At 59.9% G+C, this 113795-nt stretch carries 107 protein-coding genes and 1 tRNA gene (1 of these 108 running past the window's edge); 57 read left to right on the forward strand and 51 right to left on the reverse strand.

Going from position 1 to position 113795, the window contains the following annotated elements; translation table 11 throughout:
- Positions 1-366: 366 nt before the first annotated feature.
- Positions 367-1386, reverse strand: a complete 1020-nt coding sequence (locus tag KHU30_RS22775) for a hypothetical protein (RefSeq protein ID WP_211444901.1) — start codon at positions 1384-1386, stop codon at positions 367-369.
- Between the two features lie 23 nt (positions 1387-1409).
- Positions 1410-1485 (reverse strand) — tRNA-Phe (locus KHU30_RS22780).
- A 218-nt stretch (positions 1486-1703) separates the two neighbouring features.
- Here KHU30_RS22780 and KHU30_RS22785 point away from each other — a divergent pair.
- The 5 genes from KHU30_RS22785 (at position 1704) to KHU30_RS22805 (ending at position 6796) form a co-directional block, all read left to right on the forward strand.
- Positions 1704-2906, forward strand: a complete 1203-nt coding sequence (locus KHU30_RS22785) for an FAD-dependent monooxygenase (RefSeq protein ID WP_230427546.1) — start codon at positions 1704-1706, stop codon at positions 2904-2906.
- An 11-nt stretch (positions 2907-2917) separates the two neighbouring features.
- Positions 2918-3640: a DsbC family protein gene (locus KHU30_RS22790; RefSeq protein ID WP_211444903.1), complete on the forward strand. Its 723-nt coding sequence runs from the start codon at positions 2918-2920 to the stop codon at positions 3638-3640.
- A 116-nt stretch (positions 3641-3756) separates the two neighbouring features.
- Entirely contained in the window at positions 3757-4356 is a 600-nt protein-coding gene (locus KHU30_RS22795) for a nucleotidyltransferase family protein (RefSeq protein WP_211444904.1), read from the forward strand.
- A 123-nt stretch (positions 4357-4479) separates the two neighbouring features.
- Entirely contained in the window at positions 4480-4938 is a 459-nt protein-coding gene (locus KHU30_RS22800) for a DUF3429 domain-containing protein (protein ID WP_061944368.1), read from the forward strand.
- Between the two features lie 4 nt (positions 4939-4942).
- On the forward strand, positions 4943-6796 hold the full coding sequence (locus KHU30_RS22805) for a M61 family metallopeptidase (RefSeq protein WP_211444905.1): 1854 nt from the start codon (positions 4943-4945) through the stop codon (positions 6794-6796).
- A 63-nt stretch (positions 6797-6859) separates the two neighbouring features.
- Here the strand turns inward: KHU30_RS22805 and KHU30_RS22810 are convergent, their stop codons facing one another.
- On the reverse strand, positions 6860-7453 hold the full coding sequence (locus tag KHU30_RS22810; RefSeq protein ID WP_211444906.1) for a UbiX family flavin prenyltransferase: 594 nt from the start codon (positions 7451-7453) through the stop codon (positions 6860-6862).
- Positions 7454-7461: 8 nt separating this feature from the next.
- On the reverse strand, positions 7462-7773 hold the full coding sequence (grxD, locus tag KHU30_RS22815) for a Grx4 family monothiol glutaredoxin (RefSeq protein WP_061944363.1): 312 nt from the start codon (positions 7771-7773) through the stop codon (positions 7462-7464).
- A 300-nt stretch (positions 7774-8073) separates the two neighbouring features.
- Between grxD and rplU the strand changes: the two genes are divergently transcribed.
- From rplU to proB, 4 genes are all read left to right on the forward strand, one after another.
- On the forward strand, positions 8074-8385 hold the full coding sequence (gene rplU / locus KHU30_RS22820; RefSeq protein WP_098494182.1) for a 50S ribosomal protein L21: 312 nt from the start codon (positions 8074-8076) through the stop codon (positions 8383-8385).
- Positions 8386-8426: 41 nt separating this feature from the next.
- Positions 8427-8684 carry a 50S ribosomal protein L27 gene (gene rpmA / locus KHU30_RS22825; RefSeq protein ID WP_211444907.1) on the forward strand — a complete coding sequence of 86 codons (258 nt, stop codon included), beginning with the start codon at positions 8427-8429 and terminating at the stop codon, positions 8682-8684.
- 273 nt (positions 8685-8957) lie between these two features.
- Entirely contained in the window at positions 8958-10067 is a 1110-nt protein-coding gene (gene obgE / locus KHU30_RS22830; protein WP_211444908.1) for a GTPase ObgE, read from the forward strand.
- Between the two features lie 124 nt (positions 10068-10191).
- Positions 10192-11310, forward strand: coding sequence for a glutamate 5-kinase (gene proB, locus KHU30_RS22835; RefSeq protein ID WP_211444909.1), 1119 nt, complete (start codon positions 10192-10194; stop codon positions 11308-11310).
- A 90-nt stretch (positions 11311-11400) separates the two neighbouring features.
- Here proB and KHU30_RS22840 read toward each other — a convergent pair whose 3' ends face one another.
- Positions 11401-11985, reverse strand: a complete 585-nt coding sequence (locus KHU30_RS22840) for a CNP1-like family protein (protein WP_211444910.1) — start codon at positions 11983-11985, stop codon at positions 11401-11403.
- An 8-nt stretch (positions 11986-11993) separates the two neighbouring features.
- Positions 11994-12563 (reverse strand): RNA pyrophosphohydrolase, encoded by a 570-nt coding sequence (locus KHU30_RS22845; RefSeq protein WP_211444911.1) that lies wholly within the window; start codon positions 12561-12563, stop codon positions 11994-11996.
- A gap of 260 nt (positions 12564-12823) precedes the next feature.
- Between KHU30_RS22845 and KHU30_RS22850 the strand changes: the two genes are divergently transcribed.
- From KHU30_RS22850 to KHU30_RS22870, 5 genes are all read left to right on the forward strand, one after another.
- Entirely contained in the window at positions 12824-14560 is a 1737-nt protein-coding gene (locus tag KHU30_RS22850; protein ID WP_211444912.1) for a proline--tRNA ligase, read from the forward strand.
- A 301-nt stretch (positions 14561-14861) separates the two neighbouring features.
- Complete coding sequence (locus KHU30_RS22855) at positions 14862-15482, forward strand: lytic transglycosylase domain-containing protein (RefSeq protein WP_211445017.1); 621 nt, start codon at positions 14862-14864, stop codon at positions 15480-15482.
- Between the two features lie 279 nt (positions 15483-15761).
- Positions 15762-17207, forward strand: a complete 1446-nt coding sequence (locus tag KHU30_RS22860) for an alkaline phosphatase (protein WP_211444913.1) — start codon at positions 15762-15764, stop codon at positions 17205-17207.
- Between the two features lie 73 nt (positions 17208-17280).
- Complete coding sequence (locus KHU30_RS22865; protein ID WP_211444914.1) at positions 17281-18714, forward strand: alkaline phosphatase; 1434 nt, start codon at positions 17281-17283, stop codon at positions 18712-18714.
- Between the two features lie 97 nt (positions 18715-18811).
- Entirely contained in the window at positions 18812-19483 is a 672-nt protein-coding gene (locus tag KHU30_RS22870) for a hypothetical protein (RefSeq protein WP_211444915.1), read from the forward strand.
- A 114-nt stretch (positions 19484-19597) separates the two neighbouring features.
- On the opposite strand, the gene KHU30_RS22875 is transcribed toward KHU30_RS22870, so the two are convergent.
- Together KHU30_RS22875 and ffh are read right to left on the reverse strand one after the other, a co-directional pair.
- A complete protein-coding gene (locus tag KHU30_RS22875) occupies positions 19598-19966 on the reverse strand; it encodes an SWIB/MDM2 domain-containing protein (RefSeq protein ID WP_211444916.1) in 369 nt (122 codons plus the stop codon).
- 322 nt (positions 19967-20288) lie between these two features.
- Positions 20289-21656, reverse strand: coding sequence for a signal recognition particle protein (gene ffh, locus KHU30_RS22880; protein WP_211444917.1), 1368 nt, complete (start codon positions 21654-21656; stop codon positions 20289-20291).
- Between the two features lie 478 nt (positions 21657-22134).
- On the opposite strand from ffh, the gene KHU30_RS22885 reads away from it, so the two are divergent.
- From KHU30_RS22885 to KHU30_RS22930, 10 genes are all read left to right on the forward strand, one after another.
- Positions 22135-22944: a cytochrome C assembly family protein gene (locus tag KHU30_RS22885; protein WP_211444918.1), complete on the forward strand. Its 810-nt coding sequence runs from the start codon at positions 22135-22137 to the stop codon at positions 22942-22944.
- A complete protein-coding gene (locus tag KHU30_RS22890) occupies positions 22941-23207 on the forward strand; it encodes a PP0621 family protein (protein ID WP_211444919.1) in 267 nt (88 codons plus the stop codon). Before KHU30_RS22885 ends, KHU30_RS22890 begins: the two co-directional genes overlap by 4 nt.
- 104 nt (positions 23208-23311) lie before the next feature.
- Positions 23312-25051: a sensor histidine kinase gene (locus KHU30_RS22895; protein ID WP_230427547.1), complete on the forward strand. Its 1740-nt coding sequence runs from the start codon at positions 23312-23314 to the stop codon at positions 25049-25051.
- 22 nt (positions 25052-25073) lie between these two features.
- Positions 25074-26555: a sigma-54-dependent transcriptional regulator gene (locus tag KHU30_RS22900; RefSeq protein WP_211444921.1), complete on the forward strand. Its 1482-nt coding sequence runs from the start codon at positions 25074-25076 to the stop codon at positions 26553-26555.
- Between the two features lie 12 nt (positions 26556-26567).
- Entirely contained in the window at positions 26568-27206 is a 639-nt protein-coding gene (ampD, locus tag KHU30_RS22905) for a 1,6-anhydro-N-acetylmuramyl-L-alanine amidase AmpD (RefSeq protein ID WP_211444922.1), read from the forward strand.
- A 500-nt stretch (positions 27207-27706) separates the two neighbouring features.
- Positions 27707-30631 (forward strand): ribonucleoside-diphosphate reductase subunit alpha, encoded by a 2925-nt coding sequence (locus KHU30_RS22910; RefSeq protein WP_211444923.1) that lies wholly within the window; start codon positions 27707-27709, stop codon positions 30629-30631.
- 247 nt (positions 30632-30878) lie between these two features.
- Positions 30879-32054 carry a ribonucleotide-diphosphate reductase subunit beta gene (locus KHU30_RS22915; RefSeq protein ID WP_211444924.1) on the forward strand — a complete coding sequence of 392 codons (1176 nt, stop codon included), beginning with the start codon at positions 30879-30881 and terminating at the stop codon, positions 32052-32054.
- 503 nt (positions 32055-32557) lie between these two features.
- Complete coding sequence (locus KHU30_RS22920) at positions 32558-33316, forward strand: histone H1-like DNA-binding protein (protein ID WP_211444925.1); 759 nt, start codon at positions 32558-32560, stop codon at positions 33314-33316.
- Between the two features lie 344 nt (positions 33317-33660).
- Positions 33661-34203, forward strand: a complete 543-nt coding sequence (locus tag KHU30_RS22925) for a YggT family protein (protein ID WP_211444926.1) — start codon at positions 33661-33663, stop codon at positions 34201-34203.
- Entirely contained in the window at positions 34200-34538 is a 339-nt protein-coding gene (locus KHU30_RS22930; RefSeq protein WP_211444927.1) for a DUF167 domain-containing protein, read from the forward strand. Before KHU30_RS22925 ends, KHU30_RS22930 begins: the two co-directional genes overlap by 4 nt.
- 59 nt (positions 34539-34597) lie before the next feature.
- Here the strand turns inward: KHU30_RS22930 and bfr are convergent, their stop codons facing one another.
- The 19 genes from bfr to KHU30_RS23025 all read right to left on the reverse strand — a co-directional run bounded on the left by bfr (position 34598) and on the right by KHU30_RS23025 (position 51762).
- On the reverse strand, positions 34598-35068 hold the full coding sequence (bfr, locus tag KHU30_RS22935) for a bacterioferritin (protein ID WP_061944310.1): 471 nt from the start codon (positions 35066-35068) through the stop codon (positions 34598-34600).
- 288 nt (positions 35069-35356) lie between these two features.
- Positions 35357-35773, reverse strand: a complete 417-nt coding sequence (locus tag KHU30_RS22940; protein WP_211445018.1) for an ExbD/TolR family protein — start codon at positions 35771-35773, stop codon at positions 35357-35359.
- Entirely contained in the window at positions 35773-36510 is a 738-nt protein-coding gene (locus KHU30_RS22945) for a MotA/TolQ/ExbB proton channel family protein (protein ID WP_211444928.1), read from the reverse strand. Before KHU30_RS22945 ends, KHU30_RS22940 begins: the two co-directional genes overlap by 1 nt.
- A 67-nt stretch (positions 36511-36577) precedes the next feature.
- A complete protein-coding gene (locus tag KHU30_RS22950) occupies positions 36578-37264 on the reverse strand; it encodes an energy transducer TonB (RefSeq protein WP_211444929.1) in 687 nt (228 codons plus the stop codon).
- A 23-nt stretch (positions 37265-37287) separates the two neighbouring features.
- A complete protein-coding gene (locus KHU30_RS22955; protein ID WP_061944299.1) occupies positions 37288-37518 on the reverse strand; it encodes a (2Fe-2S)-binding protein in 231 nt (76 codons plus the stop codon).
- Between the two features lie 238 nt (positions 37519-37756).
- Entirely contained in the window at positions 37757-38077 is a 321-nt protein-coding gene (locus tag KHU30_RS22960) for a hypothetical protein (protein ID WP_211444930.1), read from the reverse strand.
- Between the two features lie 91 nt (positions 38078-38168).
- Positions 38169-38366 carry a hemin uptake protein HemP gene (gene hemP, locus KHU30_RS22965; protein ID WP_061946525.1) on the reverse strand — a complete coding sequence of 66 codons (198 nt, stop codon included), beginning with the start codon at positions 38364-38366 and terminating at the stop codon, positions 38169-38171.
- A 350-nt stretch (positions 38367-38716) separates the two neighbouring features.
- Positions 38717-39952 carry a THUMP domain-containing class I SAM-dependent RNA methyltransferase gene (locus KHU30_RS22970; RefSeq protein WP_211444931.1) on the reverse strand — a complete coding sequence of 412 codons (1236 nt, stop codon included), beginning with the start codon at positions 39950-39952 and terminating at the stop codon, positions 38717-38719.
- Between the two features lie 85 nt (positions 39953-40037).
- Complete coding sequence (locus tag KHU30_RS22975; protein ID WP_211444932.1) at positions 40038-40640, reverse strand: 2-hydroxychromene-2-carboxylate isomerase; 603 nt, start codon at positions 40638-40640, stop codon at positions 40038-40040.
- Between the two features lie 19 nt (positions 40641-40659).
- Positions 40660-41082 (reverse strand): CopD family protein, encoded by a 423-nt coding sequence (locus KHU30_RS22980; protein ID WP_211444933.1) that lies wholly within the window; start codon positions 41080-41082, stop codon positions 40660-40662.
- 116 nt (positions 41083-41198) lie between these two features.
- Complete coding sequence (locus KHU30_RS22985; protein WP_211444934.1) at positions 41199-42464, reverse strand: glutamate-5-semialdehyde dehydrogenase; 1266 nt, start codon at positions 42462-42464, stop codon at positions 41199-41201.
- Between the two features lie 41 nt (positions 42465-42505).
- A complete protein-coding gene (gene holA / locus KHU30_RS22990; protein WP_211444935.1) occupies positions 42506-43525 on the reverse strand; it encodes a DNA polymerase III subunit delta in 1020 nt (339 codons plus the stop codon).
- Positions 43526-43546: 21 nt separating this feature from the next.
- Positions 43547-44143, reverse strand: coding sequence for an LPS-assembly lipoprotein LptE (locus KHU30_RS22995; RefSeq protein WP_211444936.1), 597 nt, complete (start codon positions 44141-44143; stop codon positions 43547-43549).
- Between the two features lie 59 nt (positions 44144-44202).
- Positions 44203-46848, reverse strand: coding sequence for a leucine--tRNA ligase (leuS, locus tag KHU30_RS23000; RefSeq protein WP_211444937.1), 2646 nt, complete (start codon positions 46846-46848; stop codon positions 44203-44205).
- 280 nt (positions 46849-47128) lie between these two features.
- The gene (locus KHU30_RS23005; protein WP_211444938.1) at positions 47129-48667 is read right to left on the reverse strand and encodes a DUF535 family protein; all 1539 of its coding nucleotides are present in this window, start codon (positions 48665-48667) and stop codon (positions 47129-47131) included.
- 324 nt (positions 48668-48991) lie between these two features.
- On the reverse strand, positions 48992-49423 hold the full coding sequence (locus tag KHU30_RS23010) for an ExbD/TolR family protein (protein ID WP_211444939.1): 432 nt from the start codon (positions 49421-49423) through the stop codon (positions 48992-48994).
- 58 nt (positions 49424-49481) lie between these two features.
- Positions 49482-50174, reverse strand: a complete 693-nt coding sequence (locus KHU30_RS23015; RefSeq protein WP_098494148.1) for a MotA/TolQ/ExbB proton channel family protein — start codon at positions 50172-50174, stop codon at positions 49482-49484.
- 103 nt (positions 50175-50277) lie between these two features.
- Complete coding sequence (dapB, locus tag KHU30_RS23020; RefSeq protein WP_211444940.1) at positions 50278-51084, reverse strand: 4-hydroxy-tetrahydrodipicolinate reductase; 807 nt, start codon at positions 51082-51084, stop codon at positions 50278-50280.
- Positions 51085-51189: 105 nt separating this feature from the next.
- The gene (locus KHU30_RS23025; protein ID WP_211444941.1) at positions 51190-51762 is read right to left on the reverse strand and encodes an outer membrane protein assembly factor BamE; all 573 of its coding nucleotides are present in this window, start codon (positions 51760-51762) and stop codon (positions 51190-51192) included.
- A gap of 74 nt (positions 51763-51836) precedes the next feature.
- Between KHU30_RS23025 and fur the strand changes: the two genes are divergently transcribed.
- Positions 51837-52262, forward strand: a complete 426-nt coding sequence (gene fur / locus KHU30_RS23030) for a ferric iron uptake transcriptional regulator (protein WP_038493139.1) — start codon at positions 51837-51839, stop codon at positions 52260-52262.
- 18 nt (positions 52263-52280) lie between these two features.
- On the opposite strand, the gene KHU30_RS23035 is transcribed toward fur, so the two are convergent.
- Genes KHU30_RS23035 through KHU30_RS23045 form a run of 3 tightly spaced genes read right to left on the reverse strand, consistent with a single transcriptional unit; the run spans position 52281 to position 54498 of the window.
- Positions 52281-52652 (reverse strand): TfoX/Sxy family protein, encoded by a 372-nt coding sequence (locus KHU30_RS23035; RefSeq protein WP_211444942.1) that lies wholly within the window; start codon positions 52650-52652, stop codon positions 52281-52283.
- A gap of 16 nt (positions 52653-52668) precedes the next feature.
- Positions 52669-53691 carry a heat-inducible transcriptional repressor HrcA gene (hrcA, locus tag KHU30_RS23040; protein ID WP_098494144.1) on the reverse strand — a complete coding sequence of 341 codons (1023 nt, stop codon included), beginning with the start codon at positions 53689-53691 and terminating at the stop codon, positions 52669-52671.
- Positions 53692-53745: 54 nt separating this feature from the next.
- Complete coding sequence (locus tag KHU30_RS23045) at positions 53746-54498, reverse strand: HAD family hydrolase (protein WP_230427548.1); 753 nt, start codon at positions 54496-54498, stop codon at positions 53746-53748.
- 55 nt (positions 54499-54553) lie between these two features.
- Between KHU30_RS23045 and KHU30_RS23050 the strand changes: the two genes are divergently transcribed.
- The 9 genes from KHU30_RS23050 (at position 54554) to can (ending at position 64420) form a co-directional block, all read left to right on the forward strand.
- Positions 54554-55483 (forward strand): NAD kinase, encoded by a 930-nt coding sequence (locus KHU30_RS23050; protein WP_211444944.1) that lies wholly within the window; start codon positions 54554-54556, stop codon positions 55481-55483.
- Positions 55484-55605: 122 nt separating this feature from the next.
- The gene (gene recN, locus KHU30_RS23055) at positions 55606-57276 is read left to right on the forward strand and encodes a DNA repair protein RecN (RefSeq protein WP_211444945.1); all 1671 of its coding nucleotides are present in this window, start codon (positions 55606-55608) and stop codon (positions 57274-57276) included.
- Positions 57277-57306: 30 nt separating this feature from the next.
- Positions 57307-58413: a ferrochelatase gene (gene hemH, locus KHU30_RS23060; RefSeq protein WP_211444946.1), complete on the forward strand. Its 1107-nt coding sequence runs from the start codon at positions 57307-57309 to the stop codon at positions 58411-58413.
- A gap of 63 nt (positions 58414-58476) precedes the next feature.
- On the forward strand, positions 58477-58710 hold the full coding sequence (locus KHU30_RS23065) for a hypothetical protein (protein ID WP_211444947.1): 234 nt from the start codon (positions 58477-58479) through the stop codon (positions 58708-58710).
- A 207-nt stretch (positions 58711-58917) separates the two neighbouring features.
- Positions 58918-59466, forward strand: a complete 549-nt coding sequence (gene grpE, locus KHU30_RS23070; protein ID WP_199110782.1) for a nucleotide exchange factor GrpE — start codon at positions 58918-58920, stop codon at positions 59464-59466.
- Positions 59467-59572: 106 nt separating this feature from the next.
- Entirely contained in the window at positions 59573-61507 is a 1935-nt protein-coding gene (dnaK, locus tag KHU30_RS23075) for a molecular chaperone DnaK (protein WP_211444948.1), read from the forward strand.
- Positions 61508-61641: 134 nt separating this feature from the next.
- A complete protein-coding gene (gene dnaJ, locus KHU30_RS23080; protein ID WP_098494138.1) occupies positions 61642-62769 on the forward strand; it encodes a molecular chaperone DnaJ in 1128 nt (375 codons plus the stop codon).
- 251 nt (positions 62770-63020) lie between these two features.
- Positions 63021-63617, forward strand: coding sequence for a chalcone isomerase family protein (locus tag KHU30_RS23085; RefSeq protein WP_211444949.1), 597 nt, complete (start codon positions 63021-63023; stop codon positions 63615-63617).
- A 134-nt stretch (positions 63618-63751) separates the two neighbouring features.
- A complete protein-coding gene (gene can, locus KHU30_RS23090; RefSeq protein ID WP_211444950.1) occupies positions 63752-64420 on the forward strand; it encodes a carbonate dehydratase in 669 nt (222 codons plus the stop codon).
- A gap of 66 nt (positions 64421-64486) precedes the next feature.
- On the opposite strand, the gene purM is transcribed toward can, so the two are convergent.
- Positions 64487-65539, reverse strand: a complete 1053-nt coding sequence (gene purM, locus KHU30_RS23095; RefSeq protein ID WP_211444951.1) for a phosphoribosylformylglycinamidine cyclo-ligase — start codon at positions 65537-65539, stop codon at positions 64487-64489.
- Positions 65540-65670: 131 nt separating this feature from the next.
- On the opposite strand from purM, the gene KHU30_RS23100 reads away from it, so the two are divergent.
- The 7 genes from KHU30_RS23100 (at position 65671) to panB (ending at position 71670) form a co-directional block, all read left to right on the forward strand.
- The gene (locus tag KHU30_RS23100) at positions 65671-66753 is read left to right on the forward strand and encodes an AI-2E family transporter (protein WP_211444952.1); all 1083 of its coding nucleotides are present in this window, start codon (positions 65671-65673) and stop codon (positions 66751-66753) included.
- Positions 66754-66830: 77 nt separating this feature from the next.
- Complete coding sequence (hda, locus tag KHU30_RS23105) at positions 66831-67532, forward strand: DnaA regulatory inactivator Hda (protein ID WP_211444953.1); 702 nt, start codon at positions 66831-66833, stop codon at positions 67530-67532.
- Positions 67529-68203, forward strand: a complete 675-nt coding sequence (locus KHU30_RS23110) for a histidinol-phosphatase (RefSeq protein ID WP_211444954.1) — start codon at positions 67529-67531, stop codon at positions 68201-68203. The genes hda and KHU30_RS23110 overlap by 4 nt, the downstream gene beginning before the upstream one ends.
- The gene (pcnB, locus tag KHU30_RS23115; RefSeq protein WP_211444955.1) at positions 68200-69576 is read left to right on the forward strand and encodes a polynucleotide adenylyltransferase PcnB; all 1377 of its coding nucleotides are present in this window, start codon (positions 68200-68202) and stop codon (positions 69574-69576) included. The genes KHU30_RS23110 and pcnB overlap by 4 nt, the downstream gene beginning before the upstream one ends.
- A gap of 4 nt (positions 69577-69580) precedes the next feature.
- Positions 69581-70090 carry a 2-amino-4-hydroxy-6-hydroxymethyldihydropteridine diphosphokinase gene (gene folK, locus KHU30_RS23120; RefSeq protein ID WP_211444956.1) on the forward strand — a complete coding sequence of 170 codons (510 nt, stop codon included), beginning with the start codon at positions 69581-69583 and terminating at the stop codon, positions 70088-70090.
- 96 nt (positions 70091-70186) lie between these two features.
- The gene (locus KHU30_RS23125) at positions 70187-70834 is read left to right on the forward strand and encodes a deoxynucleoside kinase (protein ID WP_211445019.1); all 648 of its coding nucleotides are present in this window, start codon (positions 70187-70189) and stop codon (positions 70832-70834) included.
- 2 nt (positions 70835-70836) lie between these two features.
- Positions 70837-71670: a 3-methyl-2-oxobutanoate hydroxymethyltransferase gene (panB, locus tag KHU30_RS23130; protein ID WP_211444957.1), complete on the forward strand. Its 834-nt coding sequence runs from the start codon at positions 70837-70839 to the stop codon at positions 71668-71670.
- Positions 71671-71687: 17 nt separating this feature from the next.
- On the opposite strand, the gene KHU30_RS23135 is transcribed toward panB, so the two are convergent.
- The 7 genes from KHU30_RS23135 to KHU30_RS23165 all read right to left on the reverse strand — a co-directional run bounded on the left by KHU30_RS23135 (position 71688) and on the right by KHU30_RS23165 (position 77872).
- Positions 71688-72194 (reverse strand): GNAT family N-acetyltransferase, encoded by a 507-nt coding sequence (locus tag KHU30_RS23135; RefSeq protein WP_211444958.1) that lies wholly within the window; start codon positions 72192-72194, stop codon positions 71688-71690.
- Between the two features lie 27 nt (positions 72195-72221).
- Complete coding sequence (locus KHU30_RS23140) at positions 72222-73097, reverse strand: peptidase (RefSeq protein ID WP_211444959.1); 876 nt, start codon at positions 73095-73097, stop codon at positions 72222-72224.
- Positions 73098-73213: 116 nt separating this feature from the next.
- Entirely contained in the window at positions 73214-74026 is an 813-nt protein-coding gene (locus KHU30_RS23145; protein WP_211445020.1) for a transglutaminase family protein, read from the reverse strand.
- Between the two features lie 19 nt (positions 74027-74045).
- The gene (locus tag KHU30_RS23150) at positions 74046-75065 is read right to left on the reverse strand and encodes an alpha-E domain-containing protein (protein WP_211444960.1); all 1020 of its coding nucleotides are present in this window, start codon (positions 75063-75065) and stop codon (positions 74046-74048) included.
- A gap of 1 nt (position 75066) precedes the next feature.
- Positions 75067-76482, reverse strand: coding sequence for a circularly permuted type 2 ATP-grasp protein (locus KHU30_RS23155; RefSeq protein ID WP_211444961.1), 1416 nt, complete (start codon positions 76480-76482; stop codon positions 75067-75069).
- A 268-nt stretch (positions 76483-76750) separates the two neighbouring features.
- On the reverse strand, positions 76751-77185 hold the full coding sequence (locus tag KHU30_RS23160; protein ID WP_211444962.1) for a cupin domain-containing protein: 435 nt from the start codon (positions 77183-77185) through the stop codon (positions 76751-76753).
- 33 nt (positions 77186-77218) lie between these two features.
- On the reverse strand, positions 77219-77872 hold the full coding sequence (locus tag KHU30_RS23165; RefSeq protein WP_211444963.1) for a glutathione S-transferase family protein: 654 nt from the start codon (positions 77870-77872) through the stop codon (positions 77219-77221).
- A 140-nt stretch (positions 77873-78012) separates the two neighbouring features.
- On the opposite strand from KHU30_RS23165, the gene KHU30_RS23170 reads away from it, so the two are divergent.
- From KHU30_RS23170 to KHU30_RS23185, 4 genes are all read left to right on the forward strand, one after another.
- Positions 78013-79239: a polyhydroxyalkanoate depolymerase gene (locus KHU30_RS23170; RefSeq protein ID WP_211444964.1), complete on the forward strand. Its 1227-nt coding sequence runs from the start codon at positions 78013-78015 to the stop codon at positions 79237-79239.
- Between the two features lie 94 nt (positions 79240-79333).
- Complete coding sequence (locus tag KHU30_RS23175; protein WP_211444965.1) at positions 79334-82693, forward strand: transglutaminase family protein; 3360 nt, start codon at positions 79334-79336, stop codon at positions 82691-82693.
- Between the two features lie 121 nt (positions 82694-82814).
- Positions 82815-85364: a circularly permuted type 2 ATP-grasp protein gene (locus KHU30_RS23180; RefSeq protein ID WP_211444966.1), complete on the forward strand. Its 2550-nt coding sequence runs from the start codon at positions 82815-82817 to the stop codon at positions 85362-85364.
- Complete coding sequence (locus KHU30_RS23185; RefSeq protein WP_211444967.1) at positions 85364-86296, forward strand: transglutaminase family protein; 933 nt, start codon at positions 85364-85366, stop codon at positions 86294-86296. Before KHU30_RS23180 ends, KHU30_RS23185 begins: the two co-directional genes overlap by 1 nt.
- A gap of 122 nt (positions 86297-86418) precedes the next feature.
- On the opposite strand, the gene KHU30_RS23190 is transcribed toward KHU30_RS23185, so the two are convergent.
- Positions 86419-87225 carry a GNAT family N-acetyltransferase gene (locus KHU30_RS23190; protein WP_211444968.1) on the reverse strand — a complete coding sequence of 269 codons (807 nt, stop codon included), beginning with the start codon at positions 87223-87225 and terminating at the stop codon, positions 86419-86421.
- 315 nt (positions 87226-87540) lie between these two features.
- Between KHU30_RS23190 and KHU30_RS23195 the strand changes: the two genes are divergently transcribed.
- Positions 87541-89052 (forward strand): M20/M25/M40 family metallo-hydrolase, encoded by a 1512-nt coding sequence (locus KHU30_RS23195; RefSeq protein WP_407928133.1) that lies wholly within the window; start codon positions 87541-87543, stop codon positions 89050-89052.
- A gap of 479 nt (positions 89053-89531) precedes the next feature.
- Here KHU30_RS23195 and KHU30_RS23200 read toward each other — a convergent pair whose 3' ends face one another.
- Genes KHU30_RS23200 through KHU30_RS23215 form a run of 4 tightly spaced genes read right to left on the reverse strand, consistent with a single transcriptional unit; the run spans position 89532 to position 94146 of the window.
- Complete coding sequence (locus KHU30_RS23200; RefSeq protein WP_211444970.1) at positions 89532-91568, reverse strand: sodium:solute symporter family protein; 2037 nt, start codon at positions 91566-91568, stop codon at positions 89532-89534.
- Positions 91565-91846 carry a DUF4212 domain-containing protein gene (locus KHU30_RS23205; protein WP_211444971.1) on the reverse strand — a complete coding sequence of 94 codons (282 nt, stop codon included), beginning with the start codon at positions 91844-91846 and terminating at the stop codon, positions 91565-91567. Before KHU30_RS23205 ends, KHU30_RS23200 begins: the two co-directional genes overlap by 4 nt.
- Before the next feature lie 26 nt (positions 91847-91872).
- The gene (locus tag KHU30_RS23210; RefSeq protein ID WP_211444972.1) at positions 91873-93411 is read right to left on the reverse strand and encodes a sensor histidine kinase; all 1539 of its coding nucleotides are present in this window, start codon (positions 93409-93411) and stop codon (positions 91873-91875) included.
- Between the two features lie 9 nt (positions 93412-93420).
- Positions 93421-94146 (reverse strand): response regulator transcription factor, encoded by a 726-nt coding sequence (locus tag KHU30_RS23215; RefSeq protein ID WP_211444973.1) that lies wholly within the window; start codon positions 94144-94146, stop codon positions 93421-93423.
- Positions 94147-94273: 127 nt separating this feature from the next.
- Between KHU30_RS23215 and KHU30_RS23220 the strand changes: the two genes are divergently transcribed.
- The 3 genes from KHU30_RS23220 to trpS all read left to right on the forward strand — a co-directional run bounded on the left by KHU30_RS23220 (position 94274) and on the right by trpS (position 97025).
- Entirely contained in the window at positions 94274-94636 is a 363-nt protein-coding gene (locus tag KHU30_RS23220) for a hypothetical protein (protein WP_407928131.1), read from the forward strand.
- A gap of 240 nt (positions 94637-94876) precedes the next feature.
- On the forward strand, positions 94877-95821 hold the full coding sequence (locus KHU30_RS23225) for a Tim44 domain-containing protein (protein WP_211444974.1): 945 nt from the start codon (positions 94877-94879) through the stop codon (positions 95819-95821).
- Positions 95822-95990: 169 nt separating this feature from the next.
- Complete coding sequence (gene trpS / locus KHU30_RS23230) at positions 95991-97025, forward strand: tryptophan--tRNA ligase (protein ID WP_211444975.1); 1035 nt, start codon at positions 95991-95993, stop codon at positions 97023-97025.
- Between the two features lie 573 nt (positions 97026-97598).
- On the opposite strand, the gene KHU30_RS23235 is transcribed toward trpS, so the two are convergent.
- The gene (locus KHU30_RS23235) at positions 97599-98381 is read right to left on the reverse strand and encodes an SDR family NAD(P)-dependent oxidoreductase (RefSeq protein ID WP_211444976.1); all 783 of its coding nucleotides are present in this window, start codon (positions 98379-98381) and stop codon (positions 97599-97601) included.
- Positions 98382-98513: 132 nt separating this feature from the next.
- Here KHU30_RS23235 and KHU30_RS23240 point away from each other — a divergent pair, with 132 nt between their 5' ends.
- Positions 98514-98840: a helix-turn-helix domain-containing protein gene (locus KHU30_RS23240; protein WP_211444977.1), complete on the forward strand. Its 327-nt coding sequence runs from the start codon at positions 98514-98516 to the stop codon at positions 98838-98840.
- A gap of 27 nt (positions 98841-98867) precedes the next feature.
- Here the strand turns inward: KHU30_RS23240 and KHU30_RS23245 are convergent, their stop codons facing one another.
- A complete protein-coding gene (locus tag KHU30_RS23245) occupies positions 98868-99812 on the reverse strand; it encodes a LysR family transcriptional regulator (RefSeq protein ID WP_211444978.1) in 945 nt (314 codons plus the stop codon).
- Positions 99813-99903: 91 nt separating this feature from the next.
- Between KHU30_RS23245 and KHU30_RS23250 the strand changes: the two genes are divergently transcribed.
- From KHU30_RS23250 to KHU30_RS23270, 5 genes are read left to right on the forward strand one after another with little or no spacing between them, the layout of a single operon-like run.
- A complete protein-coding gene (locus KHU30_RS23250; protein ID WP_211444979.1) occupies positions 99904-101139 on the forward strand; it encodes an acyl-CoA dehydrogenase family protein in 1236 nt (411 codons plus the stop codon).
- Positions 101136-102203, forward strand: coding sequence for a phosphotransferase family protein (locus KHU30_RS23255; protein WP_211444980.1), 1068 nt, complete (start codon positions 101136-101138; stop codon positions 102201-102203). The genes KHU30_RS23250 and KHU30_RS23255 overlap by 4 nt, the downstream gene beginning before the upstream one ends.
- A 42-nt stretch (positions 102204-102245) precedes the next feature.
- Positions 102246-102953 (forward strand): histidine phosphatase family protein, encoded by a 708-nt coding sequence (locus KHU30_RS23260; RefSeq protein ID WP_211444981.1) that lies wholly within the window; start codon positions 102246-102248, stop codon positions 102951-102953.
- Positions 102954-102997: 44 nt separating this feature from the next.
- Positions 102998-103768 (forward strand): SDR family oxidoreductase, encoded by a 771-nt coding sequence (locus tag KHU30_RS23265; protein ID WP_211444982.1) that lies wholly within the window; start codon positions 102998-103000, stop codon positions 103766-103768.
- Positions 103769-103788: 20 nt separating this feature from the next.
- Positions 103789-104628 (forward strand): SDR family NAD(P)-dependent oxidoreductase, encoded by an 840-nt coding sequence (locus KHU30_RS23270; protein ID WP_211444983.1) that lies wholly within the window; start codon positions 103789-103791, stop codon positions 104626-104628.
- Between the two features lie 87 nt (positions 104629-104715).
- Here the strand turns inward: KHU30_RS23270 and amaB are convergent, their stop codons facing one another.
- From amaB to KHU30_RS23300, 6 genes are all read right to left on the reverse strand, one after another.
- Positions 104716-106236 (reverse strand): L-piperidine-6-carboxylate dehydrogenase, encoded by a 1521-nt coding sequence (amaB, locus tag KHU30_RS23275; protein WP_211444984.1) that lies wholly within the window; start codon positions 106234-106236, stop codon positions 104716-104718.
- A 156-nt stretch (positions 106237-106392) separates the two neighbouring features.
- Positions 106393-107277: a transcriptional regulator GcvA gene (gcvA, locus tag KHU30_RS23280; protein WP_211444985.1), complete on the reverse strand. Its 885-nt coding sequence runs from the start codon at positions 107275-107277 to the stop codon at positions 106393-106395.
- A gap of 123 nt (positions 107278-107400) precedes the next feature.
- Complete coding sequence (locus KHU30_RS23285; RefSeq protein WP_211444986.1) at positions 107401-108819, reverse strand: FAD-binding oxidoreductase; 1419 nt, start codon at positions 108817-108819, stop codon at positions 107401-107403.
- Positions 108820-108829: 10 nt separating this feature from the next.
- A complete protein-coding gene (locus KHU30_RS23290; protein WP_211444987.1) occupies positions 108830-109864 on the reverse strand; it encodes a DUF1338 domain-containing protein in 1035 nt (344 codons plus the stop codon).
- A 185-nt stretch (positions 109865-110049) separates the two neighbouring features.
- Complete coding sequence (gene ggt / locus KHU30_RS23295; protein WP_230427553.1) at positions 110050-111711, reverse strand: gamma-glutamyltransferase; 1662 nt, start codon at positions 111709-111711, stop codon at positions 110050-110052.
- Positions 111712-111929: 218 nt separating this feature from the next.
- Positions 111930-112163, reverse strand: a complete 234-nt coding sequence (locus KHU30_RS23300) for a hypothetical protein (RefSeq protein WP_211444988.1) — start codon at positions 112161-112163, stop codon at positions 111930-111932.
- A gap of 83 nt (positions 112164-112246) precedes the next feature.
- Here KHU30_RS23300 and recA point away from each other — a divergent pair, with 83 nt between their 5' ends.
- Both recA and recX read left to right on the forward strand, forming a co-directional pair.
- Positions 112247-113368: a recombinase RecA gene (gene recA / locus KHU30_RS23305; protein ID WP_211444989.1), complete on the forward strand. Its 1122-nt coding sequence runs from the start codon at positions 112247-112249 to the stop codon at positions 113366-113368.
- 175 nt (positions 113369-113543) lie between these two features.
- A protein-coding gene (recX, locus tag KHU30_RS23310; RefSeq protein WP_211444990.1) for a recombination regulator RecX crosses the window boundary here: on the forward strand, positions 113544-113795 show its 5' portion. The gene runs 210 nt beyond the window's last position; only the first 252 of its 462 coding nucleotides appear in the window; its start codon is at positions 113544-113546; the stop codon falls past the right edge of the window.

Here is a 113795-nt window from a genome sequence, read left to right on the forward strand (position 1 = left end):
TTTATAACGACAAACGCATGCACTCCGCGCTTGGTTATCAATCACCCAACCAGTTCGAGGCACAACACGCTCCGCAAGCGGCTTAGTTTCTAGTTCAACCTTGGTCCAGCCCGAGGGGTTCAGTCCATAAGTGGGTCAGTTTTCGGCGCAAATCAACAGCAAGACCCTAGCGGTGAGCGGCTAACCTATTTTGCGCTTCGTTCGCGGTTCGATAAGGCAAGGGCAATATCAGGTGTGAGCTTTCAGTTCCGAGATTTACGTGCAAAGGCAGCAACGGATACTGAGGACTTATCGCATGCACAGCGATTGCTCGGACATAAAAATCGTACTACCACTGAGATTTACACTCGTGATCGAATTGGGGATTTAGTGAAGCCTCTCGGGCGTATCCGACGAAGTTGACTCTACGGTTGTAGCTTTGCCCGGGTCAGATTTGTCGTCTGGCGCTCTAGGACGTTCTAACATCCAGGCAAACGGACTAGCTACGATGAAAACCAAGACTGTACCTGCGAACGTTTGCCAGAAACTCGCATATCCGAAGCTTTTGCCTGCGGCGACGATAAATGTAGTTGAGGCGATGCAAGTTGCCGCAAAGATTAATTGGGCTGTTCGAAGTCGTAGGATTACAGTTTTTTCACGCGATAGTAATTTGGTCCGAAAAACTACGGCCAGTGTTGGTATGGCGAAGAATAGGGCACCAAAGATATTCATCCATTTAGAGAGCAGTGACTCACTGGGTTTTGTGATGTCGTTGATCGGAATGGAGGAAACCCCAATAATCCGAGCCCTAGAGCTAAAAGCTGGTTTTCCGCCTGAACTCAGAATGGACATGGTGATGCTGTCTTTAGGGTTAAGGAGCGTGGGTGCGATATGAACGGTTTTCGTATCACTGGCGTCGATAACAGCCTGAACGTCTTCCGGCGTTTTGGAGGTCACGCGAGCTCGCACAATGGATGGTGCTTCGCCCGCTCTAAGCAGCCTCGCAAAATTTTTCTCAAATGATAGGTCGGAGTCAGGGGATGGTGCGATACCAATTTCGATAGGCATCTCGAAATCTTTAGTGGATACCGCTTTGTCTCCGTCGTTGGACAGCTTGAGGACAGAAAAATAAGGCTCTTTAATGGCGATCCCATCTATCGATACTTCTAACCCAGGAACCAAGTCTGTGGACGAAAGCTGGAGCGATGATTGAGATAATACTTGGATGACAAGGGGTTTGCCGCTGTTGACTGGTTTGCTGAGCCACCAAGGGATAAATACTCCCGCCACTGCTACGGCGAGCATCACTAGATACTTCCAATCCAGTTTTTTCAACATGGGTGCTTGAAAGTTGGGCGCGAATTGTAGAAATTCGGCTTTATTTGTAGAAAAGCGGGTCAGCAGCATTAACCGCTAACCCGCTTGAATCTTGGTGGCCCGGGGCGGAATCGAACCACCGACACAAGGATTTTCAATCCTCTGCTCTACCGACTGAGCTACCAGGCCAAGGGACAGGAGTATAGCAAAACATTTTTAATCCGCAAAGCCCATTGTTGAATTTTTTTAAAAAAACTTTGCATGGCACTGTGCAAGCCGTTCCGGCGGGGCCTCGGCGGCCTGGCAGCCCATATTTCATGGTGCTCGCGGGTCCTTCTGAACGTAATCGCTATAATGGCGGCATGAAAGATATCGGATCAATGTCGAAAACTGCTGGCGCATCGCCGATGGCAAAACATCAGTGCGATATTTGTATCGTTGGCAATGGCGCTGTCGGCAAAGCGGCAGCGCTTGGCCTGGCGCAGATGGGCTTGCGCGTCACCTTGCTGGGGATGGCGCCGGGGACTGCCGCAGCTGCCGCGCCGGATGCATGGGACACGCGTGTGTATGCGTTGAACCATGTCGCGCGTACTTTGTTGTCTACCGTCAAAGTCTGGGACGCACTGGACCTGGCGCGGGTTGCCGCGGTCGAAGGCATGGCGATCAAGGGCGGGACCGGCAGCGGCGCGGGAAACCTTTCCTTCGATGCTTATAGTGCGCACGTCGACGCGCTGGCATGGATTGTTGAGGACAGGAATCTTAACCAGGCCTTGGATGCCGCCCTGAAATTTGCATCGAACGTGCGCGTGATTACCGGCCGCGTGCAAAGCATGCAGGTCGATGCGGCCGCTGCGACGGTGCAGCTGGATTCGGGCGAGACCATCGCAGCGGCCCTGATCGTCGGCGCCGACGGCGCGCAGTCCTGGGTGCGCAGCCAGTGCGGCATCGGCATCGATTACCGCTCTTATAAGCAGCGCGGCGTGGTCGCCAATTTTTCCTGCGAGCGGCCGCACCACGGTATCGCCTATCAGTGGTTCACCGAAACCGAAGGCATCGTTGCTTTGCTGCCGCTGCCCGGCCAGCGCGTATCGCTGGTCTGGTCGGCGCCGGAAGCGCTGGCGCTTTCATTGCTGGATGAACCCTTGTCGCAGGTGGCGGCGCGCCTGTCATTGCTGGCGGCAGACCAGCTGGGACAGCTGCAGCCCTTGCAGCCAGAGCTGGCGCAAGGCTTTCCTTTATCCCTGCTCAAGACGCATGCCCTGGTGGCGCCGCGGGTGGCGCTGATCGGCGATGCCGGCCACGTGGTGCACCCGCTGGCCGGACATGGCATGAACCTGGGCTTCGGTGATGTCGCTGCGCTGATCCAGGTGCTGGCCGAGCGCGGCGCACATCGCGATTACGGCGATGAGCGCCTGCTGGCGCGTTACGCCCGTTCGCGCAAGGAAGAGATATTATTGATGCAGATGACCACCGATGGCCTGGAGCGGCTGTTCGGATTCGATTTCAGCCCATTGCGGCTGTTGCGCAACGCGGGGTTGAACTTGCTGGACAAGATACCAGTCTTAAAAAGACAACTGATGACCCACGCTTTGGGTCGGACAAGCGAATAACTGGAATAGCGATGAAAAAAACAAGCGTGATGCTGGCGGCGTTGATGGCCCTGTGGGCAAGCGTGGCCTCTGCCGAAACCTTGCAGGAAGCCGCGGTCAAGAAACTGATCGAGCCGCGCCTGGGCGAGGGAGCCAAGGTCGACGAAGTAACCAAGACGCCGTACGCCGGCTTGTTTGAAGTGCGCGTCGGCAGCGATATTTTCTATACCGATGCGGCAGCCAAGTATGTGTTCGTCGGCCGCATCATGGATGCCCAGTCTTCGCGCGACTTCACGCGAGAAAGAGTCGATGAGTTGAACAAGGTCAAGTTCGCCGACCTGCCGCTGGAGCTGGCCATGAAGAAGGTCAAGGGCAACGGCAAGCGCGTGATCGCGGTGTTCGAAGATCCTAACTGCGGCTATTGCAAGCGCTTCCACAAGACCACTTTGCAGGAAGTCGACAACGTCACGGTTTATACCTTCCTTTTCAACATCCTGGCGGAAGACTCGTCGGTCAAGGCGCGCAACGTCTGGTGCAGCGCCGACCGCAACAAGGCATGGACCGACCTGATGGTGGACGGCAAGGCCGCCGTCGCCGCGCCGACATCCTGCCAGGCGCCTAACGACAAAGTCCTGGCGCTAGGCCAAAAGCTGAATGTGACCGGTACGCCGACGATTATCTTCGCCGACGGTTCGCGTGTACCGGGCTGGATCGATGCCAAGACCATGGAAGCAAAATTCTCCACTTTGAAATAGTTCGCGGTCTATCGCAGTTTATTATTCTCGCGGCATACAGCATCGGGCTCCGGCATGGTCAATATCATCGATGAAGATATCGGCCTGGAGCCGGATCCTGCCACTCACCGTCCGCTATGAGCCATTCTCGATATAGCGGCCAGATCGTCGGCTTGTTGCTGGCCGCCGGCCGTGGCCGGCGCTTCGATCCGACCGGCATCCGGAGCAAGCTGCTGCAAAAGCTGCCGACGGCAGACGGCCGGACGGTGCTCGCCAGCGCTGCCGCCAGGCTTGCCGCAGCGCTTCCTCTTTGCATTGTGTTGCGTCCGGATGTGCCGGAGCAGATCGCGCAAATTGCGGAATATCCCTGGGTGCAGTGTGCAAACGCCGACGACGGCATGGCGGCGTCGCTGGCGTGTGGCGTGCAGCGGACCGCGGATGCTGCCGGCTGGATCATCGCGCTGGCGGACATGCCGTATGTTGAAACCGCAACCATCCAGGCGCTGGCGGCGGCGCTGCGCCGGGGCGCCGATATCGCCGCGCCGGTTTTCGAAGGGCGGCGCGGCAATCCGGTCGGCTTCAGCCGCCTGCACCTGCCGCGCCTGCTGGCCTTGCGCGGCGACCAGGGCGCCCGCAGCCTGCTGCAATCGTTTCCCGTCGTCGAGGTGGCGCTGGACGATCCCGGCATACACCAGGACATCGACACCGTCGCCGATATACGACAATCCTCCTCGTGAAGCAGGAAATCAGCAGGTGTTTTCAGCGTCGCGCTGCCTAGGAGCGGCCGAACATGCGCAATCCCGCTACACTATCGTCTTTTTGCGCAGCCCCGGCAGCCCATTTGACGTTATCCTGACCAGATGAACCCACATTTCCTGAACAAACGCATTATTCATTTACTCGGCTATGCCGGGCTGATTCCGTTCGTGCTGCTGACGCTGGCGAGCTGGCTGGTCAGCGTCGACTGGCTGCGCGATTTCATCCGCGGCCAGCTGGCATACGGCATTGCCGCGCTGTCTTTCCTGGGCGGGATCCATTGGGGCGCGGTGGTGCTGCGCGCCAACCTGTCTGCCGATCACACCCGCAAAGCCTTGATCTGGGGCGTGGCGCCGACCATCATCGCCTGGTTCTCGACCATGGCCGGCGGCTTCGGCTTCGCCTTGCTGATCGCCGGTTTCATTGCCGCTTACCAGGCCGACAAGCGCCTGTTCCCATGGTACGGCTTGCCGTCCTGGTTTATTGAATTGCGTTTCAGGCTGACCTGCGTCGCGGTGGCGGCTCTGATGCTGACCGTAATCGCCGGTAACGTTCGAGGATAAGAAGATGAAAAAGAATACAAGCAAATCGGGCGTCAAAGCCAGCCGCGGCATTCTGTCGTACAGCATCGTCGCCGCCGATCCGGCCGCCCATCTGTTTGCCGTGACCCTGACGATCGCCGATCCGGCCGCGGTCGGCCAGATTGTCGCCTTGCCGGCATGGATCCCGGGTAGCTACATGATCCGCGAGTTTGCCCGCAACATCGTGCAGATCCGCGCCGAATCGAATGGCCGCAAGATCGCTCTCCGCAAAATCGACAAGCACTCCTGGCAAGCCGCGCCCTGCGACGGTCCGCTGACCTTGCATTACCAGGTTTATGCCTGGGACCCGTCGGTGCGTGCCGCGCATCTGGACCAGACCCATGCCTTTTTCAATGGCACCAGCGTCTTCCTGCGCGTGGTCGGCCAGGAAAATGTTCCGCACGTAGTGGATATCCAGCGGCCGCAAGGCGAAGCCTACGAAGCGTGGCGCATCGCCACCGCGCTGCCGACGCTGAAAGCCAAGCGCGGCGGGTTTGGCAGCTATGCCGCCGCCAACTACGATGAGCTGATCGATCACCCTGTCGAAATGGGCACTTTCCAGCTGCTCAGCTTCAAGGCGCATGGCGTGCCGCATGAAATGGCGATTACCGGCAATGTGCCGAATCTCGATCTGGCGCGCCTGAGCGCGGACCTGAAAAAGATCTGCGAAACCCAGATTGCTTTCTTCGAACCGGCCGGCAGCAAGTTCGCCAGGCGCGCTCCGATGGAGCGCTATGTATTCATGACGATGGCGGTAGGCGACGGCTATGGCGGGCTGGAGCATCGCGCATCGACCGCGCTGATCTGCGCGCGCAGCGACTTGCCGGTCAAGGGGCAGGCGGAAATGAGCGACGGCTACCGTACTTTCCTCGGTCTTTGCAGCCACGAATATTTCCATACCTGGAACGTCAAGCGCATCAAGCCGGCAGCTTTCGCACCTTACGATCTGCAAGTGGAAAACTACACGCCGCTGCTGTGGCTGTTCGAAGGCGTCACCAGTTATTACGACGACCTGATGCTGTTGCGCAGCGGCCTGATCGACCAGGCTGCGTATTTCAAGCTGGTTGAAAAGACCGTCAATGGCGTGCTGCTGGGCAGCGGCCGCCGCAAGCAAAGCGTGGCGGAATCCAGCTTTGACGCCTGGGTTAAATATTATCGTCAGGACGAAAACGCGCCGAATGCGATTGTCAGCTATTACACCAAGGGTTCGCTGGTGGCGCTGGCGCTGGACCTGACCATCCGCACGGAAACCAAAGGCAGGAAATCGCTGGACGATGTGATGCGCGCCCTGTGGCAAAAATACGGCCGCGATTTTTATGCCGACAATGGCTTGGGCGGCCGTGGCGTCAGCGAGGCCGCCGTCGAAGCCTTGTTCGACGAAGTCACGGGCCTCAAGCTGAAGCGTTTCTTCGACCGTTACGTGCGCGCCACCGACGATTTGCCGTTGGCGAAACTGTTGGCACCGACCGGCATCGTGGTGGCGGACCAGCGCAAGCCGGGCAAACCTTCGCTGGGCGCGCGCATCGCCTACAGCGGCGGCGACTGCAGGCTGGCTAATGTATATGAGGGTGGCGCCGGCCATCGCGCCGGCTTGTCGGCCGGCGATGTGCTGGCGGCGATCGATGGCATCCGGGTGCCGGCCAAGCTGGATACCTTGCTGGCGCGGTATCGGGTTGGCGACACTATTACGGTCCACGCATTCCGGCGCGACGAGCTGCTGGTTTTCAGCGTCCGCCTGCTGGCCGACAGCGCGCCGCAAGTCAGTCTCGATGCGGAAGCCAAGCCGGCGCTCGGTACAGCAATGCGCAGTGCGTGGCTGGCAGGGCGCAACAGCCGTTGAGTGCGTAGCGGCCGATGCACAGCAGATAAAAAAACCGGGCAGATTTGAGCTGCCCGGTTTTTTTTATTCCGCCTTCAAGCCGTTCCAGCGCGGCGTCAGCGCATGTTCGATAGCGAACAAGTCAAGCACCCGCCCCAGCGTATGGTCGACCATTTCCGCGATGCTTTGCGGCCGGTGATAGAAGCCCGGCAATGGTGGGAAAATGATGCCGCCCATTTCGGTGACGCTGGTCATATTGCGCAGATGCGCCAGGTTGAAAGGCGTTTCGCGCACCATCAGCACCAGACGCCGGCGTTCCTTGAGAACCACGTCCGCGGCGCGGGCAATCAGATTGTCCGACAGGCCGTGCGCGACCGAGGCCAGGGTTTTCATGGAGCAGGGCGCGACGATCATGCCGTCGGACTGGAACGAGCCGCTGGCGATGGAAGCGCCGACATCGCGCACATTGTGGACCACGTCGGCCAGCGCTTCGACCTGCTTGCGGCGCATTTCCAGTTCCTGGTGCAGGTTCAGCACGCCGGCATCGGAAATCATCAGATGGCTTTCGACGCCGGGCAGCTCACGCAGCAGCTGCAGCAGCCGCACGCCATAGATGACGCCGGTGGCGCCGGTGATGGCGACGATCAGGCGGCGTGGCGGCGGGCTGGTTGAGACCACGAGCGGTCTCAGGCTTTCAGCAAGGTTTGCAGTTCGCCGGATTCGAACATTTCATTCATGATGTCCGAGCCGCCGACGAATTCGCCGTTGACGTAAAGTTGCGGAATGGTAGGCCAGTTGGAGTAATCCTTGATGCCTTGGCGCACGACCGGATCTTCCAGGACATTGATGGTGACGATGTTTTCAGCGCCGCTGGTTTTCAACAACTGGATGGCGCGGCCGGAAAATCCGCATTGTGGGAACTGCGCGGTTCCTTTCATGAACAGCACCACCGGGTTGCTGGTCACGGTTTCCTTGATCCACGCTTGTACATCGCTCATGGCAATACCTTAAAAAAGTTCAGAATACCGTCATTATATGAAAAAGGCCGCTGCGCTGCTGGTGAGTCTGGCCTTATGAGACTGCCGACGGCTTCGATAGTGCCGGAGTTGCCAGGGGGAAGCATGGAAGTGTGGTGAATTCCGCACTTGTCAAGAGATTTTGACGAAAGGTCCAAGTCCATGTACAATCTCAGGTTCTCCCGATTCCGCCCAGTGATTTTGCATTTGCTTGTCGCTGATTATGGTGTTTTAGGAAAGAAATTTTTTTAATAGTCTTCAATCATTTCGATGAGGTTTCATATGTACGCGGTCATAAAAACCGGTGGCAAACAATATAAAGTTGTTGCCGGCGAAAAACTCAAAATAGAACAGATACCTGCAGACATTGGCACCGAACTCACTATTGATCAAGTGCTTGCAGTTGGCGCTGGCGATTCCCTGAAATTCGGGGCGCCATTGGTCGAAGGTGCTACGGTGTCGGTTAAGGTATTGGCGCAAGGTCGCCACGATAAAGTCAAGATCTTCAAAATGCGTCGTCGTAAGCATTATCAGAAGCATCAAGGCCATCGTCAAAATTACACCGAAATTCAAATCGTTTCGATCAACGGCTAATACCAGCGGCGATTGACTTAACCAGATACCAGGAGTTTTAAATGGCACATAAAAAAGGCGGCGGCACTACGCGCAACGGCCGTGACTCAGAGTCAAAACGACTCGGCGTCAAGGTCTACGGTGGCCAAGCGATCAACGCTGGCGGCATCATTGTTCGTCAACGCGGCACTAAGACGCATCCAGGCGAAAATGTTGGCATGGGCAAGGATCACACCCTGTTCGCACTGATCGACGGCAAAGTACAATTCGTAACCAAGGGCGCTACCCAGCGTAACTACGTTACTGTCGTAGCAGCTTAAGCAACACTCTAAGCGTCGACACAAGCGAGGCCGCTGGCCTTGCTGCGAAAGGCTCTGCCGCTGGTAGAGCCTTTTTAGTTTCTGGTCGTAAAACACTGCCCGGACAGCAAAGCATGCGCGGCGACTTCAAGCCGCAGCGGTGGATTGCATCGGGTAGAGTTGTCGCTATTGCAATGACGGCCGGCGTGGCCGCTGCAACAATGCGCAAAAATCGGTAAAGTTACCCGTGCATTTCAATCAGAATTTAACCTCCAACCTCATTAGGACCTTCGAATGAAGTTTATAGATGAAGCAAAAATCGAAGTCATTGCCGGCGATGGCGGCAATGGGGTTGCGAGTTTTTGCCGTGAAAAATTCCGCCCGTTCGGCGGCCCTGACGGTGGCGATGGCGGCGTAGGCGGCAGCATCTGGGCTGTCGCGGACCGTAACATCAACACCCTGGTCGATTATCGTTTCTCCAAGATGCATCGCGCCGGCCGTGGCGAAAACGGCCGCGGCTCGGATTGCTACGGCAAGGGCGCCGACGATATCAAGCTGCGCATGCCGGTCGGCACCCTGATCGTCGACATCAACACCGGCGAAGCGATCGCCGACCTGACCGATCACGGCCAAGAAGTGTTGCTGGCCAAGGGCGGCGAGGGCGGCTGGGGCAATATCCACTTCAAATCATCGACCAACCGCGCACCGCGCCAGAAAAGCGACGGCAAGGAAGGCGAACGCCGTGAATTGCGGCTGGAGCTGAAGGTATTGGCCGACGTCGGCCTGCTGGGACAGCCGAATGCCGGCAAATCGACTTTCATCACCGCGGTGTCGAATGCCCGCCCGAAGATCGCTGACTACCCGTTCACCACCTTGCATCCGAACCTGGGCGTGGTCCGTGTCAGCCACGAAAAGAGTTTCGTGATCGCCGACATCCCGGGCCTGATCGAAGGCGCGGCAGAGGGCGCCGGACTGGGTATCCAGTTCCTGAAGCACTTGCAGCGCACCGGTTTGCTGCTGCACATCGTCGATCTGGCGCCGTTCGAAGACACGGTCGATCCGGTCAAGGAAGCCAAGGCGATCGTCAAGGAGTTGAAGAAATACGATCAGTCGCTGTTCGACAAGCCGCGCTGGCTGGTGCTGAACAAGATCGACGTGATTCCGGAAGGCGAGCGCGTCAAGCGCGTCAAGGATTTCATCAAGCGCTTCGGCTGGAAAGGCCCGGTATTTGAAATTTCCGCGCTGAACCGCGACGGCTGCCCGGAACTGGTGACCGAAATCTACGGCTACCTGGCGGAAAAGCGCCAGCAGGAAACCCGCTCGGAAGAGACGCACATGGCGGTGGAAGCCCAAGCCATCCTGTCTATCGATCCGGACGATCCGCGTTTCAAGATCCTGGATTAAACAGCCGTTGGCGGCCGTTATCGATGGGGGAAGTTCCTGCATTGATCGCGGCCTTATTTTTGTCCGTTGTTTTTGTCCGTCGCCTTGTACCATTGGCGGCTGGACAGCTGCTATAGATAAACACATGAATTCCGTCATTCAAAAAGCCAAGCGCATCATCATCAAGGTCGGATCCTCCCTGGTAACCAATGACGGCAAGGGGCTGGACGCCGGCGCCATCGCCAAATGGGCGACCCAGATCGCCGAATTGCGGGCGATGGGCAAGGAAGTGGTGCTGGTCAGTTCCGGTGCGGTGGCTGAAGGCATGCAAAGGCTGGGCTTCGACAAGCGGCCGACCAGCATCGATGAACTGCAGGCTTGCGCCGCCGTCGGCCAGATGGGCCTGGCGCAGATCTACGAAACCAGTTTCCGTGCCCACAATATCCGTACCGCGCAGGTACTGCTGACCCACGCCGACCTGGCCGACCGCGAACGCTACCTGAACGCGCGCTCGACCTTGTTCACCCTGCTGCGCTTTGGCGTGGTGGCGATCATCAACGAGAATGACACGGTGGTGACCGATGAAATCAAGTTCGGCGACAACGATACCCTGGGTGCGCTGGTCGCCAACCTGATTGAAGGCGATGCCCTGATCATCCTGACCGATCAGAAAGGCTTGTTCACCGCCGATCCGCGCAAGGACCCGAATGCCGAATTCGTGCATGAGGCGAAAGCCGGCGATCCGGCGCTGGAAGTCATGGCAGGCGATGCCGGCACCAGCATCGGCCGCGGTGGCATGATCACCAAGATTCTGGCCGCCAAGCGTGCCGCCAGCTCCGGCGCCCATACGGTGATCGCCTGGGGCCGCGAAGATGCGGTGCTGACCCGGCTCGCCGGCGGCGAAGCCATCGGCACGCAGCTGCTCGCGCAGACCGGACAACTGACTGCGCGCAAGCAGTGGATGGCGGATCATCTGAAAACCGCAGGCAAGGTCATGCTGGACGCCGGCGCCGTGCAAAAGCTGCGCAACGAGGGAAAATCCCTGCTGCCTATCGGCGTCACCGCAGTGTCTGGCGAATTTGGCCGTGGCGACGTGATTACCTGCACCGACGCCGATGGTCATGCCATCGCGCGCGGCATCAGCAATTACACCAGTTCCGAAGCGCGCCGCATCATGCGCCATCCATCTTCGGAAATCCAGGCCATCCTCGGTTTTGTCGAGGAATCGGAATTGATTCACCGGGACAATATGGTATTGGTCTGAGCGGATTGCCCAGTACGGTCACCGCAGGCAATAAAAAACGGCTCCGCAGAACGCAGGAGCCGTTTTTCATTCATCAAGTCACGCTGGCGATCAGCTACCTGGCTTGATCGGGCGATTGCTGGTGATTCTGCTGCGGATATCTTCAACTCTGCCTGCCACCATGCCATCCTGGCAAAGATAGTCTTTGGCCAGGGAAGCGTGATGCCGGTTGCCGGCCGAATCATTGATCCGCTTCCAGTCGTTCAGGCGCGCCCGCGACCAGCTGCCATCCTTCTGGCCGAATGCATACAGCTTGCTCTCATAAGTCTGGCAGCGGATTCCCTCATAGCTGACATTTTGCGCTCCGGCCTCGCTCTTGCTGACCAGTGTATAGCGCACGACGCCGTCTTTACCCGCCGAGATCGATTTGAGGTCGATGAAGAAATTCATGGTGGCGGTCGGGCTGACATAGAACGATACCAGGTTGGCCGCCTGCGGCGCCGGCGGAATCTCGGTCTTGATTTCCTGCCATGACTTGCCGTCGTCATCGTCGTCGAAATCGCCGGGATTCAATTTCATGGCGCTGCCTTGATCGAAGGAATCGGCGTGCACGTGCGCGGTCATGCCCAGCAACAGCAGGCCGGCGGCCAGTAGCCGTGATATTTGGGTAACGGGGATGCGTAAAACAAAAGCCATGGAGGCGCTCACTTTTTTTCGGGTTCTGCGGGTGTGGATTGGTTCGCTGCACGCGGTCCGTGGCCGGTGCGCAGATGACGGGCGTGATGCGGCGCGCTCTGCAAAGGACGCGTCAGGAAACGTGATAATTCTTGCAAGGCGCGTTGATAGACATCCCGCTTGAATTCGATCACGACATCCAGCGGCACCCAGTAGTCATGCCAGCGCCAGGCGTCGAATTCGGGGTGTTCGGTCAGGCGCAGGTTGACGTCGCAGTCGCGTCCGGTCATGCGCAGCAGGAACCAGATCTGCTTCTGCCCGCGATAATGCCCGCGCACGTCGCGCTTGATGAAATGGTCGGGCACTTCATAGCGCAGCCAGTCGCGGGTGCGGCCGATGATCTTGACGTGTTCCGCCTTCAACCCGATTTCTTCCTCGAGTTCACGAAACATGGCCTGCTCCGGGGTTTCACCGTATTTGATACCGCCCTGTGGAAATTGCCACGAGTGTTCGCGCACGCGCTTGCCCCACCAGACTTCATTCTGGGTATTGAGCAAGATAATGCCGACGTTCGGGCGAAAGCCTTCACGGTCAAGCATGTTGTTACCTCAAAACTTTCTGCGGCCAGGCGGTTCTCCTGCCTGATTCCTTGCTTGCTGTCATCATTGCGGAACAAAGCTGCCGGTCTAGCCCCGGTCAACCACTCTGTCCTCGCCCGATTAGGCGCGCAATCTGCCCCGGCCAGGGGTGCCTATGGCCAGAACATCAATCAAATGTGCAAAGAGTAGGCGCATCAGCCAGCTAATCCTTTAAAATTGAGTTGATTATAACCCTCTCTTTTTAAAAAGAATTCATCGTTATGCGCGCCTCCCGTTTTTTTATCTCCACGCTCAAAGAAGCCCCATCCGATGCGGAAATCGTCAGCCATAAACTGATGATGCGCGCCGGCATGATCAAGCGCATCAGTTCCGGCATCTACACCTATATGCCGATGGGCCTGCGCGTGATCCGCAAGGTCGAGAATATTGTGCGTCAGGAAATGAACCGTTCGGGGGCGGTGGAATTGCTGATGCCGGTAGTGCAGCCCGCCGAACTCTGGCAGGAAACCGGGCGCTGGCAGAAATACGGCGCTGAACTGATGCGCGTCAAGGACCGTCACGGCCGCGACTTCATCATCCAGCCGACTTCGGAAGAAGTGATTACTGACATCGCCCGTACGGAACTGCGCTCCTACCGCAAGCTGCCGGTGAATTTTTACCATATCCAGACCAAGTTCCGCGATGAGCGCCGGCCACGCTTCGGCCTGATGCGCGGCCGCGAATTCACCATGAAGGATGCCTATTCCTTCGACCGCGACCTGGACGGCCTGAAGCAGTCTTACCAGATCATGTACGACGCCTACGTGCGTATTTTCAACCGTTTCGGCTTGCAGTTCCGCGCCGTGGCGGCCGATAACGGCGCCATTGGCGGCACCGGATCGCACGAATTCCATGTCATCGCCGCTACCGGTGAAGACGCCATCGTGTACTGCCCGAACTCGGACTACGCCGCCAATATGGAAGCGGCCGAATCCCTGCCGCTGATTCCGACTCGCGCGGCGCCGGCACAGGCGCTGACCAAGACGGCGACGCCAGGCAAAGCCAAGTGCGAAGCGGTGGCTGAGTTCCTGCAGCTGCCTTTGACGCAAACCATCAAGTCCATCGTGCTCGCCGTTGAAAAAGAAGCAACGGATAAAGAGCCTGCCAGCAAGGCAGTGTGGCTGCTGATGCTGCGCGGCGACCACGAACTGAACGAAATCAAGGCTAACAAGATTCCTGGCCTGGCCGGTTATCGTTTCACTACGGAGCAGGAAATCGTCGAGTATTTCGGCACGCCGCCTGGCTATCTCGGCCCGGTCAACACCAAGAAGCCGGTGACCGTGGTGGCTGATGTCAATGTGGCAAACATGCACGATTTTGTCAGCGGCGCCAACGAAGTCGATTTCCACTACACCGGCGTCAACTGGGGCCGCGACTTGCCTGAGCCTATGGTGTTCGATATCCGCAATGTGGTGGAAGGCGATCCATCGCCGGACGGCAAGGGCGCGCTGGCGATTCTGCGCGGTATCGAAGTCGGCCACGTGTTCCAGCTCGGCACCGCCTACTCGGAAGCGATGAAGGCGACTTTCCTGGATGAAGGTGGCAAGCCGCAACTGTTGCAGATGGGCTGCTACGGCATCGGCATCACCCGTATCCTGGGCGCTGCGATCGAGCAGAATTTCGACGACAAGGGCATCATCTGGCCGTCGGCGATCGCACCGTTTGAAGTCGTCGTATGCCCGATGGGCTACGATCGCAGCGAGGCGGTAAAGGCCGAGACCGACAAGCTGTACGAAGCGCTGCTGGCCGCCGGCGTCGACGTCATCCTGGATGACCGCGGCGAACGCCCGGGCGCCATGTTTGCAGACTGGGAACTGATCGGCGTACCGCATCGCATCGTGATCGGCGACCGTGGCTTGAAAGATGGCCAGATCGAGTACCAGGGGCGGCGCGACACCGAAGCCACGCAGGTGCCGCTGGTCGAGATGGAGGCGTTCATCAAAGCCAAGCTAGTGTAGTGTTTCGTAGGTAATGGCGCTTCAGAAATGGTGGATTTTCGCGTCAGGCTAGGCGGATGGCCGCCCCGCGCAAACCGGAGCGATAGCGAGACTATCGCGAGGATTTGCAACGACGCATGGCGCGAAAAGACGCGGCCGGCCAGGCGCCGTTTATGAAGTGTCATTATCTGCGAAATACTACACAGGTTTCCTAAATACAACAAAATCACGGCGCAACGGTTTCTTGCGCCGTTTTCTTTGTATACTCCTTGAAAAATAAAAAGTGTTTCTAAGGGAGTATCGATTGCGCTGGTCTCGTTGGATGAGCGTGCTGTCCATCTTGCTGCTGTTGAGCGGCATGGCGCATGCCGGAAATCAAAAAGAAGAAGAGCTGGCGGATTCGGTGCGCCTGGCTTTGTCACGCGCCATCAATGATGCGCGTCCGCCGAAACCCCAGTTCAGCGACATCGACCAGCGCATCCAGTACCTGTACTGGCTGGGCGAAATGTCGGAACGCCTGAAGAAAAAACTGCCGGATGCGCAGATGCGCATCGAATTCCTGGAAACCGCCTGGTATGAAGCCAAGCGCGCCGGCCTCGATCCCGGCATGGTGCTGGGCCTGATCCAGGTTGAATCGGCTTTTCGCAAATATGCCTTGTCCAGCGTCAGCGCCCACGGCTACATGCAGGTCATGCCGTTCTGGAGCCGCGTGATCGGCGATTCCGACCGCAGCAAGCTGTTCAACATGCAAACCAATCTGCGCTACGGCTGTTCCATCCTGCGCATGTACATCGATATGGAAAAGGGCAATCTGTATCTTGCGCTGGGCCGCTATAACGGCAGCCGCGGCCGCCCGGAATATCCCAATGCCGTGCTGGCCGCCTGGAAACGCTGGGAATACAAGGATGCTTCACCGTTGCATACGGTCTCTGCCCAACAGTAATTACCCGTCGCTCTGACTGCGGCGCGCCCTGCGCTCGCCGCCCCCATCTGCTGTTTTCCCCTCAAGCATGATCCAGATAGCTGGTCCGGCAACGCCCGGGCCGGCTTTCTGCCGTCCGGCCGCAGCGCTTGCCCGCCTGCTGTTCCTGCACCAACAGGAATTTCTCCAAGGCTTGGCGTAAATCGCTGAGCGTCATCAAGTTGTAACAAGATGCAGTTACAGTTGTAACAAAATATTACAAATGCTTGCATATTTCTGGTTGACAACACGGAGCGATGAATGAAATTAAGTATATGGATTGCCGCCGCCACGGCGTCGGTGGCGCTGGCGGGGTGCAGCGGTTCCAGCAATTCCCTGGTAGAGGCGCCGGTCGAGCGGCCTGAAGTCAAGCCGGCGGCAAAGAACGTGATTTTCTTCCTGGGCGACGGCATGGGCATCACCACCATGACAGCGGCGCGCATTTACAAGGTAGGCGAAGAGGGCGATCTGACTCTCGATACCTTGCCGGAAACCGGTTTCGTCACGACATATTCGAACGATGCCCAGGTCACCGACAGCGCACCGTCGATGGCGGCTTACATGACCGGGGTCAAGGCCAATAATGAAGTGATCTCGATGTCAGCCAATACCAGCGCCCGCGATGCCAGCGGCAAGAGCTATGTCAGCGGCGCCGACAGCACCTGTCCGAGCGGCAATGGCACACCGGCCGATACCCTGCTGGAAATCATGAAAGCGAAGGGCTACAGCACCGGCGTCGTGACCACTACCAGGATCACCCACGCGACGCCGGCGGCGACGTATTCGCATATCTGCCACCGCGACGGCGAAAACAATATCGCCGCGCAGCTGACGCCCAAGGGCGCCGGTTTCAACAGCAAGCTGAGCGATGGCGTCGATGTGATCTTTGGCGGCGGCCGCCGTCACTTCCTGCCGAAGACCGATGCCGACAGCAAGCGCAGCGACAGCCGCGACCTGGTTGCTGAATTCAAGGCCGCTGGGTATGCCTACGCAGCCAATTTCGCCGACTTCGACAAGCTCAGCAACACGGCGCCGAAAGTGGTGGGCCTGTTCAACAAGGACCACATGACTTACGACCTTGACCGCGACGCGGCCAAGGAACCGAGCCTGGCCCAGATGACCGGCAAGTCGATCGATCTACTCAACAGCAAGAAGACCGGCTTCTTCCTGATGGTGGAAGGCGGCCGCATCGATCACGCGCTGCATGCCACCAACGCCCGCCGCGCCTTGCAGGAAACCGTCGCTTTCGACGATGCCGTCAAGGTCGCGCTGGACAAGATGCAGCAAGTCGATCCGGGCTTGAAGAACACCTTGGTAGTGGTCACTGCCGATCATGATCATTCGATCCTGCTGAACGGCTACGCCAAGCGCACCGGCAAGACCACCAGCAGCGAACCGGGCGTGCTCGGCCTGGTGAAGAATGTCCTGACCGGCCAGCCTGAGCGCGACATCAACAATAATCCGTACACCGTGATCGGCTTTGGCAACGGCCCCAACCATCTGGCTGCGCGCGGCGCCTTGTCGGACATGCAGGTGGCCGGCAAAGACTATCTGCAAGAATCGGTGATCCCGACCGAAGCGGGCGGAGAGACGCATGGCGGCACCAATGTCTTTATCGGTGCGCAGGGCATGGGCGCCGAGAACATCCGCGGCGTGCTCGACAACACCGAGGTGTTCGGCCTGGTGAAAAAAGCCGTCGGCCTGTGAGGCCTCCCGCGAACCACACGATTGAGTCGCGCAACCATCAAGCAAAACGCAACAAAGAGTCCAAAGGTCAGACATGAAAATCAATCTAGCAGCTTCCAAGCAATTTCCGCATCGCCTCCGCCAGGGCGCCGCCTTGTGTGCGCTGGCGCTGCTGTGCGGCGGGCAGGCCCTGGCCGCCGATGCGGCGCCGGCGAAAGCAAAGAACGTCATCTTTTTCCTCGGTGACGGCATGGGGCCGGTGACCGTCACGGCGGCACGCATCTATGGGCATGGCGAAGCCGGCCGCCTGACGATGGAGACGCTGAACCGCACCGCCCGCGTCAAGACTTTCTCGCTGGATGGCCAGACCACCGACAGCGCGCCGTCGATGGCGGCCTACATGACCGGCGTCAAGATGAAGAACGACGTCATCTCGATGTCTTCCGACACCAATGCCTTCGATGCCAACGGCAAGCCGTATCAGAACAATGCCGACTCGACCTGCGTCGCCGGCAATGGCCAGGCGGTGCAGACCTTGCTGGAATTATCGAAGGGCGCCGGCAAGGCGGTCGGCGCCGTCAGCACCACCCGCATCAGCCACGCGACGCCGGCGGCAACCTACGCTCACGTCTGCAACCGCGATGCCTACAACACCATCACCGAGCAGGCGACGCCAGGCGCGCCGCGCTACAACCTGGCGCTGAAGGACGGCGTCGATGTCTTGCTCGGCGGCGGCCTGCGCCACTTCTTGCCGAAATCCGATCCGGCCAGCAAGCGCAACGATAATCTGGATCCGCTGAGCATGTTCAAGGCTGCCGGCTATACCTACGTTGCTTCCGGCACGGAATTGAGGAGCGTCAATCCGGCCAGCGTCAGCAAGCTGCTCGGCTTGTTTACCGCCAGCGACATGGATTACGAGCTGGACCGGGTCAAGAAGAAGCTGAACCAGCCTAGCCTGGCCGAGATGACGGAGAAAGCCATCGGCGTGCTGAAGAAAAATCCGAACGGCTATTTCCTGATGGTGGAAGGCGGCCGCATCGACCACGCCCTGCACGGCACCAATGCCAAGCGCGCGCTGGAAGATACGTTGGCCTTCGATGCGGCGATCAAGAAGGCGCTGGAACTGGTCGATTTGAAAGACACCTTGATCGTGGTCACGGCGGATCATGACCACGCCATCGGCTTCAACGGCTATCCCAAGCGCGGCAATCCCATCCTCGGGAAGGTCGCCAATTATGCCGACGGCAAACTTGCGCTGGCGGCCGACGGCAAGCCCTATACCACGCTGGTATTCGGCAATGGCAGCGCGCCGCGGCGGCCGGAAGACAGCGACCTGACCAATGTCGATACCGAAGCCGACGACTACCTGCAGCAGGTCGGCGTGCGCTTTGCCGGCTCGCCCGGTTCGGAAACCCACGGCGGCGGTGACGTCATGCTGTTTTCAGCCGGCGCCGGCAGCGACAGTTTCAAAGGCACATTTGAAAACATCAAGGTGTTTGGCAAGGTCAAGAATGCGCTTGGCCTGTAATACGGTTACCTGAGTAGTACTTACGCCGCCATCGTTCCGGTGGCGGCATTTTTTTGGTGGAAAAATGATTTGCTTTAAAAAATGCAGGAATGGCTTGATGCTTGCTGCACTGGCCGTGGCGTCGCTGATGCCGGTGGCGATGGCGGCGGAAAACGTCGGCGGTCCGGATCAGAATTTGCAGGTGCGGCACTATGCGATGACCATCGGGCGCGATGGCGTCAAGCGCGAAACCACATTCACCGAGCGCGTGTACCGCCGCAACGACCAGGTCTGGACCGAACGTCTGATCGCCGGCGAGTCCGCCGACGCACATGATCACGGCGACGACCACGGCAGCCACAGCCACCCGGACGCCGGCAGCTCGCCGATGTGGGTACGGCGCCTGGCCGACGGTACGCTCGATGCGCGCCTGATCGAGCGCCATCAGCGGCGCAGCATCAAGGTTGACTCCCAGTACTACGGCAATATCGGCTTCAACGGCAGCTGGGGCAGCACGTTTTTCCTGAGCGATCCGCAAAGCCTGAAAAGCATGCGCGCGGTGGGTGCGGTCAGGGACGGCGTACAGCAGTATGAAAGCAAGCGGGGCGATCTGACGGTGCGCGTCAGCTGGGATGTCAACGGCCGGTATCCGCGCCGGGTAGAGTCGCTGGAGGCGCATGGCAATGCGCGCCGCGAAACCCTGGTCAGCGTGATCGAAGCGCCCAAGGTCTTGCCATGGAACACGCTGGCTGGTTATGCCGAAATCGACTATTCGGATTTGCTCGATTAAATCCCGTGTTTCTGCTGCGGTGTAAATGCTGCGGAAACAAAAACGCCCGCGCGATGCGGGCGTTTTTGTTTGGCACCCAGGGCGGCGCAAACGACTGCGGCTAAGCCCCAAGCATTATTTCAAGTGATCGGAAATGAGTTTTGTCATTTCAAACATCGACACTTCTTTTTTGCCGCCAAAGACAGCTTTCAATTTGTCATCTGCAACAATATTGCGCTTGTTTGCTGGATTTTGCAGATTGTGCTTCTTGATGTACTCCCACACTTTCTTGGTGACTTCAGTGCGTGGCAGCGGGGCCGCGCCGACGACCGCAGCCAGCGTGGCCGATGGCGTCAGTGGTTTCATGAATGCTGCATTCGGCTTGCGCGCTACAGTACCGGTTGCAGTGACTTTTTTAGGAGCTGCCTTTGGCGCCGATTTGGTCGGTGCTTTCGCCGGTGCGACAGCTTTCTTCGCTGCTGGTTTTTTTGCTGCTGTGGCCATCTTTGAGCCTCCTTCAGGGATATGGGAAAAATGCGTCAAGCACGCATCGCTAATAGTGTTGCGCTTTTCTTGGCGATGCAAGCGTTTTTTATGGGTTTGTGCGGGATTTGATACGGAAGCGCGCGCCCTGCCGAGCCACGAAAAACCGCGGACTGGCGCGCTTGCGCGGCTGTTTGCGATGATCTGTAGAAATTCGGGGCAGGTAACAGTTGGCGCCGGCCGCCGCTGCGGAGCGTCCCGGGGCGCTCCGGTTTGCTGAAAAGCCTTGCAAGTCAATGACTTGCAAGGCTTTTCAGGTCTTGCGGCAGTGCCTGCGCAGCGTTTAGCGCATGCCTGGCATCATGCCCTTCATGCCGCGCATCATTTTCATCATGCCGCCGCCCTTGAGCTTTTTCATCATCGACTGCATTTGGTCAAATTGCGACAGCATGCGGTTCACTTCTTGCACCTGCACCCCGGCGCCGACGGCGATGCGGCGCTTGCGCGAAGCCTTGATCAGCTCCGGCTTGGCCCGTTCCTGGGCAGTCATCGAGTTGATGATGCCTTCCATCCGGCGTACCTGTTTCTCCGCCTGGTCCATATTGGCGCCGCCCGCGGCTTGCTGGAATTGCGCCGGCAGCTTGTCCATCAGGTTCGACAGGCCGCCCATTTTCTTCATCTGGCCGAGCTGCGCCTTGAAGTCGTTGAGGTCGAACTTGCCGCCGCCCTTGATTTTGTGCGCCAGGTCCTTGGCTGCCGCTACATCGACGCCTTTCTGCGCTTCTTCGACCAGCGCCAGGATGTCGCCCATGCCGAGGATGCGGTTGGCCATGCGGGTTGGGTCGAACGCTTCCAGGCCGTCCAGTTTTTCAGCGGTGCCGGCAAACTTGATCGGCTTACCGGTGATATGCCGCACCGACAGCGCCGCGCCGCCGCGCGCATCGCCGTCCAGCTTGGTCAGCACGATGCCGGTCAGCGGCAAGGCGTCGTTGAAGGCCTTGGCGGTATTGATGGCGTCCTGGCCGAGCATGGCGTCGACCACGAACAGGGTTTCGATCGGCTTGACGGCGGTATGGATGGCGCTGATTTCCTTCATCATCGCTTCGTCGATGCCGAGGCGGCCGGCGGTGTCGATGATCAGGACGTCATGGTAATGACGCTTGGCATAGTCCAGCGCGGCCAGCGCGATATCCACCGGCTTGTCGCTGATCTCGGTGGGAAAGAAATCGGCGCCGACCTGCGCCGTCACGGTCTGCAGCTGGCCGATCGCGGCTGGACGGTAGACGTCGGCGGAGACGGTCAGTACTTTTTTCTTCTTTTGTTCGCGCAGATACTTGGCGAGCTTGCCGACGGTGGTGGTTTTACCCGCACCTTGCAGGCCCGCCATCAGGATGATGGCCGGCGGCTGCGTGGCAAAACTCAGCTGCGAGGCTTCCGGGCCGAGGTCCGCGCCCATCAACGAAGCCAGCTCGCGCTGCACCACGCCGACCAGAGCCTGGCCCGGGGTCAGCGAGGCGATGACTTCTTCGCCCAGCGCTTTTTGTTTAACGTTGGCGATGAATTCGCGCACGGCAGGCAAGGCGACGTCGGCCTCCAGCAAAGCCAGACGGACTTCGCGCAGCATTTCTGCGGTATTGGTTTCGGTGAGGCGCGCTTCGCCGCGCATGGTTTTGACGACTTTGGCGAGGCGTTGGGTAAGATTGTCGAGCATGGGTACGCAGCGTTTCCAGAAGAGGTGCAATCGGTCAATGTGAACTAGCGCAGTGTTTTGCACATAATGACACTTAATAAACGGCGGCTAGCTGACCGCGCCTGGCCAGCCGCATCTTTTCGCACCATGCGCCGTTGCAAATCCTCGCGATAGCCCTCTATCGCTCCGGTTTGCGCCTGGCCTGGCACGAAAATACACCATTTTTTAAGCGCCCTTACTTACATGCGAAGCACTGCACTGCTCGCGCGCAGCTGATGCGCCAGCGCGCTGCAAAAGGTCACAGTAATGCTTGTAAACCGCCATTTTACCTGATGCCGGGCAAACGCCTAGCATTCAGGGGCGCGGCAAAGACCTGTGCATCAAATAGCAGGAGAGGAATGATGTGCAAGTTGCAAGAAATGAAGCCGGGCTTCGACCGCACGCATGTTCGCCTTGTTTGAGCACGCCGCGCAGACGCCACATGTTGTAAACTTACACGATGCAAACATCTCTTTTCGTTCTGGTGGCGCTGCTCTATATAGGCTGCACCTTTTTGCCGTCGAGCCGGCGCCAGACTATTTCGATTGTCGTCGCCGCCGCCTGGTTGCTGCATGGCGGCGTGCTGTGGGCCGACGTGGTCGGGCCGGAACAGTTGCGGGTCGGTTTTTCCATGATGCTGTCGGCGACCTTATGGGTGTCGGTGGCGGCTTATTGGCTTGAAAACCGCAATTACACCCTTGACGGCCTGCGGGTGCTGGTGTTGCCGATGGCAGCCCTGGCGGCGGTGCTGCCGGCAGTATTTCCAGGAAATATGGTGCCCCTGAACGGCAAGTCGCCGGTTTTCCTGTGGCATATCGTGATTTCCATCCTGGCTTACAGTACGCTCACGATTGCTGCCTTTCATGCTGTACTGATGGTGTTGCAGGAATCGCGCCTGCATACCCGGCCGGGCGGCGTCAAGGCCGGCTGGTTCGGGCTGGCGCTGGATCGCCTGCCGGCGCTGCTGACCATGGAAAAGCTGCTGTTCCGCCTGATTGCTTTCGGATTTTTCCTGCTGACGCTGACCGTGCTGTCAGGCGTGGTGTTTTCGGAAGAATTGTTCAACAAGGCCTTCAAATGGGATCACAAGACCATTTTCACCATGCTGTCATGGGCCCTGTTCGGCCTGCTGCTGGCCGGCCGCCGATGGCAGGGCTGGCGCGGCCGCACCGCGCTCAGTTTTACCTTGACCGGGTTTGCCATTTTGTTACTGGCGTATGTAGGGAGCCGTTTCGTGCTTGAAGTTGTGTTGCATCGGGTATTGGTATGAAATTCATTATTTTAATTGTCATTGTGCTGGCCGTGATCGTCTGGCTGCAGCGCCTGCAGAAAAATCTCGGCCGCGATCGTTCGTCCTCGGCGGGAACCCCATCTTCTGGCGGTGCGGCCTCCGCCGCCAATGAACCGGCCCAGGCTGAGGCGATGGTGGCTTGTGTCCATTGCGGCATCCACTTCCCGGCGTCGGAAGCGATTGCCGATGCCTCCGGCGCGCCTTTCTGCAGCGCTGAACATCGCCGCCTGCATTCTTCCTAGCGCGCTCAATACTTGAACATTTGCGCTCATTCCGGGCCGGGCTCGCCTGCCGAGGGCAACTGGTCCGGAATTTCAACATTCATCGCGAGACAGGATATTTGCGCATGACCAGCTCCAGCCTTACTTCGCAGAGCGAAAAGCCTGACACTTTCTGGCGCACGCTGCAAACCTTCAACGTGACGCGGATCGTGGTTGCTATGGTGATGCTGGCCTATGTCAGCAGCCAAAGCAAAGGCGAGATATGGTTTTCCCAGCTCTTCACGGGAGCTGAAATCTGCGGCGCCTATCTGTTGTGCGCCATCCTCTTCACGCTGGTGACTACCTACTACCGGCGCTATTACATGCTGCAGATCGCGCTGCCGATCACGGTGGACCTGGTCGCCGTGTCGATTCTGTATATAGGTGCCGGCGGCGCCAAAAGCGGCCTGGCGATCCTGTATCTGTTTCCGCTGGCCGGTGCGGCCATTCTGGCGCCCTTGCTGGTAGCGCTGTTTTTTGTCTCGGTCGCGACCATGGTGCTGCTGGCGGACAGCGGCTATCAGATTCTGCAATCCTCTCCGGATATCTCCACCGTGCAAGCCGGCTTGTATGGCGGCGCCTTCTTCTTCGCCGTGCTGGTGATCAACCGCCTGGCGCACAAGCTGATCAAGCAGGAAGAGCTGGCAACCCAGCGCGGCCGGGATTTGCGGGTGCAGATGGACATCAACCGCATCGCCATCAAAGACATGGGCGACGGCTTGCTGGTGGTTGATCCGATCGGCACGCTGATCATGGCCAATCCGGCTGCGGAAAGGATGCTGGGCCTGTCGTTCCCGATGACGGACGATGAGCCGCGCCATAAGCTGAGCGATTATGCCTTGCTGGCGCCGATCACCGATGCATTGTTTGCCTGGGAATCGCGGGTCAGCGACTTGCCGCGGCCCGGCGCGCCGGTGGTCGGCGAGGCGGTATTCGTCACGATCAAGCATACCGACGACCTGGGCCAGGAAGCGGCCGCGATTGACTGGAGCGGGCGACGCGAGCTGGCAGCGCATCTGAAAGTGCGCTTTGCCGCGGTCAGGATGCGCGAACTGAGCGAGTATCGCGCCGTCATTTTCCTGCAGGATGTCAGCGAAATCGAAAACCAGGCGCAGCAGCTGAAGCTGGCCGCCATGGGGCGCCTGACAGCCAGCATCGCCCACGAAGTGCGCAATCCGCTGGCCTCGATTTCCTATGCCGCCACCTTGCTGTCCGAGGAAGCGGGCAGCCAGACGCAAGCGCGGCTGGTGACGATCGTCGAAGACAACGTGGCGCGCCTGGACCGCATGATCGAGGATATCCTGAAGCTGTCGCGCAAAGCGCAGCGCCAGCTGGAACCGATTCAGCTGGCGCCGCTGCTGCACGATATCGTCAATGATTTCAAGCAGACGCATGCGGTGGCGCCCGGCGCCATTGTCCTTCAGATCGAACTGACGGACCGTTACCACGTCTGGTTCGATCCGCTGCATTTGCGCGAAGTGGTGACCAATCTGCTGTCGAATGCGGTGCGCTACGCCAGCGGCCGGCCGGGCGGGATGCGTTTGCATATCATGTCCAGCGTCGCCGGGCGGCTGGAGCTGCATGTGCAGGACGATGGCGAACCGATTTCTCCGGCAGTGCGGGCGCACCTGTTCGAGCCGTTTTACACCACTTCCAGCAAGGGCACCGGACTGGGCTTGTTTTTGGCGCGCGAATTGTGTTTGAATAACGGCGCATTACTCGATTATGAATACCGGCATGATGTTCAAGGACAGAATTCCAGCCATGTGAGTGGTCGTTTTGTTATTGCGTTTGCTCCCCGTGATCCTCTGTCATTAGCTGACTAGAACTATTAAAAAGACCATTGCCATGACTTCACCCCGTATTCTGGTCGTCGATGACGAAGCCCACCTGCGCGAACTGCTCGAGATCGCACTGGTCAAGATGGGACTCGACGTCGACAGCGCCGATAGCCTGGCCGCTGCGCGCAGCCATCTGGCCAGCAATGAATATGCATTGATCCTGACTGACATGCGCCTGCCGGACGGCCTCGGCATCGAGCTGGTGCGCGAAGTCACCAGCGGCGACAAGGTGATTCCGATCGCCGTGATTACCGCCTATGGCAGCGCCGACAACGCCGTGGTGGCCTTGAAGGCCGGCGCTTTCGACTATCTGTCGAAGCCGGTGGCGCTGGATCAGCTGCGCCTGATGGTGCAATCGGCGCTGCGCATCGGCAAGCCGGCCGAGAACCAGCGCCAGTCCGGCGATGTCAAGGCTCGCAATAACGGCAACGCCTTGCGCCTGATCGGCCAGTCCGCCGCCATGCAGGAATTGCGCACCCAGATTGTGCGGCTGGCGCGCAGCATGGCGCCGGTGGCGATTACCGGCGAATCCGGCAGCGGCAAGGAACTGGCGGCGCGCGATATCCATGCGCTCAGCCCGCGCGCCGACAAGCCCTTTGTCGCGGTCAATTGCGGCGCTATCCCGGAAGCCTTGATGGAGGCCGAATTCTTCGGCTACCGCAAAGGCGCGTTCACCGGCGCCGCCGATGACCGCGAAGGATTTTTCCAGGCCGCCAATGGCGGCACCTTGCTGCTGGATGAGGTCGCCGACCTGCCGCTGGCGATGCAGGTCAAGCTGTTGCGCGCGATCCAGGAGCGACGCGTGCGCAAGGTCGGGGCGACGGTGGAAGAGCCGGTAGACGTCCGTTTGATCAGCGCCACCCACCAGAATCTGGCCGAGTGCGTCGAATCAGGTAGATTTCGGCAGGATTTGTACTATCGTTTGAATGTTATCGAATTAAAACTGCCGCCCTTGCGCGAACGCCTGGATGATCTGGGCTTGCTGATCGGTGCATTGCTGGCGCGCTTGTCGGCGTTTGCGCCGCAGGCGGGGCAGGTGACGCTGGCGCCGGAAGCCATGGAAGCTTTATGCGCCTATGCCTTCCCGGGCAATGTACGCGAGCTGGAAAATATCCTGGAGCGGGCGCTGGCGTTTGCCAACGACGGTGTGATTGAAGTGGCCGATCTCGGCCTCAAGGGCGGCGGCAACGGCCGCGCGCCGGAGGCGCAAAGCCTGGATCAGGGCTATCCTGAGGATGCCGTCGCCGGCCCGGCTACCGGCGCAGCGGTCGGTTTCGAGCCGGTTGCCGCCGCCGCGACAGTGTTGCTGAGCGGTTCCGAGCTGCCGCCGTCGCTGCCGGACTACCTGGACGATATCGAGCGCGATGTCATCCGGCGGGCGTTGACGCGCACGCACTTTAACCGGACCAAGGCGGCCGATCTGCTGGGCATCAGCTTCCGGCAACTGCGTTATCGCATGCAGCGTTTATCGATTCATGAGCAAGACTAAGGCAAGGTAACAATGACGGAGCAGAGTACGCTTCACCCTTACTTCGAAGTCGGCGCCGACGGCTGGTGCCGTCCCGATGAAGTGGTGCGCCAGTCGTCGCCTAACTGCGATGCCCGGCCGGACGGCAATGTCATCGACCTGCTGCTGATCCATAACATCAGCCTGCCGCCCGGGCAGTTCGGCGGTCCGTATATCGCCGACCTGTTCGGCAACCGTTTAGCGTATGATGCGCATCCTTATTTCGAACAGCTGCGGCCGCTGCGGGTTTCTTCCCATTTCCTGATCGTGCGCAACGGCGGCGTGATCCAGTTCGTGTCCGCCAATGAGCGCGCCTGGCACGCTGGCGTTTCCAGTTTCGAAGGGCGTGAACGCTGCAATGATTTCTCGATCGGGATCGAGTTGGAAGGGACCGATTTCGAAGAATTTTCCGTGGCGCAATATAGTGCGCTGGCTGCGCTGACCCATGCATTGCAATGTCGTTATCCGCTGGCCGCGGTGGCCGGACATGAACATGTCGCGCCGGGCAGAAAGACCGATCCCGGTCCCTTTTTCGACTGGACCCAATACCAGCAAGCCTTAGCCGGGCATGCGCCGGAAATCTCCGGCAAGCTGCCATTGCGCTTTCCTGCCATGGCAAAAAAAGTCAATTAAATAGTCTCTTTTTGAATATAAAAAAGATCCCACTTTTGGATTGCATCGGCAGGGGCTAGGTACTACAATTAGTAAAAATCAAATCCAGAAAACTATATGTAGTGTTTTTTTGTATCTCTTCATTGGCTTGTTTTGCATGGCCTGTCCACTTTGTGGTGTTTTGTTTTTGTACTCATATCGGTATGAATGCAGGTGTCGGACAGGCTGCTAAGCGGCCTCTGGATTTGTTGTCGGTCATTGAATGCTGGTCATCGCGTACCCCTTTTTAACGTTAAATTTTCTCGTGTTATCCAGTTTTGGGCATCAGTCATGAACGCCTGCGGAGAGCGCGCCGACAACGCAATGAGGGATGTAGAAATAGCAGGAAACAGCAAGAATCAACAAGAAGCAGCAAGAATCAACAAGAAGCAGCGGTATCTGAACCATCAATGGTTCCACGGTTCTAATTAATAACAGCAGGCGTAATGAGTTCGTCTGCTTTCACAGTCTCGGGAGGCTCAGTGCAATCTACTCAAGAAATTTCCGTTAAATCATCAGCCGAAGTTGCTGGTGTTCCGTCAGCAACCGGTAGCGGCTCTCCCGTCAAGGTAGCCAGCAGTTTTGGCGACTACAGAATTATCCGGCGCAATGGCGCCGTGGTCGGCTTTGAGCCATCCAAGATCTCGATCGCCGTCACCAAGGCCTTCCTCGCCGTCAACGGCGGCCAGGGCGCGGCCTCGGCGCGGGTGCGCGAACTGGTCGAGCAGCTGACCTCCAATGTTGTCGCCGCCCTGGTGCGCCGGCAGCCGAACGGCGGCACCTTCCATATCGAAGATATCCAGGACCAGGTCGAACTGTCCCTGATGCGCTCCGGCGAACACGATGTGGCGCGTGCCTATGTGCTGTATCGCGCCAAGCGGATGGAAGAGCGTTCGCAGCAGCAGCCGGCGGCCAAGTCGGTGGCCGGCGGCGCCGAACTGTTCGTCACCGAAGATGGCCAGCGCCGTGTACTGGACATGAACCAGGTGCGCGACTTGATTACCGCTGCCTGCATCGGCCTGGAAAAGCATGTCGACGCAGAAGCCATCCTGGCCGAGACCGTCAAGAACCTGTACGACGGCGTGCCTGTGGAAGAGCTGCACAAGTCGGCGATCCTGGCTGCCCGTGCGCTGATGGAAAAAGACCCTGCCTACAGCACGGTCACTGCGCGTCTGCTGATGCACACCATCCGCAAGGAAGTGTTCGGCAAGGAAGTGGCGCAAGCCGACGCGCCGGCGGAATATCTCGAATATTTCCCGAAATTCATTAAAAAGGGTATTGAAGCCGATCTGCTGGACGCCAAGCTGGCCCAGTTCGACCTGGCCATTCTGGGCGAAGCCCTGCAGCCCGAGCGCGACCTGCAGTTCGGTTACCTCGGCCTGCAAACGCTGTATGACCGCTATTTCCTGCACGTGCGCGATATCCGCATCGAAATGCCGCAGGCTTTCTACATGCGCGTGGCGATGGGCCTGGCGCTGAATGAAGTCAACCGCGAAGCGCGCGCCATCGAGTTCTACAACCTGCTGTCGAGCTTCGATTTCATGAGCTCGACGCCGACCCTGTTCAACTCCGGCACCCAGCGCTCGCAGCTGTCGTCCTGCTACCTGACAACGGTTGCCGACGATCTCGACGGCATCTACGAAGCCATCAAGGAAAACGCCCTGCTGGCGAAGTACGCCGGCGGCCTGGGCAACGACTGGACGCCGGTGCGTTCGCTGGGCGCCCATATCAAGGGCACCAACGGCAAGTCGCAAGGCGTGGTGCCGTTCCTGAAGGTCGTCAACGATACCGCCGTGGCGGTCAACCAGGGCGGCAAACGCAAGGGCGCGGTCTGCGCCTACCTGGAAACCTGGCACATGGACATCGAGGAATTCCTCGACCTGCGTAAAAACACCGGCGACGACCGCCGCCGCACCCACGACATGAACACCGCCAACTGGATTCCGGACCTGTTCATGAAGCGCGTGATGGAAAAGGGCGAGTGGACCCTGTTCTCGCCAAGCGATGCGCCGGACCTGCATGACAAGGTCGGCAAGGCCTTCGAAGCCGCCTATACCGGCTACGAAGCCAAGGCTGCCCGCGGCGAGCTGCGCCTGTTCAAGAAGATCCAGGCGCTCGACCTGTGGCGCAAGATGCTGTCGATGCTGTTTGAAACCGGCCACCCATGGATTACCTTCAAGGATCCATGCAACATCCGTTCGCCGCAGCAGCACGTCGGCATGGTCCACAGCTCCAACCTGTGCACCGAGATTACGCTGAACACCAACGAATCCGAGATCGCCGTCTGCAATCTGGGCTCGGTCAACCTGCCGGCGCACATGAAAGACGGCCAGCTGGATCATGCCAAGTTGCAGAAAACCATCAATACTGCGATGCGCATGCTGGATAATGTGATCGATATTAACTATTATGCAGTGAAGAAGGCGCGCGATTCCAACCTGCGGCACCGTCCGGTTGGCCTCGGCATCATGGGTTTCCAGGATTGCCTGCACATGATGCGCTTGCCTTATGCCTCGAAAGCAGCGGTTGAATTTGCCGATACATCGATGGAAGCAGTCTGCTACCACGCCTATTGGGCATCGACCGAACTGGCGGAAGAGCGCGGCCGTTACAGCAGCTATCGCGGTTCCCTGTGGGATCGTGGCATCCTGCCGCAGGATTCCCTGAAATTGCTGGCGGAAGAACGCGGCGGCTACCTCGAAGCCGACATGTCGGAAGCGCTGGACTGGACCCAGCTGCGCGCCCGCATCAAGGAGTTCGGCATGCGCAACTCGAACTGCGTGGCGATTGCGCCGACAGCGACGATCTCGAACATCATCGGTGTATCGGCTTGTATCGAACCGACTTACCAGAACCTGTACGTGAAATCGAACCTGTCCGGCGAGTTCACCGAAATCAATGCATATCTGGTGCGTGACTTGAAAGCGCGCGGTCTGTGGGATGAAGTCATGATCTCCGACCTCAAGTATTTTGACGGCAGCCTGGCCAAGATCGACCGCATTCCGCAAGATCTGCGCGACATCTACGCAACGGCCTTCGAAGTTGAACCGTCCTGGCTGGTGGAAGCTGCATCGCGCCGCCAGAAATGGATCGACCAGGCGCAGTCGCTCAATATCTATATGGCGGGCGCATCCGGCAAGAAGCTGGATGAAACCTACAAGCTGGCGTGGCTGCGTGGCCTCAAGACCACCTACTACCTGCGTACCATCGGCGCAACGCATACCGAGAAGTCAACCTCGAAAACCGGCGCACTGAATGCGGTGGCGGTAGACGGCGGCATGAGCGGCGGCGCGGCGGCGACTTACGGCACTGCAGCAGTGGAAGCAGCGCCGCAGGAACTGGACGGCCCGGCATGCACCATGCGTCCTGGCGATCCAGGATTCGAGGAATGCGAAGCTTGCCAGTAAGCTAGCAATTTGGGGACAGAGGCGCACGGCGAGTGTTTAAGAGCCGCCGCAGCGTGGCGAATTACACTACCCGTGCAGCACTTGCCGCGCGCCTCTGTCCTCAACTGAATGGATAAAACGAAACATTTGCAAAGAAAGTAGGGTGGGCAGGAAGTTTTGCCCACGCGTTACCGAAACAAACCTGGCGACGGATTTGACGTCACGCGTGGGCGCCGCGCCCACCCTACGAAAGATAAAGGAATAAAGAATGCTCTCCTGGGATGAAGAAAAAAGTTCGGCGCCCGCTCCTCGTACCTTGCCGGCGCAGCCAGGGTTTATCCCCTCGGCCCGCCCGCAGATGTCCGATACTGCTCTCAACCCGGCATTGATGGGTCAGGCGGCTGCAGCGCCTGTGGTCGACACCACCCATCGCGTCAACGCTGCCGACAAGCGCATCATCAACGGCCATACCGACGTCAACCAGCTGGTGCCGTTCAAGTACAAATGGGCTTGGGACAAGTACCTGGCCGGCTGCGCCAACCACTGGATGCCGCAGGAAATCAACATGCAGCGCGATATCGAGCTGTGGAAGAACCCGAACGGCCTGACCGAAGACGAACGCCGCCTGGTCAAGCGCAACCTGGGTTTCTTCGTCACCGCCGACTCGCTGGCGGCCAACAATATCGTGCTCGGCACCTACCGCCACATCACTGCGCCGGAATGCCGCCAGTACCTGCTGCGCCAGGCGTTTGAAGAAGCGATCCACACGCACGCCTACCAGTACATCGTGGAATCGCTGGGCCTGGACGAGGCAGAAATCTTCAATGCGTACCACGAAGTCAAATCGATCCGCGACAAGGACGAGTTCCTGATCCCCTTCATCAATACGCTGACCGATCCTGAGTTCAAGACCGGCACTACTGAAAACGATCAGAAACTGCTGCGCTCGCTGATCGTGTTTGCCTGCATCATGGAAGGTCTTTTCTTCTATGTCGGCTTCACGCAGATCCTTGCGCTGGGCCGTCAGAACAAGATGATGGGCGCCGCCGAACAGTATCAATACATCCTGCGCGACGAGTCGATGCACTGCAATTTCGGGATCGATTTGATCAACACGATCAAGATGGAAAACCCGCATTTGTGGACGCCGGAATTCCGCGACGAGATTAAAGCGTTGTTTTTAAGCGCGGTGGAGTTGGAATATCGCTACGCAGAGGATACAATGCCGCGTGGAGTGCTCGGTTTGAATGCGCCGATGTTCAAAGGGTATTTGCGGTTCATCGCAAATCGCCGCGCGCAACAGATCGGACTGGACCCGATGTTCCCTCAGGAAGAAAATCCCTTCCCCTGGATGAGTGAGATGATCGATCTGAAAAAAGAACGCAACTTTTTTGAGACTCGTGTAATCGAATACCAAACCGGCGGTGCACTGAACTGGGAATAATGGCTTCAGATCTCGGACAAGAATTAATGTAGTGGATGGATGAGGTGAGGAGACCTGCAGCGCTTAGTACATAAAAAAGTCTGCAAACTGAAAGGTGATTTCCAAACTTAATGAACAACCAAAGACAGAAACGTACTTATCTGTTGTCGCCGCTTACCCCGATTCAATCGGGTTTGGCGGCGTTTTCTTTGGAAAAATCTAAAAATTTTTGTAACAGAATTCCGACGCCGGCCTAGCCGCTGGCGTTTTTTTGGTTAGGGATCGCCGCCGGCAGGTGTTGCGAAGACCTTCTCCCCCAGTCTTGGAACTGGCGAAAGGACCCTGGCCGATAATGGCTGAAGTGCTGCATCAATGAGGGGATGGAGCAGTTCAGCTGGTGCCGAATTCATTAGCGCAAGCAGAGTTGATTGCGCCGATGAATAATCCGCCGTTCCCATCGCGATGGGTTCGTCGGGTTTCCAACTTGGAGCTTGATTTTTTCCATCACGTGAAGGAGAAACAAAATGGCAACAGCAACAAAGAAAGCCGCAGCGAAGAAACCCGCTGCGAAGAAGGCAGCTCCGGCTAAGAAGCCAGTAGCAGCTAAGGCAGCAGCAAAACCAGCAGCTAAGAAACCAGTTGCTAAGAAAGCTGCCGCGGCCAAAAAGCCAGTAGCTAAGAAAGCAGCAGCCAAGCCTGCAGCGAAAGCAGCAGCAAAACCAGCAGCGGCTAAGAAGCCAGTTGCTAAGAAAGCTGTTGCGGCCAAAAAGCCAGTAGCTAAGAAAGCAGCAGCAAAACCAGCAGCGGCTAAGAAGCCAGTTGCTAAGAAAGCTGTCGCGGCCAAAAAGCCAGTAGCTAAGAAAGCAGCAGCAAAACCAGCAGCCAAGAAACCGGTTGCCAAGAAAGCTGTCGCGGCCAAAAAGCCAGTAGCTAAGAAAGCAGCAGCAAAACCAGCAGCGGCTAAGAAGCCAGTTGCCAAGAAAGCTGTTGCGGCCAAAAAGCCAGTAGCGAAGAAAGCAGCAGCAAAGCCGGTAGCTAAGGCAGCAGCGAAACCAGCGGCCAAAAAGCCGGCAGTTAAGAAAGTCGCGGCTAAGCCAGCAGCAAAAAAGCCGGTAGCTAAAGCAGCAGCGAAACCAGCTGCAGCAAAGCCAGCTGTTAAAAAGGCCGCAGCGAAACCTGCAGCCAAGAAGCCAGCAGCCAAGCCGGCAGCAGCGCCAGCAGCAGCAACAACGGTGCTGAACCCGGCAGCAGCCTGGCCATTCCCAACTGGCACACGCCCGTAATCAGGGTTTGCCAGCGCATCTGATTAAACCCGGATGCATCGCCCGCTGCACAGCCTAGCGCTGTCCAGCGGGTTTTTATTTTTCCGGGATGCGCGCAAATTGAGGATCCGTTTGGTCTTCGGCAGACCGCGATCGCGGCCAGGGTTGCCATCGCCGGTATTCTTCCCGCTGATCCGCGGCACTCTTCTTCCCGATTGCAAATTATCTCTCCTGCTTCCACCGTTCAGGAGAACGCACATCGCCAAGATTTATCAAATGAGTTCTAGTATATTGGCTGGATGGTCCAGCCCGCGCTGGCGCCAGCAAGTCAACATCATTGCATCGTCTGGAAAAGGAAACACGTCGTGTTGCAGAATATCTTTAGCTTGATTATCGAAACCATCGCCAGCGTCCTCGGCGGCGTCCTGTTGCTGCGCTTCTGGATTCAGGCGGTGCGTGTGCGCCCTCCGCAGCAGCTTGCGCAATTCATCTTTACGCTGTCCGACTGGGCGGTAAAGCCGTTGCGCCGGCTGCTGCCAGGGGTTGGCGGCTACGACTGGGCCAGCCTGATCGGCGCGGTGCTGGTGGCTGTCGCCTGCATCCTGCTGGAGCTGGGCGTGCGCTCGGCCCTCAATGCCTCCCTGATCTTCAGCCTGTCGGCACTGCTGTTTTTCCAGTGGGTCTTCTACGGCTTGATTGCATTGCTGATCATCGAAGCGATTTTCAGCTGGGTCAATCCGAATGCTCCCTTGGCGCCGTTCGTGCGGGCCCTGAATGAACCGCTGCTGCGTCCCTTGCGCCGGATTATCCCGCTGGTCGGCAGCGTCGACCTGTCGCCGCTGGCGGCCCTGATACTCTTGAGGGTAGTGCATCAGCTGGTGATTTATCTGATTTCAATAGTGGCATGAGCCGTAGCGCTGGCACGCCTGCCGGGCAGGATGCTGCCTGGTGCTCGCCGATAGCCGGAGGCGTGCGCCTGGCGCTGCAGGTGACGCCTAATGCCAAGAAAAGCCAGGTAATCGGTCCGCTGGAAGACGTGCTCAAGCTGCGCCTGCAGGCGCAGCCGATTGAAGGCAAGGCGAATGAAGCCCTGGTCCGTTTCCTGGCGGAGCTGCTGGACTTGCCGCGCAGCCGCATCAACATCACCCACGGCCAGGCCAGCAAGAAAAAGCTGGTCGAGCTGACCGGGCCGCAACTGACGGTCGATGCCGTGGTGCGCAGATTGCTGGCCGCGGCGCCTTAGCCAAAAAAAACGGCTGCCGACGCTGTGTCGGAAGCCGTTTTGCATTTGCTGCAAGTAATTTAGGCGTCCATCTGGCTTTGCAGATAGTTTTGCAGGCCGACCTTGTCGATCAGGTCGAGCTGGGTTTCCAGCCAGTCGATATGCTCTTCGGTATCTTCCAGGATTTCCGTGAACAGTTCACGCGAGACATAGTCGCCGGCTTTTTCGCAAGCGGCGATGCCTTCCTTGACGGTCTTCTGCGCGCCTTGTTCCAGCTTCAGGTCGCATTGCAGCATCTCCGGCGTCGATTCGCCTATCATCAGCTTGTGCAGCGCCTGCAGGTTCGGCAAGCCGTTCAGCATCAGGATGCGGTCGATCAGCTTGTCGGCATGCTTCATTTCGCCGATCGATTCTTCGTATTCCTTCTTGCCGAGCTTTTCCAGGCCCCAGTGCTTGTACATGCGGGCGTGCAGGAAGTACTGGTTGATAGCTGTCAGTTCGTTGGTCAGCTGCGCATTGAGCAGCGTGATGATTTGTTTTTCGCCTTGCATGGGGACCTCGCTATGGTGTTGGGGCAGAGTGGAGCGGCGATAACAGGGGAGATTTATGCCGGCTTCTCACGCGATCGGAGCGGTGTTTAACCGAAATTCAACCGAAATCGCAGCCATGATAGCGCAAGCAAAAAGCTTTTTCACCATTAGATAGCGCGAATCATTTTCATTGTGATTTGTGCATCTAGCCGCTTGTCCGCAGTTTCTCGGCAGCGGCCCATGCAAATAGAGCCTGCGCATGAAACCATGGCAGGCTCTGTCGGATGCGGGCAGCCGGGCAGGGCTGCTCTACTTGGCGTCGGGCTCGGTAACGAAACCGATTTTCCCGAGGCCGCCGGACTGGGCGGCGGCCATCACCTGGGCGACTTTTTCATACTGCACGGTGCGCGCCGCGCGCAAATGCAGCTCCGGCTGCGGCTGCTTTTGCGCCGCTGCCGCAATCCGCGCAGCCAGTGCGTTGCGGTCAACCGCTTCTTCGTTCCAGAACAGCTTGCCGTCGGCATCGATCGACAGATTGATGTTTTCCGGCTTGGTCTGGTCCGGCTGGTTGGTCGCGCGCGGCAGGTCGATCTTCACCGCGTGGTTCATCACCGGGATGGTCATGATGAAGATGATCAACAGCACCAGCATCACGTCCACCAGCGGCGTCGTGTTGATCTCCGGATTGAAATCGTCGTCCGAATCGGACAGGGAACCCATGCCCATCATGCGCCTTTCACGGCGACCAGCTTGGCGCCATTGCCTGAAGCGCTGTGGCTGTCCGCCTCGCCGCTGGAGCGGGAACCGGTGACAAACAGCGCATGCAGGTCGAAGCCGAACTTGTTCAGTTTGGCGATAATCGTCTTGTTGCCGCGCACCAGGGCGTTATAGCCGAAGGTCGCCGGAATCGCCACCGCCAGGCCGAGCGCGGTCATGATCAGCGCTTCGCCGACCGGACCGGCAACCTTGTCGATGCTGGCCTGGCCGGAAGTGCCAATCGACACCAGCGCGTGGTAAATGCCCCAGACGGTGCCGAACAAGCCCACGAACGGCGCGGTCGAACCAACCGAGGCCAGCACGGCCATGCCGGTCTGCAGCTTGCCGGAGACCTCGTCGATCGCCTGGCGCAGCGACAGCGTGACCCAGTCGCTGACCGACAGCTGGTCGTGCAAATGGCCTTTGTGCGCGGCATGATGGCGCATCGAGGACACGCCGGCTTGCGCTACTTCGGCAAACGGATTCTCGGTGCCCAGCGTGGCGATCCCTTCCGGCAGGCTGGTGGTGTCCCAGAACTGGTGGCCGGCGGCATGCGCGGCGCGCTGGAAGCGCAGGATCTGCAATGCCTTGGTCAGTATCACGTACCACGATGCGATTGACATCGCGACCAGCAGCACCGCCACGCTTTTAATGACGAAATCGCCCTGGCCCCAGAGCGCCTCTAATCCGTATGGACTTGCTTCCATGATGAACTCCCTTGTATCTGTGATGTAAGTACTGCTGCATCGGTCCTGCGCCAGGCAGGGCCTTTGATTAATTGGACAACTGAAAATTGATGGGCACGATGGCGAATACCGGCAGCGCCTTGCCGTCTTCCATATAGGGCTTGAACAAGGCGCGCATCACGGCTTGCTTGGCCGCATCGTCGAGACGGTCGGAGCCGGACGATTTCTGCACTTCGACCCGCTCGGCGCGGCCCTTGTCATTGATCAGGACGCGGATGACGGCCTTGCCTTCTTCACCCATGCGCTTGGAAATCGCCGGATACTTGACGTCGGGCGGCTGGATGTATTCCACGCCGGAGGTAATGGTGCGCGGCTGTGCCGGTGCTGCGACCGCCGCCTGAGCTGGCGCCGGTGCGGCCGGGGCTTCTTCGTGCTGCGGTGGTTGTGGCGATGCCGCCGGGACGGAAATCGCGGTTTCAGAGGGAGTGTTGTTGACAACCGGCGCAGGGCGCGGAGGCGTGACGCTTTTCTTTACTACGGCGACGGTCTTCGGTGCGGCCGGCAGCGGCTTGGGAGGCGTAGGTTCAGGGGCCTTTTCCGGCGTGACGAAGCTGGCGAAGATTTCCTTGGGCATCGCTTGCGCAGCCTGGTGAATCAGGCCGCTTTCCAGCGCCCAGAAGAAGGCGACGTGGAGCAGCAGAATCGTCCCAAGGGGGCCGATGCGTTTGACTTTTTTCCATGCAAGCGCAGGGTAACTGATTGCTGCTGACGACATGGCTGCGCTCATTCCATCCGGCATTAAGCGGCTTGTATGTTTTGCTGGAACACCATGGCGTGAACGTGACGAAGGGCTGCGGGCGCCTTGTTATCCAGGCATTCGCGCAGTACGCTTTTGGCGCAGGTATGGCACTTGCCGCAGCAGGTGGCAATCCCCAGGTTTTCGCGCAGCTCGGCCATGGAAGACATGCCCGAATCTACCGCCTGGCGGATCTTTCTATCAGAGACGTTGTTGCATACACAAACAATCATTTTGCATCCTACTGCCATAGTGAGAGGCAGATTAAAAATAAAAGTCGGCCGGCAAAGATGTCGTCGCGGCCTTATGGTTTATCGATATTTCTCTAAGAACCTGTTCACGATCTTACTGAGCCCCGTGATCTGGCACTAAACGGTGCTCAAAATCCTTATGTACTCAAAAGTACATTCCGCTTTTTCCGCGCCGTTTAGCACCAGCTGACGGGCGCTCGTTACAGATCGTGAACAGGCTCTAACACAAGCGGTTTGCAGCTACCAACCTGCTGAACAGATTGTATTTTTCCGGCGCCGGCATGGTGCTTTCCACCACCGTGCCCCATTGTTCCGACAACTGCAGGCAGGTAGCGCGCAGCACTGGCGCCAGGTTCGGCAGATCGGCCAGCGCCTTCAAATGCCGTTCGATCACCGAGGCCAGCTTGACGCAAGCGCTGGTTTCCTGGCTGCTGGTCGTATATTGCGACATCAGGTGCAGCACCGCCGAGACCAGCAGTTCCGGCTGCGCCGGCGCGCCGTTGGGCTCCACGAAAGCCGGATTGATTTTCTCCGAGAGCATCAAGTAACTCCTGTAGTGACTCGCTGGCTGGCTTCCGTTGATGCAGGCGGGCTTCACAAGTTATGGCTAATAAGACTGCCTGTTGAGCTGCTTAAGCAGTCAGGATCAACTTGTTCAGCTGGGTTAGCCTGAGTTTATAAATTCTGCCGCCGTGATCGATTTCAAGCTCGCGCATTTGCTTGAACAGATCCTGGCTCTTGATTCGCGTGACTGCAGATGCAACTGACTTCGTGATGCTGGACACAGGGGCTTTTTCAAGATGTGCTTCGCGTCGTATCGAGTGGCTCATAATAGTCCTTTCTGTAAATGCGAACAATTCGTATTTGTATTATTCGCTACTTGCGTGGGGAATGCAAGTGCTTTTAGCGTGGCGTGCCGCTGCGCTACAGAATGATGCTTGAGAGGCAATAGGGGAAAAGAGCAGGCCATGATTCTCGGCGGAAATGTTGCTATGCGGGGCGGGTGAAGCCGGCTGGCGGCAGCAGGATCGGGTAGTTTTCAGGTAAGGCAGGGGGATTTGCTGCTCAGAGGAAGGGGGGAGGCTGGATGTGAAACAAGCGCAAAGATTGCGCTTGTTTGATGATGAATTGCTAATCAGGTGGGACCGCCGAGGTGGGGCCGCCTAGGCGGGGACCAGTCTCATTCCGCCTTGGGCTTGGCCGCTTCGCGCCGGTTGAAGCCGGCCACCATGTCGAAGCGGAACAGGCGGCATTCCAGGGCGCCGTTGAAGAACGGCGTCTTGCGCGCTTCTTTCAGGCGCAGCAGCTTGGGCAAGCCGAGGTCGGCCGAGAACAGGAAGATGCTCCAGCCGGCAAAGCGCTGCTTGAGCGTGGTGCTGAAGGCGGTGAAGAAAGCGGTCAGCAGGTCGTCGCTGCTCAGGGTGCTGTCGCCGCGCACGCCGATCCGCTCGCCATACGGCGGGTTGGTCAGCATGATGCCGCCTTCAGCATCGCCAGGCGGCTTGACTTCCTGCGCTTCGATCTGCTTGACCGGCACTTCGAACAGGATGCCAGCGTTGCGCAGGTTGTTGAGCGCGATCTGCACCATGTCGCCCGAAATGTCGCTGCCGAAAATGGTTGGCGTGGTCGGCAAGGGATGGGGCTTGAAGCTGCCCTTGATGGCCAGCCATTTCTCGCTTTCGAAATCATTGAATTTCTCGAACGCGAAGCGGCGGCGAGCGCCGGCCGGAATGCCTGCAAGGATTTGGGCCGCTTCGATCAGGATGGTGCCGGAGCCGCACATCGGGTCGAACAATACCGTACCCGGTTTCCAGCCGGAAGTACGCAGCAGGCCGGCGGCGAGGTTTTCGCGCAGCGGCGCATCGCCGGTTTCGGCGCGCCAGCCGCGCTTGAACAAGGCTTCGCCGGAAGTATCCAGATACAGCGTGAAATTGTGCGCATCGAGGAAGCCGACGATACGCATGTCCGGCGTGCCGGTGTCGACCGACGGCCGTTCGTTGCACAGGTCGCGGAAGCGGTCGCAGATGCCGTCCTTGATCTTGAGCGTGGTGAACTGCAGGCTGCGCAGGGGCGATTTGACGGCAGTGACGTCGACGCGGATGGTATGGCTGACCGGAAACCAGCTTTCCCATTCCTGTTCCAGCGTCATGTCGTAGATATCGTTTTCATTCTTGTAGGCGCCGTGCGTCAGGCGCAGCAGCACCCGGCTGGCAATGCGCGAATGCAGGTTGATGCGCCAGGCGTCGCTCAGCAAGCCGGAGCAATGCACGCCGCCGGGCACCTGGGTGTGCACCTTGAGCGTGACGGCGGGAGCGCTGAACCGGGCGATTTCCTCCAGCTCTTCGGCCAGCGCGCCTTCCAGGCCACGCGGGCAGGGGCAGAAATAGGAGTGCTTATCGGTAGATTTGTGTGACATGTGGGGAACCCTTTATCCGTTGGTATGACGACAGGGGCCCGCAAAACTGCAGCGAGCCCCCTCTATTTACTGCTTGTATAAAAAACTATCTGGCGAACGCGCGCTCGACGAAGTCCAGCCGGTCCTGGCCCCAGAATGCTTCGCCGTCGACTACATACCAGGGAACGCCAAAAATATTGGCGGAAATGGCATCGTCGGTAAAGCGGTCGAACTCGCTCTGGACGCTGGCGGTTTCTGCCGATTTCAGCAAGATCTTGCCATCATGGCCAAGTTCCGAGGCGATGGCCGCCAGCGTGGCCTCGTCGGCAATATTGCGCTGTTCCGCCCAGACTGCCCGCATTATAGCCCCGGTCAGCGCCAGCGCTGCGTCCGTTCCATGCGCCAGCTGGGCGGCGATGATCAGTTTTGCGGCATTGTCGCTCTGCACCGGGAAGAAAGTCGGCTGCAGATTCAGCGGCACTTGCAGATATTCGCTCCAGCGTCGCAGCTCTTCCAGGCGGTAGGCCTGGCGCTGAGGCGCCCGCTTGGCCAGCGGCAAGCCGCCGGAAGTGTTGAACACCTTGGACAAGTCGCAGGGCTTCAATGCGATTTTGACATTGTATTGCTTGGCCAGCGCCACCAGGCGGGCATGGCCCAGATAGGCGAAAGGCGAATGCGGCGCGAAATAATATTCACAAAGCTTGCTCATGACAGGGCCTCGGGTAGCGTTAGAACGGCTTGACAACAACCAGGATCACAATGGCCAGCAATAGCAGAACCGGCACTTCGTTGAAGTAGCGCAACCATACGTGGCTGCGCGTATTCGCGCCTTTTTCAAACTTCTTCAGCAGGCTGCCGCAGGCATGGTGGTAGCCGATCACCAGGATTACCAGGAATAATTTCGCGTGCATCCAGCCGTTGCCGGGGCCTTTGCCGATGCCGTAGCCTAGCCACATCCAGGCACCGAACAACACCGCCGGGAACGCCAGGATCGTCGTGAAGCGATACAGCTTGCGCGCCATCAGCAGCAGCCGCTGGGTGGCGGCTGGATTGGTTTCCTGCGCCAGGTTGACCAGGATGCGCGGCAGGTAAAACAAGCCGGCAAACCAGGAGGCGATGAAGACGATATGCAGCGATTTGATCCAGAGCATGGGCGATTTCCTTTTTTACCATTGATGATCGGGCAATCCGCGAAAACGCGAAAGGCACGAAAATAAGAACCAGGATTTTTCGTGCCTTTCATGTTTCCGTGAATCTGTCTTGGAAACTACTGGCGCACTTCACCATGTCCAAACACAACATATTTTAGCGAAGTCAGGCCGTCGAGGCCGACCGGTCCGCGCGCATGCAGCTTGTCGTTGGAGATGCCGATTTCGGCGCCCAGGCCGAATTCGAAACCGTCGGCAAAGCGGGTCGAGGCATTGATCATCACCGAGGCGGAGTCGACTTCGCGCAGGAAGCGCATTGCCCGCGAGTGATTCTCGGTGACGATGGTGTCGGTATGCTGCGACGAGTAAGTGTTGATGTGGTCTATGGCCTCATCGACATCGGCGACGATCTTCACCGCCAGGATCGCTGCCAGGTATTCGGTGCGCCAGTCTTCTTCCGTGGCGGCGCTCAGGTGCGGATAACCCTGCAGGATGGCCTGCGCTTCCGCATCAGCGCGCAATTCGACTTGCTTTGCTTGATACAGGCTGGCCAGTCGCGGCAGGACCTGCGGCGCAATGCTGCGCGCCACCAGCAAGGTTTCCATCGTGTTGCAGGTGCCATAGCGATGGCACTTGGCGTTGAAGGCGATGTCTGCTGCTTTCGCCAGGTCCGCCTGGTCGTCGATGTAGACGTGGCAGATACCGTCCAGATGCTTGATCATCGGCACCGTGGCTTCTTCGATCAGGCGCGCGATCAAGCCCTTGCCGCCGCGCGGCACGATGACGTCGACATACTGCGGCATGGTGATCAGGGCGCCGACGGCAGCGCGGTCGGTGGTGTCGACCACCTGCACCGCATCCGGCGGCAGGCCGGCGCCGGCCAGGCCTTCCTGTACCAGCCTGGCCAGCGCCTGGTTGCAATGATGCGCTTCCGAGCCGCCGCGCAGGATGGTGGCGTTGCCGCTCTTGATGCACAGGCCGGCGGCGTCTACCGTGACGTTCGGACGGGCTTCGTAGATGATGCCGATGACGCCCAGCGGCACCCGCATCTGGCCGACCTGGATGCCGCTGGGGCGGTGCTTCATGTTCGAAATTTCACCGATCGGATCAGGTAAAGAGACAATCTGTTCGAGTCCGGCGATCATGGTGGCGATGGCCTGCTCCGACAGTGTCAGCCGGTCCAGCATGGCGGGCGCCAGGCCGTTGGCGCGGGCGGCCGCCAGGTCGGCCTGATTGGCGGTGCGCAGCAGTTCGGCATCGCGCCGGATGGCGGCGGCAATCAAGGTCAGCGCACGGTTTTTCACGGCGGTGTCGGCGCGCGCCATGGCGCGCGATGCGGCGCGGGCGCGTTGTCCGACCGCAGTCATGTATTGTTGGATGTCCATATGCCTATGTTCTTAGCTTCTTTGTCATTCTTGAATTTTGTTCAACCGCCCTGGGCAACTTTCAAGCCCAATTGCAGCAATGCATCCCAGGCATCGCCGCTGAACGCCTTGGCGCGCAAGCCCTTGACCATCTTGTCGACCTGCGCCGCATCTTTCAGCGCCGTTTCCAGCGTCGCCAGGCTCAAGCGCCGCAGCGCCGGCTCCATCAAGCGTTCGCGCGGTCCCCAGATGCGATATTCCTTCAGCAGCGCCGGGACAGGACGCCCCTGGGCGGCGGCCGATTTCAATTTCAGCAAGGTGCGGATTTCTTCCGAAACCGCCCACAGCACCAGCGGCAGGGCTTCGCCTTCGCCTTTCAAACCGTCCATCATGCGCACCAGGCGGGCGGTATCGCCCACCAGCATCGCTTCATTGAGCTTGAAGACATCATAGCGCGCGACGTTGAGGACTGCATCGTGACACTGTTCGAAGCTGAGCTTGCCTGGCGGATGCAGCAATGCCAGCTTCTGGATCTCCTGGTGCGCCGCCAGCAGGTTGCCCTCGACCCGGTCGGCGATGAAATCCAGCGACTGGCGGTCCGCGCTTTGCTGCTGCGCAGCCAGGCGGACGCCGATCCAGTTCGGCAGCTGCGCCCGTTCGACCAGCGGGATATCAATGTATACCGCAGCCTGTTGCAGGCTGGCGACCCAGGCTGCCTTTTGCGTCGCCCAATCGAGTTTGGGCAGGCTGATGATGGTGACGTTGTCCGGATTGAGCGTCGCCGTATAGCTTTGCAAGGCCTGGCCGCCATCCTTGCCCGGCTTGCCGCCGGGGATGCGCAATTCGATCAGCTTTTTATCGCCGAACAGCGATTGCGACTGGTTGGCGGCCAGCAGCTCGCCCCATTTGAAGCTGCGGTCGACCACCAGCACATCGCGCTCGCTGCAGCCGTGGCTGCGCGCGCTTTTACGTATCTTGTCGGAGGCCTCCAGCGCCAGCAGATGCTCGTCGCTGGTGATCACATACAAGGGAGCCAGGGTTTTCCCCAGATGGCCGTCGAGCGCGTCAAACCGCAATTGCATGCACTTTTACCTTTGCACTGTTTATTTGGCCGGGGCAGCTGCAGGAGCTGCGTCCGGCGTTGCCGCCGGCGCCGTTTCAGGCTGCGTCGGCTGCGCCGTCTTGATGGCGGCCAAGCGGCGCAGGATCTGCTGCACCATGTCGGATTGCATGTCGCGGTAAAGCAGTACTTCTTCCGCGTCCTTGGACAATTCCTGCGACGAGTTGTAGCTGATGTCGCGTTTCAGCGTAATCAGCGTCGGCGCCAGCAATTCTTTGTTTTGCGCGTCAGTGACATGGAAAGTCAGGCGGTAGTACAGCATGTACTCGCTTGGACGGCCAGAACTGTTGGTAGTCAGGATGACTTTCTCGCGGGTTTCGCTGAGCACGCCCAGCGTGGCTTCGGCGCCTTCCGGTTTCGACAGCACCTTGGTATTGCCGCTGGCGACGATATTGCGCTTGAGCTCGATCCCCAGGGGAGAGGTAGGAGCGAAAGTCATGTACAGCGAACTGAAGGGCAGGTTAGCCGAGCCGCGCAGGTGAAAACCGCAGGCGCACAACATTGCCGTGATCAGCAGCATGGCAGGCCAGCGCAGCCAATTGCGGGAAGCGGACATTCTGAGAGGCATTCTATTCGACATTCAGGCATTCCTTGTTTCAAGTTTCAGGCCGGATCCGCAGATCCGGCCCCGGCAATCGCCTAGGCGACGATGTTGACCAGCTTTCCAGGCACCACGATGATTTTCTTGGGCGCGCCTTCGAGATATTTCTGCACATTCTCATTGGCCAGTGCCGCCGCCTCGATGCTGGCCTTGTCGGCATCCTTGGCGACGGTAATGCTGCCGCGCAGCTTGCCGTTCACCTGGATCATCAATTCGATCTCGCTCTGCTCCAGCGCCTTGGCGTCGACTTCCGGCCAGCTGGCGTCGAGCAGGTCGCCGTACACCGCGGCAAAGCCGAGCTCTTGCCACAAGGTGTGGGTGATGTGCGGCGCAACCGGATTGAGCACGCGCAGGAAAATCGACAAGCCTTCGGTCAGGACCGCATTGCTGGCCGGCGACTGGTCCAGCTTGGCCGCTTCCAGGGTGTTCAGCATTTTCATGCAGGCCGAAACCACCGTGTTGTACTGGATGCGCTTGAGGTCGTGGTCGGCCTGCTGCAGGATCTTGTGGACTTCGCGGCGCAAGGTTTTCTGGGCGTCGTTCAGGCTCGAAAAATCCGCTGCAACGCCAGGCGCGATGCTGCCGGCACGCGCATAGCTGAAAGCCCAGATCCGGCGCAGGAAACGGTTGGCGCCTTCGACGCCGGTGCCCGACCACTCCAGGGTCTGTTCCGGCGGCGAGGCAAACATGGTGAACAGGCGCGCGGTGTCGGCGCCGTACTGGTCGATCTGGGCTTGCGGGTCGATGCCGTTGTTTTTCGACTTCGACATCTTTTCGGTGCCGCCGATTTCCACCGGCTGGCCGTCCGATTTCAGGATCGCCGTCAGCGGCCGTCCTTTGTCGTCGAAGGTCAGTTCGACGTCTTCCGGATTGTGCCAGGTCTTCTTGCCGCTGGCGTCTTCGCGGAAATAGGTTTCGTTCAGCACCATGCCTTGCGTCAGCAGGTTGGTGAACGGCTCGTCGAACTTGATCAGGCCGAAATCGCGCATGACCTTGGTCCAGAAGCGCGCGTACAGCAAATGCAGCACAGCGTGCTCGATGCCGCCGATGTACTGGTCCATCGGCATCCAGTAATCGTTGCGGGAGTCGACCATGGCGTCGTTGCTCTTCGGCGAGCAGTAGCGCATGTAATACCAGGACGAATCGACGAAGGTGTCCATGGTGTCGGTTTCGCGGCGCGCCGGCTTGCCGCACTTGGGGCAGTCGACGTGCAGGAATTTTTCATGCTTGTTGAGCGGATTGCCGCTGCCGTCCGGCACGCAGTCTTCCGGCAGGATCACCGGCAGGTCTTTTTCCGGCACCGGCACATCGCCGCAATCGGCGCAGTGGATGATCGGGATCGGCGTGCCCCAGTAACGCTGGCGCGAAATGCCCCAGTCGCGCAGGCGGTAGGTGATTTTCTTTTCACCCAGGCCGTGCGCCGCCAGGTCGGCCGCTACCGCATCGACTGCCTGCTGGTAGTTGAGGCCGTCGTACTTGCCGGAATCGACGCAGACGCCGTTTTCCTTGTCGCCATACCATTCGTGCCAGCTTTCCTCGGAGTAGGTCTTGCCTGCCACCGCGATCACCGGACGGATCGGCAATACATATTTCTGGGCGAAGGCGAAGTCGCGCTCGTCGTGCGCCGGCACGCCCATCACGGCGCCGTCGCCGTAGGTGATCAAGACATAGTTGCCGACCCATACTTCGATCTGCTGGCCGGTCAGCGGATGCGACACGTACAAACCGGTCGGCATACCCTTCTTTTCCATGGTCGCCATGTCGGCTTCGATGACGCTGCCCTTTTTGCATTCGGCGATGAACTCGGCCAGTTCCGGATTGCGTTTGGCGGCGAAGGTCGCCAGCGCATGTTCCGGCGCTACCGCGCAGAAGGTTACGCCCTTGATCGTGTCGGCGCGGGTAGTGAAGACCCACAGCTTGCCGTCCTGGATCAGCTTGCCGTCTTCTTCTATCTTGTGCGGAAAGGCGAAGCGCACCCCGGTCGACTTGCCGATCCAGTTGGCCTGCATCAGGCGCACCCGTTCCGGCCAGCCCGGCAGCTTGGTTTCGACGTGTTCCAGCAGTTCTTCGGCGTAGTCGGTGATCTTGGCGTAGTACATCGGGATTTCGCGCTTTTCGATCAGCGCGCCGGAACGCCAGCCGCGGCCGTCGACCACTTGCTCGTTGGCCAGCACGGTCTGGTCGACAGGATCCCAGTTCACAGTGCCGGTCTTTTTATAGATGATGCCTTGCTCCAGCATCTTCAGGAACATCCACTGGTTCCACTTATAGTATTCCGGCGTGCAGGCGGTCATTTCGCGCGACCAGTCGATCGCCAGGCCCATCGCCTGCAACTGCTTTTTCATGTGGGCGATGTTGGCGTAGGTCCATTGCGCCGGCGGCACGCCGTTGGCCATGGCGGCGTTTTCCGCCGGCATGCCGAAAGCGTCCCAGCCCATCGGCATCAGCACGTTGTAGCCGTTCATGCGCAGGTAGCGGTACATGACGTCGTTGATGGTGTAGTTGCGCACATGGCCCATGTGCAGCTTGCCCGATGGGTAAGGCAGCATGGAGCAGGCGTAGAACTTCTTTTTATCCTGGCCGTTCTTGTCCTTGGCGTGCTCGACAGCCTTGTAGGCGTCTATGGATTGCCAATAGTCTTGTGCTGATTTTTCGACGTCGGTTGAACTATATTTTTCTTGCATGACGGGAGCTAAAAAGTGAATGTTATCCGCCCGCACCGCAAACGCGCCAGGAGCAGCCACGCCGTCGGCGGGAATGCAGGCCGGGACGAACGGAGCGCTTCTGATCGTTATTGGTGCGGTTCGGAATGGGAACTTGCTGGGCTGGGGCAGTATTTCACGATCCGCGAAACATTGCCTCATCGACCCCGAACCGATGATTATACTGGTTCGGATGCCGCTTTAGCGCATGGGACGCGCGGCGTCGCGCAACGCTTGACGCCGATGGCTGGAACATGAGGCTCTAGGCGCGCTCGAATTTACCGGAAAAGCCGGCTAATGCGGCCTGTACCGCGCGTTCCGTCAGATCGATGCGCTTGCGCGCTTCCGAGCGCTTGTGGGAAGGGATTTCCTGCAGGTTGGGCGACGGAATGTCGTCGCAGCAGAGCTGGTACTCGCCGTCGGCGCGGCGCACTGCGCCAATTTCTTGCCAAAAGTCATCATAATCGGCAAAAACCTGGCCGGTGCGCACTTGATGGAACATCACCCGATTCTGGTTCCCCACCAGGATCAGCTGCCGGCAGCCATAGGCGCGGCCGATTTCCCTGACCAGGCGCACCATCAAGCCCTTAGGCCGCATGCCGAACATGTCGCGGGTGGCGTGGCGCACGCGTTCCTGGGCGTCATCGCCGCGCGGCCCCTGCAGGCAACCGATGCCGATAGCCGGGCGCAGTTCACTGCCATGGAAAGTGAAGGCAACCGAGAACAGGCGCCTTTGGTCGCAGCACAAGTCCAGCGCCAGTTCGCCCTCTCGGTCCAGCGTGGCGATCGCCGACAGCCGGATCTCGTAGACAACGCCGGACTTGCCGCTGAAGCTGCCCAGCAACAGCGGCGATTTTGCCGCTTGCAGCACCAGAGCGGCAAGGTCTTGCCGGAAAATAAAGTTGTAATGGCTTACCAGGAGATCCATCCGCTCTTCGCTGCGCAGGCGCAACGATTGATATGGCCGGTAGATTTTCTGCAGCAGCCGCGGCGTCGCCTGCGCCAGGCTGGCGTGCATCGGCGATGCGTTCCAGTAGGCCAGCCAGCGCCGGGTTTGCCGGTAGTGCAGCAGCGTGCGGGCGCTCAGCTTGATCTGTTTGGCGTAGTAGGACAAGCCGCGCGGCGAGTGCCGCAGGCAGCTGAGCAAGGTAACGCGTTGCCGGCCATGGCGATGGCCAGGCTTATGCAGCGTCGCCGGGATGGAGAAAAGGTGCGACAGCTCCGACAGCAATGCCAGGCTTTGCAGGCGGCTGTTGATGAATCTGACGGCGCCGTCGCTGACCATCTTGCCGTACTTCGAATTCATGGCCAGCATCATGGCCAGCGAGACCATGCCGGCGCCGAAGATATCCAGCGGATAGTGCATGCCGAGAAATACCTTGGCCCAGCTGACGGCGAGCGACAGCACGACCAGCAGCACGCCGACCCATTTGATCTTGATTGCCCGTGCGGTCCAGAGCGTCAGGCCGGTAGCCAGGATGATGGCAATCGTGACGCTTGGGCTCAGGTAATGCTCGCCTTGGGGCTGGTAGGTATACCCGCCGTCTTCCAACGCCGGTTGCGTAGCGGCCCACAGCAGCGCAACGGCTTTACTGGCCAGTACGGCCGCCGCCATGGTCACTACCGCCTTGAGGGAAGTGATGCGGGTTTCTCTGCCGCCGCTGATCCACAGGGCCAGCAGGCTGGTCGGCACCAGATACACGCCCCACTCGGCAATCGTCAGCGCCAGCAGCAAGGGCAGGCCGATGAATCCGGGATGGCCGGTCGTCCCTAGCAAGTGATTGTAAGAGGACAGTGTCATATGCTTGGGCGATCAGAAAAGTGGCGAGGCAATGCGGAAATAATTATCAAAATGAAATTATTCATTACTATCATTTGTTATTGTAATTTGTTGATATATAAAGATACAAATGAAAATATGATGTTACATGCAAAAGCGCTGCCCGGCGCTATTCAAGGCAAATTATTAAGTTTCTAAGAGGAAATTATTGGTGCCGGGACGACACGCACGAGGACCGAACGCACGGCTGCAATCAACTGGCGCCAGATACGAACAGATACAAACAGATACGGAAAGGCATCTGGCCGGGCGGCCAGATCTCAGCGCGTAAAGCGGAGTGAGGAATTACTTGGCGGCGTCGTTCTTGGAGGGCACCGTGACAAAGCCAATTTTGGCCAGGCCGTTGTTTTGCGCCAGCGACATCACCTGCGCCAGGATTTCGTAGCGGGTATCCTTGTCGGCGCGCAATTGCAGTTCCGGCTGCGGCTGCCGCTGCGCCGAGGCTACGATACGGTTGGCCAGTTCGTTTTCGCTCACCTGGTCGTTATTCCAGAACATTTTGCCGCTGCGGTCTATGGAGAGCGAAATGGTCTCGGGTTTTTCCGGCGCTGGCGCCGATTGTGCGCTGGGCAGGTCGACCTTGATGGCATGGGTGAACAGCGGCGCCGTGATGATGAAGATCACCAGCAGCACCAGCATGACGTCGACCATGGGCGTGATATTGATATCCGCCATCGGCGCCTGGTTCTGGTTATCGTTGAAGCCGCCAAAAGCCATGATTTGCCTCGAATCGGTTAAATAGATTGTCGGATTGCCGTTATCCGGCCGCGTTGGATTACTTGCCGACCCGGCTGCCGGTAGTCAGGTAAGCATGCAGGTCATGCGCAAATGCATCCAGTTCCGACAGTGTAATCCGGTTGACGCGGGTAAAGGCGTTATACGCCAGCACGGCCGGAATCGCCACCACCAGGCCGAGGGCGGTCATGATCAGCGCTTCGCCCACCGGACCGGCGACTTTGTCGATCTGGATGGTGCCGCTGGACGAAACCGCTTCCAGCGCATGGTAAATGCCCCAGACCGTGCCGAACAGGCCGACGAACGGCGCCGTCGAGCCAACCGACGCGAGCAGGGTCAGGCCGCTTTCCAGGCGCGATGAAACGCGATTGATTTCACGGCGCAAGGTGCGGGTGATCAGTTCGCCCGGATCGGAAGCGGCATTCAGCGACGCCGCCGGAGTGCCCGGGGCGGGCGGTTTGATGGCGGCGGCGTCGGCTGCCTGGCTGGCCAGCGGCGAAAAGACATTTTCGGAATCGAAAGGCTTGATGCCGGCAATCGCCACTTCCAGTGTCGGCGCCTGCCAGAAATCGTCGAGCGCTGCCGCGCTGCGGCGGATGCGCCACGAACTCCAGGCTTTCGACAGGATATAAAACCAGCTGACCACCGACATGATTACCAGCACATAGGCAACCGAGTGGGAGATGGCGTCAGTTTGCGCCCAGTAGCGGGCTAGTCCGAGAGATTGATCCATGGCGTCGATCCGAGAAGATTAGTGCCGTGACGGCAGAAGCATCACAGCAGTGCAGCAGCCGGCCTGGTGCAGACAGCAGTCCTCGCCAGGCCGGCACGGAAAATCAGCGCAAGCCCAGCACGTCCTGCATGTCGTACAGGCCGGTGCTTTTGTCGCTCAGGAAGCGGGCGGCGCGCAAGCTGCCGTGCACATAGGTCACGCGGCTGGAAGACTTGTGCGTGATCTCGATGCGCTCGCCGATGCCGGCAAACAGTACCGTGTGGTCGCCGACGATGTCGCCGCCGCGGATCGCGGCAAAGCCGATCGAGGACGGATCGCGTTCGCCGGTGACGCCTTCGCGCGCATAGACCGCGACATCGTCCAGCTTGCGCCCTTGCGCCGCGGCGATCACTTCACCCATCATCAGCGCCGTGCCGGAAGGCGCATCGACCTTGTGCCGATGATGCGCTTCGATGATTTCGATATCGTAGCCATGGGAAAAGGTCTTGGCGGCCAGTTCCAGCAGCTTCATGGTGACATTGACGCCGACGCTCATGTTGGGAGCGAACACGATGGCAGTTTTTTTTGCCGCAGCCGCGATCGCCGCCTTGCCGGCTTCATCGAAGCCGGTGGTGCCGATAATCATCTTGATGCCGTGGGCGGCGCAGTATTCGAGATGCTTCAGCGTGCCTTCGGGGCGGGTGAAATCGATCAGGTAGGCAGCTTGCGCCAGGCCCTTGGCCAGCTCGGCTTCGATCGGGACGCCGGCAGGCTTGCCGAGGAAGGCGGCGGCATCGCTGCCCAGCTCCGGCGCGTCCGGCACGTCAAGCGCGCCCACCAGCACGGCGTCGTCGGCGTTCTGGATTGCTTCGACCAGCATGCGCCCCATACGTCCGGAGGCGCCTGCAACGGCTATTTTCATCTGAGTCATGTTAATTCGGCGATCTGAACAGTGGATCTTGATTGCTTGAACTTGGCCGGCTGAGGGGAAAGCTGCGAGCCGCTGGGCAACGCGGGCCTTCCACTCGATGCGCGCTTAGTTTTTGGCAGGGGCGGGCGCGCTAGGCACGGTCGGTGCAATTTCGACATTCTTGACGCTCTTCTTGGCTTCCGCCGCGCCGCCGGAGATCCGGTCCAGGTAGTCGTTCTCGGTCGGCAGGTTGCCGCCTTCTATGCGCGCAAGCAGGTTGCCGTTGAAGAAGGCGCTGACCCGGCTGGTGGTGACTTCGCCATTGCCCTTTTGCAGGCGGAACACATAGTCCCAGCGGTCATCGTGGAAGATGTCGGTCACCAAAGGCGTGCCGAGCGCAAAACGCACTTGTTCGCGTGTCATGCCTTCTTTAACCTGTGCCAGCATTTCCTTGGAAACGAAGTTTCCCTGTTGTATATCTATACGATACGGGGAAAAAACGCCCAGAAAGCGGCGGTGCTTGACGGTTTGCACGCCGCTGGTATCGGCGGTGGCAGTCGCAGTGGCAGCGTCGCCCGGCGCAGCTGCGGCAGGGCTGTCCAGCAAGGGATTTTTCGAGGCGCAGCCGGCCAGTGCGGCCATCAGGACAAAGCTAGCGGTCAAAGCGGAGGTACGGGCAGGGGAGAGCAACATTCGCATAAGGATCTCAATTGATTGAGCAACTGTGCTAAAACGCTATATGATAAAGCAGATCATCCATTTGTGACCAAAACATGCCGAACAATCCATCCGAACTAAAAGCCAGCGGCCTCAAAGCCACGTTGCCACGCCTGAAAATCCTGGAAATCTTCCAGAACAGCGAAGTGCGGCACCTGAGCGCTGAAGACGTCTACAAGATCTTGCTCAGCGAAAATCTTGATGTCGGCCTGGCAACTGTGTACCGCGTACTCACGCAATTTGAGCAAGCCGGCCTGTTGCAACGCAACCACTTTGAAACCGGCAAGGCCGTGTTCGAACTCAATGAAGGCTCGCACCACGACCATCTGGTCTGCCTGGATTGCGGCCTGGTCGAGGAGTTCTACGACGAAGAAATTGAAAAGCGCCAGAAAATCGTCGCCAAGGAACACGGCTTTGAAATCGCCGACCATGCGCTGGCCCTGTACGGCCATTGCCGCGACTGCCGCAAGAAAAAGGCCTGACCCCTTGTTTGCTGCCGCTCAGCGCGTACGTGTCTTGGCTGCCTTAGGCGCCGGCTTGGCGTTGGCCTTGCGTACTGCCGCCGCATAAGCGAGCCGCGCCCACGGCGTCATGGCGCCGGCCGAATCCATGGCGTCTTCCGGCGCCGACCAGTAGCTCATCTCAATCGCCTTCCCCTTGCTCTCGGTAACGAACGGCCGGCAACCGGCAGCGGCAAACTGCGGCCGGGTCTGCTCATCGGTCTTGAGAAACAGGGTGCCGTCGGCCACCAGGGCGATCATCACGCTGTCGTGGTAGATGCCGTAGCCGCCGAACATGCGGCGCGCGCTGACAGCGCCAAGCGGCGCCAGCAGCTCGCGGATATAGTCGATGATGGCGTCGTTGCGCGACATGCGGCGGCGCTTGCGGTCAGCTGTGGCTGAGGGCGTTCGACAGCAGCTTGGCGGTGATGTTCACGATCGGGATCACCCGTTCGTAAGCCATCCGCGTCGGCCCGATCACTCCCAGCGTGCCGACGATCTTGCCGTTGACTTCATACGGCGCCGTCACCACGCTCATCTCATCCATCGGCACCAGCTGCGATTCGCCGCCGATGAAGATCTGCACGCCGGTGGCCTTGCCGGAAATATCCAGCAACTGCATCAGGCCGGTTTTTTGCTCGAACATGTCGAACAGCTTGCGCAAGGAATCCATGTTGGACGACAGGTCGGTCACGCTGAGCAGATTGCGTTCGCCGGAAATCACCACTTCGTCGCTGTTGTCGGTCATGGCGTCGCTGCCGGCTTCCACCGCGGCCTGCATCAGCCAGGTCATGTCGTCGCGCAGCTTGCGCAATTCGCCTTGCAGGCGCAGGCGGACGTCGTCCAGGCTGAGGCCGCCGTAATGCTGGTTGATATAGTTGGCTGCCTGCACCAGTTTCGCCGGGCTGTAGTCGACATCGGTCAACAGCAGGCGGTTCTGGACGTCGCCGCTGGGGCTGACGATCACCAGCAGGATGCGTTTTTCCGACAGCCGCAGGAACTCGATCTGCTGGAAAATCGATTCGCGCCGCGGACTCAGCACGACGCCGGCAAAATGCGATAAAGATGACAACACTTGCGCCGCATTGGTGATGATTTTCTGCTGCGAGCTGGGCTGCAGGCTGTTTTGCATTTTCGACTCGAGCGCGGTCTCGTCGATAGCCTCGACCGTCAGCAGGGTATCGACGAACATGCGGTAGCCGCGCGGCGTCGGCACCCGCCCGGCAGAAGTATGGGGACTGGCGACGAAGCCCATTTCCTCGAGGTCGGCCATGATATTGCGGATAGTCGCCGGCGACAGCTCCAGGCCCGAGATCTTGGACAGGGCACGCGAGCCGACCGGCTGGCCGTCGGCAATATACCGTTCGACCAGGGCCTTGAGCAGGGTTTGAGCGCGATTATCTAGTTGCATATGGGTCTATTTTAGCGAGCGCTGTGCTTGCATGCCAGCACCTTATAAATGCACTTATACACTGTTTTGGCCGGCAAAATGCGTTTGTTCGAGCCATGCCTCCAGTTCATCCAGGCTGGTGCAGCTGGCTTGCGGCCGGACCCCGTCCGGCAGCGTGCGCTCAAAGCGATTGATCCACACCGCCTGCAAGCCGGCCTGCTGGGCGCCGACCACGTCCAGCATGGGATCGTCGCCGACGTACAGCGCTTCCTGCGGCGCTACCTTGAGGGCGGCGCAGGCAGCGTGGAAAATCGCCGGATCGGGTTTGCCGCTGCCGAAGCTGTGGGCTGCGATCGAGGCCTGGAAGTGGCCGGCCAGGCCGATTTTCCCAAGATCGGCAAAGCCGTTCGAGACCGTACCCAGCGGCAGGCGGCGCTGCAGCCGGCTCAGTACCGGCTGGACGTCGGCGAACGGCGTCACCGCATGGCGCGCTTCGGAAAACACCGCCATGGCGGCATCCGCCTTGGCCGGATCGTCGCCGACGCTGCTCAATGCCGCGCTCAGCGCCGCATGGCGCAGCTTCCACAGGTCGAAGCGGAACACCGGATCGGTGGCCGCCAGCTGCAGCCGCTGCTGGCGCAGGCTGTCGATGCTGAACCGGCGGGTGACCGCCTCGGCGTTGGCCTGCAGCCACTCGAACAGGATTTGTTCGGCGCGCGCGATCACCGGCGCTATCGGCCATAGCGTATCGTCAAGATCGAACAGAACCGCTTTGACGATCTGCGGCTTGCCCGGCCGCGAATGGGGGGAGGGTGTTGAATTATTCATCAGAGCCACGTGCGTATCCTTCATTGCAAGCCTAAATTATGGTCTAATCGCCAGCATGTGGCCTATAAAATTACCTTCTCAAGCGAATTTGCCGGAACCTGTGCCGAAGACCATTGCGATCGTCGGCAAGTATTTTGCCGCCGGCATTTCCGAATCGCTGACTGAAATCGTCGATTTCCTGCAAGGACGGGGCCATCACGTGGTGCTGGAGGCGGAGACGGCGCAGAATGTCGCCTTGCCCGGCATCGCCGCCATGACTCCCGAGCAGATCGGCGAACAAGCTGACGCTGCCATCATTGTCGGCGGCGACGGCACCATGCTGGGGATTGCGCGCCAGCTGGCGCCCTATGATGTGCCGCTGATCGGCATCAACCAGGGCCGGCTGGGTTTCATTACCGATATTTCGCTGGAGCGGATGCTGCCGGTGCTGGGCGAGATGCTCGACGGCCAGGTCGAGTCTGAGCGGCGCAGCCTGTTGCAGAGCGCGGTGATGCGCGACGGCCGGCAGATTTTCAGCGCGCTGGCCTTCAACGACGTGGTGGTGACGCGCGGCGCCGGCTCCGGCATGGCGGAGCTGATGGTCGAAGTCGACGGCCGCTTCATGTACAACCAGCGCTCCGACGGCCTGATCGTGGCAACGCCGACCGGCTCCACCGCCTATGCCTTGTCCGCCGGCGGGCCGTTGCTGCATCCTTCGCTGGGCGGCATCGTGCTGGTGCCGATTGCGCCGCATGCGCTGTCGAACCGGCCCATCGTGATCCCGGACAGCAGCGAAATCGTGATCGAGATCGTCAACGGCCGCGAGATGAGCGCCAATTTCGACATGCAGTCGCTGGCCAGCCTGCAGCACGGCGACCGCATCCTGATCCGGCGCTCCGAGCACACCATTACCTTTTTGCATCCGGCCGGCTGGAGCTACTACGCCACCTTGCGCCAGAAACTGCACTGGAACGAGTACCCCTCGGCGGAAGGACAACTGAAGTAATCGCTATCATGTAAGCTGTTAAGCCACGCCGTTTCTGTATTGAGTATTTCCTTGCGACTTTGCCAGTGCCATGGCGGTCCGCGCTATATTGACATCCATTTTTGAGCCCATCCCAGACTCCCATGCTGCGCACACTTTCCATCCGCGATTTTGTCATTGTCGATGCCATCGAGCTTGAGTTCGCCGCTGGCTTTACTGTATTCACTGGCGAAACCGGCGCCGGCAAGTCGATCCTGATCGATGCCCTGGCGCTGGCGCTGGGCGGCCGCGGCGACGCCAGCGTGGTGCGCGAGGGCGCCGCCAAGGCCGACGTCACGGCCGAATTCGCCATGGCCGATGGCGTTGATGCCGAAGCCATTGCCTGGCTGGAGCGCAACGAGTTCGGCAGCGAAGACGGCATCATCCTGATGCGCCGCGTGATCGATAACGCCGGCCGTTCGAAAGCCTTCATCAATGGCGTTGCCGCCACTGCCGGCCAGCTGCGCGAGCTGGGCGAAATGCTGGTCGATATCCACGGCCAGCACGCGCACCAGTCCCTGCTGAAAAACGATGCGCAGCGGCTGCTGCTGGATGGCCAGGCCGGCTTGTCCGACGATCTGCTGGCGCTGGCCGCTGCTTTCAAAAGCTGGCGCTCGCTGGCGCGCCAGCGCGAAGAGTTTGAAACCAATGCCAAGAATGTCTTGCTGGAACGCGAGCGGCTCGAATGGCAGGTAGGCGAGCTGGAAAAGCTGGCGGTGAAGCCGGGCGAGTGGGATGAAATCACCAATGAACACAGCCGCCTGTCGCATGCCGCCAGCCTGATCGAAGGGGCGCAGGAAGCGCTCAACGTGATTTCCGAAAACGATTCTGACGACACACCGCCGATGCTGTCGCAGCTGTCGGCGCTGAACCAGAAAATCGGCAAGCTGGTGGATGTCGACAGCAGCCTCAAGCCGGTGCTCGAAGCGCTGGAGCCGGCCCGCATCCAGCTGCAGGAAGCGGTGTATGCCTTGAATGATTACCTGAGCCGGGTCGAGCTCGATCCGGCGCGCCTGCACCAGGTGGAAGACCGCATGGAAGCGATCCATTCGGCCGGCCGCAAGTTCCGCCTGGCGCCGGACGAACTGCCGCAGGAACTGGAGACGCTGTCCGGCCAGTTGCGCCAGCTGGCCGATGCCAGCGACCTCGACGCCATGCGCGCGCAGGAAGAAAAGCTGAAAGCGGCATATCTGGCGCTGGCGCAAAAGATGTCGAAGGCGCGCGCCAAGGCGGCGCAGGCCTTGGGCACGGCGGTGACGGCGGCGATGCAGGACCTGAGCATGAGCGGCGGCCGCTTTGCGGTGGCGCTGAACCCCTGCGAGCCGGCCAGCTACGGCGTCGAGCAAGTGGAATTCTTGGTGGCCGGCCACGCCGGCGTGGCGCCGCGGGCGCTGGCCAAGGTGGCGTCCGGCGGCGAGCTGGCGCGTATCGCGCTGGCGATTTCAGTGATTACCTCCAGCTCGACTGCCACCCCGACCCTGATTTTCGATGAGGTCGACAGCGGCATCGGCGGCGGCGTCGCCGAGGTGGTGGGGCGTTTGCTGAAACGCCTCGGCCAGGACCGCCAGGTCTTGTGCGTTACCCATTTGCCGCAGGTCGCCAGCCAGGCCAACCAGCACTTCCAGGTCAGCAAGCAAAGCCAGGGCAATAAAACGGTGTCGGCGATCGATGGCCTCGACGCCAAGAACCGGATTGAAGAAATCGCCCGCATGCTTGGCGGCCTGGAAATCACAGCGACCACCCGCAAGCATGCGCGCGAGCTGCTGGCGCTCTGATCCCGCTCTTATTTTCCTGGATATCTCCGCATGGCATTTCTGAAAGAACCACCGTTCACGCATGGCAAGACCGGCAAGACCGCGGTGCTGCTGGTCAATCTGGGTACGCCGGATGCGCCTACCACCAAGGCGGTGCGGCGCTACCTGAAGCAATTCCTGTCGGATCCGCGCGTGGTGGAAATCCCGCGGGCGATCTGGTGGCTGATCCTGCACAGCGTGATCCTGCCGTTCCGTTCCAGCAAGTCGGCGCATAAATATGCTTCGATCTGGAGCAACGACGGGTCGCCGTTGAAAGTCCATACCAGCAAGCAGGCGACGCTGTTGCGCGGTTATCTGGGCCAGCGCGGCCATCGGGTCCAGGTGGCCTACGCCATGCGCTACGGCAGTCCTGCCATAGGCGAGGTGCTGGAGCAGCTGAAAGCCGATGGCTGCGAACGCGTTCTGGTGCTGCCGGCCTATCCGCAGTATTCGGCCACCACCACCGCATCGATCTACGACGCCGTGTTCGCCCACTATGCGCAAGTGCGCAATGTGCCGGAACTGCGTTTCATCAAGCACTATCACGATCACGAAGCCTACATCCAGGCCCTGAAAGATTCGGTGCTGGCCTATTGGGCCATGCACGGCGCGCCGGACAAGCTGATCATGAGTTTTCATGGCGTGCCGAAGCGCACCTTGCTGCTGGGCGATCCCTATCATTGCGAATGCCAGAAGACAGCACGCCTGCTGGCCCAGCAGCTGGGGCTGGGACCGGAGCAGTACCAGCTCACCTTCCAGTCGCGCTTCGGCAAGGCGGAATGGCTGCAGCCTTACACCGCGCCGACGCTGCAGGCGCTCGCCAGACAAGGGGTCAGGCGGGTTGACGTCATGTGTCCGGGCTTCACCAGCGATTGCTTGGAGACCTTGGAAGAGATTGCGATCGAGGCCAAGCAGGATTTCCTGCATGCGGGCGGCAAGGAATTCCATTTCATCCCTTGCCTGAACCAGGCGCCCGGCTGGATTGCCGCCATGGCGACGGTGGTCGAAGAGCAGATGATAGGCTGGCCTACCCATCTGAGCGAGGATGAGCGGGAAGAGTTGAAACGGCAGGCGGAGGTGTCAAAAAAACAAGCGCTGGGCCTGGGGGCGAGCCAGTAAATCAGCGGGTTTGCAGCAGAAATTTAGGGGGGCGGTGCGCCGCGGCGGCAAGGCGCAACTATAATGAGCGCCCAAACTCTGGGCGGAGAAATAAAATATTATTTATTCTGCAAGCGTCCGGAAGCTTTGGGCGGAATGCAAAATCTAGTACAGCGCAACCAGTTGCGAATAGCTGATCATGCCAGCCGCGAGCAAGGTGTACACGATCAGAAGTGCGGAAATCAACGGCAGTTTCACGATATTCCCCTTTTTGTTAGTGGGGCAGGCGACTCTTCCGAAGAGCCGGTTCTTGCTTGAACCACGCTTTCAGCATAGCTCCTATGTGGCATTGCAGCAAACCCAGTTCTGGTAAATTTTGTTTCAATTTGTTGCCAGAATCCATTGCCGGAGGCGCTCTTGCCTGATATCTCATGCAAGCGGCCTTTTAACCCTTGAAAAAGTAAGGGCATAGCCTCATTTGGACTGCTATAGGTTAATAAGTTATTGATTGTTGGAGGTTTTTGAATGGAACACATGGAAAATCAGAACGAGCCGGTACAGACGGCGCAAACAGAAAAAGACTCTGTTGCCGATGATGCAACAGTGATTCCCGAGTCGGCGCTGGAAGTCCAGCTGTCCGAGGCGCAAGCCAAGATCGCGGAAATGCAGGACGCTTTCCTGCGCGCCAAGGCCGAGTCGGAAAACATCCGCCGCCGGGCTCAGGACGATATTGCTCGTGCACACAAATTTGCGATCGAGGGTTTTGCCGAGGCGCTGGTGCCGGTCAAGGACCATCTTGAAATGGCGCTGAAGATCGAAACCCCTTCGCTGGAATCGCTCAAGGAAGGCGTGGAAATGACGCTCAAACAGCTGTCGTCCGCCTTCGAAAGAAACCGTTTGCTGGAAATCTCGCCGGAAGTCGGCGAGAAGCTCGATCCGATGAAACACCAGGCAATCTCGACCGTGCCTGCGGAGCAGGATGCCAATACCGTGGTGACCGTGCTGCAAAAGGGCTACACCATTGCCGATCGTCTGTTGCGTCCAGCCCTGGTCGTCGTGGCGCAAGGAAAATAGAAAAAAAACGCCAGGAGCGAGCAGTTTAGCGCTTGAAAGCGCGCTTTCGCTCCCTATATTCAGACCATCCAAACATTCATCAGATATTCAGTAAAGGACATACACCATGGGTAAAATTATCGGCATTGACTTGGGCACCACCAATTCTTGCGTTTCGGTTATTGAAAACGGTCAGCCAAAAGTGATCGAAAACTCGGAAGGCGCGCGCACCACGCCGTCCATCATCGCTTATCAAGAAGACGGCGAAATCCTGGTCGGCGCTCCTGCCAAGCGCCAGGCTGTGACCAATCCGACCAACACGCTGTACGCCACCAAGCGCCTGATCGGCCGCAAGTTCGACGAAAAAGAAGTGCAGAAAGACATCGCGCTGATGCCTTACCAGATCATCAAGGCCGACAACGGCGATGCATGGGTAGGCGTACGCGAGCAGAAACTGGCGCCGCCGCAGATCGCCGCGGAAGTGCTGCGCAAGATGAAGAAGACCGCGGAAGACTACCTCGGCGAAGAAGTCACCGAAGCCGTGATCACCGTGCCGGCTTACTTCAACGACGCACAGCGCCAAGCCACCAAGGATGCCGGCCGCATCGCCGGTCTGGACGTCAAGCGCATCATCAACGAGCCGACCGCGGCTGCGCTGGCTTTCGGCCTGGACAAGGCGGAAAAGGGCGACCGCAAGATTGCCGTGTATGACCTGGGCGGCGGTACTTTCGACGTTTCCATCATTGAAATCGCCGATGTCGATGGCGAAAAGCAGTTCGAAGTACTGTCCACCAACGGCGATACTTTCCTCGGCGGCGAAGACTTCGACCAGCGCATCATCGACTACATCCTGGACGAGTTCAAGAAGATCAACGGCATCGACCTGGGCAAGGATGCGATTGCGCTGCAGCGTATCAAGGCATCGGCCGAGCGCGCCAAGATCGAATTGTCGTCTTCGCAACAGACTGAAATCAACGAGCCGTACATCGCCATGGCCAATGGCGCACCGGTCCACCTGAACCTGAAGATGACCCGCGCCAAGCTGGAATCGCTGGTGGAAGAGCTGATCGCCAAGACCATCGAGCCTTGCCGCATCGCCATCAAGGACGCCGGCGTCAAGGTTTCCGACATCGACGACATCATCCTGGTCGGCGGCATGACCCGTATGCCTAAGGTGCAGGAAAAAGTGAAGGAATTCTTTGGCAAGGATCCGCGCAAGGACGTGAATCCGGATGAAGCTGTCGCCGTTGGCGCAGCGATCCAGGGTTCGGTTCTGTCGGGCGACCGCAAGGACTTGCTGCTGCTGGACGTGACGCCATTGTCGCTGGGTATCGAAACCATGGGCGGCGTGATGACCAAGATGATCCAGAAGAACACCACCATCCCGACCAAGTTCAGCCAGGTGTTCTCGACTGCCGACGACAACCAGCCGGCCGTGACCATCAAGGTGTTCCAGGGCGAGCGCGAGATGGCTGCAGGCAACAAGGGCCTGGGCGAATTCAATCTCGAAGGCATCCCGCCTGCAGCGCGCGGCACGCCGCAGATCGAAGTCACTTTCGACATCGACGCCAACGGTATTCTGCACGTCGGCGCCAAGGACAAGGCAACCGGCAAGGAAAACAAGATCACCATCAAGGCCAACTCCGGCTTGACTGAAGAAGAGATCCAGAAGATGGTGCGCGACGCCGAGGCGAATGCCGAAGAAGACAAGCGCCTGAAGGAAGCCGCCGAAGCCCGCAACCAGGGCGACGCGCTGGTGCATTCGACCAAGAAGTCCCTGGCTGAATACGGCGACAAGCTGGAAGCCGGCGAGAAGGCCAGCATCGAAACGGCCATCAAGGAACTGGAAGAAGCATTGAAGGGCAGCGACAAGGCCGCCATCGATAACAAGACAGCCGCCTTGACCACTGCAGCGCAAAAGCTGGGCGAAAAGATGTACGCCGACATGCAGGCGCAGCAAGCTGCAGCCGGCGGCGCCGAAGCAGGCGCAGCCGGTGCGGAAGCCAAGCCGAAGGAAGACGACGTGGTTGACGCCGATTTCAAGGAAGTGAAGGACAAGTAAGCTCTTCGTCAGCGATGGCTTGCCAGTCTGATGTTTTGACCGGAATTGCAGCCATCGCGAAGACGCGCCGGACAGATGCCATCGCTCGCGATGCCCTGTTCGGCGTTTTCGCTTAAACAACAGGGTGCAAAAAGATGGCGAAGCGTGATTTTTACGAAATATTGGGTGTTGCGAAAAACGCTACTGATGATGAAATCAAGAAGGCGTACCGCAAGCTCGCAATGAAGCATCATCCGGACCGCAATCCGGATAGCAAAGGTGCGGAAGAAAAATTCAAAGAGGCGAAAGAAGCCTACGAAATGCTGTCCGATCCGCAAAAGCGGGATGCCTACGACCGCTACGGCCACGCCGGCGTTGATCCCAACATGGGCGGCGGTGGCGGCGGCGCGGGCGGTTTTGCCGATGCTTTCGGCGACATCTTCGGCGATATTTTCGGCGGCGGCGGCGGTCGCGGCGGCCGCGGCGGCGGACCGCAGGTGTATCGCGGCGCCGATCTGCGCTACAACCTGGAAATCACGCTGGAACAGGCTGCGCACGGTTTCGACACCACCATCCGGGTACCTTCCTGGGATGAGTGCGAACCTTGCCACGGCAGCGGCGCCAAGGCCGGCACCGAGCCGATCACCTGCCCGACCTGCGGCGGCCACGGCCAGGTACGCATGCAGCAAGGCTTTTTCAGCATCCAGCAGACTTGCCCGAAATGCCACGGCAGCGGCAAGATCATTCCAGAACCATGCCCATCATGCGCCGGCGCCGGCCGCATCAAGCGCAACAAGACGCTGGAAGTGAAAATCCCGTCCGGCATCGACGACGGCATGCGCATCCGCTCCTCCGGCAACGGCGAGCCTGGCATGAACGGCGGCCCGACTGGCGACCTGTATGTGGAAATCCACATCAAGCCGCACGCGGTGTTCCAGCGCGAAGGCGACGACCTGCATTGCGAAATGCCGATCTCCTTCGCCAAGGCAGCGCTGGGCGGCGAGATCGAAGTGCCGACGCTGAACGGCAAAGCCTCCTTCACGATTCCGGACGGCACCCAGTCAGGCAAGACCTTCCGCCTGCGCAGCAAAGGCATCAAGGGCGTGCGCTCAGGCTATGCCGGCGACCTGTTCTGCCATGTCGTGGTCGAGACCCCGGTCAAGCTGAACGACCGCCAGAAAGCGCTGTTGCAGGAATTCGAGCAGCTGACCAGCGAAGGCGGCGCCAAGCACAGCCCGCAGAGCAAATCGTGGAAAGACAAGGTCAAAGAGTTCTTTGAGTGAATGTGAGAATGAGTTTGAGAATGCGCCTGAGTTAGCATCCTGACTCCAGGAAAACCGCCAATCCGCAAGGTTGGCGGTTTTTTTATGCGTGCGGCGGCAGGCAGCGCGCCATGTACAACGTCCATTAACAAATTCTTTATTGCATAATTTTGCGCTGCTCTCTATTCTGTATATGGTAATAATAAAACGATCGTTCTTTTATTTGCGATCAATACAAACTCCATATACAACAAACCATAGGAGGAGACACGATGATAGTTGCTCAATTAAAGCGTGCAACGGCTTGCGCTTGCGTATTGTCCGGACTGATGCTGGCGCAGGCGGCATTTGCGCTGGATCTGGCCGGCGTCAAGATCGACGAGACTGCCAAGGTCGGCAACCAGGACCTGAAGCTCAATGGCGCCGGCATACGCTACAAGGTCATTTTCAAGGTGTATACGGCAGCGCTGTATCTCACCGAGAAGAAAACCACGGTGCCGGATGTGATGGCCGCCAACGGGCCGCGCCGCATCGAGCTGGTGATGCTGCGCGACGTCAGCAGCGAGGATTTCAGCCGTGCCTTCATGACCGGCATCCAGAACAATGTGGATAAGGCGGACAAGGCCAAGATCATCAACCAGCTGCTGAAATTCGGTGAGCTGTTTGCCTCTATCCCTGAACTGAAAAAGGGCGATGTGCTGACTACCGACTGGATCCCTGGCGTCGGCACGCAAATCCACTTCAACGGCAAGCCGGTGTCGGAAACCTTGCCCGACCAGGTTTTCTATAACTCCCTGCTGAAAATCTGGCTCGGCGACAAGCCGGCCGACAGCCGCCTGAAACCCTTGCTGCTAGGCCAGCCGGCCTAGTGTCGTGCCATCCGCATAATCAGTATTGGATAAAAGCGGATGGGGAAAGCCAGTTTTCTATAAAATAAGGCCCAGGATGTCGTGCCGGTATTGTCAAAATACCACGCAGACGGAACTCTATTGAATGGAAAACGATGACAGCAAACAACAAGCAATCCCTGACCCGAGAAGATCTATTCCAGAGAAACCGTGAGTGGGCGGCGGCAATCACCGCCCGCGATCCGGAGTTTTTCAAGAAGCTGGCGTCGCAGCAGGCGCCGGAGTATTTCTGGATCGGATGTTCCGACAGCAGGGTGCCGGCAAATGAATTGCTGGGCTTGTTGCCGGGTGAACTGTTCGTCCACCGCAATATCGCCAACGTGGTGGCGCACAGTGACCTGAATTGCCTGTCGGTGCTGCAGTTCGCGGTCGACGTGCTGAGGGTCAAGCATGTCTTCGTGGTCGGCCACTACGGCTGTTCCGGCGTCCATGCGGCGCTGACCAAGCGCCGCGTCGGATTGGCCGACAACTGGCTGCGCCATGTCGAGGACGTGCATCAGAAGCATGAGCGCTACCTGGGCGAAGCCCTGCCGGAAAGCCTGCGCCACGACCGTCTCTGCGAGCTCAACTCGATGGAGCAGGTCGCCAATATCTGCCGCACCACGATCGTCCGGGACGCCTGGGATCGCGGCCAGCCCTTGACCATCCATAGCTGGGTGTATGGCGTGCGCGACGGCTTGCTGCGGGATCTGGAAGTGACGGTCAGCTGCATGTCCGATCTGGAGAAGGGCATGGCAGCCAGTTTGAAGCGCTACGAAGATTAAGGCGTTCCGGCTTTGCCGAAATAAAAAAGACGGCCTGGGCCGTCTTTTTTTTCGCGGATGCGGATCTTAGATCACGATGGTTTGCGCTTCGCCTTCGGCGCGGGCGCGGATTTCACCGATGATGTTGACGGTCTCGCCGGCGGCTGTCAGCTGCGCTACTGCCGCCGCAGCGTTTTCCTTGGCGACGATCACGGTCATGCCGATGCCGCAGTTGAACACCCGGTGCATTTCCGCATCGGCCACCTGGCCGTGCTGCTGCAGCCAGGTGAACAGCGGCGGCATGGTCCAGGCATCGCTGCGCAGGACGGCGGTCAGGTTGTCTTGCAGTACGCGCGGGATGTTCTCCACCAGGCCGCCGCCGGTGATGTGCACCATGCCTTTGACTTCCATGGACTCCATCAGCGCCAGCAGCGGCTTGACGTAGATGCGGGTAGGTTCCATCAGCACGTCGGCCAGCTTGCGGCCGTGGAAGTCGCCGTCCAGGTCCGGCTTGGCGACTTCGATGATCTTGCGCACCAGCGAGTAGCCGTTGGAATGCGCGCCCGACGACGCCAGGCCCAGCACGACGTCGCCCGGCACGATCTTGGTGCCGTCGATCAGCTTGGATTTTTCCACGGCGCCGACGGCGAAGCCCGCCAGGTCGTATTCGCCGTCCGGGTACATGCTCGGCATTTCCGCGGTTTCGCCGCCGATCAAGGCGCAGCCCGCCAGTTCGCAACCCTTGGCGATGCCCTTGATGACATCGGTGGCGCTAGGCACGTCCAGCTTGCCGCAGGCGAAGTAGTCGAGGAAGAACAGCGGCTCGGCGCCTTGCACCAGGATATCGTTGACGCTCATCGCCACCAGGTCGATGCCGACCGTGTCGTGGCGCTTCAGGTGGAAGGCCAGCTTCAGCTTGGTGCCGACGCCGTCGGTGCCGGACACCAGCACCGGCTCCTTGAATTTCTTGCTGATCTCGAACAGGGCGCCGAAACCGCCGATGCCGCCCATCACCCCTTCACGCATGGTGCGCTTGGCGAAAGGCTTGATGGCCTCGACCAGGGCGTCGCCAGCGTCGATATCGACACCGGCGTCACGGTAAGAGAGTGGCACGTTGGAAACGTTTGAAGTGGAAGTCATGATGTGATTGGCGGCAGAGGCGGTAAAATAGAGGAATTCGGCCGCGCATCTGTTATACATCACGATATATGCGATGAAATGCGCGGTAAAAGCGGTATTTTATCAAACCGATCCACCAAACTCTCGATTCCATGCCATTTTCTTTTACCGACGAACAAAAACAAACTGCGTTGTGGCTAGGAATTGCGCTGCTGCTGGTGGCGCTGACGGTGGCTTTGGGGCCGATCCTGACCCCTTTCATCGCCTCCGCGATCCTGGCCTACGCCCTGAATCCGGGCGTGGACTGGCTGTCGCGCCGGCGCATCGGCAAGTTTCCCTTCCCGCGCGCACTGGCGGTGCTGGTCGTGATACTGCTGCTGGTGTTCGCGATCCTGGCGGTGATCCTGATCGTGATCCCGGTATTGCGCAAGGAATTGCCTTTATTGCAAAACCAGATTCCAACCTTCCTGACCAAGCTGGATGGACTGATCGGCCCGCATCTGCAGGATTTCGGCATCAATGTGCGGCTGGACGGCACCGGCATCAAGGAAATGCTGACCAAGCAGCTGTCCACCAGCGGCGATGAAATCTGGGCCTCGGTGCTGGCCTCGGTCAAGGTGGGCGGCACCGCGGTGCTGGGCTGGCTGGCCACCATCCTGCTGGTGCCGGTAGTGTTGTTTTATCTGTTGCAAGACTGGCATTCCATCGTCGACCGGGTCGGCAAGCTGGTGCCGCGCCGCTGGCAGGGCAAGACTGCCAACATGACGCAAGAGGTGGACAGCCTGCTGGCGCAATATTTGCGCGGCCAATTGCTGGTAATGTTGGTTCTGGCGATTTATTATTCGACCGGGCTGGCGATTGCCGGTTTTGATGTGGCCTTGCCGGTTGGTATTATTACCGGCTTGCTGGTATTTATTCCTTACGTCGGCTTCGGTCTGGGACTGGTGCTGGCGCTGATTGCGGCAATGCTGCAATTCGACGGCCTGCATGGCTTGATCGCCGTCGCCATCGTGTACGGCATCGGCCAGGTGCTGGAGAGTTTCATCCTGACGCCGCGCCTGGTCGGCGAACGCATAGGCTTGCACCCGCTGGTAGTGATTTTTGCCCTGATGGCCTTCGGCCAGCTGTTCGGCTTCGTCGGCATCCTGCTGGCGCTGCCGTGTTCAGCGGTGATGTCGGTGGTGGTCAAGCACGTGAAGGCCCATTATCTCAACAGCAGTTTTTATCAAAACTAAGTAATCAAATAAAGCGGGCTCGAAAAATCGTACTGCAGGTTTGTCGAACCACCTTAGGTAACAATGAAGAAATTAGCATGAGGCAGTTAACGCTGGACATAACTGCGGAAGAACCGCAGACCCTGGCTACTTTCGTGGTCGGGCAAAATCAAGAAGCTTTACAGTTCTTGCAGCGTCTGGTCGCGCCTAGCGCGGCATACCTCACCGCGCCCGGCGACCGTTTTGTCTACCTGTGGGGCGGCGCCGGCGCCGGCAAAAGCCACGTGCTGCGCGCCCTCGCCAGCAGCACCGGCGCGCGCCTGATCCGCGGCAGCCAGTATAACGGCGACGTTTTCAATTTTTCTCCGGATGTGCCCGGCTACCTGATCGACGATTGCGACAAGCTGTCGGCCGGCGACCAGATCGAAGCTTTCGCTCTGTTCAACCAGATCCGCGAGCATGGCGGCTGGCTGGTCACCAGCGGCCAGCTGCCGCCGTCCGAGCTGAGCGTGCGCGAAGATTTTCGCACCCGCCTTGGCTGGGGGTTGATCTACCAGCTGCATGGCCTCAGCGACGAAGAAAAAATCGCCGCCCTGACCCACGCGGCGCAAGTCCGCGGCCTGCACCTGTCGAGCGGCGTGTTACCCTACCTCATTACGCATTTCCGGCGCGATATGCGGTCTTTGACAGCCATGCTGAACGAACTGGACCGCTTTTCGCTGGAAACCCAGCGTCCCATAACGCTGCCTTTGCTGCGCAGCTTGTTGCAACTCGAATCCGAAGATAAACATTCACTATGAACCTGGCTTTATTCGACCTTGACCATACGCTGCTGCCCGTCGACTCCGACTATGAATGGGGGCAGTTCCTGGCGCGCATCGGCGCAGTCGATCCTGACGCTTTTGAAAAGAGCAACGCCGAGTGGTTCGCCCAGTACCAGGCCGGCACGCTGGACCCGGTCAAGTACCTGGAGTTTGCCTTCGGCACCTTGTCCAAGTTCCCGCGCAAGCAGCTCGATGCCTGGCACCAGCAGTTCATGCAGGAAGTGATCCTGCCGACGATCACGCCGGCGGCGCGCGCGCTGCTGCAAAAGCACCAGGATGCCGGCGACCTGGTGGCGATCGTCACCGCCACCAACAGCTTCGTCACCGAGCCGATCGCCAAGGCGCTGGGCGTCGATTTCCTGATCGCCTCGGACCCGGAAACCACGGATGACGGCGAGATTACCGGCCGCCTGGCGGACACGCCGACCTACGGCCCCGGCAAAGTGATCCACACCCGCGCCTGGCTGGCGACCATGGACATGACGCTGGCCAGTTTCCCGCGCAGTTATTTTTATAGCGACTCGCACAACGACCTGCCCTTGATGAAGCTGGTGACCGATCCGGTCGCCACCAACCCGAACGCCCTGTTGAAAGCCCACGCAAGTGAGCACGGCTGGCCCATCCTGAATTTATTCGACGCGCAATGATCAAGAAGCTGATTCGCTCCATCCTCGGGAAAAAGAAAAAAGATCCCACCCAACCGTTGATACTCGGCCCGAAAGAGCACGGCATCAATCCGCAACTGGTCTCGCCCAACGCGGTCAGGGTCACCAAGACGCTGCAGGATAACGGCTACAAGGCTTTTATCGTCGGCGGCGCCGTGCGCGACCTGCTGCTGGGGGTCAAGCCGAAGGATTTCGACGTCGCCACCAACGCCACGCCGGAACAGGTCAAGCGCCTGTTCCGGCGCGCCTTCATCATCGGCAAGCGCTTCCAGATCGTGCACGTGATGTTCGGCCAGGAACTGATCGAAGTCACCACCTTCCGCGGCGCTTCCTCCGACGGCTCGCCCAAAGACGAGCATGGCCGCGTGCTGCGCGACAATACCTTCGGCGAGCAGCATGAAGATGCGGTGCGGCGCGATTTCACCATCAATGCGATGTACTACGATCCGGCCACCGAAAGCGTGCTCGACTACCACGGCGGCATCGCCGACATCCGCGCCAAGACCTTGCGCATCATCGGCGAGCCGGAAGCGCGCTATCGCGAAGATCCGGTCCGCATGCTGCGCATCGTGCGTTTCGCCGCCAAGCTGAAATTCACCATCGATCCCGCCACCCGCGCGCCGATCCCGGTGATGGCGGCGCTGATCGACAATGTGCCGGCGGCACGGGTGTTCGATGAGATGCTGAAACTGCTGATGAGCGGCCACGCGCTGGCCTGCCTGCAGCAATTGCGCAAGGAAGGCTTGCATCACGGTCTGCTGCCGCTGCTGGACGTGGTGCTGGAGCAGCCGCTGGGCGAGAAGTTCGTGACGCTGGCGCTGGCCAATACCGACGTGCGCGTTCAGCAAGGCAAGCCGGTTTCCCCGGGTTTCCTGTTCGCCTCGCTGCTGTGGCACCAGGTGCTGGAAAAGTGGAGCGCCTACAAGGCGGCCGGCGAATTCCCAATCCCGGCGCTGCATCTGGCCGCCGACGACGTGCTGGAAGCGCAGACCGACAAGCTGGCCCTGCAGCGCAAGATCGCCTCCGACATGCGCGATATCTGGGCCATGCAGCCGCGCTTTGAGCGGCGCACCGGCAAGGCGCCATACAAGATGCTGGAACACCTGCGCCTGCGCGCCGGCTACGATTTCCTGCTGCTGCGTTGCGCTTCCGGCGAAATCGACAGCGAAATCGGCGAATGGTGGACCGCCTTCATGGAAGGCGACGGCGACGAGCGCGAAGCATTGATGGCGCAAAAGCCGAGAGTGGCGGCCGAGGCCGCTCCCGCCAAGAAGCGTGCGCGCCGGCGCGGTTCCCGCAGCGGCGCCAAGCCGGTCAACCCGGGCGGCCGCGGCGACGATGGGCAAGGCGCCTGATCCTATGACGTCGACGGTCACGTCTAATGCGGCTGGCCCTGCGGTCACCGCCTATATCGGCATCGGCGCCAATCTGGGCGACGCTGCCGGCCAGGTGCAGCGCGCCATCCTGCAGCTCGGCAAGCTGCCGCATACCAGCCTGGGCAGCCAGTCCAGCCTGTTCTGCACGGCGCCGCTGGATGCCGGCGGCGACGATTACGTCAATGCCGTGGCGCGCATCGAAACCCGCCTCGGCGCCCATGAACTGCTGCGAGGCTTGCAGCAGATCGAACAGGATTTCGGCCGTGAGCGCCCCTATCCGAATGCGCCACGCACGCTGGACCTGGACCTGCTGCTGTACGGCCAGTCCAGCATCCAGGACGATGTGCTGACGGTGCCGCATCCGCGCATGACGCAACGCGCTTTTGTCCTGATCCCGCTATTGCAGATCGATCCCTTCATCGTCATTCCCAAGCACGGCGCGGCGCATCAGTTCGCCCCGCTGGTGGCGGACCAGCGTATCCGCAAACTATAGAGCGCGTGCTTTCCAGGGCCAAGTGCCGGATGCGGCAGCTTCTGGCACACTGTTGTCTTTGCGCACGCGCCATTCACGGTTGAACAACGGTTGAACATGAATCTAGACAGCTATAAATACATCGTCGTAGAAGGCCCCATCGGCGCCGGCAAGACCACGCTGGCCAACAAGATTGCAATCCATCTGGGCGCGCGGGTCTTGCTGGAACAGCCGCAGGCCAACCCCTTCCTGGAAAAATTTTATCGGGACGCCTCCCGTTACGCGCTGTCGACCCAGATGTTTTTCCTGTTCCAGCGCATCAGCCAGTTGCGCGAGGCCTCGCAGAACGATTTGTTCGACAGCCGCAACCACCTGGTCGCCGATTTCCTGCTGGCCAAGGATGCCATTTTCGCCAGCTTGACTCTGGCCGATGAAGAGCTCAAGCTGTACCAGCAGATGTACGATCATCTGCGGCCGCAGGCGGCTACGCCGGACCTGGTGATCTACCTGCAGGCCGAGCCGGAAACCCTGATGGAACGCATCAGGATGCGCGGCATTGAAATGGAAACGGCGATCACCCAGGAATACCTGACGCGCCTGTGCGAAAGCTACAGCCGCTTCTTTCATCATTACGACGACGCGCCCTTGCTGATCGTCAACAACGAACATCTGGACCTAGCCGGCAGCGATGCCGATTTCAGCTTACTCTTGGCGCGTATCGACAGCATGCGCGGCAGGCGTGAATTTTTCAATCGTGGAGAATGACAATGGCAGCTTATTTACAAGATGGCGGCGCGACAGCGGCGCGCAGCAAACCGATGACCATCCCGGCCTTGCAGGCGCTGCGCGACAAAGGTGAAAAGATCACTATGCTGACCTGCTACGACGCCAGCTTTGCGGCATTGATGGATCGCTGCGGCGTCGAGACTTTGCTGATCGGCGATTCGCTCGGCATGGTGTGCCAGGGCCACAGCTCGACCCTGCCGGTGACGGTGCAGGATATCGCTTATCACACCGCCAGCGTGGCGCGCGGCAATCGCACGGCGCTGGTGCTGGCCGACCTGCCGTTCGGCGCCTACGCCACGCCGGAAAGCGCGTTTGCCAACGCCGTGCCGGTGATCCAGGCGGGCGCGCAGATGATCAAGATAGAAGGCGGCGCCTGGCTGGCGCCGACGGTGCGTTTCCTGACCGAACGGGCGGTCCCGGTATGCGGCCACCTGGGGCTGACGCCGCAGTCGGTGCACCAGATGGGCGGTTATAAAGTGCAGGGCAAGACCAGCGCCGCCGCCGAGCAGCTGAAGGCCGACGCCCTGGCCCTGCAGGAAGCCGGCGCCAGCCTGCTGGTGCTGGAAGCGATTCCGGCCGCGCTGGGCAAGGAAGTCAGCGAACTGCTGACGATTCCTACCATCGGCATCGGCGCCGGCCCGGACTGTTCAGGCCAGGTGCTGGTGATGCATGACCTGATGGGCGTTTTTCCCGGTCACAAGGCGCGTTTCGTGAAAGATTTCATGGAAGGCCAGACCAGCATCGATGCTGCCGTGCTGGCGTATGTGCGGGCGGTCAAGGACAAGTCGTTCCCGGCGCCGGAACACTGCTTCTGAGCAGATGACCGGCGATGCTACTGCGGCTGCAGCTGCATCGCCATTTCATGCCAGGCCATGCCGCCATGGCCGGACTCCGACGCCTTGAGGTAGGTGAAGCCGAGGTTTTCGTAGAGCGCCACATGGCGCTCTTTGCACATCAGGTGGATGCTCGATTTGCGCAGGGCGCGCATGCGGGCGATGAATTCCTTCATCAGCTGCCTGGCAATGCCGCGTCCCTGGAAATCCGGATGCACCACCACCGACATGATCACCACATGCGGTCCGTCCGGGTCGTGGCCGATCAGTTCCTTGAATGCCTCGTCCGACATCTCGACCTGGAACGCCGCGCCGCCGTTGATGAAGCCGGCCACCACGCCGTCGATTTCATACACGATGAAACCCTGCGGCCAGGTGGCGATGCGGGTGGCGATCTTTTCTTTCGTGGCGGCTTCGTCGCCCTCGTAGGAAATCGATTCGATCTGGTAGCAGCGTTCGAGATCGGCGCCGGCGACGAGACGGATCAGGCAGTCGTTTGAAATCATGGATGTGCAGGGGCCTTGCGGCAAGCTTCAGGGCTGCTCGTTGCCTTCGGGGCCTTGAGCCAGGGTTTGCAGCGGCACTGGCTGTGCAGGATTGGCGTTGACCACGGGCGGCGCCAGCACCAGCGCTTCGCTGAGCGAACCCTTGGCCAGCACCACGTTCGGCACAGTGTCGGGATTGGCGTTCCAGACCGGATCGGCGAGGCCGTTGAACACCGCGGTCAGCTGCTTGCCCCAGTTCTCGTGGATCATCTGGAAGTACTGGTTCTTTTCGTCGATGGTGACGAAGCGGGTCACCGCCAGCGTGCCGCTGCCGTACAGCAGCAGGTCCAGCGGCAGGCCGACCGAGATGTTGGAGCGCATGGTGGAATCCATCGAGATCAGCGCGCACTTGGCGGCCTGGTCGAGGGTGGACGCCGGGGTGATCACGCGGTCCAGGATAGGCTTGCCGTACTTCGCCTCGCCGATCTGGAAATAGGTGTTTTCATTTAGCGATTCGATGAAATTGCCGGCTGCGTAGACCTGGAACAAGCGGCATGCCTCGCCCTTGATCTGGCCGCCGAAGATGATGCCGACGTTGAACTCGATGCCGAATTTTTCCAGCTTCTGCGCCTCGCGGTCGTACACCACGCGCACCGCTTCACCGACGATCTGCGCCGCTTCGTACATGGTCGCCACGGTCCAGATGGTCTTGCCGGCGGCGTTGACGTATTCGCCGATGACTTGCTTGATCGATTGCGAAATGGAGAGGTTGCCGGCGGTCATGAACACCATCAAGCGCTCGCCCGGGTTCTCGAATACGCTCATCTTGCGCGCGGTGGCAACGTGGTCCACTCCGGCATTGGTGCGGGAGTCGGAGAGGAAAACCAGACCGGAGTCCAGGCGCAGTGCGACGCAGTAAGTCATGATGTCAAAGAAAAATACAAAGTGGAGATTCTACAGGAAGCGGCAGCCGCTGCCCCGCCGCGACGCAGATTTTGTGGTTGAATTTACAACAAACTGTGGCATGGCGGCGAGCCGTCTCATTGTTGCGATGGCAATGCGGAAACATTCACCTGTACGCTCATGGTTTCTTCACCGCCGCCGCGGCGCACGCCACGCACCGGCGCCGCCGATTCGTAGTCGCGCCCAATTGCCAATCGACAATAATTGTCGCTGGCAAAGCAGGCGTGGGTGACGTCGATGCTGATCCAGCCGGCGAATGCGCCTTCCTGCACCCAGACGTCGACCCAGGCATGGCTTTCGGCATGGCTGGTATTGCCGGGATCGATATAGCCGGACACGTAGCGCGCGGGAATCCCCAGCGTGTGGCAGCAGGCCAGGAACAGGTGCGCATGGTCCTGGCACACGCCCTGGCCCAGCGCCAGGGCGTCGTCGGCGCTGCTGGTCACGGCGGTGGAGCCGCTCTGGTAGGCCACCGCGCTGCAGATCGCCTGCGCCAGGTCGAGCAGCCGCCGGCTGTCGGCGCCTGCCTGCAGATGGCGGTAAGCGAAATCCATGACGGCGGCAGTGGGCTGAGCCAGCGCCGTCGGCACGGTGAACACCAGCGGCGAAAACTCTCCGGCTTGCGGCAGCCGGCCTTCCTGCAATGGCGTCACCGCCACCGTGCCTTCCGCGATGATGCGCACCTCGTGGTGCGGCTTGGTGACGGTCAGCATGTGGCTCAGGTTGCCGAAGGCATCGGCGAATGGATGGCGGCTGCCGGAACTGCTGATATGCCATGCCAAGGTGCGTTGCTGCGCTTCCGCGCGCGGCCACAGCCGCAGCTGCTGAATCGTGTAAGTCAGGGCTGCGGTGTAGTGATAGACGGTCTCATGGCGGATGGTGAGCAGCATCAGGTTGAACAATCGGCCATCAGGTATTGAGGGGCACCAGGAAATCGCGGCTGATGCGATTGCCGAGTTCGAAGATGCGCTCGAAGAAGCGGGTCAGGTAATCGTGCAGGCCGGCGTCGAGGATTTCATCCAGGTTGCTGAACTTGAGGTCGGCGTGCAGCTTGCCGGCGAAGCGTTCGGTGTCGGAGGAAATATCGTTGTGCACATGCTTGAGATTGCCGACCACCTGCTCCATGCAGGACAGCAGCGAGCGCGGCATGTCCGGCCGCAGTATCAGCAGGTCGGCCACGCGCGCCGGCGTGATGACGTCGCGATATACCTTGCGGTAGATCTCGAAGCCCGACACCGAGCGCAGGATCGCCGCCCAGTAGTAGAAATCGATTTGCGGATCGGCGGCGATGGCGTCCTGGTCCTGGCTTTGCTGCTGGCGGATCTGCTGGCTTTGCTGGTGGCCGTTCTGGCCCTTCATGTAGCTGCTTTCCTTGGCGCCGTGGAATTTGACATCGATGATGCGCGCGGTATTGTCGGCGCGCTCGAGGAAAGTCCCCAGGCGGATGAAGTGGAAAGCCTCGTCCTTCAGCATGGTGCCGATGGTGACGCCGCGCGACAGATGCGAGCGATGCTTGACCCATTCGAAAAACTCGGCCGGATTCTGTTCCAGCGCGTTGGTCTGCAGATAGCCTTGCATCTTGATCCAGGTCGCATTCTGGATTTCCCAGGCTTCCGTGGTCAGGGCGCCGCGCACCGCGCGCGCATTCTCGCGCGCCTGCTTCAGGCAGGAGGCGATTGAGGACGAGTTGCTGGGATCGCGCACCATGAAATCGATCACGTCCTTTTGCGTCAGCACATCGTATTTCTTGTCGTAGGCCTGGGTCAGCTCGGAAATGCCGAGCACGGCGCGCCAGCCCTTTTCGACATCATCGACCGACTGCGGCAGCAGCCCGGTCTGCACATGCACATCCAGCATGCGCGCGGTGTTTTCGGCCCGCTCGGTATAGCGGGACATCCAGAACAAATGGTCAGCGGTACGGCTCAGCATGTTATTTCTCCAGAATCCAGGTGTCTTTGGTGCCGCCGCCTTGGGACGAGTTGACCACCAGCGAGCCTTCCTTGAGGGCGACGCGGGTCAGGCCGCCGCGCACCAGGGAGACGTTCTTGCCGGACAGGACAAACGGCCGCAGGTCGAGATGGCGTGGCGCGATGCCTGATTCGACATAGGTCGGGCAGGCCGACAGCGCCAGCGTCGGCTGGGAGATATAACCATCCGGCTTGGCGATCACGCGCTGGCGGAAGTCTTCGATTTCCTGCTTGGTCGAGGCCGGCCCCACCAGCATGCCGTAGCCGCCGGCGCCGTGCACTTCCTTGACCACCAGGTCCTTGAGATTGTCGAGGGTGTATTGCAGGTCTTCCTTCTTGCGGCACTGGAAGGTCGGCACATTGTTGAGGATAGGGGTTTCCGACAGGTAGAACTTGACCATGTCCGGCACGAAGGGATACACCGACTTGTCGTCGGCGACGCCGGTGCCGATGGCGTTCGCCAGCGTCACATTGCCGGCGCGGTACACCGACAGCAGGCCGGGTACGCCGAGCGAGGAATCGGGACGGAAGGCGAGCGGGTCGAGGTAGTCGTCGTCGATGCGGCGATAGATCACGTCGACCCGCTTGGGGCCGCGCGTGGTGCGCATGTAGACGTGGTTGTCGTTGACGAACAGATCCTGTCCTTCAACCAGTTCCACGCCCATCTGCTGGGCCAGGAAAGCGTGCTCGAAATAGGCTGAGTTGTACATGCCCGGCGTCATCACCACCACGGTCGGATCGGTGACGCCGACCGGCGCCACTGAGCGCAGGTTATCCAGCAGCATGTCGGGATAGTGGTCGACCGGCGCGATCTTGTGGCGCAGGAACAGCTCGGGGAACAGCCGCATCATCATCTTGCGGTTTTCCAGCATGTAGGAAACGCCCGACGGCACCCGCAGGTTATCTTCCAGCACGTAGAACTCGCCTTCGCCGGCGCGCACGATGTCGACCCCGGCGATGTGCGCGTAGATGTCCGAAGCCACCGAGATGCCTTGCATTTCAGGGCGGTACTGGGCATTGCGGAAGATCTGCTCGGCCGGTATCACGCCCGCCTTGACGATGTTCTGCTCATGATAGATATCATGGATGAACATGTTGAGCGCCTTGACGCGCTGGATCAGGCCGGCTTCGAGCTGCGCCCATTCCTGAGCATGGATGATGCGCGGAATGATGTCGAAGGGGATCAGGCGTTCGGTGCCGGCATCGTTGCCGTAGACTGCAAAGGTGATGCCGACGCGGCGGAAGATCAGATCGGCTTCGGCGCGTTTGCGCGCAATGGTTTCAGCCGTCTGGGCATTGAGCCAATTGGAAAATTCGTTGTAATGCGGACGCACCAACGAGCTGCCATCGGAGTACATTTCATCGAAAAAATTTGCCATGATCTTGCTTTGCTGTGGTTTGATCGGGAACTATCAAGTAGCTATCAAGAAGCGTGCCTGTAGCACGCTATGTATTGACGTTTAAGCATTAACTTATTCAAAGACTAACATGTGGTCTCGTGTCTTGAACAGGCTTTATTTGCAACAATGCGGCGTCAACTCTTAGCAAATTTTGCATATGTCTGGTGGCGGCCTCCGTCTTGTTTTAGGTGAGAGGTAGTGCATGCTGCTGCATGGCCTGGTTCGTCAGAGTGCGTTCATATGGCTCTCATGCCCATGGCTTGGGCGCCGGGACGGCGCAGGGGCCGGGCATGTCGATCGACGTGAATGCTGCCGGGCTAACGATTTCAAGATACTCCATGTCTTCCGAGTAGTCGAATAAAAAATGCACGATACCGGGGCGCTGGTGCACGCAATCGCCGGCCTTGACCAGGGTTTCCTTGTCTTCGTACATGAAGCGGGCCCAGCCCTTGAGCATGTAGACGATATGGAAATCCGCTTCGTGGCGATGCCAGCCGGTGCCGACTTCCGGCGCCATGTTGGCCTTCACCAGATGCGCCACCACCTTGCCGCCGGTGGCGGCGGCGATGCCGAGATCGCGGTACAGGAAAAAATCGCGCAGGCCGCCGGACTGGAATTCGGTGTCGCCTTCGCGGACATGCGAAAACAGATTTGTCGAGCCTGTTTCTTTACCGGTATCCATCGGACACTCCTTTCATGATTCATCAAGGCCAGGTCAGAATTCCACATCCAGTTCATTGATATCTTCCGGCTCCAGCTTGGCCGCCTTGATCCATTCCTGCATCTCCGGCATGGCGATGATGCGCTTGCAATAGGCGTTGCAGACCGAATCGAGCTTGACGTCGTAGGTGACGAAGCGGGTCGCCACCGGCGCGTACATGGCGTCGGCCATCGAACGTTCGCCGAACAGGAAGGGGCCGCCGTAGGTTGCCAGGCACTGTTTCCAGATGGTGGTGATGCGCTTGATGTCGGCCTCGGCGCGCGACCACACCTTGAAGTCGGGAAAGTGCGCCTTGATGTTCATCGGCAGCGCCGAGCGCAGCGAGCTGAAACCGGAATGCATTTCGCCGCAGATCGAGCGGCAGTGGGCGCGGGCGGCGCGATCCGCCGGCAGCAGGCCGGCCTTGGGGCGGATCTCGTGCAGGTATTCGCCGATCGCCAGCGTATCCCACACCACGATGTTGCCGTGATACAGGCAAGGCACCAGGATCGACGACGACAGCAGCAGGATTTCCGCGCGGGCGTCGGGATCGTCCGGCGAGATGATGTTTTCCTGGAATTCCAGGCCGGAAAATCGGGTCAGCAGCCAGCCGCGCAAGGACCATGACGAATAATTCTTGCTGGTGATGCTCAAGGTGGTTTTAGGCATGGCAATATTCTTCCGTAGGGGTCGAAAGGGATTGGATTGGCAAACCGTTTGTTAATTACCGAGCAAGCACCGTGCCAGAGGTTTGGGCATGGTTATTGCAGCTGAAGGGAATGCCGGCATTCCAATAATAGGGTAGTCCCATGACGAAAATTTACCAGGCATATCAGGGCTATGCGGACCTCAGCGACCCCATGCGCATCTTGGCTGGCGCTACTGCACCAATGTTCGGCGCCAGATGGCCGGGCTGGCCGGAGAGCCTGACGCTGCGCAAGCTGGCGGCGGCCTGCGAAGTGTTTGCATGCACCCAGTTGACGCACCAGCGCCCGGCATTCGGGATAAACAGCGCGGAAGAAGGCGGCCGCACAGTTTCGGTGCAAGAAGAGGTGGCCGACCAGACGCCGTTCTGCACCTTGTTGCGTTTCCGCAAGGAAACCAAAGTTCCGCAACCGCGTATCCTGCTGGTGGCGCCGATGTCGGGCCACTTCGCCACCTTGCTGCGAGGCACTGTCGTCACCCTGTTGCGCGATCACGATGTCTACATCACCGACTGGCACAATGCGCGCGATGTCGCCCTCTGCGACGGCCGCTTCGGCTTCGACGAATATGTCGCCCACCTGATCCGCTTCATCGAGAAAATCGGCCCCGGCACGCACCTGGTGGCGGTTTGCCAGCCAACCGTGGCGGCGCTGGCGGCGGTCTCGCTGATGGCGGCCGAGCACCATCCGGCGCAGCCGGCCAGCATGACACTGATGGCCGGTCCGATCGATACCCGCATCAATCCGACCGCGGTCAACGAGTTGGCGAAAAGCAAGCCTATCGCCTGGTTCGAGAAAAACCTGGTGAGCACCGTTCCGGTCCGCTACGCCGGCAGCCAGCGCCAGGTCTATCCTGGATTTTTGCAGCTGACGGCCTTCATGAACATGAACCTGGAGCGCCACCTTAAGGCTTTCCAGAACCTGTACAACTACCTGGTCGAAGGGGAGGATGAAAAAGCCAATACCATCAAGACCTTCTATGCCGAGTATTTCGCCATGTCGGACCTGGCGGCGGAGTTTTATCTGGAAACCGTGCAAAGCGTGTTCCAGGATCATGCGTTGCCGCTTGGCGAAATGCAGGCATTAGGGCGTACCATAGACCCGGCAGCGATCCGCCGCACCGCGCTGTTCACGGTCGAAGGAGAGAAGGATGACATCTGCGCGGTGGGGCAGACCGTGGCCGCGCAGGACATGTGTAGCGGCATACGGCCGTACATGAAGCTGCACCATGTGCAGACCGGGGTAGGGCATTATGGCGTCTTCAACGGCCGCCGCTGGGACAATGAAATCTATCCGCGCCTGCGCGAATTCGTCCACAGCCATGAGCCGTAGAGCGGCAAGGTTTTTTTGTCAGTTCGTTGAATATCCGGCAGCAGAATTTTCCGCTGGCCGATTTATTGATTGTTGATTGTCGCAAAGGATAGCCATGTCGATTCACGTTGCACTCAACCATCTCACTACCTACCGCTACGACAAGGCCATCAGCCTCGGCCCGCAGATCATCCGCCTGCGGCCGGCGCCGCATTGCCGTACCCGGATCCTGAGCTACTCCCTGCGGATCTTGCCGCAGCCGCATTTCATCAACTGGCAGCAAGACCCGCAGGCCAACTACCTGGCGCGCCTGGTGTTTCCGGAAAAAACCACCGAATTCCAGATCGAGGTCGACCTGGTGGCGGAGATGTCGGTGCTCAATCCTTTCGATTTCTTTCTCGAACCGTATGCCGAGAAAGTGCCGTTTTCCTATGCCGCGGAATTGCTCAACGAGCTGGAGCCGTACCGCAAGAAACTGCCGGTCACGCCGCAGCTGCAAACATTCCTGGATACGGTGCCGCGCGAAAAGATCCGTACTGAAGATTTCCTGGTCAACCTGAACCGGAACCTGGCGCAGCTGATCAGCTACACCATCCGCATGGAGCCGGGCGTGCAGACGCCGGAACAGACGCTGGACCTGGGCTCCGGCTCCTGCCGCGATTCCTCCTGGCTGCTGGTGCAGATCCTGCGCCACCTGGGGCTGGCGGCGCGCTTCGTTTCCGGCTACCTGATCCAGCTGACGGCGGACCAGAAATCGCTGGATGGCCCCTCCGGAACCGAGGTCGATTTCACCGACCTGCACGCCTGGTGCGAAGTATATCTACCGGGCGCCGGCTGGATCGGCCTCGATCCGACTTCCGGCTTGCTGGCCGGCGAAGGGCACATCCCGCTGTCGTGCACGCCGGAGCCATCGTCGGCGGCGCCGGTGAGCGGCATGGTGGAACAGAGCGAAGTGGAATTCGGCCACGCCATGAGCGTGCGCCGCATCTGGGAGTCGCCGCGCGTCACCAAGCCTTACAGCGAACAGCAATGGGAGCAGATCGAAGAACTCGGGCATGCCATCGACGACGACCTCGATGCGCTCGATGTGCGCCTGACCATGGGTGGCGAGCCGACCTTCGTGGCGCTCGATGATCCCGAGGGCGACGAGTGGAACACCGCCGCCATGGGACCCGGCAAGAAGCCGCTGGCGGCGCAGCTGTATCATCGCTTGCGCCAGCAGTATGCGGCGCAAGGCTTGCCGCATTTCGGCCAGGGCAAATGGTATCCGGGCGAACAGCTGCCGCGCTGGTCGCTGAATTGCTACTGGCGTCGCGACGGCGAACCGATCTGGAACACGCCTGAGCTGATCGCCGATGAAACAAAAAAGCAGGCCAGCGACGACAGCGTTGCCGAGCGCTTCCTGCATAGCGTCGCTGCGCGGCTGACGCTGGAACGGCAAAACGTCTTCGCCGCCTATGAAGACATCTACTATTACTTGTGGCGCGAACGCCGCCTGGCGATCAATGTCGACCCTTCCGACTCGCGGCTGGACGACAAGCAGGAGCGGGCGCGCCTGGCGCGGGTGTTTTCGCAAGGGTTGCGCAAGATCGCCGGCTATGTCCTGCCGCTGGCGCGCAGCGCCGACGAGCGCAGCTGGAAAAGCGGCAACTGGTACCTGCGCGGCGACCACTGTTATCTGCTGCCCGGCGATTCGCCGCTCGGCTATCGCCTGCCGCTCGATTCGCAGCCGTGGGTCAAGGCCGGCGATTATCCCTATGTGCATCAGCCCGATCCGACCCAGCAGTTCCAGCCGCTGCCGGTAGCGCGCCAGCAGCGCGACAAGCTGGCGCCGGCAAGTAACGCCAAGAGTGCGGCGGCGGCAAGCGATGCGCCGAAATACAGCACCGCGTTCAGCAGCGATCCGAATCTTGCCGCCAAGCTCACCAGCATACCGGCGCCCCTGGAATCGGCCGACAAGATCACGCGCACCGCCTTGTGCGCCGAAGTGCGCAACGGCGTGCTGTATCTGTTCATGCCGCCGCTGGCGCGCCTGGAAGATTACCTGGAACTGGTGGCGGCGATCGAGGCTACCGCCGAAACCCTGCAGCAGCCGATGCTGCTGGAAGGCTACGAGCCGCCTAACGATCCGCGCCTGAAGAAATTCAGCGTGACGCCGGATCCGGGCGTGATCGAAGTCAACGTCCAGCCGATGCATAGCTGGAGCGAGCTGGTGGCCAACACCAGCTATCTCTACGATGTCGCGCGCGAAACCCGCCTGACCACCGAGAAATTCATGCTCGACGGCCACCATTCCGGCACCGGCGGCGGCAATCACTTGGTGCTGGGCGGTGCCACCACCGGCGATTCGCCGTTCCTGCGGCGTCCCGATCTGCTGCGCAGCCTGATCAGTTACTGGAACAACCATCCGGCGCTGTCGTACCTGTTCTCGGGCATGTTCATCGGCCCCACCTCGCAGGCGCCGCGGGTCGATGAAGCGCGCAACGATTCGGTGGTGGAATTGGAACTGGCTTTCGCCGAAATGGAAAAGCAGCTGGCCAAGGATAACTGCGCGCCATGGCTGGTGGACCGCCTGCTGCGCAATCTGCTGATCGACGTCACCGGCAACACGCATCGCGCTGAATTCTGCATCGATAAACTGTATTCGCCGGACAGCAGCACCGGCCGCCTCGGCCTGCTGGAATTGCGCGCCTTTGAAATGCCGCCGCATGCACGCATGAGCCTGACCCAGCAACTGCTGTTGCGGGCGCTGGTGGCGCGCTTCTGGAAGACGCCGTACAAGCCGCCGCGCCTGGTGCGCTGGGGCACCGAGTTGCACGATCGTTTTCTGCTGCCACATTTCATCTGGCAGGATTTCTGCGACGTCATGGACGATCTGCAGCAGGCCGGCTATGCCTTCAAGGCGGAATGGTTCGCGCCGCACTTCGAGTTCCGCTTCCCGAAAATCGGCGACTATGCGGTCAACGGCATCGCACTCGAACTGCGCACGGCGCTTGAGCCATGGCATGTGCTGGGCGAGGAAAACCGCTCCGGCGGCAACGCCCGCTACGTCGATTCCTCGCTGGAACGGGTGCAGGTCAAGGTGAGCGGCATGGCGCCGGATCGCTATGTCCTCACCTGCAACGGCGTCGCCGTGCCGCTGCAGCCGACCGGCCGCGTCGGCGAGTTCGTCAGCGGCATCCGCTACCGCGCCTGGCAGCCGCCGTCGGCCCTGCATCCGACCATCGGCATCGATTCGCCGCTGACCTTCGACCTGGTCGATACCTGGAACAGCCGCAGCCTGGGCGGTTGCCAGTATCACGTGGTGCATCCGGGCGGACGCAGCTACGATACCTTTCCGGTCAATGCGTTCGAGGCGGAAAGCCGCCGCCTGGGACGTTATTTCCGTCTCAACCACACGCCGGGAACGATGCAGGTAAAGCTGCCGATAGCGTCCGTCGAGTTCCCATTTACGTTAGACTTACGTCACTTCTGACCAACCTCGCCATCCGGCGGCCGGTAAAGCTGTAGGGCAACTTGTGCCAAGTTGCCCGCTGGTTTTTCCTGCGCTGCAGCAGGTTGTCTTTAACCACTACAAGTGACGCAAGCGATCAACCATGTACCGGCGTTTACTCGAAAGTTATCCTGCTGAGGCCGATCGTTATGACGAAATGCTTGAGGCAGGCGGCCGCCTGCGGCCGCATTGGCGGACCCTGATCGACCAGCTGGAAGACCTTTCGCCGGAGGTGCTGCGGCGCCGCGCGCGCGAGGTGCGCGAAGCCATCGCCGCCGATGGCGTGACCTACAATGTGTATGCCGATCCACAAGGCGCCAACCGGCCCTGGGAACTGGATCTGTTGCCGCAGATCATTTCCGCCGAAGAATGGCAGACCCTGTCCGCCGCCGTCACCCAGCGCGCGAAACTGCTGAACGCGGTGCTGGCCGATCTCTACGGGCCGCAGTCGCTGCTGTCGGAAGGCTTGCTGCCGCCGGCGCTGGTGTTCGGCCAGCATGGCTATCTCTGGCCCTGCCGCGGCATCGAGCCGCCCGGCGGCGTCCACCTGCACCTGTATGCGATCGACCTGGCGCGTTCGCCGGATGGCCACTGGTGGGTCATTTCGGACCGCACCCAGGGTCCCTCGGGCGCCGGCTATGCTCTGCAAAACCGCCAGATCATGTCGCGCGCGATGCCGGACACGGTGCGCGACATGCATGTCCAGTCGCTGCTGAAATTTTTCCATACCCTGCACAACAGCCTGAGCGAGCTGGCGCCGGCCGGCGGCGAACCGCCGCTGGTGGTGCTGCTGACGCCGGGGCCGTATAACGAAACCTATTCGGAGCACGCCTTCCTGGCGCATACGCTGGGCTTCCCGCTGGTGGAAGGGGCGGACCTGATGGTGCGCGGCGACATGGTCTACCTGAAAACCCTGAGCGGCTTGCGCCGGGTGCATGCGATCCTGCGCCGGCTGGACGACGACTATTGCGATCCGCTCGAACTGCGCGCCGATTCCGCGCTGGGCATTCCGGGCCTGGTGCAGGCGGCGCGCCTGGGCAATGTGCTGATCGCCAATTCGCTCGGCAGCGGCGTGCTGGAATCTGGCGCCTTGCACGGCTTCCTGCCGGCCATCTGCCAGCGCCTGCTGGGCCAGCCGCTGGCGTTGCCGGCGGTGGCGTCCTGGTGGTGCGGCGAAAAGCCGGCGCTGGAATATACGCTGGCCAATCTTGAGCAGCTGGTGATCATGCCGGCCTTTCCCTCGATGCGCATGCAGCCGGTCTACGGCCACAGCCTGAACGCGCAGTCGCGCCAGCGCGTGGTCGACAGCCTGCTGGCTCAGCCGCACGCCTATGTGGCGCAGGAATGGGTGCGCTTGTCGCAGGCGCCGGTCTTGTCGCGCAGCGGCGAGTATCGCCTGATGAGCCGCGCCGTCAGCCTGCGCGTGTTCGTGGTGGCGGCTGCCGACGGCAGCTATCACGTGATGCCGGGCGGCCTGACGCGGGTGGCGCCGCGCCAGCGCAAGGATATCGTTTCGATGCAGCAGGGCGGCGCCAGCAAGGATGTCTGGGTGCTGGGGCAGATGCGGCCGGAAGCTGCCGACGGGGCAGCCGCGCCGGCTGAAAACCAGGACGGCCGGCAGCGTGCCCTGCACATCTCGCTGGACACCATCCGCAGCACGGTCGATATTTCTTCGCATGCCGGCGAAAACCTGTTCTGGATGGGCCGCTATGCCGAGCGTTGCGACAACCTGGCGCATCTGCTGCGCGCCACCTTGCAGCGCAGCACCGATCTGCAGGGCGATGCGCGCGAGAATTTTTATCAGTTGTGCGAGATTTGCCGCGGCCTCGGGATTGCCTTGCCGGCGCTCTCGGCGAGCGGACGGCCAACCATCAGCGCCATGCAGCAAGCCTTGATCGCGGCGATTGCCGATCCCGCTGCCGCCGCCAGCATCGCCGCCAATCTGCGCCATTTGCATCATTGCGGCTACCAGGTACGCGAACATCTTTCGCTCGACAATTGGCATGCCATCAACCGCATGCCGGGCCTGGCGGCAGATAGCGGCGGTGTCGGCGGCATGACGCCGGCCTTGGCGCTGCACATGCTCAACAATGTGATCCAGGCTTGCGTCGGCCTGGCCGGCCATGCGCTGGACGACACCACGCGCGATGAAGGCTGGCATTTCCTGATGCTGGGACGCCACATAGAACGCATGACGCACCTGGCGACCTTGTTCGGCCAGTTCCTGCGACTGCCGGCGGAAGCGCAGAACAAGATCTTGCCGTGGCTGCTGGAGTCGGCCAACAGCGTCGTCACCTATCGGGTGCGCTACCGGCGCGCGCCGGAGTGGCTGCCGGTCCTGCACCTGCTGGTGTTCGACGCCAGCAATCCGCACGGCATCGCGTTCCAGTTCCAGATGCTGGAGCGTTACCTGAGCGATATTGCCGGGCAGCTGGGCACGCTGAGCATGGATACGCCGGCGCATCTGTCGGCGCTGCTGCGCGAATTCGAGTTGCAGGATCTCAGCCACGATTCGCTGTTCGTGGCGGATGCGCATGCGCGCCTGGCGCAACTGATGCGCGATGCGATCACCGGCGCCTTTGCCTTGTCCGATGAGCTGGCGCGGCATTTTTTCACGCCGCTGAATGCCCCGGTCAGCCAGGGGGTGTCCTGATGAGCGAATACGTTTACCACATCCGCCACGATACGCATTATGCCTACTCGCAGCCGGTGCGGCTATCGCACCAGATGCTGCGCCTGACGCCGCGTTCGCTGCCATGGCAGACCTGCACTTCGCACGGCATAGCGATTGCTCCAGAGCCGCAAAACCTGCGCTTGCTGCTGGATAGCTTCGGCAATCCGATGCAGTCGTTTTCACTGGAAAGCGATCATACCGATCTGCGCGCCATCGCCGATTCCTGGGTGACCTTGACCCAGCGGCAGTTGTCGCCGCCGACGCCGCCGTGGGAGCTGGCGCGGACCAAGTTGTCTTACCAGGCCGGGCAGTTTTTATTGCCTGACGACCTGGAGGCGACGCGTTATCTGTTTGAATCGGCGCATGTGCGGATCAAGCGCGAGTTCCTGGCTTACGCGATGGAATCGTTTACCCCGGGCTTGTCTCTGCTGGACGGCATCCAGGTTCTGATGACGCGGATTTTCCGGGAGTTTACGTTCGATCCTTTGGCCACTACGGTTTCTACGCCAGTGACCGAGGTGTTTGCTACCCGGCGCGGGGTTTGCCAGGATTTTGCGCATTTCATGTTGTCTTGCCTGCGTTCACTGGGGCTGGCGGCGCGTTATGTCAGCGGTTATCTGCTGACCGAGCCGCCGCCGGGGCAGCCGCGCTTGATCGGGGCGGATGCATCGCATGCCTGGGTGTCGGTGTATTGTCCTGGCGTCGATGGGCAGGCTAGCAGCTGGATCGATGCCGATCCGACCAATGGCATTTTTCCTGACACCAGCCACATCACCTTGGGCTGGGGCCGCGACTTTCTCGATGTCTCGCCCTTGCGCGGGGTATTGATCGGCGGCGGCCAGCAAACCATGGATGTCGCGGTCACTGTCATGCCGGCGCATGAAGCGCCGGGATTTGGTTTTGCGGTATGAAGATTTTCCAGAACTGGGATCAGATGGAGGCGTAATTTTTCGGGTGAAATAGAAATTGGCGGGTTGCAGTTGCTCGTCATATCCTCGCGTCTACAATTTTTGCCTGCGCAGACAATTCGTGTTTAATCAATACTCGCCTTAGGTAACCACAGCAAGCTCGCGTATTTCTCAACTGCCTTAAAGCCAAGGGATTGATATAGCTGCAATGCATGATGACTTCCTTCTGCCACCATTAAAAGAGCGCTTACTTTGGAAAATCCTTGTACAGCAACATGATGAACAAGTGCTTTGCAAATACCTTGGTTTCTGAATGAAGGATCGGTTAATACAGATTGGAAGCGACCAATTTCACCATCAAAGAAAAGTCCGAGGTTGGCAACTTGTTCTCCATCTATATAGGCTCCCCACCAATTTCCTTGGTCATGTCTAATGAGCGATTGATACATGTGCCGTTGGCATTCCAAATAGCATCGATATGCATTGGCAGGAAATGCATTGTCCTGCAGCAGCATCGCCTCCCATTTTTGCCAATCTTCATTTGAAGAATATGGCTTGATCTCAATTTGGATTTTGCTTTTGGTTGGCCGAATCAAGTCATTCTTTTTTGCGAGTAAAACTAAATTTTCGCTATATTCGTAGCCAAGATGAGTAAATTCTGATGCGTCAGAATTCTCGGCGATGCTCATCGGCCAGATGAATGAACGATGCTGGATTTCTGGTGGCTTGCCGATCAAGGATGCGAAATCAGCTTCGAACAAATAGAAATTTTTGATATCAGGTTTATTCTCAAGTAACAAAGAATTTCCAGAGTAAGAGTCTGGACAATTTTTTGTATAAATAAGAGTGTATTTTCCCCATTTTTTGACATTTCCATTTAGGCGATGGAAAAATAATTCGGATTCAACTCCCAACGCATTCATATGGTTCATTTTTTGTATGTTCAAATATTCTTAATCAGGAATTTTTGTATGCCATGATGAAATCATGATGTTATAAACTGGATTCATCTGAATATTCAAAAGGCGATTGCATACACAAGTGCTTGTTTGGGAAATTCGATATTCAAATATTTTTCTAATTGCTCCTGATCAATCGCATTTGTCAGCACTTCACCGATTTGTATTGAGGATGCACAAATTAGCATGTTTTGTGGAACACGCGATAAATTTCGATGCAGTAGTCAAATGGAGACAGAGTTTTATATGAAAACATTATTCCAGCACTGTCAGTTGGCCGCTTGCGCCATGGCCATATTTTCGACACCGTCTCTTTATGCGGCCGAACCGCCGATCGCGCCGCAAGTGCAGAATGCTGCGCAGGCAAGCTTCAAGGAATGGGCCGAGGTGCTGGCAATTCCCAACGACTCTGCGGTGGCCGCCGATATACAGCGCAATGCCGCCTGGTTTGAACAGGCTTTTCAGCGGCGCGGCTTTCATGCCAGGCAATTGGCCAATAACGGCAAGCCGCTGCTGTTTGCCGAGTTTCCAAAGAGCGATCCTGGCCTTCCCACAGTACTGTTTTATGGACATATGGATGGACAACCGGTCAATCCCTCTGAGTGGCAACAGAAAAGTCCATGGGTGCCGGTGTTGAAACAGCGCAATGCAGCCGGTCGGTGGGAAGCCATGCCGCTGGATAAGTTGTTCGCCAAGGATGTCGATCCTGAATGGCGTTTGTTCGCCAGGGCTTCCGCGGATGATAAAGCGCCGATCATGATGTTGCTGGCCGCGATCGATGCACTCAAAGCCGGCGGCAAGACGCCGGCGATCAACGTCAAGGTCATTCTCGACGCGGAAGAAGAAAAGGGATCGCCGTCATTGGGCGGCGTCGTCAAGCGGAATCAGGATTTGTTGAAGTCCGATATGCTGGTTGTATTGGATGGTCCGATGCATCCCAGCAATCAGCCTACATTGGTATTCGGTAATCGCGGTATCGTTGTCGGCACTTTGAAGGTTTATGGCCCGAAGCAAGACAGCCACAGCGGGCATTACGGTAACTATGCCGCCAACCCGGCGCAATTGATGGCGCGCTTGCTGGCATCGATGAAAGACGATGAGGGCCGTGTTACGGTTCCGGGCTATTACGATGGCGTCAAGCTGGACGCCGATTCCTTGCGCGTCATGCGCGCTGTGCCGGACGACGAAGCGGCATTGCGCCAGCGTCTGGGGATTGCGGTGGCGGACAAGGTTGGGCAAAACTACCAGGAAGCGATGCAATATCCGTCGCTCAATGTGCGTGGCATGCAATCCGGAGATGTTGGCGAGAAGGCTCGCACTGTCGTGCCGGCGGTGGCTGTCGCGGAACTGGATTTGCGTACCGTACCTGAAACTGAGCCGGCGGCCTTGATAGCGTTGCTCAAGGGATTTGTGGAGAAGCAGGGTTTTCACCTGGTCAATGGCGAGCCGAGCGATGCGGATCGTGCCCGCTATCCTAAGCTTGCCTCGCTTGAGTTCGAGTCGGCGTCGGCTTCCAGCAGTGCTGTCCGTACCGATCTGAATGCGCCAATTGGTCATTGGCTGCGCCGTTCTTTGACCAAGACTTACGGCAAGGAGCCGGTGCAGATCAGAATGATGGGCGGGACCGTTCCGACCGGTGCTCTGGTCGATGCACTGAAAGTTCCTTTTGTGATTGTGCCGCTGGTCAATGCCGACAACAATCAGCATAGCGCCAATGAGAATATGCGATTGGGAAATTACATCAGTGGTGTGAACAGCCTGGTAGGTATTCTGTCGGAGCCGTTGAGCAGCAAGCCTTGAGCGACCTGAAAACTGCCACGACGGCAGTCAAATGGGGTCAGAGTTTTTTTTCGCGGTTTTTGCGAAAATTACTCTGACCCCATTTGACGTTCTACGGAGCGCATGTCTTGGCATGCTGAGAACGGCCTGCAGGTTGCTAAAACTGTTGCTGCTCCGTGGATACTAGCCGGGGGTAGCCCGGCAGCTACTTACTTTCTTTTGCTTCGCCAAAAGAAAGTAAGCAAAGAAAAGGCGACCGCAAAGCCGTTGCCCTCCCTTCGGTCGGGTCCCCAAATCCGGCGCGCGCCAGCCGGGTGAGGGGCAAAACTCGCCTTCGGCTCAAACATGCCCCTCACAATTCCCGGCCGACGCACGCCGGATTTGGCAACGTCTCCATGCGGGGTACGTCAAAAGCAACGGCAACATCAAAGGCAACCACAACATCAAAGGCAACCGCAACGTCAAAAACAACCCCAACGTCAAACACAACTTCGGCGGCGCTAAGGTGCGCGGATTTGATCTACCAGCTTCATCGCGCGGGGGTCTGGCGGGGGTGTCAGGAGGCTGACTACGATCAGGGCCAGCAAACCTGCCGGTACGCCGAACACGCCGGCTGCCATGGGGGCGATGTGGAACCATTGGCCGTTGGCGGAGCCGCCTAGCGAGGGATAAGTGTGCAGCATGTAGTACACGCAGGTGACGAAGCCGACCACGATGGCGGCCAATGCGCCTTCCTGGTTGCCGCGCTTCCAGAATACGCCTAGCGCCAGCACCGGGAACAGGGCGGAGGCCGCCAGCGAAAACGCCGCGCCTACCATCGACAGGATGTCGCCGGGCTTGAGCGATGCGGTGTAGGCCGCCAGCAGCGCCACCACCAGCAGCAGCAGCTTGGACACCGTGACGCGCTTGGCGGTGGAGGCGTTGGGGTCGATCATCTTGTAGTACACGTCGTGCGAGAGGGCGTTGGAAATCGTCAGCAGCAAGCCGTCCGCGGTGGAGAGTGCGGCCGCGAGGCCGCCGGCGGCGACCAGGCCGGAGATGTAGTAGGGCAGTTTGGCGATTTCCGGCGTCGCCAGCACGATGATGTCGCCGTCCAGCACGATTTCCGACAGCTGCACAATGCCGTCGTGGTTGACGTCGGTGATGCTGACCAGCGGATGGGCCTTGTCGATATTGGCCCAGTACGAGATCCATTCCGGCAGGTGCGCGTAGTCGGAACCGACCAGCGACGTGTAGATATAGTATTTCACCAGCACCGCCAGCGCCGGCACCGTCAGGTAGATCAGCAGGATGAAAAACAAGGTCCAGAATACCGATTTGCGCGTCTCGTGCACCGATGGCGTGGTGTAGTAGCGCATCAGGATATGCGGCAGCGCGGCGGTGCCCAGCATCAGGCAGAACACCAGGGCCAGGAAGTTGTTGCGCTTGATGTCCGAGGCTTCCGGGCTGGCGGCGGCAAACGGCGTGGCTTGCGGAATCGGCGGTTCGGCGCGCGCCAGGTAGCCGGCTTTTTCCTGCTGCCAGGCGCGTTCGGCTTCCTCGGGCGTTTTCGGATAGTTGCTGAGGGCGCGGCTGGCGGCGCGGATCTCGATCAGCGAGCCGTTGCTGCGCTTGAGTTTTTCCAGGTACTGCTGGGCCTCTACGCGGCCTTGCTCCCAGGAGGTCGGCAGATTGTGCAGGCGTGCATCGTAGTCGTCGGCCTTGGCCTTGAAGATCTCGCGCACCTGGATTTCCTTGGGGTCGGCGTCGAACTTTTTTTCGATATCGGTAATCTGGGTCAGCACCGTACCGTAGGACACCTGCGCCAGCGGGCTGTGGGTGTGCTGGGTCGACAGCAGGACCACCGGGATCAGGTAGGCGAACAGGATGATGATGTACTGCGCCACCTGGGTCCAGGTGATCGCCCGCATGCCGCCAAGGAAAGAGCAGACCAGGATGCTGGCCAGTCCGAGGAAAATGCCGACCGAGAAATCGACGCCGGTAAAGCGCGAAGTGATCAGGCCGACGCCGTAAATTTGCGCCACCACATAAATGAAGGAAATCAGCACGGTGGCGATGACGGCCAGGATGCGCACCGGATTGCTGCTGGTGCGGCCGCGGTAGCGCGCCGCCAGGAAATCCGGAATGGTGTACTGCCCGAACTTGCGCAGGTAGGGTGCGATCAGCAACGCCACCAGGCAGTAGCCGCCGGTCCAGCCGATGATGTAGGCGAGGCCGTCGAAGCCTTGCAGGTAGAGGCCGCCGGCCAGGCTGATGAAGGTGGCGGCGGAAATCCAGTCGGCTGCGGTGGCCATGCCGTTGAACAGGCCCGGCACGCGCCGTCCCGCTACATAATATTCGGAGACGTCGGAGGTGCGGCTCATGATGCCGATGCCGGCATACAGCACCACGGTGGCAAACATGAACATATAGCCGATCCAGGTGCGCGGCAGGCCTTCCTGTTCCAGGATCGCCAGCACCACCAGCAAGGCGATGAAGCCGGCGGTGTACCAGCCGTAGTAGCGCACCAGCCGCCAGAAAAAGGATTTGTCGTTCATCGCGCGCTGCTGTCCGCGTTGTCGCCTGGCTTGTCAGCCTGATGGCGGCGATCGGTCTTGTGCATCTGCCAGGTGTATAGCGTAACGATCAGCAGGTAGCCCAGGGCCAGGCCTTGCGCCGCCATGTAGAACGACAGCGGCCAGCCGAACCAGGTGATGCTTGCCAGTTCCCGGGCAAAGAAGATGACAGCGAAGGTCAGTACGAACCAGACCAGCAGCAGCGCCAGGGTCAGTCGCCTGGTGCTGCGCCAATGGCTGGGAGGGTGGGGAGTCGGCATGGATAGTTCTGGTCTCGGATTGACGCTCAATGGAAATCTGTCTTGGCTGTTTTCAGCAAATGCAGGCTGACGCGGAACAGGCTGCCCGGCAGTTCCGGATCGCTGCTGTGGGGATTGTAGGAAATCGTGATGTGCGCGTCGTGCTGCAGGGCGATCTCGCGTACGATCGCCAGCCCCAGCCCGCTGCCGCTGCGGCTGTTGTCGAGGATGCGGTAGAAGCGCTGGAAGATATGATCGCGCTCGGCCGGCGGAATGCCGGGCCCGGTGTCTTCTACTTCCAGGATGGCGAACTGCGCCTCCCCCGGCTCGCCGTCGGCGCGCACGCGCACCGTAACGCGGCCCTCCACCGGCGTGTAATGCAGCGCATTGTCGATCAGGTTGCCGAGCAGCTCGCCCAGCATGAGGGGATTGCACATGACCGGCAGCGGCTGTTCGGCCTGTTCAAAACCGAGGTCGATGCGTTGCGTGAAAGAGGCCTGCACCCAGTCTTGCACCACGCCGCGCGCAAACTCGGACAGGTCGCGCTGCACGAACGGGGCATTTTCCTGCGATTGGTTTTCCGCCCTGGCCAGCGACAGCAGCTGGTTCACCAGCCGGGTGGCAGACTCGGAACTCTTGGCCAGCTGCTGCAGCGAGCGATGGACGTCCTCCTGGCGGGTCTGGCGCAGGGCCAGTTCCGATTGCATGCGCATGCCGGCCAGCGGCGTCTTCATCTGGTGCGCAGCGTCGGCGATAAAGCGTTTCTGGGTTTGTATCGAAAGCGAGAGCCGCTCCAGCATGTCGTTGAGGGAACGCACCAGCGGCGAAATTTCTTCCGGCACCTGGCCCGAATCGATAGGGCTGAGATCGTCCGGCCGCCGGGCCCGGATGCGCTGCTGCAACTCGGATAGGGGCGACAGCCCGCGCGAGAGCGCAAACCAGATCAGCGCCAGCACGATCGGCAGGATCAGGAACTGCGGCAGGATCACACCCTTGATGATGGCGTTCGCCAGGCGCGCGCGCTTTTCCAGCGTTTCCGCAACCTGCACCAGCGCCGTGCGCGGCGGCGCGGTGGCGTTGACTTCGGCGACGCTGCGCAGGTCGACGTAGACGTAGGCAATCCGCACGTCATTGCCGTGCAGGATAGCGTCGCGGTGCTGCACCGTGCCCGGATGAGCGGTGTCTTCCTGGGCGATTGCCGGCGGGATGGTCAGGTCGCGGTCGCCTTCGACGATATTGCCGCGCGCGTCGGTGATCAGGTAGTAGACATTGTCGATATCGTCGGCGCGCAGGAAATCGCGCGCCGGTCCGTTGAGCCGCGTCGCCACCTTGCCATTGATTTCGATCACCTGCTGCGACAGCACCATGACGCTGTCGTCCAGGGCCTGGTCGAAAGGCTGGTTGGCGATGGTTTTCGCCACCACATAGGTAATCGCAATGCTGATCGGCCACAGCAGCAGCAGCGGCACCAGCATCCAGTCGAGGATTTCGCCGAACAGCGAGCGCTGGACGCGCTCTTCAGCCTGTTGTGCTAGCGGCGCAGCGGGCTGATGTGTGGTCGGCAGCGTATCCGGAGACAAGGCCATGGCTCAGCTTCAACGGCGGCTGGAAGAATCGAGCGGGGAAAGCGCGGTCAATGGATTGGGAGGAGGCTCGCTGATTTTCTCCAGGCAATAGCCGAGGCCGCGCACCGTGGCGATGCGCACGCCGCCGATTTCGATTTTCTTGCGCAAGCGGTGTACATAGACTTCGATGGCGTTGTTGCTGACCTCTTCGCCCCATTCGCACAGGTGGTCGACCAGCTGTTCCTTGGAGACGAGGCGGCCGGTGCGCTGCAGTAACACCTCCAGCAAGCCCAGTTCACGCGCCGACAGGTCCAGCATCTGTTCATTGATATAGGCGATCCGCCCGACCTGGTCGTAGCTCAGCGGCCCGTGCCTGATGACGGTGGGGCCGCCGCCGGCGCCGCGGCGGGTCAGGGCGCGCACGCGCGCCTCCAGTTCCGACAACTCGAACGGCTTGGCCATGTAGTCGTCGGCGCCCAGATCCAGTCCTTTGACACGCTGTTCGACAGAATCGGCGGCGGTCAGGATCAGCACCGGCAGGTGCGAATTTCTGGCGCGCAGACGGCGCAGCACTTCCAGGCCGCTCATTTTCGGCAAGCCGAGGTCGAGGATCAGCAGGTCGAAATCCTGGGTCGACAAGGCCGAATCCGCTTCCATCCCGTTCATGACGCAATCCGTGGCATAGCCCGACTGCCGCAGCGAACGCGTCAATCCATCGGCCAGTACACTGTCGTCTTCGGCAAGCAAAATGCGCATGATCTGGGTATTCCCCTTCAGGATGGATGGAAACTACTATTTGTAGTCTATGGCGTTTCATTCCTGTCAGCAAGACAGACTGTGAAATTGCCGCTGTTTGGTATAATCAGCGCTCCTTGATTTTGTCTTGATGTGGTTTACTGCCTTGATGCAACGCTTATTGATCCTTCTGCTGGTGTTTCTGCTGCCCATGCAAGTCTTTGCAGGCATCGCCGAATCCAAGGCGGATGCGACGGCGGCGCTGGCATACACGATGCAGCTGGATGATGCGGCAGCTCAATGCAACCTGGCCGACAGTCATGACGCGCAGGATGATCAAGACAGCCTTGCCGACGAAATCGAGATGCATGTCGATCTCGGCGACGACACCGTACCTGCTTTCCCTTTCGTATTTGCCGCCACGGCAATCGCATCCAGTCCCGCGCTGAGCAACGACAAAGCGCGGCAGCCGCCGTTCCTGCCGCCGGCCGGACCTCCTCCCAGGGCATAAGCGCCTTCACGCCGCATGGATATTTTTTCCGGCGGCGGGCGCCTAGCCATCCGCCGGATCTTTATCCGGCCCTCCTCGTAGCCATTGTTTGCCGCTTAGCTTGCCGGATTGCCAGATTTCATTCTGCAATTCCTTGGCCTGTCTGATCGGCCGTGAATGCGAGGAGATCGAATCAGCATTCCCGGCAATCCGCAATACCTATAGCCATGTCCTGCATGGCGTCAAATCTCAGGAGAAAGTATGAAGAAATTATTCGTCGCGCTGATCGTCGTTGCCATGACGTTCTCAGCCGGTATCTCAACCGTGGAAGCCAAGCGCATGGGCGGCGGCGCTTCCTTCGGCAAGAAATCGCAAAGCATGAACCGCCAGGCCGCGCCGGCGCCAAGCCAGGCGGCCAAGCCTGCGGCGGCTGCCGCAGCACCTGCCGCGGCCGGCGCCGCTGCGGCAGCCAAGCCAAGCATGTGGAAAGGCATGCTCGGCGGCGCTTTGCTGGGCCTGGGGCTGGGCGCGCTGCTGTCCAGCATGGGCCTGGGCGGCGCCATGGCCGGCATGATCAGCAACATGATCATGATCGCCTTGTTCGCGTTTGCCGCCATGTTCATCTACAAGCTGGTGCGCCGCAAAATGGCCGGCGGCAATTCGGCTAACGGCGGCATGCAGCCTGCCTTCGCCAGCGCGGCGCCGTCCAGCTTCACGCCGGAAATCGCTTCGCGTATCGAGCAGCCTATGCAGCGTGCTGCATTTGACGCTGCGCCGGTCGCTGCTGCCGGCGCTGGTGTTGCCGGCGCCGCTGCCTGGGGCGTGCCTGCGGATTTCGATACCGCCGGTTTCCTGCGTCACGCGAAGACTTACTTCCTGCGCCTGCAAGCGGCCTGGGACAAGGCTGACAGCAACGATATCCGCGAATTCACCACGCCTGAAATGTTTGCCGAACTGCGCATGCAATTGCAGGAGCGCGGCGCTTCGGAAAATCATACCGACGTGGTGTCGCTGGATGCGCAATTGCTGGGCATCGACACTGTCGATAGCGACTACCTGGCGAGCGTGCGCTTCACCGGCATGATCAAGGAAGACGCCAATGCTTCTGCCGCGCCGTTTGCCGAGATCTGGAACCTGTCCAAGCCGACTGCCGGCCAGGGCGGCTGGATCCTGGCTGGGATCGAGCAGGAAGAGAAAAGCAGCTGATAGCGGTTTTGGCGGGCAGGGTTGGCTTAGCGCCGCGCTGCACCGCCGATTGCATCGGTTGGCAGCAAAAAAGCCGCTGGCGAGAGATCGCCGGCGGCTTTTCTTATTCTTCGGCGTCGCTGATGGCACAATAGAGGGTTTTCAGGATATCGCTAAAAAAGGAAAGTTAATGAGTTTGCCAACGAACGAGTCTCCCAAGTCCACCGAATCAGCGGTCATCCTGACCGGCGATCGTCCTACCGGTCCTTTGCATCTCGGCCATTTCGTCGGCAGCTTGCGTAATCGTATCGAATATCAGCACACCTACAAGCAGTTCATCATGCTGGCCGACGCCCAGGCGCTGACGGACAATATGGACGACACCAACAAGGTGCACCGCAATGTGGTGGAGGTGGCGCTGGACTACCTGGCGGTCGGCATCGATCCGGCCAAGTCGACCATCCTGATCCAGTCGCAGATTCCCGAGCTGGCGGAATTGACTTTTTACTACCTTAACCTGGTGACGGTGGCGCGCCTGGAGCGCAATCCTACGGTCAAGGAGGAAATCCGGCTGCGCGGTTTCGAGCGCGATATTCCGGCCGGTTTCCTGACGTATCCGGCCAGCCAAGCGGCGGACATCACGGCTTTCAAGGCGGCGCTGGTGCCGGTCGGCGAGGACCAGATTCCGATGATCGAGCAGACCAATGAGATCGTGCGGCGCTTCAATCGCACTGCCGGGCGCGATGTGCTGGTGGAGGCGAAGGCGCTGGTGCCTGAGATCGGGCGTTTGCCGGGGATCGACGGCAAGGCGAAAATGAGCAAGTCGCTGGGCAACACGATCAACCTTGGCGCCAGCGCTGATGAAATCCGGGCTGCGGTCAAGCAGGTCTACACGGATCCTTTGCATTTGCGGGTGCAGGATCCTGGGCATCTGGAGGGCAACGTGGCCTTTTTGTATCTGGATGCGTTTGACCTGGATAAGGCTGGCCTGGCGGAGATGAAGGCGCATTATGTGCGGGGGGGCTTGGGCGATAGTCTGGTCAAGGCGCGGCTGGAGGCTTGCCTGCAGGATTTGCTGGCGCCGATCCGGGCGCGCCGGGAGGAGCTGGCCAAGGACAAGGGGCATGTCATGCAGATCCTGAAAGAGGGCACGGCCAAGGCGCGTGAAGTGGCGGCCAGAACGGCGGACGAAGTCAAAGCGGCCCTGGGCCTGAGCTACTTCTAAACCAGCGCAGCCGTAGCTAAATTGACTGCGCGGCAGCCAAATTCACGACTGCCGCAGCCAAATTCGCCGCCGCCGCAGTCAAATTCACCGCCGCCGCAGTCAAATTCACCACCGCCGCAGTCAAATGGGGTCAGAGTTTTTTTTCGCAGTTTTTGCGAAAATTACTCTGACCCCATTTGACGTTCTACGGAGTGAGTGCGGTGGCATGCTAAGAACGGTCTGCGGGTTGCTAAAACGTTTTCTGCTCCGTTGATACAAGCCGGGAGCGGCCCGGCAGCCGCTCACTTTCTTTTGCTTGCCTGCGCGGCCCGGCCAAAAGAAAGTAAGCAAAGAAAAGGCGACCGCAAAGCCGTTGCCCTCCCTTCGGTCGGGTCCCCAAATCCGGCGCGCGCCAGCCGGGTGAGGGGCAAAACTCGCCTTCGGCTCAAACATGCCCCTCACAATTCCCGGCTGACACGCGCCGGATTTGGCAACGTCTCCATGCGGGGCACGTCAAAAGCAACGGCAACGGCAACGGCAACGGCAACGGCAAAAGCAACGGCAACGTCAAAAGCAACCACAACAGCCCTGCCGTCAGCTATGGCAAGGCCCGGCATCAATCACCAGTTCGCTGCCTGTGACAAAGCGGCTGGCGTCTGATGTCAGGTAGAGGATGGCGGCGGCGACGTCGGTGGCGGAGCCGCGGCTGGTTTGCATTTGCAGTTCGGCGCGGTCGGCCAGGGCCTGGGTCAGGTCGTCGCGTTTGCGCATGGCTGCGGCCAGGGCGGGGGGACGGATTACGCCTGGGTGGATGGCGTTGACGCGGATGTTTTGCGTGGCGTAGCGCATGGCATTCATGTTGTTCATGCGCAGCGTCGCTTTCGCTGCCTGGTCGGCGGCTGCATGCTGCTTGCCGTTCATGGCGCAGGGCGCCAGGACATTGACGATGGAGCCGCCGCCGGCGCGTTCCATGGCGGGCGCTACGTGCTTGCTGCACAGGATGCTGCCGTTGACGTTGGCCAGCATGGCCTTTTCCCAATGTTTCTGCGACAGCCCGTACGCATACGGCTGATTGGCATCGACGCCGGTGCTGTTGACCAGGATGTCGATGCGGCCGAAATGCGCTTCAACTGCCGTCATCACCTGTTCCACGGCATCGTTGTCGCTGACATCGAGTTGCCAGAACCGGACCTCGCTCTGTTTGCTGCCCAGCAGCCCCGCAATAACTTCTCCTTCCTGCTCCCGCTCATCCAGGATCGCCAAATGTGCACCAGCCGCAGACAAGGCGCAGGCAATGTGTAAAGCTATGCCGCGCGCCGCACCGGTGACCAGGGCGACTTTGTTTTTGAGCGGGAAATACGTGGAAAGTGGGTCCATGTCGCTAAAACCATTGTCAGTTTTTACACGTGGATTAAAGCATTCTTTAGTGCACATTGCAACCATGCTTTAATTGAATGAAAGTATTCTTTACCGATGGTGAATAATTATGGCGCGCGACTCGCAGAGGCTTTGCAGATAGCTCGAAAAGACAGGCAAGAACTCGCGGACGCCATCGGCGTGAGCGTGCAGGCGGTCGGACAGGTGATTGCCGGCAAAACCAAGGCGCTGACAGCGGAGAATTCAGCGCTCGCCGCGAAATTCCTTGGCGTCGACATATTCTGGCTGGCCACCGGGACCGGCAGTCCGAAGATAGTGACCAAGATGTCCGGCCAGTGGCCTTTCAGCATCAGCCTGGAATCGTTCCTGGCAATACCGGAGGAAGAGCAGAATCGCGTGGGCGAATACATCGAGTTCTGCGTCAGGAAGTGGCAGGCGGCCCATCCGGCGAAAAAATAAGCGGCCGCATCCGCAGCGCATCCACAGCTATTTTTTCTTGCGTGGAGATTTAGCTGCCGCCAGGCGATTCGGCTCAGGAAACAGCTGCCCCAGCACGCCGCGCAGCCAGCGGTTGGCCGGATCAAGTTCCGCATTCTCATGCCAATACAGATATACATCCAGGGTCGGCGTCGGCAGCGGCAGCGGGTAGATCCGGTTCGGCAGGTTGAGGTTGGCGATCTGTGCATAGTGCTCGGGCATGGTGGTCAGCAGGTCCGAGGCGCTGACTACATGGCAGGCCGCGTGATAGTGCTGGCAGCGCAAGCCGATCTGGCGCTGGCGTCCCATGCGCGCCAGTTCGACATCTTCGATGCCGGGGCCGGTGCGCCGCGAAGATACTAAAATGTGGCTTTGCGCCAGATAGGTTTCCAGGTCCAGGCCTTTCTTCAGCGCCGGATGATCCTGGCGCGCGATCACCACCAGCGCATCGCGCGATAAAGGCGTACTGTGGATCTCCGCCGGCCGCTGCAGCAAGACGTCAACCGCGATGTCGAGCGTGCCGGCCGCCAGTTCCGATGCCAGCTGGCGCCGCTCCACCCGTACGGAATTGATCGCCACTGTCGGCGCCTGTGCCTGCAGCAGCTGGATCAGCGGCGGCAGCAGCCGCGCTTCCAGCACGCCTGTCAGGCCGAGGTTGAAACTGCGGCGGCTGCTGGCCGGATCGAACTGGTTGCCGTGCTTGACGCTGACTTCCAGCGTCTGCAAGGCTTGCCGCACGGGACCGATCAGGGAGCGCGTCATCGGCGTCGGCAGCATATTGCTGCCTTGCCGGATGAACAAGGGATCGCCCAGCAGTTCGCGCAGGCGCGCCAGGGCGTGGCTGACCGCTGGCTGGGTCAGGCTCAAGGCCTTGGCTGCGCGGGTGATATTGCCCTCCGCGTAGATGGTGTCGAGCACCACGAACAGGTTGAGGTCGATGCGGCTAATATGCATGATATTAATTATTATCTATGTAAATCATTCATTTGATGAATTATAGTCCTTGCGGCACACTGCATGCATCGCCCAACAGTCGAGGAAGATCATGGATTTTGCTTATTCGCCCCAGGCCCGCCAGTACATCAAGCGGCTCAATACTTTCATGAGCGAGCATGTGCTCCCGGCCGAAGCGGAATATTTCAGCCAGCTCAAGCGCGGCGAGCGGCCATGGAACGTGCCGCCGGTGATGCGGGCGCTGAAAGCCAAGGCGAAAGCAGCCGGCTTGTGGAATCTGTTCCTGCCGGATGCCGAATTCGGCGCCGGCCTCAGCAATACCGATTACGCGCCATTGGCGGAAATCATGGGGCGCTCGCAGATCGCGCCGGAAATCTTCAACTGCAACGCGCCGGATACCGGCAATATGGAAGTGCTGGTCAAGTACGGCTCGCCGGCGCAGCAGGAACAATGGCTCAAGCCGCTGCTGGCCGGTGAAATCCGCTCGGCGTTCTGCATGACCGAACCCGAAGTCGCTTCCAGCGACGCCACCAATATGCGCGCCACCGCCATTGTCGAAGGCGACGAAGTGCTGCTCAACGGCCGCAAATGGTGGAGCACTGGCATCGGCCATCCCGACTGCAAATTCGCGATTTTCATGGGCCTGACCTATCCCGACGGTCCCAAGCACGCCCGCCATTCGATGGTGATCGTGCCGCTGGATACGCCCGGCGTCAAGGTCGAACGCATGCTGCCGGTGTTCGGCGCGCTCGACGAACCCTACGGCCACGGTGAAGTCAGTTTCACCAATGTAAAGGTGCCGCTGTCGAATATCATCGCCGGGCCGGGACGCGGTTTTGAAATCGCCCAGGGCCGCCTGGGACCTGGCCGCATCCATCACTGCATGCGGGCTCTCGGCGCGGCTGAGGTGGCCATGGAAATGATGTGCCAGCGCGCTTTGGCGCGCACGGCTTTCGGCAAGCCGCTGGCCGATCTCGGCGGCAATGCCGACATCATCGCCAATGCCCGCATGCGTATCGAACAGGCGCGTTTGCTGACCTTGAAAGCCGCATGGATGATGGATACCGTCGGCGCTAAGGCGGCCATGAGCGAGATTTCCCAGATCAAGGTGGTGGTGCCGAACCTGGCGCAGCTGGTGATCGACCAGGCGATCCAGATGCACGGCGGCGCCGGCGTCTGCGACGATCTGTCGCTGACCGGCCTGTATGTCTATGCCCGCATATTGCGTTTGGCGGATGGTCCGGACGAAGTGCATCGCGCCTTGGTCGCCAAGCTGGAACTGAGAGCGCAAGGCGCCCGCGCCGCGGCGCAGGGAGCCGCGGCATGAGCCTGATCGACCAAGCCGGCGCGGTGCGCAGCGGCGAAGAACTGGATGTCGCCAGGATCGCCGCCTTTCTGCAGGGAGTAGACAGCAGCCTGCAAGGCTTGCCGGCGGTGAGCCAGTTCCCCGGCGGCGCCTCCAACCTGACCTACCTGCTGAGCTATGCCGACCGCGAACTGATCCTGCGCCGGCCGCCGTTCGGCGCCAAGGCCAAGTCGGCCCACGACATGCTGCGCGAAGCCAATATCATGGCTGAATTGAAGCCGGTCTATCCTTACGTGCCGAGCGTGTTCGCGACCTGCCAGGACCGCGACGTGATGGATAGCGATTTCTATGTGATGGAGCGGCTGCGCGGCATCATCCTGCGCAACAAGCTGCCGCCCGGCCTGGCGCTGAGCGAGAGCGACACGCGCCGGCTGTGCCTGAACGTGATCGACAAGATGATCGCCCTGCACAAGGTCGATTACCAGGCGGCCGGCCTGGCCCATTTGGGCAAGGGCGAAGGCTATGTGCAGCGGCAGATTGCCGGCTGGAGCGAGCGCTTCCGCAAGGCGCGCACCGGCGACGTGGTCGATTGCGAAGAGGTGATGCGCTGGCTGGCCGCCAAGCTGCCTGCAGCCGATGTCGCCACCTGCCTGATCCACAACGATTTCCGCTTCGATAATGTGGTGCTCGATGCCGACGATCCCTTGCAGGTGATCGGCGTGCTGGACTGGGAAATGGCGACCCTGGGCGATCCGCTGATGGATCTCGGCAATACCCTGGCCTACTGGGTGCAGGCCGACGACGAGCCGCAGTTCCAGCAGACGCGGCGCCAGCCGACGCACTTGCCGGGCATGCTGACGCGCAAGGAAGTGATCGCCTATTACGGCGAGCAGACCGGCTACCGCACCGATCATTTCGATTTCTATGAAATCTACGGCTTGTTCCGGCTGGCCGTGATCATCCAGCAAATCTACTACCGCTTCCATCATGGACAAACCACCAATCCGCAGTTCGCCATGTTCGGCCACGTGGTCAACTACCTTGACCAGCGCTGCAGGAATCTGATCGCGCAATCGAGCATATGAACCACACCATGCTGACGGCGGCAGCGCAGGAGCAAACCTGAGATGGGCGCGATCTATCTGGTGCGGCATGGCCAGGCCAGCTTCGGCGCCGCCGATTACGACCAGCTCTCCGAGCTGGGCGCGCGGCAGGCGACCTTGCTGGGGCAATGGCTGGCGCAGACCGGCCAGGATATTTCCTTGCTGGTGACCGGCAGCCATCGCCGCCATCGGCAGAGCCGCGATGCCTGCCTGGCCGCATGGCCGCAGGCAGCGGAGCGGGCGCCGCAGGTTTTGCAGGATCCCGGCTTCGACGAATTCGATCACCGGCAAGTACTGCTGCGGCTGATGCCAGAGTTTGCCGACCCCGCCGTGCTGGCAGCCTATCTGGCGCAGCAGGAGCATCCCGCGCGCGCCTTTCAGAAAGTGTTTGCCAGGGCAGTGGCGCGCTGGGTCGACGGTCAGCATGACGGCGACTATAGCGAGCCGTGGCCGCTGTTCAAGGCGCGCTGCCAGGCGGCCTTGGCTGGATTGCTGGAGCAAGCCGGCAAGGGGCAGTCGGTCTGGGTATTTACTTCGGGCGGTCCGGTCAGCGTGATCTGCCAGCAGCTGCTGGCGATCCCGGACCGCCAGATTTTCGAGCTGAACTGGGCGCTGGTCAACACCGGCGTCACCAAGCTGTTGCACAGCCCGGGGCGGGTCAGCTTGAGCTACATGAATAGTTATGCGCACCTTGAAGGCGCACGCGATCCCGGCTTAGTGAGTTATAGATAAAAACCAGCGATAGACAACCAGCGACAAGTTAAAAGGAGCACGGCATGACCAGCACAACCATGTTTGACCTGAAAGGAAAAATCGCCCTGGTGACGGGCGCCAGCCGCGGCATAGGCGCGTCGATCGCGCGTACGCTGGCGCAGCATGGCGCGCACGTCATCGTTTCCAGCCGCAAGGCGGAAGCCTGCGACAAGGTGGTGGCCGAGATCCAGGCAGCCGGCGGCACGGCTGAAACCATGGCTTGCCACATCGGCGAAATGGCGCAGATCGAAACGCTGTTCCAGAACATCGCCAGCCGGCACGGGCGGCTCGATATCCTGGTCAACAACGCCGCCGCGAATCCGCATTTCGGGCCTATCGTCGACACCGACCTGGCGGCCTTCCAGAAAACGGTTGATGTGAATATCCGCGGCTATTTTTTCATGTCCTCGCATGGCGTCAAGCTGATGGCGCAGGGTGGCGGCGGCGCCATCGTCAATGTCGCCTCGGTCAACGGCGTCACGCCCGGTGTGTTCCAGGGCATCTATTCGATCACCAAGGCGGCGGTGATTTCGATGACCAAGGCCTTCGCCAAGGAATGCGCGGCCAGCGGCGTGCGCGTCAATGCCTTGCTGCCTGGCTTTACCGAAACCAAATTTGCGGCGGCCCTGATCGATAATCCGGCGATCCTGAAACAGGCGCTGCAGCACATCCCGATGAACCGCGTCGCCCAGCCGGACGAGATGGCGGGCGCGGTGCTGTACCTGGTGTCGCCTGCGGCAAGCTACACCACCGGGGTTTGCATGAATGTCGATGGCGGTTATTTGTTGAATTAAGCACTGACAGGAAAATACGCATGAAGAACTTACAAGGCAAGGTCGCGGTCATCACCGGCGGCGCCGAAGGCATAGGCAAGGGCATCGCAGTGCGCGCTGCAGCCGAAGGCATGAAACTGGTGCTGGCGGACATCAACGCCGCCAGGCTGGAAGCCACGGTGGCGGAGTTCAAGGCGCAAGGATGTGAAGTTATCGGCGTGCCGACCGATGTTGCCAGGGAAGAGCAGGTCAATGCACTGGCGGAGCAAGCCTTCGCCAAATTCGGCAAGGTGCATCTGCTGGTGAACAACGCAGGCGTCGCGGTCGCCAAGCCAGCCTGGGAAACCAGCCAGAAGGATTGGGACTGGGTCATGGGGGTCAATTTCTATGGCGTCACGCATGCCTTGCGCGCGTTTGTGCCGACCATGCTCAAGCATGGGGAGGAAGGGCATATCGTCAATACGGCATCGATGGCCGGCCTTACTTCGCAGCCCAGCCTGGCCAGCTACAATGCCAGCAAGCATGCGGTGGTGACGCTGTCAGAAGGGCTGCATCATGACCTGACGCTGCGGCAGTCGCGCATCAAGGTTTCGGTGCTGTGCCCCGGCTGGGTCAAGACCGGCATCGGCCATTCGGAACGCAATCGCGATGGCGAAAAAACTGCGCCGGCCGCCATCGATCCCGTGGCCGCCAAGGTCGGCATGGCCGTGCTGCATGCGGTGGAGCACGGCATTCCCGTCAGCCAGGTAGCCGACGATGTGTTCGCTGCGATTGATGCGGAACGCTTTTATATCCTGACGCATCCGGAAATGAAGCAGGCGATCCAGGTGCGGATGGAAGATATCCTGCAGCAGCGCGCACCGACTTTGCTGAAGATATAAAGAAAAAGGCAGGATGAGACAAAAAACCTCACCCTGCCATTTGCATGTCAGGCGACGCAGCTTGACGCCGCGCCATCTCGCTGCGGCTTAGTCGATATCAAACTTGACGCCCTGCGCCAATGGCAAGGTGCGGCTGTAATTGATGGTATTGGTCGCCCGGCGCATATAGGTCTTCCAGGAATCGGAACCCGATTCGCGGCCGCCGCCGGTCTCTTTTTCGCCGCCGAAAGCGCCGCCGATTTCTGCGCCGCTGGTGCCGATGTTGACGTTGGCCAGGCCGCAATCGCTGCCGCTGGCCGACATGAACGCTTCCGCTTCGCGCACGTCATTGGTGAAGATGGCGGACGACAAACCTTGCGGCACGGCGTTGTTGAGGTGCACGGCATCCTCGAAATGATCGTAGGACAGCACGTACAGGATAGGCGCAAAGGTTTCGTGATGCACGATGGCGCTTTGCTGCGGCATGCGCACCAGCGCCGGCCGCACATAGAATGCGTTGCCGTTGTCGCCGACCTGCACGCGTTCGCCGCCGGTCACCACGCCGCCTTCGGCCTTGGCCTGCGCCAGCGCGGCTTGCATGCCTTCGAACGATTGCTGGTCGACCAGCGGGCCGACCAGGGTATCCGCAGCCAGCGGATCGCCGACCTTGACGCTGGCGTAGATGCGTTCGATGCGGCTGACTACATCTTCATAAATGCTGCTGTGGACGAACAGGCGGCGCAGGCTGGTGCAGCGCTGGCCGGCGGTGCCGACGGCGGAGAAGGTGATGGCGCGCAAAGCCAGGCTGAGGTCGGCTGTCGGCGTGACGATCATGCCGTTGTTGCCGCCCAGTTCCAGCAGGCTGCGGCCAAGGCGTTCGGCCACGGTGGCGGCGACCTTGCGGCCCATGCGCACGCTGCCGGTGGCGCTGACCAGCGGCACCAGCGGCGAGGCTGACAGGGCGGCGCCGATTTCGGCACGGCCCAATACCACCTGGCACAGATTGGCCGGCAGCAGGTCTGGCCGCTGTTGCGAGAAACGCGCCACGGCTTTTTCGTACAAGGCATGTACGGCGAGTGCGACCATCGGGGTTTTTTCCGATGGTTTCCAGATCACGGCATTGCCGCACACCAGCGCCAGCGCGGCATTCCAGGCCCACACCGCGACCGGGAAATTGAACGCGGTGATGACGCCGCAGACGCCCAGCGGATGCCAGGTTTCCATCATGCGGTGGCCAGGACGCTCGGAAGCGATGGTCAGGCCGTACAGCTGGCGCGACAGGCCGACCGCGAAATCGCAGATATCGATCATTTCCTGCACTTCGCCTATGCCTTCGGACAGGATCTTGCCCGATTCCAGCGTCACCAGCTTGCCCAGCGGCTCGCGGTTTTCGCGCAGCACTTCGCCCAGGATGCGCACCAGTTCGCCGCGCACCGGCGCCGGCACCACGCGCCATTTTTCATAAGCTTGATGGGCGTTCTTGATGGCCGCTTCGGTTTCCGCCACGGTATGGGCGCGCAGCGCGCCAATCGCAGCGCCGTCGCGCGGCGAGCGCGAATGCAGGTCGTTGCCGGCGTGGGCGGAAAAGTCGAAACCGAGTTCAGCGAAGATGGATGAGATTTGCGTCATGATGTCCTTGTTCTGAGTTCTATCAGCTTGCCGCAAGAATGGGCGAGTTTCATATCAGTGATATAGCTGAGTATAAGGAATAAATCGGGGAATCTTAAAATCAAAAAATATCAGGACATCATTACCTTTGATCATGCACAGGGCTGAATGCCTGGCTCAGGCATCCGCCAGCTCGCCCAGGATCCATTCCTGGAACTTGATCACGGCCGCCTTGCTGGCGTTTTTCTCAGGATAAGTCAGGTAATAGGCTTGCGGGCTTTTCACGGCAAAGGGGAAGGGCACGTGCAGCTGGCCGAGGGCGATTTCGGTTTCCACCAGAAATTTCGGCATCAGCGCCACGCCGAGGCCGGCGGCGGCTGCCTGGATCACCATCGCCAGCTGCTCAAAACGCGGACCGGAAAGGGCGTCGGGACAGGCCACGCCGACATGGTTGAACCAGTCCTGCCAGGCTTGCGGGCGGGTGGTATGTTGCAACAAGGTCATGCTGCCGAGGTCTTCGATGCGTTTGATCTGCTTGCTCAGCGCCAGGCTGCACACCGGCACCACTTCCTCGCCCATCAGCCGCACCATCACCGCACCGGGCCAGTTCGGCTCGCCGAAGTGGATGGCGGCGTCGACGGAGCGTTTGTTGAAATCGAAAGGCAGCACCTCGGTGCTCAGGTTCAGGATCACGTCCGGATGCGCGGCGGTGAATTTGGCCAGGCGCGGAATCAGCCACTTGATGCCGAAAGTCGGCAATGTTGCCAGATTGAGCACGCCGCCCGAGTTCTTGTGCGCCATGACCTGGAAGGTCGCCATCTCGATTTCTTTCAGGATGACGGCCACCTGGCCGGCGTATTCGGCGCCGGCGGCGGTCAGGATCAGGCGGCGGTTGATGCGCTCGAATAGTTTTACCCCGAGATAATCCTCCAGGATCGCCGCCTGCCGGCTCACTGCGCCCTGGGTCATGTGCAGTTCGTTGGCGGCCTTGGTGAAGGACAGGTGGCGTGCGGCCGTGTCGAAAGCGATCAGACAGGAGGTCGAGGGGATGAATCTGCGCATTTTTCGTGGTGCCGAGTAGGTATGTGCTGCCGTGCTTGCTATCGAGCAGGCACTATACCAAACGCGCAGCTTTTCAGCTTTACCTTTAGCTTGCATATGCGCTAACCGGCATCGACGGCGGCATTACCGCGCAGAAGCAAAGCTGGTGACGCCCAGCAGCCGCTCGGGATCGAAGACGCTTTGCATTCGCGCCGCCAAGGCCAGTTGTTCGGGCGTCGTATAACGCTCGTAGAATTGCTGGTTGAACGGCCCGACCCCATGTTCGGCGCTGAAGCTGCCTTTATATTCACGCACCGCGAGATCGTAGATTTCCTGGCGCAGGGCGTTGATGCGCAGGGGCGGGAAATCGGCGATCAGCTGCTCGGGTATCGCCAGGTTGAAGTGCAGGCCGCCGTCGCCCCAATGGCCGAAATCGAAGACCTTGATGCCGGCGTAGCTGTGTTCCAGCAGCGCTACCGCATCCTGGCGGAACTGGCCGAGCCTGGAACGCGGCACGGAAATGTCGAAAGCCACCACTTTGCCTTCCTGGCGCACGCTGTCGCTGACGGCATGGCGGATGCGCCACAGCACTTCGGGTTTGTCGATCACGGCGTCCAGGATGAGATCGCCGAAGCAGCTTTCCAGCCAGGCGCCGAACAGTTTTTCCAGGTCGAAATCGGCGCTGCGCGGGCGCGCCGAGCTGAGTTCGATCAAAAAGGCGTAGGGCGGCAGCGGGTCAAACGGCGCCGTGATGCCCGGCACATGCTGCAGCACGGATTGCAGGGCGTTTTGCGAGATGCCTTCAAAGGCGCTGAGGAAATCGGCGAAGTTGCGTTCGGCGTCGCGCAGCAGCAGCGCCGCCGCTGCCATCGAGGCCGGCACGACCAGCGCGGTGGCGCTTTGCTGCGGCCGCGGATGTACCTGCAGCACCACCTGGGTGATGAGGCCGTAGGCGCCGCCGGTGCCGATGAAGCATTGCTTCCAGTCGGGGCCGGTATTGTTTTTGCGGAGCCGGTTGCACAGATCCAGGCGCTCGCCGGGCGGATCGATCAGCAGCGCCTCCAGGCCCAGGACGTTGTGGCGCACGTCGCCGTAGCGGATCAGGCGGGCGCCGCCGGTATTGGCCGCCAGCATGCCGCCCAGCGAAGGATCGGCGCCGAGGTCGATGGGGAAATACAGGTCGTGCTTTTCCAGAGCCTGGTTCAGCTCCGACAGGCGCGTGCCGGCATAGGCTTGCACCACGCGGTCGACCGGATCGATATCGATGACGCCCTTGATGCGCTCCATGCTGAGCACCACGTCGTGGCCCGACTGGCCGGGCGACGATGCGCCCACCAGCCCGGTGTTGGCGCCCTGGGCGACGATGCGGATCTGGTCTTTGGCGCACAGCCGCAGCAGTTCTGCTGCTTCTTCAACGGTTGCCGGACGCGCAATGCACAGGCTCTTGCCGCTGCCGTAGCGGGCGCCGCGTTCATAAGGCTGGCGCTGCTCCGGCGTGCTCAGGCAGCCTTGCGGGCCGAGCAGCGCGATGATTTTTTGCAGGGTCTGGCTGGCGTTTGTCATTTTTGCTTCATCATTGATTCGCCGCTGCGGAAGCGGTCATCTTGAAAATACCCTGGGCATTGCCGCTGTCGAAGGTCAGGTCGAGCTTCTCGGCCTGGCTGTCGGCGTCCAGGTAGCGGTCGCGCGAAATGAATTCGTAGAACGAGCCCGGTACTTTCATCTCGACCTGCACGCCGTTTTCATCGCGCATGGCGCGGGTCACGGTACTGGCGCGGAAGGCGGTCTGGCGCACCCGTCCGTTGCGCGAGACTTCGATCTTTTCCTTGATGGCGCGGCCCAGCGCGCGTTGCGCATCGGCTACCTGTTCCACGTTCGGCACGCGGTCGGTGGCGTGGTTGAAGGCGTTGCCCTCGGTCGAAATCCAGGCCATCTCGGCCGATTCCGCCAGCAGGGTCTGGTAGTCGGCGATGCTGGGCAGGTCGTGCTGGCGGTCGAAGCAGGCGACCAGCACCGGCAACAGCGTCAGCGCGTCGGCTATCGGCAGGACCTTATCCTTGCCGAGCTGCTGCAGCAACTGCGCCGAGTGCGGGTCGATCGGATCCTGCGAGGTCGCCAGGACCCGGTTGACGGTGTGCTGGAATTCGGCCGAGAAATTGTGCGGATGCAGTTCGCTCAGGAAGAACTGGGCAATTTCTTCGGCATCGTCCTCATGCGCATAGGCGCGGCCGGTCATGCTGATCCGTTGCAGCGGATAGATGCCGTTCACGCGGTAGCCCAGCGGCCGCAGGATGCGCGTGAACGCTGCCTCGCCGGCCGGCAGGGTGCCGGTGCTGATGCCCAGCACGGTGCGCAGGGCGCCGTGATCGAAGCGGATCTTGTTGCCGGCGCGTACAGAATCCTGCACGTAGTCGTTCCCTTGCGGGACGGCTTTCAGCAATTTCTCGAACAGCAGCATGTTCAGCGCCTGGGCGATTTCGATGCGCGATACGGTGTCGGAACGCGGACGCAGGGTGCTGGCCGGGATTTGCAGCAGATCGGATAATTGGTCGGCATGCTCGGCGCCCAGCAGGGAGGCCAGCATGAATTGCAGGTTGGTGGTGGACATGCGCGCTCTTTATCGGAGAAGGATAGGCGCAGTGTAAATTTGATTGCGCCGCGGATAAAACGATAAATACTATTGGAGCCATGCGTTTTACTCATGGAAACGGCATTTTTGATTTTTACGAGCGAAAAAAAAGATGGACACGAATGCCCATCTTTTGCGCAACAAATCGGAAACGGCTTATTTATTTAATAACCGATGGCAGCACCGGCAGGACGGCGTGTATCGTTGGCGCCGTAATACAGGCCCGGACGGACGATGCCCGAGACGCCTGCATCGTTGCCCGAGCTGGCGCCGGCAACGCCTGCCGCGCCCGGCAAGCCGATCATGATCAGCTCAGCCGCGCCCCAAGGGGTTTGCTCTTTCATCTTGTAGCCCATGCCGTCGAGGATTTTCAGGGTATCCGGCGACAGGCCGCGGGTTTCGTAGTACACCTCGTCCGGTAGCCATTGGTGATGGATGCGCGGCGCATCGACCGCTTCCTGCGGCGCCATGCCGTAGTCGATCACGTTCAAGGCTGTTTCCAGCGTGATGGTGATGATCCGCGAACCGCCCGGCGAACCCAGCACCATATAAGTCTTGCCATCCTTGGTCACCAGCGTCGGCGCCATCGACGACAGCGGACGCTTGCCCGGTGCGATCGAATTGGTCGCACCCTGCACCAGGCCGAACAGGTTCTGCACGCCGGCCTTGACGGTGAAATCATCCATCTCATCGTTGAGGAAGAAGCCGGTGCCCGGCGCAATCACCACGGCGCCGAAGCGGCCGTTGATGGTGTAGGTGGTGGATACCGCGTTGCCATCCTTGTCGACGATCGAGTAATGGGTGGTTTCAGGCTTCTCGTGCGGCGCCATGCCCGGCTGCACTTCTACCGACGGCGTGGCCTTGTCGGCGCTGATCTTTTCGCGGATAGCGGCGGCGTATTCCTTGCTCAGCAAGCGGTCCAGCGGATTCTTGACGAAGGCCGGGTCGCCCAGGAAAGTGTTGCGGTCCATATAGGAATGGCGCGTCGCTTCGGTCATGTAGTGCACCGAGGCTGCCGAGTGGAAGCCGAGGCCCTTCATGTCGTAGCCCTCAAGGATATTGAGGATCTGGCACATGGTGGCGCCGCCGGAGCTTGGCGGCGGGGCGGAGACGAATACATAACCGCGGTAGTTGCACGACAATGGCGCGCTTTCGCTGATCTTGTAGCTGGCGAAGTCGGCTGCGGTAATGATGCCGCCGCCCGCCTTGGAGGCGCGTTCCACCGCGGCAGGAATCGCGCCTTTATAGAAAGCGTCAGGGCCGTTGCGCGAGATCGCTTCCAGGGTCTTGGCCAGGTCTTTCTGCACCAGGCGGTCGCCCGGCTGCAATGGTGTGCCGTCGCGGCGCAGGAACAGGCGCGCCGCTTCCGGGTCTTTCTTGAACTGGGCGATGGTGGTGTCGAGGATGTCGGTGTCGCCGCGGTTCAGGATGTAGCCGTCGCGCGCCAGCTTGATTGCCGGCTGCATGACTTGTGCTCGGGTCAGCTTGCCGTATTTGCGTTGCGCGCTGTCGAGTCCCAGCACGGTGCCCGGTACGCCGGCCGCCAGGTAGCCGAACAGGCTGGCGTTGGTGATCGCCTTGCCGTTGGCATCCAGGTACATATTGGCGCTGGCCGCAGCCGGCGCGGTTTCACGGAAATTGATGAAGGTATCGCGGCCATCGGCCAGGTGGATGGTCATGAAGCCGCCGCCGCCGATATTGCCGCAGCAGGGATTCACCACCGCCTGCGCATAGCCGACCGCGACTGCCGCATCGATCGCATTGCCGCCCATCTTGAGGATGTCGACCCCGACCTGCGAAGCCAGGTGCTGGGAAGTCACCACCATGCCGTTCTTTGCCTCGACCGCAGGCGCGGATGCCGCCTGGACGCTGCCCAGCAATCCCAGCAGCAGCACCGATGCCGCCAACGGTTTCAACCAATAAGTAGTACGCATACCTTCTCCCTTTTATTAGTGGGCAAGCCGTTTGCCCCTAGCTTTGAATATGGCGCATAAATTTGAACCGGCAGCCGACCTGCTGCATGAACAAATAATAGGCGTCACAATTATTGCACCGCTGCCGCCCGGCCGTTGTCCTTTTTACTTTTCCGGATGACGATATGCGTATTAAGCATAATTTGCGCCCGCGCTGCGTGGCCTGCATTCACCAGGACCGGGCATAAGTTCGACCCTAACAAAGCCTTGGTCTGGCAGTTTGCGATAATCCGCATGCAAGTCAGGGGCTTGCGAACATACAATATGGCCACAGGTTTTTTGAAAATAAATAACAGTGCTTGCATAAATCACTGTTTTTTTATACAGTGCTTACCTGAAGTCCCGAATTTATCACCGTTATCTCATCACTTTTGTCGAAAGAGCAACCATGGACGATAAAAAATCCGCCGCCAACCCGGATAAAAGCAAGGCCCTCGCCGCGGCCTTGGCGCAGATCGAAAAGCAGTTCGGCAAAGGTTCGGTCATGCGCATGGAAGACGGCGCCGTGGTCGAAGAAGTGCAAGTGGTCTCGACCGGCTCGCTCGGCCTGGATATCGCGCTCGGCGTCGGCGGCCTGCCGCGCGGCCGTGTCGTGGAAATCTACGGTCCGGAATCGTCCGGCAAGACCACGCTGACCTTGCAAACCATCGCCGAAATGCAAAAGCTGGGCGGCACCTGCGCCTTTATCGACGCGGAACACGCGCTGGACGTCGGCTATGCCCAGAAGCTGGGCATCAACCTGTCCGAACTGCTGATCTCGCAGCCGGATACCGGCGAACAGGCGCTGGAAATCACCGATGCGCTGGTGCGCTCGGGCGGCGTCGACCTGATCGTGGTCGACTCGGTGGCGGCCTTGACGCCACGCGCCGAAATCGAAGGCGACATGGGCGATTCCCTGCCAGGCCTGCAAGCGCGCCTGATGTCGCAAGCCCTGCGCAAACTGACCGGCAGCATCAACCGCACCAATACCCTGGTGATCTTCATCAACCAGATCCGCATGAAGATCGGCGTCATGTTCGGCAATCCGGAAACCACCACCGGCGGCAATGCCCTCAAGTTCTACGCTTCGGTGCGCCTGGATATCCGCCGTACCGGCTCGATCAAGTCCGGCGATGAAGTCATCGGCAACGAAACCAAGGTCAAGGTCGTCAAGAACAAGATCGCGCCGCCATTCAAGGAAGCGCACTTCGACATCCTGTATGGCGAAGGCACATCGCGCGAAGGTGAAATCCTCGATCTCGGTTCCGATGCCAAGATCGTTGAAAAGTCGGGCGCCTGGTACAGCTATAACGGCGAACGCATCGGCCAGGGCAAGGACAATGCACGCACCTACCTGAAAGAACGTCCGGATCTCGCGCGCGAGATCGAAAACAAGGTACGCGCCTCGCTGGGCGTGCCGCTGTTGGGCGAGATCAAGGCGGATGGCGGCGGCGACAAGGCCGACAAAGCCGCCGCCAAGGCCAATAAAGCCGCTGCTGCGGCCGCGGCCAAGGCTGAAGAGCCGGTCTGATATCCCGGCCGGCCTTGCTTCAGCAACCAAGCAGGCCGGGCCGTCTAAGAAAGCAAGAAAGCGCCTTTCATAAAATTCCGCACAACGGGTTTTTGAAAGGCGTTGTTGTTTGCAGCGAGCGGCACATACAGTGCATGACAAGCGCTACTTAATACGCATTATTCGGAAAGCGGAGATGGCCAAACTGCAAATCAGTCTCAAAGGCAGGGCGCTGCGCTATCTGTCGGCACGCGAACACAGCCGCCTGGAACTGGCGCGCAAACTGGCGCGCTATGCACAGGAAGGCGACGACATCGAAGCCTTGCTCGACACGCTGGAAGCCGCCAAGCTGCTGTCGCAATCGCGCTTCTCCGAATCCCTGATCCACCGCCGCGCCCATCGCTACGGCAACAGCCGCATCCTCTCCGAACTGCAAAGCCACGGGATT

Origin of the sequence: Collimonas humicola, from assembly GCF_018304945.1 — a bacterium.
Taxonomy (GTDB): domain Bacteria; phylum Pseudomonadota; class Gammaproteobacteria; order Burkholderiales; family Burkholderiaceae_D; genus Collimonas; species Collimonas humicola.

Excerpts from the sequence above, each read along its gene's own strand:
- KHU30_RS22775 (WP_211444901.1), bottom strand. The coding sequence starts at position 1,386 with ATGCTGCTGACCCGCTTTTCTACAAATAAAGCCGAATTTCTACAATTC.
- KHU30_RS22785 (WP_230427546.1), top strand. The coding sequence starts at position 1,704 with ATGGCAAAACATCAGTGCGATATTTGTATCGTTGGCAATGGCGCTGTC.
- KHU30_RS22790 (WP_211444903.1), top strand. The coding sequence starts at position 2,918 with ATGAAAAAAACAAGCGTGATGCTGGCGGCGTTGATGGCCCTGTGGGCA.
- KHU30_RS22795 (WP_211444904.1), top strand. The coding sequence starts at position 3,757 with ATGAGCCATTCTCGATATAGCGGCCAGATCGTCGGCTTGTTGCTGGCC.
- KHU30_RS22800 (WP_061944368.1), top strand. The coding sequence starts at position 4,480 with ATGAACCCACATTTCCTGAACAAACGCATTATTCATTTACTCGGCTAT.
- KHU30_RS22805 (WP_211444905.1), top strand. The coding sequence starts at position 4,943 with ATGAAAAAGAATACAAGCAAATCGGGCGTCAAAGCCAGCCGCGGCATT.
- grxD (WP_061944363.1), bottom strand. The coding sequence starts at position 7,773 with ATGAGCGATGTACAAGCGTGGATCAAGGAAACCGTGACCAGCAACCCG.
- rplU (WP_098494182.1), top strand. The coding sequence starts at position 8,074 with ATGTACGCGGTCATAAAAACCGGTGGCAAACAATATAAAGTTGTTGCC.
- rpmA (WP_211444907.1), top strand. The coding sequence starts at position 8,427 with ATGGCACATAAAAAAGGCGGCGGCACTACGCGCAACGGCCGTGACTCA.
- obgE (WP_211444908.1), top strand. The coding sequence starts at position 8,958 with ATGAAGTTTATAGATGAAGCAAAAATCGAAGTCATTGCCGGCGATGGC.
- proB (WP_211444909.1), top strand. The coding sequence starts at position 10,192 with ATGAATTCCGTCATTCAAAAAGCCAAGCGCATCATCATCAAGGTCGGA.
- KHU30_RS22840 (WP_211444910.1), bottom strand. The coding sequence starts at position 11,985 with ATGGCTTTTGTTTTACGCATCCCCGTTACCCAAATATCACGGCTACTG.
- KHU30_RS22845 (WP_211444911.1), bottom strand. The coding sequence starts at position 12,563 with ATGCTTGACCGTGAAGGCTTTCGCCCGAACGTCGGCATTATCTTGCTC.
- KHU30_RS22850 (WP_211444912.1), top strand. The coding sequence starts at position 12,824 with ATGCGCGCCTCCCGTTTTTTTATCTCCACGCTCAAAGAAGCCCCATCC.
- KHU30_RS22855 (WP_211445017.1), top strand. The coding sequence starts at position 14,862 with ATGAGCGTGCTGTCCATCTTGCTGCTGTTGAGCGGCATGGCGCATGCC.
- KHU30_RS22860 (WP_211444913.1), top strand. The coding sequence starts at position 15,762 with ATGAAATTAAGTATATGGATTGCCGCCGCCACGGCGTCGGTGGCGCTG.
- KHU30_RS22865 (WP_211444914.1), top strand. The coding sequence starts at position 17,281 with ATGAAAATCAATCTAGCAGCTTCCAAGCAATTTCCGCATCGCCTCCGC.
- KHU30_RS22870 (WP_211444915.1), top strand. The coding sequence starts at position 18,812 with ATGCTTGCTGCACTGGCCGTGGCGTCGCTGATGCCGGTGGCGATGGCG.
- KHU30_RS22875 (WP_211444916.1), bottom strand. The coding sequence starts at position 19,966 with ATGGCCACAGCAGCAAAAAAACCAGCAGCGAAGAAAGCTGTCGCACCG.
- ffh (WP_211444917.1), bottom strand. The coding sequence starts at position 21,656 with ATGCTCGACAATCTTACCCAACGCCTCGCCAAAGTCGTCAAAACCATG.
- KHU30_RS22885 (WP_211444918.1), top strand. The coding sequence starts at position 22,135 with ATGCAAACATCTCTTTTCGTTCTGGTGGCGCTGCTCTATATAGGCTGC.
- KHU30_RS22890 (WP_211444919.1), top strand. The coding sequence starts at position 22,941 with ATGAAATTCATTATTTTAATTGTCATTGTGCTGGCCGTGATCGTCTGG.
- KHU30_RS22895 (WP_230427547.1), top strand. The coding sequence starts at position 23,312 with ATGACCAGCTCCAGCCTTACTTCGCAGAGCGAAAAGCCTGACACTTTC.
- KHU30_RS22900 (WP_211444921.1), top strand. The coding sequence starts at position 25,074 with ATGACTTCACCCCGTATTCTGGTCGTCGATGACGAAGCCCACCTGCGC.
- ampD (WP_211444922.1), top strand. The coding sequence starts at position 26,568 with ATGACGGAGCAGAGTACGCTTCACCCTTACTTCGAAGTCGGCGCCGAC.
- KHU30_RS22915 (WP_211444924.1), top strand. The coding sequence starts at position 30,879 with ATGCTCTCCTGGGATGAAGAAAAAAGTTCGGCGCCCGCTCCTCGTACC.
- KHU30_RS22920 (WP_211444925.1), top strand. The coding sequence starts at position 32,558 with ATGGCAACAGCAACAAAGAAAGCCGCAGCGAAGAAACCCGCTGCGAAG.
- KHU30_RS22930 (WP_211444927.1), top strand. The coding sequence starts at position 34,200 with ATGAGCCGTAGCGCTGGCACGCCTGCCGGGCAGGATGCTGCCTGGTGC.
- bfr (WP_061944310.1), bottom strand. The coding sequence starts at position 35,068 with ATGCAAGGCGAAAAACAAATCATCACGCTGCTCAATGCGCAGCTGACC.
- KHU30_RS22940 (WP_211445018.1), bottom strand. The coding sequence starts at position 35,773 with ATGGGCATGGGTTCCCTGTCCGATTCGGACGACGATTTCAATCCGGAG.
- KHU30_RS22945 (WP_211444928.1), bottom strand. The coding sequence starts at position 36,510 with ATGGAAGCAAGTCCATACGGATTAGAGGCGCTCTGGGGCCAGGGCGAT.
- KHU30_RS22950 (WP_211444929.1), bottom strand. The coding sequence starts at position 37,264 with ATGTCGTCAGCAGCAATCAGTTACCCTGCGCTTGCATGGAAAAAAGTC.
- KHU30_RS22955 (WP_061944299.1), bottom strand. The coding sequence starts at position 37,518 with ATGATTGTTTGTGTATGCAACAACGTCTCTGATAGAAAGATCCGCCAG.
- KHU30_RS22960 (WP_211444930.1), bottom strand. The coding sequence starts at position 38,077 with ATGCTCTCGGAGAAAATCAATCCGGCTTTCGTGGAGCCCAACGGCGCG.
- hemP (WP_061946525.1), bottom strand. The coding sequence starts at position 38,366 with ATGAGCCACTCGATACGACGCGAAGCACATCTTGAAAAAGCCCCTGTG.
- KHU30_RS22970 (WP_211444931.1), bottom strand. The coding sequence starts at position 39,952 with ATGTCACACAAATCTACCGATAAGCACTCCTATTTCTGCCCCTGCCCG.
- KHU30_RS22975 (WP_211444932.1), bottom strand. The coding sequence starts at position 40,640 with ATGAGCAAGCTTTGTGAATATTATTTCGCGCCGCATTCGCCTTTCGCC.
- KHU30_RS22980 (WP_211444933.1), bottom strand. The coding sequence starts at position 41,082 with ATGCTCTGGATCAAATCGCTGCATATCGTCTTCATCGCCTCCTGGTTT.
- KHU30_RS22985 (WP_211444934.1), bottom strand. The coding sequence starts at position 42,464 with ATGGACATCCAACAATACATGACTGCGGTCGGACAACGCGCCCGCGCC.
- holA (WP_211444935.1), bottom strand. The coding sequence starts at position 43,525 with ATGCAATTGCGGTTTGACGCGCTCGACGGCCATCTGGGGAAAACCCTG.
- KHU30_RS22995 (WP_211444936.1), bottom strand. The coding sequence starts at position 44,143 with ATGTCGAATAGAATGCCTCTCAGAATGTCCGCTTCCCGCAATTGGCTG.
- leuS (WP_211444937.1), bottom strand. The coding sequence starts at position 46,848 with ATGCAAGAAAAATATAGTTCAACCGACGTCGAAAAATCAGCACAAGAC.
- KHU30_RS23005 (WP_211444938.1), bottom strand. The coding sequence starts at position 48,667 with ATGACACTGTCCTCTTACAATCACTTGCTAGGGACGACCGGCCATCCC.
- KHU30_RS23010 (WP_211444939.1), bottom strand. The coding sequence starts at position 49,423 with ATGGCTTTTGGCGGCTTCAACGATAACCAGAACCAGGCGCCGATGGCG.
- KHU30_RS23015 (WP_098494148.1), bottom strand. The coding sequence starts at position 50,174 with ATGGATCAATCTCTCGGACTAGCCCGCTACTGGGCGCAAACTGACGCC.
- dapB (WP_211444940.1), bottom strand. The coding sequence starts at position 51,084 with ATGACTCAGATGAAAATAGCCGTTGCAGGCGCCTCCGGACGTATGGGG.
- KHU30_RS23025 (WP_211444941.1), bottom strand. The coding sequence starts at position 51,762 with ATGCGAATGTTGCTCTCCCCTGCCCGTACCTCCGCTTTGACCGCTAGC.
- fur (WP_038493139.1), top strand. The coding sequence starts at position 51,837 with ATGCCGAACAATCCATCCGAACTAAAAGCCAGCGGCCTCAAAGCCACG.
- KHU30_RS23035 (WP_211444942.1), bottom strand. The coding sequence starts at position 52,652 with ATGTCGCGCAACGACGCCATCATCGACTATATCCGCGAGCTGCTGGCG.
- hrcA (WP_098494144.1), bottom strand. The coding sequence starts at position 53,691 with ATGCAACTAGATAATCGCGCTCAAACCCTGCTCAAGGCCCTGGTCGAA.
- KHU30_RS23045 (WP_230427548.1), bottom strand. The coding sequence starts at position 54,498 with ATGAATAATTCAACACCCTCCCCCCATTCGCGGCCGGGCAAGCCGCAG.
- KHU30_RS23050 (WP_211444944.1), top strand. The coding sequence starts at position 54,554 with ATGTGGCCTATAAAATTACCTTCTCAAGCGAATTTGCCGGAACCTGTG.
- recN (WP_211444945.1), top strand. The coding sequence starts at position 55,606 with ATGCTGCGCACACTTTCCATCCGCGATTTTGTCATTGTCGATGCCATC.
- hemH (WP_211444946.1), top strand. The coding sequence starts at position 57,307 with ATGGCATTTCTGAAAGAACCACCGTTCACGCATGGCAAGACCGGCAAG.
- KHU30_RS23065 (WP_211444947.1), top strand. The coding sequence starts at position 58,477 with ATGAGCGCCCAAACTCTGGGCGGAGAAATAAAATATTATTTATTCTGC.
- grpE (WP_199110782.1), top strand. The coding sequence starts at position 58,918 with ATGGAACACATGGAAAATCAGAACGAGCCGGTACAGACGGCGCAAACA.
- dnaK (WP_211444948.1), top strand. The coding sequence starts at position 59,573 with ATGGGTAAAATTATCGGCATTGACTTGGGCACCACCAATTCTTGCGTT.
- dnaJ (WP_098494138.1), top strand. The coding sequence starts at position 61,642 with ATGGCGAAGCGTGATTTTTACGAAATATTGGGTGTTGCGAAAAACGCT.
- KHU30_RS23085 (WP_211444949.1), top strand. The coding sequence starts at position 63,021 with ATGATAGTTGCTCAATTAAAGCGTGCAACGGCTTGCGCTTGCGTATTG.
- can (WP_211444950.1), top strand. The coding sequence starts at position 63,752 with ATGACAGCAAACAACAAGCAATCCCTGACCCGAGAAGATCTATTCCAG.
- purM (WP_211444951.1), bottom strand. The coding sequence starts at position 65,539 with ATGACTTCCACTTCAAACGTTTCCAACGTGCCACTCTCTTACCGTGAC.
- KHU30_RS23100 (WP_211444952.1), top strand. The coding sequence starts at position 65,671 with ATGCCATTTTCTTTTACCGACGAACAAAAACAAACTGCGTTGTGGCTA.
- hda (WP_211444953.1), top strand. The coding sequence starts at position 66,831 with ATGAGGCAGTTAACGCTGGACATAACTGCGGAAGAACCGCAGACCCTG.
- KHU30_RS23110 (WP_211444954.1), top strand. The coding sequence starts at position 67,529 with ATGAACCTGGCTTTATTCGACCTTGACCATACGCTGCTGCCCGTCGAC.
- pcnB (WP_211444955.1), top strand. The coding sequence starts at position 68,200 with ATGATCAAGAAGCTGATTCGCTCCATCCTCGGGAAAAAGAAAAAAGAT.
- folK (WP_211444956.1), top strand. The coding sequence starts at position 69,581 with ATGACGTCGACGGTCACGTCTAATGCGGCTGGCCCTGCGGTCACCGCC.
- KHU30_RS23125 (WP_211445019.1), top strand. The coding sequence starts at position 70,187 with ATGAATCTAGACAGCTATAAATACATCGTCGTAGAAGGCCCCATCGGC.
- panB (WP_211444957.1), top strand. The coding sequence starts at position 70,837 with ATGGCAGCTTATTTACAAGATGGCGGCGCGACAGCGGCGCGCAGCAAA.
- KHU30_RS23135 (WP_211444958.1), bottom strand. The coding sequence starts at position 72,194 with ATGATTTCAAACGACTGCCTGATCCGTCTCGTCGCCGGCGCCGATCTC.
- KHU30_RS23140 (WP_211444959.1), bottom strand. The coding sequence starts at position 73,097 with ATGACTTACTGCGTCGCACTGCGCCTGGACTCCGGTCTGGTTTTCCTC.
- KHU30_RS23145 (WP_211445020.1), bottom strand. The coding sequence starts at position 74,026 with ATGCTGCTCACCATCCGCCATGAGACCGTCTATCACTACACCGCAGCC.
- KHU30_RS23150 (WP_211444960.1), bottom strand. The coding sequence starts at position 75,065 with ATGCTGAGCCGTACCGCTGACCATTTGTTCTGGATGTCCCGCTATACC.
- KHU30_RS23155 (WP_211444961.1), bottom strand. The coding sequence starts at position 76,482 with ATGGCAAATTTTTTCGATGAAATGTACTCCGATGGCAGCTCGTTGGTG.
- KHU30_RS23160 (WP_211444962.1), bottom strand. The coding sequence starts at position 77,185 with ATGGATACCGGTAAAGAAACAGGCTCGACAAATCTGTTTTCGCATGTC.
- KHU30_RS23165 (WP_211444963.1), bottom strand. The coding sequence starts at position 77,872 with ATGCCTAAAACCACCTTGAGCATCACCAGCAAGAATTATTCGTCATGG.
- KHU30_RS23170 (WP_211444964.1), top strand. The coding sequence starts at position 78,013 with ATGACGAAAATTTACCAGGCATATCAGGGCTATGCGGACCTCAGCGAC.
- KHU30_RS23175 (WP_211444965.1), top strand. The coding sequence starts at position 79,334 with ATGTCGATTCACGTTGCACTCAACCATCTCACTACCTACCGCTACGAC.
- KHU30_RS23180 (WP_211444966.1), top strand. The coding sequence starts at position 82,815 with ATGTACCGGCGTTTACTCGAAAGTTATCCTGCTGAGGCCGATCGTTAT.
- KHU30_RS23185 (WP_211444967.1), top strand. The coding sequence starts at position 85,364 with ATGAGCGAATACGTTTACCACATCCGCCACGATACGCATTATGCCTAC.
- KHU30_RS23190 (WP_211444968.1), bottom strand. The coding sequence starts at position 87,225 with ATGAACCATATGAATGCGTTGGGAGTTGAATCCGAATTATTTTTCCAT.
- KHU30_RS23195 (WP_407928133.1), top strand. The coding sequence starts at position 87,541 with ATGGCCATATTTTCGACACCGTCTCTTTATGCGGCCGAACCGCCGATC.
- KHU30_RS23200 (WP_211444970.1), bottom strand. The coding sequence starts at position 91,568 with ATGAACGACAAATCCTTTTTCTGGCGGCTGGTGCGCTACTACGGCTGG.
- KHU30_RS23205 (WP_211444971.1), bottom strand. The coding sequence starts at position 91,846 with ATGCCGACTCCCCACCCTCCCAGCCATTGGCGCAGCACCAGGCGACTG.
- KHU30_RS23210 (WP_211444972.1), bottom strand. The coding sequence starts at position 93,411 with ATGGCCTTGTCTCCGGATACGCTGCCGACCACACATCAGCCCGCTGCG.
- KHU30_RS23215 (WP_211444973.1), bottom strand. The coding sequence starts at position 94,146 with ATGCGCATTTTGCTTGCCGAAGACGACAGTGTACTGGCCGATGGATTG.
- KHU30_RS23225 (WP_211444974.1), top strand. The coding sequence starts at position 94,877 with ATGAAGAAATTATTCGTCGCGCTGATCGTCGTTGCCATGACGTTCTCA.
- trpS (WP_211444975.1), top strand. The coding sequence starts at position 95,991 with ATGAGTTTGCCAACGAACGAGTCTCCCAAGTCCACCGAATCAGCGGTC.
- KHU30_RS23235 (WP_211444976.1), bottom strand. The coding sequence starts at position 98,381 with ATGGACCCACTTTCCACGTATTTCCCGCTCAAAAACAAAGTCGCCCTG.
- KHU30_RS23245 (WP_211444978.1), bottom strand. The coding sequence starts at position 99,812 with ATGCATATTAGCCGCATCGACCTCAACCTGTTCGTGGTGCTCGACACC.
- KHU30_RS23250 (WP_211444979.1), top strand. The coding sequence starts at position 99,904 with ATGGATTTTGCTTATTCGCCCCAGGCCCGCCAGTACATCAAGCGGCTC.
- KHU30_RS23255 (WP_211444980.1), top strand. The coding sequence starts at position 101,136 with ATGAGCCTGATCGACCAAGCCGGCGCGGTGCGCAGCGGCGAAGAACTG.
- KHU30_RS23260 (WP_211444981.1), top strand. The coding sequence starts at position 102,246 with ATGGGCGCGATCTATCTGGTGCGGCATGGCCAGGCCAGCTTCGGCGCC.
- KHU30_RS23265 (WP_211444982.1), top strand. The coding sequence starts at position 102,998 with ATGACCAGCACAACCATGTTTGACCTGAAAGGAAAAATCGCCCTGGTG.
- KHU30_RS23270 (WP_211444983.1), top strand. The coding sequence starts at position 103,789 with ATGAAGAACTTACAAGGCAAGGTCGCGGTCATCACCGGCGGCGCCGAA.
- amaB (WP_211444984.1), bottom strand. The coding sequence starts at position 106,236 with ATGACGCAAATCTCATCCATCTTCGCTGAACTCGGTTTCGACTTTTCC.
- gcvA (WP_211444985.1), bottom strand. The coding sequence starts at position 107,277 with ATGCGCAGATTCATCCCCTCGACCTCCTGTCTGATCGCTTTCGACACG.
- KHU30_RS23285 (WP_211444986.1), bottom strand. The coding sequence starts at position 108,819 with ATGACAAACGCCAGCCAGACCCTGCAAAAAATCATCGCGCTGCTCGGC.
- KHU30_RS23290 (WP_211444987.1), bottom strand. The coding sequence starts at position 109,864 with ATGTCCACCACCAACCTGCAATTCATGCTGGCCTCCCTGCTGGGCGCC.
- ggt (WP_230427553.1), bottom strand. The coding sequence starts at position 111,711 with ATGGTGGTGACTTCCCAGCACCTGGCTTCGCAGGTCGGGGTCGACATC.
- KHU30_RS23300 (WP_211444988.1), bottom strand. The coding sequence starts at position 112,163 with ATGCAAGCACTGTTATTTATTTTCAAAAAACCTGTGGCCATATTGTAT.
- recA (WP_211444989.1), top strand. The coding sequence starts at position 112,247 with ATGGACGATAAAAAATCCGCCGCCAACCCGGATAAAAGCAAGGCCCTC.